Origin of the sequence: Streptomyces sp. NPDC051243 (assembly GCF_044455405.1) — a bacterium.
Lineage (GTDB): Bacteria > Actinomycetota > Actinomycetes > Streptomycetales > Streptomycetaceae > Streptomyces.
In genome coordinates, this window is sequence record NZ_JBITES010000014.1 from 172,519 (window position 1) to 275,810 (window position 103,292).

The 103,292-nt window shown below is 71.8% G+C and carries 93 protein-coding genes and 4 pseudogenes (1 of these 97 running past the window's edge); 48 read left to right on the top strand and 49 right to left on the bottom strand.

Annotation, left to right across the window (positions count from 1 at the left end):
* Positions 1–297 carry the 5' portion of an alpha/beta hydrolase family protein gene (locus ACIBAG_RS32735; RefSeq protein ID WP_399110071.1) on the bottom strand. It extends 822 nt beyond the left edge of the window, so only the first 297 of its 1,119 coding nucleotides appear in the window; the start codon lies at positions 295–297; the stop codon falls past the left edge of the window.
* A 91-nt stretch (positions 298–388) separates the two neighbouring features.
* On the opposite strand from ACIBAG_RS32735, the gene ACIBAG_RS32740 reads away from it, so the two are divergent.
* Positions 389–3,514 carry a SpoIIE family protein phosphatase gene (locus tag ACIBAG_RS32740; RefSeq protein WP_399110073.1) on the top strand — a complete coding sequence of 1,042 codons (3,126 nt, stop codon included), beginning with the start codon at positions 389–391 and terminating at the stop codon, positions 3,512–3,514.
* A gap of 207 nt (positions 3,515–3,721) precedes the next feature.
* Here ACIBAG_RS32740 and ACIBAG_RS32745 read toward each other — a convergent pair whose 3' ends face one another.
* Positions 3,722–4,432, bottom strand: coding sequence for a DUF2470 domain-containing protein (locus ACIBAG_RS32745; RefSeq protein WP_399110075.1), 711 nt, complete (start codon positions 4,430–4,432; stop codon positions 3,722–3,724).
* 66 nt (positions 4,433–4,498) lie between these two features.
* Entirely contained in the window at positions 4,499–5,866 is a 1,368-nt protein-coding gene (locus tag ACIBAG_RS32750; RefSeq protein ID WP_399110076.1) for a hypothetical protein, read from the bottom strand.
* Positions 5,867–5,980: 114 nt separating this feature from the next.
* On the opposite strand from ACIBAG_RS32750, the gene ACIBAG_RS32755 reads away from it, so the two are divergent.
* From ACIBAG_RS32755 to ACIBAG_RS32770, 4 genes are all read left to right on the top strand, one after another.
* Entirely contained in the window at positions 5,981–7,210 is a 1,230-nt protein-coding gene (locus ACIBAG_RS32755) for a molybdopterin-dependent oxidoreductase (protein WP_399110078.1), read from the top strand.
* Positions 7,210–7,674 carry a hypothetical protein gene (locus tag ACIBAG_RS32760; RefSeq protein WP_399110079.1) on the top strand — a complete coding sequence of 155 codons (465 nt, stop codon included), beginning with the start codon at positions 7,210–7,212 and terminating at the stop codon, positions 7,672–7,674. The genes ACIBAG_RS32755 and ACIBAG_RS32760 overlap by 1 nt, the downstream gene beginning before the upstream one ends.
* Positions 7,675–7,796: 122 nt before the next feature.
* Positions 7,797–8,228, top strand: coding sequence for a hypothetical protein (locus ACIBAG_RS32765; RefSeq protein ID WP_399110081.1), 432 nt, complete (start codon positions 7,797–7,799; stop codon positions 8,226–8,228).
* Between the two features lie 8 nt (positions 8,229–8,236).
* On the top strand, positions 8,237–9,091 hold the full coding sequence (locus ACIBAG_RS32770; RefSeq protein WP_399110082.1) for a hypothetical protein: 855 nt from the start codon (positions 8,237–8,239) through the stop codon (positions 9,089–9,091).
* 25 nt (positions 9,092–9,116) lie between these two features.
* On the opposite strand, the gene ACIBAG_RS32775 is transcribed toward ACIBAG_RS32770, so the two are convergent.
* From ACIBAG_RS32775 to ACIBAG_RS32785, 3 genes are read right to left on the bottom strand one after another with little or no spacing between them, the layout of a single operon-like run.
* A complete protein-coding gene (locus ACIBAG_RS32775) occupies positions 9,117–9,857 on the bottom strand; it encodes an FAD:protein FMN transferase (RefSeq protein ID WP_399110084.1) in 741 nt (246 codons plus the stop codon).
* 5 nt (positions 9,858–9,862) lie between these two features.
* A complete protein-coding gene (locus tag ACIBAG_RS32780) occupies positions 9,863–10,579 on the bottom strand; it encodes an FMN-binding protein (protein ID WP_399110085.1) in 717 nt (238 codons plus the stop codon).
* 19 nt (positions 10,580–10,598) lie between these two features.
* Positions 10,599–11,936, bottom strand: coding sequence for a ferric reductase-like transmembrane domain-containing protein (locus ACIBAG_RS32785; RefSeq protein WP_399110087.1), 1,338 nt, complete (start codon positions 11,934–11,936; stop codon positions 10,599–10,601).
* Positions 11,937–12,088: 152 nt separating this feature from the next.
* Between ACIBAG_RS32785 and ACIBAG_RS32790 the strand changes: the two genes are divergently transcribed.
* From ACIBAG_RS32790 to ACIBAG_RS32800, 3 genes are read left to right on the top strand one after another with little or no spacing between them, the layout of a single operon-like run.
* A complete protein-coding gene (locus ACIBAG_RS32790) occupies positions 12,089–12,778 on the top strand; it encodes a response regulator transcription factor (protein ID WP_399110088.1) in 690 nt (229 codons plus the stop codon).
* Positions 12,775–14,229, top strand: a complete 1,455-nt coding sequence (locus tag ACIBAG_RS32795; RefSeq protein WP_399110090.1) for an ATP-binding protein — start codon at positions 12,775–12,777, stop codon at positions 14,227–14,229. Before ACIBAG_RS32790 ends, ACIBAG_RS32795 begins: the two co-directional genes overlap by 4 nt.
* A 53-nt stretch (positions 14,230–14,282) precedes the next feature.
* Positions 14,283–15,302, top strand: a complete 1,020-nt coding sequence (locus tag ACIBAG_RS32800) for an NAD-dependent epimerase/dehydratase family protein (RefSeq protein WP_399110092.1) — start codon at positions 14,283–14,285, stop codon at positions 15,300–15,302.
* A gap of 19 nt (positions 15,303–15,321) precedes the next feature.
* Here ACIBAG_RS32800 and ACIBAG_RS32805 read toward each other — a convergent pair whose 3' ends face one another.
* Together ACIBAG_RS32805 and ACIBAG_RS32810 are read right to left on the bottom strand one after the other, a co-directional pair.
* Complete coding sequence (locus ACIBAG_RS32805) at positions 15,322–16,434, bottom strand: sensor histidine kinase (protein ID WP_399110093.1); 1,113 nt, start codon at positions 16,432–16,434, stop codon at positions 15,322–15,324.
* Positions 16,435–16,436: 2 nt separating this feature from the next.
* Positions 16,437–17,171: a response regulator transcription factor gene (locus ACIBAG_RS32810; protein ID WP_399110095.1), complete on the bottom strand. Its 735-nt coding sequence runs from the start codon at positions 17,169–17,171 to the stop codon at positions 16,437–16,439.
* Positions 17,172–17,274: 103 nt separating this feature from the next.
* Here ACIBAG_RS32810 and ACIBAG_RS32815 point away from each other — a divergent pair, with 103 nt between their 5' ends.
* From ACIBAG_RS32815 to ACIBAG_RS32840, 6 genes are all read left to right on the top strand, one after another.
* Positions 17,275–18,012 carry a glycosyltransferase family 2 protein gene (locus tag ACIBAG_RS32815; protein WP_399110096.1) on the top strand — a complete coding sequence of 246 codons (738 nt, stop codon included), beginning with the start codon at positions 17,275–17,277 and terminating at the stop codon, positions 18,010–18,012.
* The gene (locus ACIBAG_RS32820) at positions 18,009–18,620 is read left to right on the top strand and encodes a DUF2064 domain-containing protein (protein ID WP_399110098.1); all 612 of its coding nucleotides are present in this window, start codon (positions 18,009–18,011) and stop codon (positions 18,618–18,620) included. The genes ACIBAG_RS32815 and ACIBAG_RS32820 overlap by 4 nt, the downstream gene beginning before the upstream one ends.
* Positions 18,617–19,504, top strand: a complete 888-nt coding sequence (locus ACIBAG_RS32825) for a class I SAM-dependent methyltransferase (RefSeq protein WP_399110100.1) — start codon at positions 18,617–18,619, stop codon at positions 19,502–19,504. The genes ACIBAG_RS32820 and ACIBAG_RS32825 overlap by 4 nt, the downstream gene beginning before the upstream one ends.
* A gap of 142 nt (positions 19,505–19,646) precedes the next feature.
* Positions 19,647–20,792 (top strand): ABC transporter ATP-binding protein, encoded by a 1,146-nt coding sequence (locus tag ACIBAG_RS32830; protein WP_399110101.1) that lies wholly within the window; start codon positions 19,647–19,649, stop codon positions 20,790–20,792.
* Positions 20,789–21,475: an ABC transporter permease gene (locus ACIBAG_RS32835; protein WP_031486914.1), complete on the top strand. Its 687-nt coding sequence runs from the start codon at positions 20,789–20,791 to the stop codon at positions 21,473–21,475. The genes ACIBAG_RS32830 and ACIBAG_RS32835 overlap by 4 nt, the downstream gene beginning before the upstream one ends.
* Positions 21,472–22,140, top strand: coding sequence for an ABC transporter permease (locus ACIBAG_RS32840; protein ID WP_399110103.1), 669 nt, complete (start codon positions 21,472–21,474; stop codon positions 22,138–22,140). The genes ACIBAG_RS32835 and ACIBAG_RS32840 overlap by 4 nt, the downstream gene beginning before the upstream one ends.
* Positions 22,141–22,223: 83 nt before the next feature.
* Here the strand turns inward: ACIBAG_RS32840 and ACIBAG_RS32845 are convergent, their stop codons facing one another.
* From ACIBAG_RS32845 to ACIBAG_RS32860, 4 genes are read right to left on the bottom strand one after another with little or no spacing between them, the layout of a single operon-like run.
* Positions 22,224–22,823 (bottom strand): GTP-binding protein, encoded by a 600-nt coding sequence (locus tag ACIBAG_RS32845; protein ID WP_399110105.1) that lies wholly within the window; start codon positions 22,821–22,823, stop codon positions 22,224–22,226.
* Complete coding sequence (locus tag ACIBAG_RS32850) at positions 22,810–23,235, bottom strand: DUF742 domain-containing protein (RefSeq protein WP_399110107.1); 426 nt, start codon at positions 23,233–23,235, stop codon at positions 22,810–22,812. Before ACIBAG_RS32850 ends, ACIBAG_RS32845 begins: the two co-directional genes overlap by 14 nt.
* 34 nt (positions 23,236–23,269) lie before the next feature.
* On the bottom strand, positions 23,270–23,746 hold the full coding sequence (locus tag ACIBAG_RS32855; protein ID WP_399110109.1) for a roadblock/LC7 domain-containing protein: 477 nt from the start codon (positions 23,744–23,746) through the stop codon (positions 23,270–23,272).
* Positions 23,743–26,550, bottom strand: coding sequence for an ATP-binding protein (locus tag ACIBAG_RS32860; RefSeq protein WP_399110110.1), 2,808 nt, complete (start codon positions 26,548–26,550; stop codon positions 23,743–23,745). Before ACIBAG_RS32860 ends, ACIBAG_RS32855 begins: the two co-directional genes overlap by 4 nt.
* Before the next feature lie 306 nt (positions 26,551–26,856).
* Here ACIBAG_RS32860 and ACIBAG_RS32865 point away from each other — a divergent pair, with 306 nt between their 5' ends.
* Entirely contained in the window at positions 26,857–27,810 is a 954-nt protein-coding gene (locus ACIBAG_RS32865) for an ABC transporter substrate-binding protein (RefSeq protein ID WP_399110112.1), read from the top strand.
* Positions 27,811–27,865: 55 nt separating this feature from the next.
* Here the strand turns inward: ACIBAG_RS32865 and ACIBAG_RS32870 are convergent, their stop codons facing one another.
* The 10 genes from ACIBAG_RS32870 to ACIBAG_RS32915 form a co-directional block, all read right to left on the bottom strand.
* The gene (locus tag ACIBAG_RS32870; RefSeq protein WP_399110114.1) at positions 27,866–29,245 is read right to left on the bottom strand and encodes a glycoside hydrolase family 43 protein; all 1,380 of its coding nucleotides are present in this window, start codon (positions 29,243–29,245) and stop codon (positions 27,866–27,868) included.
* A gap of 166 nt (positions 29,246–29,411) precedes the next feature.
* Positions 29,412–29,996, bottom strand: coding sequence for a GTP-binding protein (locus tag ACIBAG_RS32875; protein ID WP_399110116.1), 585 nt, complete (start codon positions 29,994–29,996; stop codon positions 29,412–29,414).
* Positions 29,983–30,363 carry a DUF742 domain-containing protein gene (locus tag ACIBAG_RS32880; protein ID WP_399110118.1) on the bottom strand — a complete coding sequence of 127 codons (381 nt, stop codon included), beginning with the start codon at positions 30,361–30,363 and terminating at the stop codon, positions 29,983–29,985. The genes ACIBAG_RS32875 and ACIBAG_RS32880 overlap by 14 nt, the downstream gene beginning before the upstream one ends.
* Positions 30,344–30,763 carry a roadblock/LC7 domain-containing protein gene (locus ACIBAG_RS32885; RefSeq protein WP_328878486.1) on the bottom strand — a complete coding sequence of 140 codons (420 nt, stop codon included), beginning with the start codon at positions 30,761–30,763 and terminating at the stop codon, positions 30,344–30,346. The genes ACIBAG_RS32880 and ACIBAG_RS32885 overlap by 20 nt, the downstream gene beginning before the upstream one ends.
* A gap of 11 nt (positions 30,764–30,774) precedes the next feature.
* Entirely contained in the window at positions 30,775–33,267 is a 2,493-nt protein-coding gene (locus ACIBAG_RS32890; RefSeq protein WP_399110120.1) for a nitrate- and nitrite sensing domain-containing protein, read from the bottom strand.
* A gap of 172 nt (positions 33,268–33,439) precedes the next feature.
* Positions 33,440–34,438: a substrate-binding domain-containing protein gene (locus ACIBAG_RS32895; protein ID WP_399110122.1), complete on the bottom strand. Its 999-nt coding sequence runs from the start codon at positions 34,436–34,438 to the stop codon at positions 33,440–33,442.
* A gap of 239 nt (positions 34,439–34,677) precedes the next feature.
* Positions 34,678–35,481: an SAM-dependent methyltransferase gene (locus ACIBAG_RS32900; RefSeq protein ID WP_399110124.1), complete on the bottom strand. Its 804-nt coding sequence runs from the start codon at positions 35,479–35,481 to the stop codon at positions 34,678–34,680.
* Between the two features lie 162 nt (positions 35,482–35,643).
* Positions 35,644–36,381, bottom strand: coding sequence for a VOC family protein (locus ACIBAG_RS32905; RefSeq protein WP_399110126.1), 738 nt, complete (start codon positions 36,379–36,381; stop codon positions 35,644–35,646).
* A 78-nt stretch (positions 36,382–36,459) separates the two neighbouring features.
* Positions 36,460–36,873: a DUF6114 domain-containing protein gene (locus ACIBAG_RS32910; protein WP_399110128.1), complete on the bottom strand. Its 414-nt coding sequence runs from the start codon at positions 36,871–36,873 to the stop codon at positions 36,460–36,462.
* The gene (locus tag ACIBAG_RS32915) at positions 36,873–37,532 is read right to left on the bottom strand and encodes a DUF6230 family protein (RefSeq protein ID WP_399110129.1); all 660 of its coding nucleotides are present in this window, start codon (positions 37,530–37,532) and stop codon (positions 36,873–36,875) included. The genes ACIBAG_RS32910 and ACIBAG_RS32915 overlap by 1 nt, the downstream gene beginning before the upstream one ends.
* A gap of 602 nt (positions 37,533–38,134) precedes the next feature.
* Here ACIBAG_RS32915 and ACIBAG_RS32920 point away from each other — a divergent pair.
* Positions 38,135–38,788, top strand: a complete 654-nt coding sequence (locus ACIBAG_RS32920; RefSeq protein ID WP_399110130.1) for a Tat pathway signal sequence domain protein — start codon at positions 38,135–38,137, stop codon at positions 38,786–38,788.
* Positions 38,789–38,807: 19 nt separating this feature from the next.
* Here ACIBAG_RS32920 and ACIBAG_RS32925 read toward each other — a convergent pair whose 3' ends face one another.
* Positions 38,808–39,734, bottom strand: coding sequence for a lytic polysaccharide monooxygenase (locus ACIBAG_RS32925; RefSeq protein WP_399110234.1), 927 nt, complete (start codon positions 39,732–39,734; stop codon positions 38,808–38,810).
* A 364-nt stretch (positions 39,735–40,098) separates the two neighbouring features.
* On the opposite strand from ACIBAG_RS32925, the gene ACIBAG_RS32930 reads away from it, so the two are divergent.
* Positions 40,099–41,904, top strand: coding sequence for a S8 family peptidase (locus ACIBAG_RS32930; protein ID WP_399110132.1), 1,806 nt, complete (start codon positions 40,099–40,101; stop codon positions 41,902–41,904).
* Between the two features lie 196 nt (positions 41,905–42,100).
* On the opposite strand, the gene ACIBAG_RS32935 is transcribed toward ACIBAG_RS32930, so the two are convergent.
* Entirely contained in the window at positions 42,101–42,778 is a 678-nt protein-coding gene (locus tag ACIBAG_RS32935) for a ScbR family autoregulator-binding transcription factor (protein ID WP_399110134.1), read from the bottom strand.
* Positions 42,779–43,052: 274 nt separating this feature from the next.
* Between ACIBAG_RS32935 and ACIBAG_RS32940 the strand changes: the two genes are divergently transcribed.
* The 3 genes from ACIBAG_RS32940 (at position 43,053) to ACIBAG_RS32950 (ending at position 45,933) form a co-directional block, all read left to right on the top strand.
* Positions 43,053–43,997 carry a ScbA/BarX family gamma-butyrolactone biosynthesis protein gene (locus ACIBAG_RS32940; RefSeq protein WP_399110136.1) on the top strand — a complete coding sequence of 315 codons (945 nt, stop codon included), beginning with the start codon at positions 43,053–43,055 and terminating at the stop codon, positions 43,995–43,997.
* 75 nt (positions 43,998–44,072) lie between these two features.
* Positions 44,073–44,720, top strand: a complete 648-nt coding sequence (locus ACIBAG_RS32945; protein WP_399110137.1) for a ScbR family autoregulator-binding transcription factor — start codon at positions 44,073–44,075, stop codon at positions 44,718–44,720.
* 22 nt (positions 44,721–44,742) lie between these two features.
* Positions 44,743–45,933: a damage-control phosphatase ARMT1 family protein gene (locus ACIBAG_RS32950; protein WP_399110139.1), complete on the top strand. Its 1,191-nt coding sequence runs from the start codon at positions 44,743–44,745 to the stop codon at positions 45,931–45,933.
* A gap of 23 nt (positions 45,934–45,956) precedes the next feature.
* Here the strand turns inward: ACIBAG_RS32950 and ACIBAG_RS32955 are convergent, their stop codons facing one another.
* Together ACIBAG_RS32955 and ACIBAG_RS32960 are read right to left on the bottom strand one after the other, a co-directional pair.
* Entirely contained in the window at positions 45,957–47,219 is a 1,263-nt protein-coding gene (locus ACIBAG_RS32955; RefSeq protein ID WP_399110141.1) for a cytochrome P450, read from the bottom strand.
* Positions 47,216–47,998, bottom strand: coding sequence for an alpha/beta fold hydrolase (locus ACIBAG_RS32960; protein WP_399110143.1), 783 nt, complete (start codon positions 47,996–47,998; stop codon positions 47,216–47,218). Before ACIBAG_RS32960 ends, ACIBAG_RS32955 begins: the two co-directional genes overlap by 4 nt.
* A 102-nt stretch (positions 47,999–48,100) precedes the next feature.
* On the opposite strand from ACIBAG_RS32960, the gene ACIBAG_RS32965 reads away from it, so the two are divergent.
* The 4 genes from ACIBAG_RS32965 to ACIBAG_RS32980 all read left to right on the top strand — a co-directional run bounded on the left by ACIBAG_RS32965 (position 48,101) and on the right by ACIBAG_RS32980 (position 51,990).
* Complete coding sequence (locus ACIBAG_RS32965) at positions 48,101–49,075, top strand: ABC transporter substrate-binding protein (protein ID WP_399110145.1); 975 nt, start codon at positions 48,101–48,103, stop codon at positions 49,073–49,075.
* 7 nt (positions 49,076–49,082) lie between these two features.
* Positions 49,083–49,862, top strand: coding sequence for an ABC transporter permease (locus tag ACIBAG_RS32970; RefSeq protein WP_399110147.1), 780 nt, complete (start codon positions 49,083–49,085; stop codon positions 49,860–49,862).
* 366 nt (positions 49,863–50,228) lie between these two features.
* A complete protein-coding gene (locus ACIBAG_RS32975) occupies positions 50,229–51,173 on the top strand; it encodes an ABC transporter permease (RefSeq protein WP_399110149.1) in 945 nt (314 codons plus the stop codon).
* Positions 51,174–51,231: 58 nt separating this feature from the next.
* Positions 51,232–51,990 carry an ABC transporter ATP-binding protein gene (locus tag ACIBAG_RS32980; protein WP_399110151.1) on the top strand — a complete coding sequence of 253 codons (759 nt, stop codon included), beginning with the start codon at positions 51,232–51,234 and terminating at the stop codon, positions 51,988–51,990.
* 76 nt (positions 51,991–52,066) lie between these two features.
* On the opposite strand, the gene ACIBAG_RS32985 is transcribed toward ACIBAG_RS32980, so the two are convergent.
* Positions 52,067–53,371, bottom strand: a complete 1,305-nt coding sequence (locus tag ACIBAG_RS32985) for an endonuclease/exonuclease/phosphatase family protein (RefSeq protein ID WP_399110153.1) — start codon at positions 53,369–53,371, stop codon at positions 52,067–52,069.
* A gap of 178 nt (positions 53,372–53,549) precedes the next feature.
* Here ACIBAG_RS32985 and cyc2 point away from each other — a divergent pair, with 178 nt between their 5' ends.
* Complete coding sequence (cyc2, locus tag ACIBAG_RS32990) at positions 53,550–55,709, top strand: germacradienol/geosmin synthase Cyc2 (protein ID WP_399110154.1); 2,160 nt, start codon at positions 53,550–53,552, stop codon at positions 55,707–55,709.
* Here the strand turns inward: cyc2 and ACIBAG_RS32995 are convergent.
* Positions 55,702–55,878, bottom strand: coding sequence for a hypothetical protein (locus tag ACIBAG_RS32995; RefSeq protein ID WP_399110156.1), 177 nt, complete (start codon positions 55,876–55,878; stop codon positions 55,702–55,704). The two genes, cyc2 and ACIBAG_RS32995, sit on opposite strands and share 8 nt — an antisense overlap.
* Before the next feature lie 8 nt (positions 55,879–55,886).
* Positions 55,887–57,281, bottom strand: coding sequence for a hypothetical protein (locus ACIBAG_RS33000; RefSeq protein ID WP_399110158.1), 1,395 nt, complete (start codon positions 57,279–57,281; stop codon positions 55,887–55,889).
* A 234-nt stretch (positions 57,282–57,515) separates the two neighbouring features.
* Here ACIBAG_RS33000 and phsA point away from each other — a divergent pair, with 234 nt between their 5' ends.
* Positions 57,516–59,360, top strand: coding sequence for an O-aminophenol oxidase PhsA (gene phsA, locus ACIBAG_RS33005; protein ID WP_399110236.1), 1,845 nt, complete (start codon positions 57,516–57,518; stop codon positions 59,358–59,360).
* Positions 59,361–59,397: 37 nt separating this feature from the next.
* Here the strand turns inward: phsA and ACIBAG_RS33010 are convergent, their stop codons facing one another.
* Positions 59,398–60,132 (bottom strand): gamma-glutamyl-gamma-aminobutyrate hydrolase family protein, encoded by a 735-nt coding sequence (locus ACIBAG_RS33010; RefSeq protein ID WP_399110160.1) that lies wholly within the window; start codon positions 60,130–60,132, stop codon positions 59,398–59,400.
* Between the two features lie 94 nt (positions 60,133–60,226).
* Here ACIBAG_RS33010 and ACIBAG_RS33015 point away from each other — a divergent pair, with 94 nt between their 5' ends.
* From ACIBAG_RS33015 to ACIBAG_RS33035, 5 genes are all read left to right on the top strand, one after another.
* Entirely contained in the window at positions 60,227–61,093 is an 867-nt protein-coding gene (locus ACIBAG_RS33015) for a LysR family transcriptional regulator (RefSeq protein ID WP_399110237.1), read from the top strand.
* A 157-nt stretch (positions 61,094–61,250) separates the two neighbouring features.
* Positions 61,251–61,844: a PDZ domain-containing protein gene (locus ACIBAG_RS33020; RefSeq protein ID WP_399110162.1), complete on the top strand. Its 594-nt coding sequence runs from the start codon at positions 61,251–61,253 to the stop codon at positions 61,842–61,844.
* Positions 61,845–61,915: 71 nt separating this feature from the next.
* The gene (locus ACIBAG_RS33025) at positions 61,916–62,536 is read left to right on the top strand and encodes a LysE family translocator (RefSeq protein WP_399110163.1); all 621 of its coding nucleotides are present in this window, start codon (positions 61,916–61,918) and stop codon (positions 62,534–62,536) included.
* Positions 62,537–62,656: 120 nt separating this feature from the next.
* Entirely contained in the window at positions 62,657–63,784 is a 1,128-nt protein-coding gene (locus ACIBAG_RS33030) for an aminopeptidase P family protein (protein ID WP_399110165.1), read from the top strand.
* Between the two features lie 72 nt (positions 63,785–63,856).
* On the top strand, positions 63,857–64,807 hold the full coding sequence (locus ACIBAG_RS33035) for an aminoglycoside phosphotransferase family protein (RefSeq protein WP_399110167.1): 951 nt from the start codon (positions 63,857–63,859) through the stop codon (positions 64,805–64,807).
* 59 nt (positions 64,808–64,866) lie between these two features.
* On the opposite strand, the gene treZ is transcribed toward ACIBAG_RS33035, so the two are convergent.
* Entirely contained in the window at positions 64,867–66,612 is a 1,746-nt protein-coding gene (gene treZ, locus ACIBAG_RS33040; RefSeq protein WP_399110168.1) for a malto-oligosyltrehalose trehalohydrolase, read from the bottom strand.
* A gap of 185 nt (positions 66,613–66,797) precedes the next feature.
* Here treZ and ACIBAG_RS33045 point away from each other — a divergent pair, with 185 nt between their 5' ends.
* The 3 genes from ACIBAG_RS33045 (at position 66,798) to ACIBAG_RS33055 (ending at position 69,383) form a co-directional block, all read left to right on the top strand.
* Positions 66,798–67,349 (top strand): FHA domain-containing protein, encoded by a 552-nt coding sequence (locus ACIBAG_RS33045; protein ID WP_399110170.1) that lies wholly within the window; start codon positions 66,798–66,800, stop codon positions 67,347–67,349.
* Positions 67,350–67,497: 148 nt separating this feature from the next.
* Positions 67,498–68,868 carry a M14 family zinc carboxypeptidase gene (locus ACIBAG_RS33050; RefSeq protein ID WP_399110171.1) on the top strand — a complete coding sequence of 457 codons (1,371 nt, stop codon included), beginning with the start codon at positions 67,498–67,500 and terminating at the stop codon, positions 68,866–68,868.
* Positions 68,865–69,383 carry an SSI family serine proteinase inhibitor gene (locus ACIBAG_RS33055; RefSeq protein WP_399110173.1) on the top strand — a complete coding sequence of 173 codons (519 nt, stop codon included), beginning with the start codon at positions 68,865–68,867 and terminating at the stop codon, positions 69,381–69,383. The genes ACIBAG_RS33050 and ACIBAG_RS33055 overlap by 4 nt, the downstream gene beginning before the upstream one ends.
* 360 nt (positions 69,384–69,743) lie before the next feature.
* Here ACIBAG_RS33055 and ACIBAG_RS33060 read toward each other — a convergent pair whose 3' ends face one another.
* The 4 genes from ACIBAG_RS33060 to glgX form a co-directional block, all read right to left on the bottom strand.
* Positions 69,744–70,994 carry a M14 family zinc carboxypeptidase gene (locus ACIBAG_RS33060; RefSeq protein ID WP_399110239.1) on the bottom strand — a complete coding sequence of 417 codons (1,251 nt, stop codon included), beginning with the start codon at positions 70,992–70,994 and terminating at the stop codon, positions 69,744–69,746.
* 218 nt (positions 70,995–71,212) lie between these two features.
* Positions 71,213–71,431: a hypothetical protein gene (locus ACIBAG_RS33065; RefSeq protein ID WP_399110174.1), complete on the bottom strand. Its 219-nt coding sequence runs from the start codon at positions 71,429–71,431 to the stop codon at positions 71,213–71,215.
* Between the two features lie 146 nt (positions 71,432–71,577).
* Positions 71,578–73,968, bottom strand: a complete 2,391-nt coding sequence (treY, locus tag ACIBAG_RS33070) for a malto-oligosyltrehalose synthase (RefSeq protein WP_399110176.1) — start codon at positions 73,966–73,968, stop codon at positions 71,578–71,580.
* 311 nt (positions 73,969–74,279) lie between these two features.
* Complete coding sequence (gene glgX, locus ACIBAG_RS33075) at positions 74,280–76,496, bottom strand: glycogen debranching protein GlgX (protein ID WP_399110178.1); 2,217 nt, start codon at positions 76,494–76,496, stop codon at positions 74,280–74,282.
* Positions 76,497–76,688: 192 nt separating this feature from the next.
* Between glgX and ACIBAG_RS33080 the strand changes: the two genes are divergently transcribed.
* From ACIBAG_RS33080 to ACIBAG_RS33095, 4 genes are all read left to right on the top strand, one after another.
* The gene (locus ACIBAG_RS33080) at positions 76,689–77,510 is read left to right on the top strand and encodes a Tat pathway signal sequence domain protein (protein ID WP_399110180.1); all 822 of its coding nucleotides are present in this window, start codon (positions 76,689–76,691) and stop codon (positions 77,508–77,510) included.
* A 55-nt stretch (positions 77,511–77,565) separates the two neighbouring features.
* Complete coding sequence (locus ACIBAG_RS33085) at positions 77,566–78,879, top strand: copper amine oxidase (RefSeq protein ID WP_399110182.1); 1,314 nt, start codon at positions 77,566–77,568, stop codon at positions 78,877–78,879.
* Between the two features lie 103 nt (positions 78,880–78,982).
* A complete protein-coding gene (locus tag ACIBAG_RS33090; protein ID WP_399110241.1) occupies positions 78,983–80,221 on the top strand; it encodes an SAV2148 family HEPN domain-containing protein in 1,239 nt (412 codons plus the stop codon).
* Between the two features lie 142 nt (positions 80,222–80,363).
* Positions 80,364–81,101 (top strand): 3'-5' exonuclease, encoded by a 738-nt coding sequence (locus ACIBAG_RS33095; protein WP_399110184.1) that lies wholly within the window; start codon positions 80,364–80,366, stop codon positions 81,099–81,101.
* 426 nt (positions 81,102–81,527) lie between these two features.
* On the opposite strand, the gene ACIBAG_RS33100 is transcribed toward ACIBAG_RS33095, so the two are convergent.
* Positions 81,528–82,064 (bottom strand): YbaK/EbsC family protein, encoded by a 537-nt coding sequence (locus tag ACIBAG_RS33100; RefSeq protein ID WP_399110185.1) that lies wholly within the window; start codon positions 82,062–82,064, stop codon positions 81,528–81,530.
* Complete coding sequence (locus ACIBAG_RS33105; RefSeq protein ID WP_399110187.1) at positions 82,028–82,993, bottom strand: DMT family transporter; 966 nt, start codon at positions 82,991–82,993, stop codon at positions 82,028–82,030. Before ACIBAG_RS33105 ends, ACIBAG_RS33100 begins: the two co-directional genes overlap by 37 nt.
* A 92-nt stretch (positions 82,994–83,085) precedes the next feature.
* On the opposite strand from ACIBAG_RS33105, the gene ACIBAG_RS33110 reads away from it, so the two are divergent.
* Positions 83,086–84,030 carry a LysR family transcriptional regulator gene (locus ACIBAG_RS33110; protein ID WP_399110189.1) on the top strand — a complete coding sequence of 315 codons (945 nt, stop codon included), beginning with the start codon at positions 83,086–83,088 and terminating at the stop codon, positions 84,028–84,030.
* Positions 84,031–84,048: 18 nt separating this feature from the next.
* On the opposite strand, the gene ACIBAG_RS33115 is transcribed toward ACIBAG_RS33110, so the two are convergent.
* From ACIBAG_RS33115 to ACIBAG_RS33145, 7 genes and pseudogenes are all read right to left on the bottom strand, one after another.
* Positions 84,049–84,297: a hypothetical protein gene (locus tag ACIBAG_RS33115; protein WP_399110191.1), complete on the bottom strand. Its 249-nt coding sequence runs from the start codon at positions 84,295–84,297 to the stop codon at positions 84,049–84,051.
* Between the two features lie 46 nt (positions 84,298–84,343).
* Positions 84,344–84,681: pseudogene (locus ACIBAG_RS33120) on the bottom strand (transposase); the annotation flags it as partial.
* A 95-nt stretch (positions 84,682–84,776) separates the two neighbouring features.
* Positions 84,777–85,088: pseudogene (locus tag ACIBAG_RS33125) on the bottom strand (ArsR family transcriptional regulator); the annotation flags it as partial.
* 155 nt (positions 85,089–85,243) lie between these two features.
* A complete protein-coding gene (locus tag ACIBAG_RS33130; RefSeq protein WP_399110192.1) occupies positions 85,244–85,411 on the bottom strand; it encodes a hypothetical protein in 168 nt (55 codons plus the stop codon).
* Positions 85,412–85,448: 37 nt separating this feature from the next.
* The gene (locus ACIBAG_RS33135; RefSeq protein ID WP_399110194.1) at positions 85,449–86,357 is read right to left on the bottom strand and encodes a phosphotransferase; all 909 of its coding nucleotides are present in this window, start codon (positions 86,355–86,357) and stop codon (positions 85,449–85,451) included.
* Between the two features lie 64 nt (positions 86,358–86,421).
* Positions 86,422–87,084, bottom strand: coding sequence for a DUF3558 family protein (locus ACIBAG_RS33140; RefSeq protein WP_399110196.1), 663 nt, complete (start codon positions 87,082–87,084; stop codon positions 86,422–86,424).
* A 161-nt stretch (positions 87,085–87,245) separates the two neighbouring features.
* Positions 87,246–88,109 (bottom strand): phosphotransferase enzyme family protein, encoded by an 864-nt coding sequence (locus ACIBAG_RS33145; RefSeq protein WP_399110198.1) that lies wholly within the window; start codon positions 88,107–88,109, stop codon positions 87,246–87,248.
* 171 nt (positions 88,110–88,280) lie between these two features.
* On the opposite strand from ACIBAG_RS33145, the gene ACIBAG_RS33150 reads away from it, so the two are divergent.
* The 6 genes and pseudogenes from ACIBAG_RS33150 to mgt all read left to right on the top strand — a co-directional run bounded on the left by ACIBAG_RS33150 (position 88,281) and on the right by mgt (position 94,111).
* Positions 88,281–89,222 (top strand): carbohydrate ABC transporter permease, encoded by a 942-nt coding sequence (locus ACIBAG_RS33150; protein ID WP_399110200.1) that lies wholly within the window; start codon positions 88,281–88,283, stop codon positions 89,220–89,222.
* Positions 89,219–90,052 carry a carbohydrate ABC transporter permease gene (locus tag ACIBAG_RS33155; protein ID WP_399110201.1) on the top strand — a complete coding sequence of 278 codons (834 nt, stop codon included), beginning with the start codon at positions 89,219–89,221 and terminating at the stop codon, positions 90,050–90,052. The genes ACIBAG_RS33150 and ACIBAG_RS33155 overlap by 4 nt, the downstream gene beginning before the upstream one ends.
* A gap of 5 nt (positions 90,053–90,057) precedes the next feature.
* Entirely contained in the window at positions 90,058–91,338 is a 1,281-nt protein-coding gene (locus ACIBAG_RS33160; protein WP_399110203.1) for an ABC transporter substrate-binding protein, read from the top strand.
* 77 nt (positions 91,339–91,415) lie between these two features.
* Positions 91,416–91,754, top strand: a complete 339-nt coding sequence (locus ACIBAG_RS33165) for an inner-membrane translocator (protein WP_399110205.1) — start codon at positions 91,416–91,418, stop codon at positions 91,752–91,754.
* 297 nt (positions 91,755–92,051) lie between these two features.
* Positions 92,052–92,831 carry an ErmE/ErmH/ErmO/ErmR family 23S rRNA (adenine(2058)-N(6))-methyltransferase gene (gene erm, locus ACIBAG_RS33170; RefSeq protein ID WP_399110207.1) on the top strand — a complete coding sequence of 260 codons (780 nt, stop codon included), beginning with the start codon at positions 92,052–92,054 and terminating at the stop codon, positions 92,829–92,831.
* A gap of 7 nt (positions 92,832–92,838) precedes the next feature.
* A pseudogene (gene mgt, locus ACIBAG_RS33175) lies at positions 92,839–94,111 on the top strand (macrolide-inactivating glycosyltransferase).
* Positions 94,112–94,176: 65 nt separating this feature from the next.
* On the opposite strand, the gene ACIBAG_RS33180 reads toward mgt, so the two are convergent.
* Positions 94,177–96,444, bottom strand: a complete 2,268-nt coding sequence (locus ACIBAG_RS33180; RefSeq protein WP_399110209.1) for an MMPL family transporter — start codon at positions 96,442–96,444, stop codon at positions 94,177–94,179.
* Positions 96,445–96,770: 326 nt separating this feature from the next.
* Between ACIBAG_RS33180 and ACIBAG_RS33185 the strand changes: the two genes are divergently transcribed.
* Positions 96,771–97,319: a DUF1697 domain-containing protein gene (locus ACIBAG_RS33185; RefSeq protein ID WP_399110211.1), complete on the top strand. Its 549-nt coding sequence runs from the start codon at positions 96,771–96,773 to the stop codon at positions 97,317–97,319.
* Positions 97,312–97,680 (top strand): DUF4440 domain-containing protein, encoded by a 369-nt coding sequence (locus ACIBAG_RS33190; RefSeq protein WP_399110212.1) that lies wholly within the window; start codon positions 97,312–97,314, stop codon positions 97,678–97,680. The genes ACIBAG_RS33185 and ACIBAG_RS33190 overlap by 8 nt, the downstream gene beginning before the upstream one ends.
* On the opposite strand, the gene ACIBAG_RS33195 is transcribed toward ACIBAG_RS33190, so the two are convergent.
* Positions 97,667–98,524 carry a transglutaminase-like domain-containing protein gene (locus ACIBAG_RS33195; RefSeq protein WP_399110214.1) on the bottom strand — a complete coding sequence of 286 codons (858 nt, stop codon included), beginning with the start codon at positions 98,522–98,524 and terminating at the stop codon, positions 97,667–97,669. The genes ACIBAG_RS33190 and ACIBAG_RS33195 overlap by 14 nt on opposite strands.
* A gap of 73 nt (positions 98,525–98,597) precedes the next feature.
* Between ACIBAG_RS33195 and ACIBAG_RS33200 the strand changes: the two genes are divergently transcribed.
* Positions 98,598–99,644 (top strand): ketopantoate reductase family protein, encoded by a 1,047-nt coding sequence (locus ACIBAG_RS33200; RefSeq protein ID WP_399110216.1) that lies wholly within the window; start codon positions 98,598–98,600, stop codon positions 99,642–99,644.
* A 65-nt stretch (positions 99,645–99,709) separates the two neighbouring features.
* Here ACIBAG_RS33200 and ACIBAG_RS33205 read toward each other — a convergent pair whose 3' ends face one another.
* From ACIBAG_RS33205 to ACIBAG_RS33215, 3 genes and pseudogenes are all read right to left on the bottom strand, one after another.
* Entirely contained in the window at positions 99,710–102,319 is a 2,610-nt protein-coding gene (locus ACIBAG_RS33205) for a GTPase-associated protein 1-related protein (RefSeq protein WP_399110217.1), read from the bottom strand.
* 119 nt (positions 102,320–102,438) lie between these two features.
* Positions 102,439–103,179, bottom strand: coding sequence for a sirohydrochlorin chelatase (locus ACIBAG_RS33210; protein WP_399110219.1), 741 nt, complete (start codon positions 103,177–103,179; stop codon positions 102,439–102,441).
* A gap of 6 nt (positions 103,180–103,185) precedes the next feature.
* A pseudogene (locus ACIBAG_RS33215) lies at positions 103,186–103,292 on the bottom strand (ABC transporter permease); the annotation flags it as partial.

Sequence of the window (103,292 nt, forward strand, 5' to 3'; positions counted from 1 at the left end):
ACCCCGGTGCTCGCGCCGGATCAGGGCCGGGAGGGAGACCGGGTCGGCGGGGGTGGGCGAGGGCGAGGGTGCCGCGGCGGGGGTTTCGCCGCCGGCCCGGGACGACGTCGACGGGGCCGGGGCGGGCGTGCTGTCCTCCCCCGCGCTCCCGGTGCAGCCCACGGCGGCCACCAGCGCGAGCCCGGCGGCGAGACACGAGGCGCCTCGCGGCAACCGCATGAAGTCGAGTATCCGGTGGTCGGTCGGCGGACGCCTCCCCTGCGGGCGGCCGAGGCCCGCCGTTGTGATGCGCGTCACATAGGGGCTAGGGTGATAGCGCCTGGAGAAGCCCACCGGGCCGTGTGCCGAGCGGCGGCGTGCGCGACCGGGACGGCTTCAGGTGAGGGAAGTGATCCCGTTGTCCGTCGCCTGGGACGACATCGGCGGGCTCGTCGATGCCCACGAACGTTTCCTCGCCGGCTCACTGGTCGAGTCGGACGTCAGGGACCCCGTGCTCGACTCCTGGAAGCGTTGCCGCTCCGCCGGGCTCGAACCGCACCGGCTGCTGGTGCGCTACAGCGCGGACGTGGCGCTGGAGGACCGGCTGCTGCGCGCCGTCGACCCGGTCCTGAAGGACCTCTCGGCCTCCCTCGCCGATGTGGGCATGACGATCGCGCTCTGTGACGGGCAAGGGCGTATGGTCCAGCGGCTCGGCGGTGGCCGGAAGCTGTCCGAGCGCCTCGACGAGGTGCGGTTCGCGCCCGGGTTCGATGCCTCGGAGGCGGTCGTGGGCACCAACGGCGTCGGCACCGCGCTCGCCGTGCGCGGCCCCGTCTACGTCGCCGGCCGGGAGCACTTCGCCGACTGCCTGCAGCCCTTCGCCTGTGCGGGGGCGCCCGTCCGCGACCCGCTCAGCGGGCGCATCGAGGCCGTCCTCGATCTGACCTGCCTGCGCGACCAGGGAGACCCGGCGATGGTGCGCATGGTCCGCGAGGCCGCACAGAACATCGAGGCCCGGCTGCTGGAGCAGGCCACCCAGCGCGAACGCGCGCTCCTCGCCGCGTACCGGCGGGCCGACGGCCATGCGCGGGGCTGGCCGAAGCAGCCCGACGAACCGCCGCCGGACCTGGGCGGCGGCGCCCTCGCCCGGATCGACCTGGCGGCACTGCGCGAGAAGGCCGAGGAACTCCTCGCCGCACCGCACCGCACCCTCGACGAGATCACCCTGCCCAGCGGCCGGACCGCCACCCTGTGGCGCCGGCAGGTGCGGGGAGCGGCGGGGGAGAGCGGAGTCGCGGTGGAGGTGCGGGTGCTGGGCGGGCCTCGCCTGAACCATGTGCGGCCGGCGTCGCCGGGCGGATACGGCGGACAGGGGCTGGACGCGTCGGCCGCGCAGGGCTCGGGAGGGTCGCCGCGGCGGGGTGCGGGCGGGTCGGCGGCCGTGCGGGGGCCGGGCGGGTCGGTGGTTCGGGGTACGGGCGCTGCTGTCGCCCAGGGCACTTCGGGGCCGGCGGTGCGCGGTCCAGGTGGGTCGGTGGCGTATGCCCCGACCGCGCTGAAGGCTTCCGCGCCAGCCGCGCCAGCCGCGCCAGCCGCACCAGCCGCGCCAGCCGCACCGACCGCGCCCGCGGCGCCCTCCGCGACCTCGGGGACCACGGCGGCCTCCCCACCGACAGTGCCGACGACCCGGGTTGTGCCGCCCATGTCCGCCGCGCCCGCGCCACCCGCACCGGCACCCACACATCCCGCCCCCGCCTCCGCGCCCCGGCCCGCCACCCTCCCCGAGCCCGACCCGGACGGTGCCGGTGCCGAAGGCTGGCTGCTCCTCGTGGGTGAGCCCGGCGTCGGGCGGCTGGCCGTGCTCGCGCGGCGGCGGCTGGAGCTGCTGCACGACGCGAGCGTCCGTATCGGCACCACCCTCGACGTGACCCGCACCGCGGAGGAGCTCGCCGAGGTGACCGTCCCCCGGTTCGCCGACTTCGTCGCGGTGGACCTGCCGGACTCCGTGCTGCGCGGCGAGGAGCCGGAAATGCTCGGCGGCCGGACCCCGCTGCGGCGGGTGGCCATCCGCGCCGTGCGCAAGGACCCGCACAACCTGTACGACGTCGGCGATCTCGTCGAGTACGTCCCGTCCACGCCGCAGGCCTGCTCCCTGGAGACCAGGAAGTCCGTGCTGGAACCCGTCCTGTCCGAGGCGGGCGGCTGGATCGCGCAGGACCCGGAGCGACTGGAGCGGGTGCTCGCGGCCGGCATCCACTCACTGATCACCGTGCCCCTGCGGGCGCGCGGCACGACCCTCGGCGTGGTCAGCTTCTACCGCTCCCTGCGGCCCGCCCCCTTCGAGGACGACGACCTCTCCCTCGCCCAGGAGCTGGTCGGCCGCGCGGCGATCTGCATCGACAACGCCCGCCGCTACACCCGCGAGCACAACACGGCGCTCACCCTGCAACGCAGCATGCTGCCCAGGGGCCGCCCCGAGCAGAGCGCCGTCGAGGTCGCCTACCGCTATCTGCCCGCGCAGGCCGGCGTCGGCGGCGACTGGTTCGACGTCATCCCGCTGTCCGGCGGGAGGGTCGCGCTGGTCGTGGGCGACGTCGTCGGGCACGGCCTGCACGCCGCCGCCACGATGGGCCGACTGCGTACCGCCGTCCACAACTTCTGCTCCCTGGATCTGCCGCCCGACGACGTCCTCACCCACCTCGACGACCTGGTCGGCCGGCTCGACCGGGGCGAGGGCTGGGCCGCGGAGAGCACCCCCGACTCCGGCATCGTCGGCGCCACCTGTCTGTACGCCGTCTACGACCCGGTGTCCCGGCACTGCACCCTCACCCGCGCCGGTCACCCCCAGCCCGCGGTCGTCTCGCCCGACGGCACGGTCGACTTCCTCGACCTGCCCTCGGGCCCGCCCCTCGGTCTGGGCGGCATGCCCTTCGAGACGGTCGAGCTGGAGCTGGCCGAGGGCAGCCAGCTCGTGCTCTACACCGACGGCCTGATCGAGGACCGGCACCGCGACATCGACGCCGGCCTGGACAAGCTGCGCGCCGTGCTGGGCTGCGTCGGCCGCCCGCCGGAGGAGACCTGCGAGGCCGTTCTCGACGCCCTGCTCCCGGCCCGCCCCGGCGACGACGTCGCCCTGCTCGTCGCCCGCACCCACGCCCTGGGCGCCGACCGGGTGGCCCAGTGGGACCTGCCCAGCGACCCGGCGGTCGTCTCCCGCGCGCGGGTGGCGGTCACCGAGCGGCTCGCCGCCTGGCACCTCGACGAACTCGCCTTCGCCACCGAACTGATCGCCAGCGAACTGGTCACCAACGCCATCCGCCACGCCACCGGCCCCCTCCAGCTCCGCCTCCTGCGCGACCGCGCCCTGATCTGCGAAGTCTCCGACGGCAGCAGCACCTCACCGCGGCTGCGTCGCGCCCGCACCGAGGACGAGGGCGGCCGCGGCCTGTTCCTCGTCGCGCAGCTCACCGAGCGGTGGGGGACGCGGTACGCACCGGACGGCAAGGTCATCTGGACCGAACAGCCGTTGCCGTGACGCTGCCGCTGGGGGCTGCCGCCCCCGGACTCCCGCTTCGGCCCCCGAGCTCTCCGGCGGCCGGCGGCAACGCGTCGTCCTCGCCCAGGCCCTGGCCCGGCACAGCGCGGGCCCGGACAAGAGCCGACCCCCGGGCGCGATCGCTGAGGAGACGGGAAGGCCTCGGCGAGTGGCCCGGAGGTCGGCGGCTTCTGGGCGCGTCCTCGGCTACGACCTGGTCGGCAGGCGTCGGCGGCGCGGACGGGCGGTGGCCCGCGCGAGTAGCAGGTGGATCTGGCGCACCGCCTCTCCGGGGTGCGTGGCCGGGGCGGCGAAGGCCAGTCGGGTGTCGTGGTACGCGTCCGGTGTCTCCACGCGCAGCACCAGCCCGTGCCGGTCGAGCCGCAGCGGACGTATCTCCGTCGCGCCCAACTGGAGCCGGGGCGGAAGCAGCCGGGCGAGCGGGGCCACGGTATCGGCGTGGGCGGCGTCCATCCGGGCCAGCATCTCCGCCTCGTGGGTGGCCAGCGGGTCGGGGGAGGCGAGGGCGAGTCGGTCGAGGCCGACGACGGTCGTCCCGTCGTCGGCCGTGAGCACGGCCCTGGCCGCGTTGAACACCAGCGCCCTCGGCCCGAGGGCGGTCAGCCGGCCGCCCAGCGTCAGCCGGGCGCGCACTCGTTCGCGTACGGCGACGGGGGCGATGTCGGTGAACTCCACCAGGGCGGCCAGATCCCCTTGCGGTGCCGACGCGAGCTCGGCGGCGATGGGTAGCGCGTCCGGCGGGTTCTGCAGCAGCAGCCGGGCGGCGGCGTCGACGGTGTGCAGGCCGATCAGGTCGACACGATGGCCGTGCGTGGTGATGGTCAGCGAGCCGGCCGCCGAGAGCACCGAGCGGGCGCGCTCGGCGGGCGTCGGCTCGGGGCAGGTGGCAGCAGACATGGGAACCTTTCGAGCCCGTTGGGGTTCAACTTAGGTAAGCCTAACCTATTCTCGCCTGTTGCGGGGTCACCAGCCCGTCAGCAAAAGGTGATTGACGAGCAGCGCGAGCACCGCCTGCGCCGCGAGCCAGGCCCGCGCCCCCGTCAGCAAGGCGCAGGCGGGCAGCAGCCACAGCGCGAACGGCAGCCAGATCCGCTCCGTCTCCGCCTTGCTCATCCCCGACAGGTCGGCGACGACCATCGCGACCAGCGCGCCGAGCACGAGCACGCCGAGGCGGAACGCGGCCGTTCCGTTCCCGCGCGCGATCACCGTCCCGGTCCGCCGCAGCCCCGCCGCCGTCGCCAGGCCCACCACCAGGACCTGACAGGCGAGGTTGGCCCAGACCCAGTAGGCCTGCGGCCGGATGCCGCCGGCGCCCTGGTTGTAGCGGGTGACCAGCAGGTCGTACGCCTCCCACCAGTAGAAACCCGACGCCGTGAACACGACCGGCACGACCGCGAATCCCGCGAGCGCGAAAGGGAGGGGCCGGGTGCGCTCGGAGCCGAGCAGCAGGACGGCCGCGGCGATCACGACGAAGAGCGTCAGGCCGTACGACAGATAGACCGTCAGGCCGAACAGCAGGCCGGAGGCCAGGCCGGTCCAGCGCGGCCGGTGCCCCGTCACCGCGAGCGCGAGCAACGCCACCGCCCAGGCCGCGACCGCCGCGAAGTAGCCGTCGGCGGAGGTGCCCATCCACACCGCGCCCGGCACCAGGACGAGGAACGGGGCGGCGCGGCGGGCGAGTTTCTCGTCGGCGAGGGTGCGGACGGTGACCAGGATGCCGAGGGCGGCGGTCGCCCCGACCGTGATGCACCAGACCCCGGCCCACGCGCCACCGCCCAGCCCGACGCGGTCCAGGTAGACGAAGGTGAGGGTGGCCGCCGGGGGATGCCCGGCGATGTGCGCGGGCCAGTGCTCCGGTGAGGCACCGACCACGATGTGCCGGGTGAAGTCCCGCAGCGTCTGGGGGATGTCCTGGAAGCGGTCGATGACCTGCAGATACTCGTACCGAGTGGTCAGCCGGCGGGCGATGCCGCGCTGCCAGCCGTCGATGAGCGCGAGTGACCAGGTCCAGGCCATGCCCGCCACCCAGACGGCAAGGAGCAGCCCGCGCCAGGACAGCCGGGCGGCCACGGCCGGGCCGTACGCCACGACGGCGACCGCGACGGCGATCGCGGCCGGGGTGCCCGGGCCGGTGTGCGGTCCCCAGTCGGCCAGGAGCGGCGGCCAGTTGACGAAGAGGGTGCCGTCCCGGTGCTCGATCGCGGTGCCGAGCAGGGCGGCGACGGCGAAGAGCAGGGCGGCGGCCGCGACGGCGTACAGATCGCGACGGAGGTCTCGGCGGGTGTCGGGTCGGGCGTCGGGGCCGGCCCCGGGCAGGAGATCGCGGGTCACGTCTTCGACGCTAGGGCGCCCGGCGTCCGCCGGACGCGTGACGGGCGCGGACGTCAGAGATTCGTCATGGTCCGCTACGGCTTCTCCGGCTCCGTCTCGGCCTACGGTCACCCCATGCCGATGTCCTCTCCCTTTTCGCCCTCCTTCTGGCGCAGCCCGCTGCGCGGCCCCTGGCTGACCTCGTGGCTCGGCATCGTGCTGCTCGGCGGGATCACAGTGCTGTTCGTGACGGGGCTGGTGTCCTACGCCGCCTACAACCCGAACCTGTCACCGGTGAACGACAAGACCCCCGACAAGGGGATCCTGGGCTTCTACCTCTTCCCCTGGCCCACCGACCCGCACTGGCTGTACCGCCTCAACCAGGGCGTCCACGTCACGCTCGGCATCACGCTGATCCCGGTGCTGCTGGCCAAGCTGTGGTCGGTCGTACCGAAGCTCTTCACCCTGCCGCCGGCCCGGTCGCTCGCGCACGCGCTGGAGCGGATCTCGCTGCTGCTCCTGGTGGGCGGCGCGCTGTTCGAGTTCGTGACGGGCGTCCTCAACGTCCAGCTCGACTACATCTTTCCCGGCTCCTTCTACACCCTGCACTTCTACGGGGCATGGGTGTTCTTCGCCGCGTTCGTGGCGCACGTGGCGCTGAAACTGCCCATGACGCTGCGCAACCTGCGCCGACTCCGGGAGGAGAGGAGCGAGCTGGTCCCGGCCGATCCCGCCGAACCGACCGTCTCCCGACGAGGCGCCCTCTGGTTCGTCGGCGGCGGCTCGCTGCTGCTGTTCGTCACGACCGCCGGCCAGAACTTCGACGGCGCCCTGCGCCGCACCGCCCTCCTCGCCCCGCACGGCGGCGCCGAACCGGGCAGCGGGCCGGGCGGCTTCCAGATCAACAAGACGGCCGCGTACGCCGGGATCCGCGCGGCCGAGACCAGCGAGGAGGCGTGGCGGCTGGTGGTCGAGGGGCGCGGCGGACGGACGGTCCGCCTCAGCCGTGCCGACCTGCTCGGCATGCCCCTGCACAGCGCGGCGTTGCCCATCGCCTGCGTGGAGGGCTGGTCGACGTCGGACCAGTGGTGGCGAGGGGTGCGGTTGCGGGACCTGGCGGCGCTGGTCGGCCACGCCGAGGACCCGCCCGACGTCTTCGTGGAGTCGCTCCAGCGGCGCGGCGCCTTCCGCCGGGCCGCCCTGCGGGCCAACCAGGTCGCCGACTCCCGCTCCCTGCTCGCCCTGTTCGTCAACGGCGAGGACCTGACCCCCGACCACGGCTACCCGGCGCGGATCATCGTGCCGGCCGCGCCCGGGGTGCTGAACACGAAGTGGGTGGCGCGGTTGACGTTCGGAGACCTGTGATGCGACGACCCGGGATCCGGATCCCCCTCGGTAGCCCCCTCCAACTCCTCCTCCTCGTCTGTTCGTTCGCCCTCACCGGCTATGCCGGGGTGCGGCTGCTGGAGGGGGACTGGTTCGAGGTCGCGCTGTGGTTCGTGGGCGCGGCGGTCCTCCACGACCTGGTCCTGGTGCCGCTGTACGGGGCGGCCGACCGGGTGCTGCTGCGCGGGTTCGAGGCGGCCGGAGCCCGCAGGTGGATGCCGTACGTCCGTGTCCCCGCCGCGTTGTCCCTGCTGCTCCTGCTGGTGTGGTTCCCGCTGATCAGCGGCCGGGTCGCGGACCGCTACGCCTCCGGCACGGGCCTGTCCCCGGACGGCTTCCTGGCCCGCTGGCTGCTGATCACGGCCGTGCTCTTCGGGGGTTCGGCGGTGTTGCTCGTGCTCCGCCGACGTCGCCTCGCCCAGAAGGTTGTACACCTGCCGTGAATTCCACGTGTGTGAATCGACACACCTCCGGCCCGTGATGTTCCTGATCCGGCATCCGCTTGATCACTCGGGGGGACCAGAAGCAGTCCCCCCGACCGACCGAGCGAAGGGGTGGGGGTCCCATGAGCCCAGGGGACGGACGTGTCCAGGGCGCCGGAGACATGCGCTCGTGCGCCACGGCGTTCGTCACCCGCGTCACAGGCCGCAACCGGCTGCCGCTGGACTACTCCGTGGCCAGCCTGCGCGTCGTGGACTTCCTGATCGACGGGCTGCGCAAGGGCGGGGCGGAGCGCGAGCAGGTGCGGGAGACGCTGTTCGGGGTCGGCGCCTACGTCGGTGAGGTGCTGGTGCGCCGCGCGGGCGCGGTGTGGGTGGACTTCGACGCCGGGCAGCGCGCCTATTTCGGGCAGCCCGTCGGAGTGCGGATGCCGGACGGGCGGGTCTGGAACCCGCTCGGCAAGGTTCACAATCGGTTCGACCTCGGCGGACCCGGAGAATCGCTCCAGACCTTCTATCTGACGCTGCACGGTCGGGCCAGGAGAGCCGCCGCGTGAGGAAGACCATGAGAAGGACCTCTGCCGCGCTGGCGGTGCTCCTCGCCGCCGCGCTGACCGGCTGTGCGGAGTCGACGGACGAGGGGAAGCCCGTCGACTCCGCACAGCCCAGCTCCCAGAGCCCGCAGGCCGCCCCCGCCGTGCCCGAGCCCCGCACCGCCACCGAGTTCCTCGCCCGCGCCGAGGAGGCGATGGACGGGCAGAAGGGCTGGACGTTCGCCGTGACGGGCCGCGAGGGCCTGGTCATGCAGGGCCAGGAGAACGCCGCGACCTACACGGCCACCGTCCGCCGTACCACCGACGACCCGTGGGCACTGCACTCCACGGGCACCATCGTCAGCAAGGGCGTGAGCAAGCCCGAGGAGATCTACGTCGCCGACGGGACGGCCCACGTCAAGAAGGGCACCGCCCCCTGGCAACACGGGCCCCTCGACGACCCCGAGTTCGCGGACAAGGTGGAGGACCCCCTCGCCGCGCTCGACGCCTTCCGGGGATACGGCGACGACGTCACCCTCGCCACGCCGGAGGACGGCCGGGTCGAACTGCGCGTCCGTACGACGACCGCCCCGCTGACCGGCGTTCGGGACCAGGCCGTCGTGCAGAAGGCACTGCGCGAACTCGCCCCGACCCTGCGGCAGTTGCGGGCGGCCGGCGTCGCCGCGCCGGAAAGCGGGATCGCCGTGGACGGGGTCGAGGAGTCACTCGTCCTCGACACCTCGACCTACCGGGTCACCGCCCACACCTTCACGTGCACCTTCCTGATCCCCTACGACGGGCAGCGCATCCGGTACGAGCAGGAGGTGACCGAGCGGACCACGGGGACGTACGACGGGACCGTCGAGCCGCCGGACGGGATCAGCTGATCGACCCGGCCGACCGTCCCCCGGATCACGCCGCCCGTGCCTGCGCCGAAGCCACCGGAAAGCCCTCCGTACGGACGACCCGCCGCTCGGCGTCCACCGCGAACACCTCGCAGCCCTCCCGCGCGGCGGCCCACGCGACGCCCTCCGCGCCCATCGCGAACGCGGCGGTCGCCACCGTGTCGGCCAGCGTGAGCGAGGACGCCACGACCGTGAGGGACAGCAGGCCCGTCGCCGCGAGCCCCGTGCGGCCGTCGATGATGTGGTCGCCGCGCTCGTAGCGCGCGGACGTCGCGATCGCCCCGTCGGTCAGCCCGGCCACCACGCACACCTTGTCGGTCTGCTCGGGGTGCCGTACCCCCACCCGCCAGGGCCCGCCGGAGGCGACCACGTCGCCCCCGGCGTTGAGGACGAAGCGCCGCGCGCCCGCCGCCTTCAGCAGCTCGGCCGCCCGCTGCACGGACCAGCCCTTCACCACCGCGCACGGATCGAGCCCGCGCCCCGGCAGCCGTACGTCGAAGGCGCCGCCCGTGGCGATCCGGTATTCCTCGCACAGCCGCAGCACCTCGTCGAGGTCCGCGCTGACGTCGCCGCGCGCGATCTCACCCCGGTCCAGCCGGCAGACCTCGCTGTCCGGCTTGAACGGGCTGAACCGGGCGTCGACCTCGCGCAGCCACGTGAACACGGCGTCCGCGGTCTCCTCGCCGACGTGCGCGTCGTCGACCCGCAGCGAGACCGGGAACCCCATGACGTGTTCGACTCGGTGCATGACCATCAGCCCTTCGCGTCGATCGCGGCCTGCAGGGACTCCCTGTAGCCGTCGCTGGTGATCGTGGCGCCGGAGACCGTGTCGATGTCGGCGCTCTGGGCCTGAAGCGTCTCGGCGATCAGCTTGGGGACGGCGGCCGTGGTCTGCGGGTGGTCGGGCTGCTGGAGCATCTTCACGGCCGTGATCTCGTCGCCCTCGAAGGTCACCTGGACCTGCACCGGGCCCTTGTCGGTGTCGATCGTCGGGCCGTCGACCGTCTGCGACTGGGAGGCGGCGGCTGCGGAGGGTGAGGCGGAGGAGGACGAGGACGCCGACTCCGCGTTCGCGTCGATGGCGGCCTGCAACGACTCCCGGTAGCCGTCGCTCGTGATGGTCGCGCCGGAGACCGTGTCGATGTCGGCGCTCTGGGCCTGAAGCGTCTCGGCGATCAGCTTGGGGACGGCGGCCGTGGTCTGCGGGTGGTCGGGCTGCTGGAGCATCTTCACAGCCGTGATCTTCGTGCCCGCGAAGGTCACCTCGACCTGCACAGGACCCTTGTCGGTCTGGATGGTCGAGCCCTTGACGACCGTGCCGCCCGAGCCCGACGCGGCCGACGAGGACGCCGAGGGCGTCGAGGCCGGGGCGGCGGTCCCCGAACTCGCCGTGCCGAGGGACGGCTCGTACATCCAGACCGGGACCAGGCCCGCGATGCTGAGGACCAGGACGGGTATCGCTCGCTTCACTGTTTCTTCCTCGTCCTTCTCAGCCGGCCAGGCTGAAACGCTCGAAGTGGACCTGCTGCTTGGGCACGCCCAGCTCGCGCAGGCTGCCGATCACCGCGTTCATCATGGGCGGCGGTCCGCAGAGGAACACATCCCGGTCCGTGATGTCCGGAACGAGCCGCCGCAGCTCGGCCGGGGCCAGCTTGTCCGGTGTGACCGGGCCGGTCACCAGGTGCAGCTCGGCGCCCTTGGCGTGGGCCAGTTCCACCAGCTCGCCGTACAGGACCGCGTCCCGGTCCGTGGCCACGCGGTAGATCACGACCGCGTGGCCGTGCAGCTCCTCCAGCAGTGCCCGGATCGGGGTGACACCGACGCCACCCGCGATCAGCAGCGCCTCCGGCCGGGTGCGGTGCATGGCGGTGAAGGCACCGTAGGGGCCCTCGGCGAAGACGCGCGTGCCGACCTTCATGTGCCGCAGGGCCGCGGAGCCGTCACCGGCCGCCTTGGCGGTGAGCCGCAGCGTGCGGCCGTCCGGGGCGGCCGACAGGGAGAACGGGTTGGCCTGCCACCAGCGGTCCTTCGTCAGGAACCGCCACAGGAAGAACTGGCCGGCCCGCGCGGGCAGCTTGTCCAGGTCACGGCCGGTGACGTAGACGGAGACGACGTTGTCGGACTCGGCGACGACGGCCGACACACGGAACTGGTGACGCCAGTTCCGCCACAGCGGAAGCACCAGACGGCCGACGAACACCGAACCGAGGGCCACGCCCCACACCGCGTACCAGTACGCCGTGGCGGCGGAGGACGAGGTGAAGGACGTACCGACCGCGACCTGGTGCGTGAACGCCAGGACCACCGCGACGTAGGTGTACAGGTGGATGAAGTGCCACGTCTCGTACGCCAGCTTGCGCCGCGCGAACCGGGCCGAGACCACGCCGATGACGATGATGATCCCCAGCGCGACCACGGCGCGCAGCACGCCCTCGACCGTCTCGGCGAGGTCGATCAGCTGGTTCACCGGGTCCAGCGAGGACGACTCGGCGTAGCCGAAGGTGATGAACACGGCGTGCGCGAGCAGGGCCCACAGGACGCTGAAGCCGGTCCAGCGGTGCCAGGAGGTCAGCCGGTCCATGCCGATCCGGCGGTCCAGCCACGGCAGCCGGGCCACCAGCACCAGCTGGAACGCCATGAGCAGCGCGCCGAACAGGCCGGTGAGGCGGCCGAGCACGATGAGCGTGTTCGAGGCGAAGCCCGCGGCGAAGAAGAAGTAGAGGACCACGGCAACGTTCGCGGCCAGCACGGCGTACAGGCCCGTGCGGGCCACCACCCTGGGGCGTATCGCCGTGGGGGGCGCAGCGGGTGATTGGACGGTCGTCACGGCGACAGCTCCTTGATCTCAGTCTGTGGCTTCCGAGCTTGTCCGGAGGGTGCTGTCGAAAAGCTGTCGTTGTTCTTTCAAGTGTTTATCGATGTGGTCGCGGGGTCCTACCCGCCGCCGAGGACGGGCGCCGGGTGCCGCACTATGAACGGGTGGAGAAAGTACGCCTGCTGGTCGTCGACGACGACCCGCCCATCGCCGATCTCGTCGCGACGGTCGCCCGCTACGAGGGCTGGGAGGCGGTCACCGCGAACTCCGGTGAGGAGGCGCTGCGGCGGGCCGCCGAGTTCCACCCGGACATCGTGGTGCTGGATCTCATGCTGCCCGACGTCGACGGCTTCGGCGTCCTGGACAGGCTGCGCGCCGCCGGGACCATGGTGCCCGTGGTCTTCCTGACCGCCCGCGACGGAGTCGCCGACCGGGTGGCCGGACTGACCCGCGGCGGTGACGACTACCTGGTCAAACCGTTCGCGGTGGAGGAGCTGATGGCCCGGCTGCGGACCGTGCTGCGCCGCAGCTCCGGTCCCGGCTTCCAGCGTTCCGTCCTTCGGGTGGCGGACCTCACGATGGACGAGGACACCCGCGAGGTGCGCCGCGGCGACCGGCAGCTCACCCTCACGCCCACCGAGTACGAGGTGCTGCGCTATCTGATGCGCAAGTCACCGACCGTGCTCACCAAGGCGCAGATCCTCGACCATGTGTGGGAGTACGGCTTCGGCGGCCGCTCCAACGTCGTCGAGCTGGTCGTCAGCCGGCTGCGCCGCAAGCTCGACGACACCGGCACGCCCCTGATCCACACGGTGCGCGGCTTCGGGTACGTGATCCGGCAGGCGGCCGAGTGATCGGGCGGCTGCGGCGGACGTATCGCGGGATGCGGCTCGGGACCCGGCTGGCGCTCGGTCTCGGCGTGCTGTCGCTGGTGGTGTTCGGGGTGGTCGGCACGGCGCTGACGACGTACATGCGGGACTACCTGTCCAACCAGCTCGACACGCAGCTGGCGCAGGCCCAGATAGCCCAGTCCAAGAGCCTCGCGGACTACGGCACGCTCTCGGGCAAGAAGTACTACAGCTGGTTCTACGCCGTGTACGACGTGGCCGACGGCACCCCCGAGCTGCGCAGGCCCGAGGACCCCGCCGACCTGCCGGAGGACGTCGACGACTTCACCGCCGTGGCCCGGGCGCAGACCACCGCGGACACGGAGGTCCTGCGCACCGAGCACCTCGGGCACGCGGGCCTGTACCGGCTGCGCGCCTGCGAGGTCGAGCCCGGTTTGGTGCTGGTCAGCGCCGCACCCCTGGCCGAGATCGAGGACACGGTGGACCAGCTGGTCATCATCCAGGTGGTCACCTTCGGGCTGGCGCTGCTGGCCCTGGTCGTCTTCGGGCGGGGCATGCTGCGGCGCGGCCTGCAGCCGCTGAGCGACATGGCGCACACCGCCCACGACATCACCTCGCACGACCTGACGGACTCGGCCCGGCTGCCGGTGCGGCACGACGGGCGCGGTGGCGGGCCCGAGGTGGAGGAGCTGCGCATCGCGTTCAACACGATGCTGGAGCACATCGACGACTCCCTCGCGGTGCGGGCGGAGGCGGAACAGCGCCTGCGCCGCTTCGTGGCGGACGCCTCGCACGAGCTGCGTACACCGCTGATGTCGGTACGGGGCTACGCGGACCTCTTCCAGTACGCCGCCGCCAACGCCCCCGGGGAACGCGACAAGCACCTGGCCCGCCTGCGCGCCGAGGCCGCCCGCATGGGGTTCCTGCTGGACGACCTGCTGCTGCTCGCCCGCCTGGACGCCGCGCAGGTCGAGACGCCGCTGCGGCCGCAGGAGGCGGACCTGGTGGAGCTGGCCGAGCAGGCCGCCGACGCCTTCCGGGTCAGCCACGCCGACCACCCGCTGACGGTGGCCCTTGGCCCCGGCTCCCTCAAGCTGCGCCTGGACCCCCAGCGCATCCGCCAGGTCCTGGACAACCTCCTCACCAACGCGGCGATGCACACCCCGGCCGGCACCCGGGTGACCTTGTCGGTGTCGGTGGCGGCCGGTATGGCGGTGGTCCGCGTCGCCGACGCGGGCCCCGGCATCCCGCCCGCCGACCGCGCGCGTGTCTTCGACCGCTTCTACCGCGTCGACAAGGCCCGCAGCCGGGACCGGGGCGGCAGCGGGCTGGGGCTGGCGGTCGCGCAGTCACTGGTGCGGGCGCACGGCGGCAGGATCGACCTGGCCGGCGAGCCCGGGGCGACGGTGTTCACGGTGACGGTTCCGCTGGCGGCCGGAGCTCTTACGAACCCGTGACACGGCGGGCGTGGAGCGGGCGCGAGCGCGGGTCCTCGCCTTAGCGTCGGCCCATGCGCGTACTGGTCACCGGCGGTGCCGGGTTCATCGGGTCCCATGTCGTCGAGGCGCTCGCGGAGCGTGGTCACGAGCCCGTCGTGTACGACGTGCTTGCCGACCCCGAGCACGACGTACGCGATCCCGACGCCGTCCGCCGGGCCCTGACCGGCGTCGACGCCGTGTGCCACCAGGCGGCGATGGTCGGCCTCGGCGCCGGCTTCCAGGACGCCCCGGAGTACGTCTCGCGCAACGACCTCGGTACGGCCGTGCTGCTCACCGCCATGGCCGACGCGGGCGTACGGCGGCTGGTGCTGGCCGGGTCGATGGTGGTGTACGGGGAGGGCCGGTACGAGTGCGCCCGGCACGGCGTGGTGCGGCCCGGCCCCCGTGCCGTCGCCGACCTGGACGCGGGCCGGTTCGAGCCGCCCTGCCCCGTGTGCGGTGCCGACCTCGCCCCGGGCCTGGTCGGGGAGGACGCCCCGGTCGATCCGCGCAACGTGTACGCGACGACGAAGCTCGCCCAGGAACATCTGGCGGCGGCATGGGCGCGGGCCACGGGCGGCACGGCGGTGTCGCTGCGCTACCACAACGTCTACGGGCCGCGCATGCCCCGCGACACCCCCTACGCCGGGGTGGCCTCCTTCTTCCGCTCGGCACTCGCACGCGGCGAGGCACCGCGCGTCTTCGAGGACGGCCGCCAGCGGCGGGACTTCGTCCATGTACGGGACGTGTCCGCCGCCAACGTGGCCGCCCTGGAGGCGACTTCGGCGGCGCTGCACGGGGGCGCCCTCACGGCGTACAACACCGGCAGCGGCGACCCGCACACCGTCGGCGAGATGGCACACGCGCTCGCGGCGGCGCACGGCGGCCCCGAGCCCGTCGTGACAGGGGAGTACCGTCTGGGCGACGTACGGCACATCACGGCGGACTCGTCGAGGCTGCGGGCCGAGCTGGGGTGGAAGCCCGAGGTGGCGTTCGCGGAGGGGATGCGGGAGTTCGCGGAAGCCGGCCTGCGGGGGCCTAACCGCCCATGACCGGTGGTGCTGCCCGCCTTCAGGAAGCGGCGGTGGGCAGCACCACCTCGAAACGGCAGCCACCGGGGACGTTGCGTACCGTGGCCAGCCCGTCGTGTGCCTCCACGATGCCCCGCACGATGGCGAGACCCAGACCGGCCCCGGCCGGGGGCGTACGGGCGTGCGTACCGCGCCAGCCCGTGTCGAAGACGCGCGGCAGGTCCTCCTCGGGAATGCCGCCGCAGCCGTCGGTCACGGACAGCACGACGCCCTCGGACGAGCGCTCGGCGGCGACGGCGACCGTACCGTCGGCCGGTGTCCGGCGGATGGCGTTGACCAGCAGATTGCCCAGCACCCGGCTCATCTCCTTGCCGTCCACCTCGACCGGAACGGGTTCCACCCGCCCGCCGACCAGCCGTACCCCGCACTCGCGCGCCAGCGGGTCCGCGCCCGCGAGCGCGTCGCCGACGAGGTCGTACAGGGAGATCCGGCTCGGGCTCAGCGCCAGCGTCCCCGCGTGGATGCGGGACAGCTCGAACAGATCGCCCACCATGCCGTTGAGGCGCTCGACCTCCATCCGGATCTGCCTCAGGTAGCGGTCGGGGTCGGCGGCCACCCCGTCCTCCAGGGCCTCCGCCATCGCGCGCAGGCCGGCCAGCGGGGTGCGCAGGTCGTGCGAGATCCAGGCGACGAGCTCGCGCCGGGAGGACTCCAGGGCCCGCTCACGCTCCCGGGACTCGGCGAGTTTCGCACTGGTCGCCTCCAACTCACGGCTCAGCGCGGCGAGTTCGGCGGTGGCGGGGCCGTCCGGCGAGGTGAAGTCGCCGCCGTCGCCGAAGGAGCGGGCGGCCAGCGCGAGGGCGTGACTGCGGGCGGCGACCCAGCGGCCGAGCAGCACCGCGGTGGCCAGGGAGACCACGGCCGCCATGGCGACGACGGTCGTGACGACGGTCAGGTCGTGTCCGGACAGGAACATCGCCTGCGCGACGGCGAGCGTGCCCGCGAGCATGGCCAGGACGCCGACGCCCGCGACGACGGCGAGGTGCGCGATGAGCGAGCGGCGCCGGATCAGCCGGAGCACACAGGCGCCGAGCAGTCCGGCGGCCGCGGCGCCGAGGAAGGCGAAGAGGGCGATCAGGAGGGTGTCGCGCATGGTCACGCCTTCTCGTCTGGAGCGGTACCGGTGGTGTCGAAGCGGTAGCCGACGCCCCACACGGTCTGGATGAGCCGGGGCCTGGCCGGGTCGTCCTCGACCTTGCCGCGCAGGCGGCGGATGTGGACGGTGACGGTCGACAGGTCGCCGAAGTCCCAGCCCCACACCTCGCGCATCAGGTCCTCGCGGCTGTAGACCCGGCCCGGATGGCGCAGGAAGAAGGTGAGGAGGTCGAACTCGCGGATGGTGAGGGCGAGTTCGGCGCCATCCTTGAGGGCGCGGCGGGCCGCCGGGTCGACCGAGAGCCCGGCCGCGTGCAGCACGTCCCGCGGCTGGGCGTGGCCCGGTCGGGCGCGACGCAGCACCGACTCGACGCGCAGGACGAGTTCGCGGGGACTGAAGGGCTTGGTCACATAGTCGTCGGCGCCGACCTCCAGACCGAGGATCCGGTCGTCCTCGTCGCCGCGCGCTGTGAGCATGATGACCGGCACGGGTCCCCGGCCGCGCATCCGGCGGCACACCTCCAGGCCGTCCATGCCGGGCAGCATCAGGTCCAGGACGACGAGGTCCGGCCAGTGCGCGGCGGCCCGGGCGAGGGCGTCGGGGCCGTCGCCGGCGTGGTCCACGACGTAACCGGCGCGGTCGAGGTAGCCGGAGACGACCTCGGCGACGGTCGGGTCGTCGTCCACGACCAGGACCCGGGCCCCGGCCTGCGCGTTCGGCTGTTGCTGCTCCATGCCGCCAGCCTCGCGCCCCACGCGCGCGTGTGTCGCCGTCCGGCTCCGACGTCCTTGTTTCGTAAGGAGCTGCAGTCCGATATGCCCGATTCTCGCTCGTAGGGTGAATGCCGTGACGACCTCATCCCCACGAGCGAGTGACCCGCACCCGGCGTCCGTGGACGTCGTGCTTCCCTGCCTCGACGAGGCCGAGGCGCTGCCCTGGGTCCTGGACCGGATCCCGCCCGGCTGGCGGGCGCTCGTCGTGGACAACGGCTCAACCGACGGCTCGGCGGACATCGCGCACGCCCTCGGCGCGACCGTCGTACGAGAGGCGCGGCGCGGCTTCGGCGCCGCCTGCCACGCGGGCCTGACCGCGGCCACGGCGGACATCGTGTGCTTCTGCGACTGCGACGCCTCGCTCGACCCGGGCGACCTGGTGCCTTTCGTACGGCGCCTGGTGGCCGGCGAGGCCGACCTCGTCCTCGGCCGGCGCCGCCCGCAGCGACGCGGCGCCTGGCCGCCGCACGCCCGCGCGGCCAACCTCGCCCTCGCCCGCCTGCTCCGGCGCCGAACCGGCCTGCGCCTGCACGACCTGGGCCCGCTGCGCGCCGCCCGCCGCGCGCCCCTGCTCGCCCTCGGCCTGACGGACCGGCGCAGCGGCTACCCCCTCCAGATGGTGGTGCGCGCCGCCGACGCGGGCTGGCGGATCGCCGAGTTCGACGTGCCGTACCGCCCGCGCACGGGTGCCTCGAAGGTCACGGGGACGTGGCGCGGCACCTGGCAGGCGGTGCGGGACATGAACCGGGTGCTGGCCGAGGAACCGGTCGGCGGGAACGTCGGGGAAGGGGCCCGCCCGTGACCACGCTCCTCGTCATCGCCAAGGAGCCACGCCCGGGCCGGGTGAAGACCAGACTCACCCCGCCCTTCACCCCCGACGAGGCCGCCGTGCTCGCGGAAGCGGCACTCGCGGACACCCTCGACGCCGTGGCGCGGACGCCCGCCCGGCGCCGGGTGCTGGTCTTGGACGGGGCGCCGGGCCCCTGGCTGCCGCCCGGCTTCGAGGTCGTACGGCAGTGCGCGGGCGGTCTCGACGAACGGCTGGCCGACGCCTTCGCGGGCTGCACCGGCCCGGCCCTGCTCATCGGCATGGACACCCCGCAGGTGACGCCGGAGCTGCTGACCGTGGACTGGGCGGACTGCGACGCGTACTTCGGCCCCGCCGTGGACGGCGGCTTCTGGGCCCTGGGCCTGGCCGCGCCGGACCCGTCACGGCTGCGGGGCGTGCCGATGTCGACACCGCACACGGGCGCCGTACAGCGGGCCCGGCTCGCGGATCTGCGCGTGCGCGACCTGCCCCGCCTGCGGGACGTCGACACGGCGTACGACGCCGACCTGGTCGCCGCGGCGGCTCCGGGCGGCCGCTTCGCCGAGGCGCTGGCGCGGCTGTCTCCGGCGGCGGGCCGATGAGCGGGCTGCGGGAGGTACGGGAGGCCACGGCGGCGTGGATCGCGCGACAGGCGGGGCCGAGCGGGGGCGGGCCCTGCCAGGACACCACGACCGACGGCCCGGCACGACAGCCCGTGGCGGGTCCCGGCACCGACGACGAACCGCCACTGGTCCCGGCCGACGCCGGCACCCGCACCCTCGGCCCGTTCACCCCCGGCCCCCGATCCTCGGCCACCCACCCCGCGCCCGACCGCACATGGTCCGCCGACCCCTACGCACACGCCCTCCGCACCGGACAGGGCCCCCTCTTCCTGCGCCGTGCCGACGGCTGGCTGCTGCCGTTGGACGTGGAGCGGTGGTGCGCGGCGGTCGACGCGGCGGATCTGGAGGTGCTGCGGCGGTGTGAGGGCGCGGTGCTGGACGTCGGTTGCGGACCCGGGAGGATGGTGGCGGCGCTGGCGCGGCAGGGGCGCCAGGTGCTCGGCATCGACGTCAGCGAGGCCGCCGTCGCACGCACCGTACGGCTCGGTGGCCCGGCGTTGCGCCGGTCCGTCTTCGACCCGCTCCCCGGCGAGGGCCGCTGGGGCACCGCCCTCCTCATGGACGGCAACGTCGGCATCGGCGGCGACCCGGCGGCCCTGCTCGACCGGATGGCGCAACTTCTTGCTCGCGGCGGCCTGTTGATCGCCGAGACGGTGCCGGACCTGGACCTCGACGAGCGGGTCCAGGTCCATGTCACCGACGCCCGTGGTGCCCCCGGCGCCCCCTTCCCCTGGGCCCGGCTCGGCACGCCCGCCCTGCTGCGGCACGCCGAGCGCGCCGGCTGGAGTGCCGTCGACCGGTGGACGGCGGGCGGTCGTTCCTTCGCGGCCCTGCGCAGCCGTCAGCCGAAGTCGGCGTTCTGAAGGGAGGGTGAGAGTCAGCGGACTCTCAGGCAGGTCACAGCAAAGATCCCGCAATACAAGCGGTCTAGACTCGAGCCTCAACTGCCCGGGCCCGTGGTCGAAAGCGGGCAACCTCTGCCAAGCCCGAAGGGTACTCGGCGTTTTGATACGGATAGATTCAGTCACCAAGCGCTACCCGGACGGCACGGTGGCGGTCGACCGGCTGTCGCTGGAGATACCCGATCGCTCGATCACCGTGCTCGTGGGGCCGTCGGGCTGCGGCAAGACGACCACGCTGCGGATGATCAACCGGATGGTCGAGCCCAGCGAGGGCACCATCCTCCTCGACGGCGTGGACATCCGGCAGCAGCCCGTCAACACACTGCGCCGGTCCATGGGTTACGTCATCCAGAACGCCGGTCTCTTCCAGCACCGCACGATCCTCGACAACATCGCCACCGTGCCCCGCCTGCTCGGCTGGAGCAAGGAGAAGTCCCGGACCCGGGCGCGGGAACTCATGGAGCGGGTCGGCCTCGACGGGGCGCTCGCCAAGCGGTACCCGTACCAGCTGTCCGGCGGCCAGCAGCAGCGCGTCGGCGTGGCGCGGGCGCTCGCGGCGGATCCGCCGGTGCTGCTGATGGACGAGCCGTTCTCGGCCGTCGACCCCGTGGTGCGCAAGGGGCTGCAGGACGAACTCCTCCGCATCCAGGACGAGTTGGGCAAGACCATCGTCTTCGTCACCCATGACATCGACGAGGCCGTCAAACTCGGCACGATGGTCGCCGTGATGCGCACCGGCGGCCACCTCGCCCAGTTCGCCCCGCCGGCCGAGTTGCTCTCCCACCCCGCCGACGCGTTCGTGGAGGACTTCCTCGGCGCCGACCGCGGCATCCGGCGGCTGTCGTTCTTCCCCTCGGCGGGCCTGGAGCTCCTGACGGAGCCGATCGTCGCCGTCGACGCCACCGCCGAGCGGATCGCCGCCGCGGGCTCGGGCGACACCCCCTACCTCCTCGTCACCGACCCGGACGGCAAGCCCCTCGGCTGGAGCGAGCCGCGGGATCTCACCGCCGGGGAGATCAAGACGGAACGGCTGCTGCCGTACGGGCGGCCGTTCGTGCCCGGTACGGACTCACTGCGGGCCGCCCTCGACTGTGCCGTGCTCTCGCCCACCGGATGGGCCGTCGCCGTGGACACCGAGGGGCGCGCCGCCGGAGTGGTCTCGCAGGTGACCATCGGCGAGGCCATCCGCGGAGCGCACGCGGAGCGCAGCGCCGACGGCACGGCCACGGCCCAGAAGGTCGCGCCATGAACGAGCTCTTCGACATGCCCAGCTACCTGGAGCACAGCTATTTCGGCCTGGTGGGACTGCACCTGCGCGAAGCACTGCTCCCGGTGCTCGCCGGGCTGCTCGTGGCACTGCCCGTGGCACAGCTGTGCGTCCGCTTCCGGTGGCTGTACCCGCCGGTGATGTGGGTGACGACCGTGCTGTACGCCATTCCGTCACTCGCGTTCTTCGTCATCCTCATCGACTACACCGGCCTGAGCGAGCTCACGGTGATGATCCCGTTGGCCGTCTACAGCCTGGTCGTACTGGTCCCCGCCATCGTGGACGGTGTGCGGTCGGTGCCGCAGGAGACCCTGGCCGCGGCCACCGCCATGGGCCTCGGGCCCGTACGGCGCTATCTCCAGGTGCAGTTGCCCATCGCCGCGCCCGCGATCCTCGCCGGGCTGCGGGTGGCGTCCGTGTCGAGCATCTCCCTCGTCAGCGTCGGCATGCTGATCGGCAACGAGGGCGCCCTCGGCAACATGCTCGACGCCGGCCTGAAGTACGACCAGCCCCGCCTGGTGTGGCTCTCCGTGCTGGGCACGGCCGTCCTCGCCATCCTCGTGGACGCCCTGCTGATCGTCCTGCGCGTCCTGCTGACGCCCTGGATGCCCCGCGGCACCCGCAAGGGCTCACGGACGCTCGTCGCCAAGGAGGCAGCCCGGTGAACGTACTGAACTTCATCAGCGCCTTCTTCAGCGACAGTGCCCACTGGCAGGGCTACGACGGCATTCCGACGCGGGTCGCCGAGCATGTCCAGTACACGCTGATGGCGCTCGCCATCGCCGCCGCCGTAGGACTGCCGGTCGGCCTGCTCACGGGTCACACCGGGCGCGGCGGCAACACGCTCGCCCTCATCGCCACCTCCGCCCGGGCGCTGCCCAGCTTCGGCCTGATGGTGCTGATGTTCATCCTGCTCGGCCTGGGCATGGCGCCCGTGATGATCCCGCTGGTGGTGCTCGCCGTCCCGCCCATCCTCGTCACCACGTACGAGGCGATGCGCTCCGTCGACCCCGCACCGGTGGACGCGGCCCGCGGCATGGGCATGGGCGAGGCCGGGGTCCTGTTCCGGGTCGAACTGCCCATGGCCCTCCCGCTGATCTTCAGCGGACTGCGCTCGGCGGCCATCCAGATCGTCTCGACGGCCACCATCGCCGCGTACGTCAGCTTCGGCGGCCTCGGCCGTTACATCATCGACGGCCTCTACCAGCGCGACTACGAGAAGGTCGTGGGCGGCGCCACGCTGGTGGCCGCCATGGCTCTGACCACGCTCGCGGTGTTCTGGGCGGTGGGACGGATCACGGTGTCGCCCGGGGTGCGCAGGCGCGGCTAGGTCGTGTCCGCAAAGTCCCGCCCGCCCTCCGGGCGGACGACGGGACTTTGCGGACACGACCTAGCGGGGCGAACCCGGGCGCGTCAGCCCTCCGTGCGGGCCAGGGCCAGTTCCAGTACGACGAGCAGGGCGTCCCGTACCGAGCCGCGCTCGCGGGCGTCGAAGACCAGGACCGGGACGCCCTCGGTGACGTCGAGGGCCCAGCGGACCTCCTCCAGGGTGTGCTCGACCCTGCCGTCGAAGGCGTTGACGGCGACCGCGAAGGGGATGCCCTTGTGCTCGAAGTAGTCGACGGCCGCGTAGCAGTCGTCCAGCCGGCGGGTGTCGACGATGACGAGCCCGCCGACCGCGCCCTCGACGATGTCGTCCCACATGAAGCCGAACCGCTCCTGGCCGGGCGTGCCGAACAGATACAGCTTCAGCGTGGGGTCGATGGTGATGCAGCCGAAGTCCATGGCCACGGTGGTCGTGGTCTTGCGCGGCGTGTGGGTGAGGTCGTCCACCCCCGCCGCGACCTCCGTGATGGCGGCCTCGGTGGTCAGCGGCTCGATCTCGGATATCGAGCCGACCGTGGTGGTCTTGCCCACGCCGAAGCCGCCCGATATCACCATCTTCACCGGCAGCGGCGGTCGTACGGCGGCCGACCGCGCTGCTGGGACGGTGGCGGGTTCAGTCGGTGTCACTGAGTACCCCTCGTGAGTCGGGGATGGCGCGCAGGCCCTCGATGAGTCTGCGCAGGACGGATGCGTCGTGGACGACGTCGGAGTCGGGCACGTGCACCGTCAACTGCCCCGCGGCGCGCAGATCCTCGGCGAGGACGCGCACCACGTTCAGGTGCAGCCGCAGCCTTGCGGCGATCTCCGCGATGGACTGCGGCAGCCGGCACACGGCGACGATGTCGTGCCGTTCGAAGGCGAGCCGGTCGAGCGCCTCGAGCCCTTCGGCGGTGGCCACCACCTGGGTCTCGACGGGCATCGACGGGCCGTCACCGCCGTCCGCCACCCGGCCCGCGGTGACCAGGAACGGCCGTACGGCGGAGGCGGGGCCGACCGCGTCCGGGCCGCTCGGGTCCGGCGGTGGGGTGCCGTCCGCCATGGGTTGTCCGTCCTTCTCGACCGGGTCGGCCCGGTCAGCGGCCCGACGCGGCGCCGACGCTGTTCTTCAGCTCCAGCACGAGCTGCGGGCTGAGGGCGGCGCCGGCGCGGTTGGCGAACACGGTCATCTCGTAGGCGATGTTGCCCAGCTTGGCCTCCTTGTCGGTGACGACGCCGAGCACGGCGCCGCTGCCGATCGCGGAGACCAGGACGTGGCCGCCCTCCAGGTCGATGATGACCTTGTTGAGGCCGCCGAGGCCGTAGTTGCCGGACGCGCCGGCGGCCAGGCTGGTGATGCCGGAGACGATCGCGGCGAGCCGCTCGGAGTCGGCCTGCTCGCGCAGTTCCGACACGGCGATGAGGAGTCCGTCGGACGAGACGGCGATGGCGTCCACGACGCCGGCCGTCTCGGTCGCGAAGCGATTCAGCAGCCAGGTGAAGTCGGCTGCGGCGGCCTGCAGTTCGGCCGGCGTGGTGCCTCCCGCCGGGGTGCCACCTGTCGACGTGCTCACTGCTCCGCTCCTTCCGGGGGGTCGTTCTGGTCCTGCGTATGGGGGGTTGGGGGTGCGGCCGGGGCGGAGAGTGCTCCGGTGCCCGCTCGATCGCCGCCGTGCCGGCTGTCGCGGTGCGCGCGTGCCACGGCGGCCTCGAACTCCTCGATCGCCGCCCGCACGGCTTCCGCGTCCACCGCCCGCACGCTCTGCCGCGCCGCCGCCTGCTGGGCGGAAGCGCCGCCCTGCGTACGCAGGGTCGCACCTCGGACGCGGCGACGCAGGGGGCGGCTGGTGGCGGCCTCTTCACCGGCGGCCGAGCGACCCGTCGGAACCGCCTCGGGACGGGGCGGCTCGTCCGACTCGGCCACGTGAGCCGAGGTGTGCTGTTCGGCCCTGGCTCGCGGCGAGGGGTCGGGCTGGTCGGCCCGGGCGTGGTCGGCGGGCACCGGGTCGCTGTGCTCGGCGCGCGGCCGGTCGGCCACGGGGGACGGCTCGGGGCGGGCCTCCGGGACGGACGGCGTGTCGTCCGGCCCGGCCCCGGAGGACGGAACCGTGTCCCTGTCCGTACGTGTGGTCGAGGGCGCCGTACCCGCCGAGCCGGCTCCCCGCCGCGAGACTCTGCGGGGGAGCGGCCGCGGGCCATCGCCGTCCGCGTCGGCGGTCGGCCGTACGGCGTCCTGGGGCGTGGCATCGGCCCGGGCGGCATCCGTCTGCGCGGCGGCAGAGGCCCGGGGCCCGGTGGTGGGGGCCGACAGCGCGCCGGCGGCGGGCGACGGGCCGGTGGCCGAGGCCGCGTCGGGGGCGTTGCCCTCCACGGCCCCCGAACCGCCGGCCACCGCCGCCAGCGCGGCCATCGCCGTGGCCCCTGTCGTGCTCGCCGTCACCAGCAGCGACGGCGGTACCGTCACCTCGGCCGTCACGCCGCCGCCCGGTGTGCGGGACAGGGTGACCGTGATCTCCCAGCGGCGGGCCAGCGTGCCGACCACGAACAGGCCCAGGACCTTCGTCGGCACCAGGTCCAGTCGCTCGCGGCGGATCAGGCGGGCGTTCTCCTCTTCGAGGCGCTCGGGGCTCATGCCGAGGCCGTGGTCGGCGACGACGATCACCGCGCCGCCGTGCTCGCCGTTCGCCACGGAGACCTCGACCGGGCGGCCCTCCGGGGAGAACGACACCGCGTTCTCCAGCAGTTCGGCCACCATCAGCGTGAGGTCGCCGATGACCTCCGGCTCCACCATGGCCTCGGTCCGCGCGCGCAGCTCCACCCGCTGGTAGCCCTCGATCTGGCCGAGTGAGGCGCGTACGACGTTGGTGAGCGCGGTGGGACCGGCGTCCAGGTCCGCCTCGTGGATGCCGGCGAGCAGCATCAGGCTGTCGGCGTTGCGGCGCAGGCGAACGGCGATGTGGTCGATGGAGTAGAGGCGCTCGAGGAGCGCGGGGTCGGTCTCGCCGCGCTCCACCGCGTCGATCAGGGACAGCTGGCGTGTCGTCAGGTTGCTCACCCGGCGGCCCACGTTGCCGAACATCTCGGCGACGTTGCGCCGGCTCAGCACCTGCCGCTCCAGCAGCGCGACCGCCGTCTTCTGCACCCGGTTGAACACGTCGGCGAGTTCGCCGATCTCGTCGCGCGCCGTGACCGGGATCTCGCTGAGCCGCGGCGGACCGTCGTCCTCGGCGTCGTCGTCGGCCACCCGGGCCAGCTCGCGTTCGGCGACGTCGGCGACCTCCCGCGCGGCACCCGTGAGGGCCTGCACCGGCCGGACCACGGAGCGGCGCACCAGCATCGCGAGGACCAGCCAGACGGCGAAGCCGAGCAGGGCGAGCCCGAGCAGCACGACCGCGTTCCACGCGGCCTCCTCGGAGGTGTCGTCCGCCCTGTCGGCGATCTGGTCGATGAGCGAGGTGGTGATCGCCAGCCGGGTCCTGGCCTGGTCCCGATAGGCGGTGTAGGAGTCGAGCGCCTCCGCGAGCGACTCGCGGATCTCGGCGGGCGAGCCGCCCTGCGCGGAGCCGGGGTCGATCTGCAACTCGGCGAACTGCCGGCTGATGACGCTCTGCGCGGCGGTGTACTTGATCCCGTTGAGTTGGGCGGTCTGCGCGTCGGTGGCGAACCGGGCGAACCGGTCGGCCTGGTGGGTGTACTCGTCGTAGGAGCCGATCGCGCCGATGAACTCGATGAGCGCGTTGGAGTCACCGGTCGACGCGGAGAAGACACCGGTCTCGAAGGCGCTGTGGGCGGCGCCCGCGCGCAGCAGCGAGTCGAGCAGGTTGCCCGTGAAGGTGGTCGCGAGATCGGGGTTGCGGTCCAGCGCCAGGCCGTCGATCAGCGCCTGCGTGGCATGGGTGTAGGCGGGGTCGATGTTCTCGGCGGGCAGATACTGCCGCTCGACCGTGTCCCGCAGGCTGCTCAGTCCCTCGACGCCCCGCAGCGCCTGCGCCTCGGTCTCCGGCAACCGGTCCCCGAAGGCGTCGCGCACCCGCTCGATCTGGGCGTCCACCATGGACTGCGCCGTGCGGTAGGCGGCGGACGAGGGCGTACCGACCCCGGCGGCCTCGTGCCGCACCGAGAGCAGGACGGCCTGCTGGTGCTCGGCGGCCAGCCGGTCGACGAGCGTGGCGACCTCGGCGCTCTCCCGGACCAGCCGGGCGGCGTCCGCCGCGTTGCGCGACTGCGCGGTCTGGTCGGCGATGAGGTAGGCCAGCAGGGCCGCCACCACGGTCAGCGGCACACCGACGAGAAGGTTGAGCTTGCGCCGGAAGGGCCAGCGGACGGTGAACCCGCGCGGCCGACGCGGACGAGGCACGCCCACTTCGTCGGTGGTCACTCTGCCTCCTTCGTGGGCGTCACACGGTGCGCGAAGGTCTCACGTGACCGCAGTTGTTCGAGTATGGATCGGCTCTGTCCGTGGGACAGTACCGCCCCTTGATCACCGTGACCGGAACTGTACGTCAAGAATCCATTACGGCCCCCTGCACCCCAAGCGTCCCCTCTTCACATCGCGGCGCAACTGCCCGTAACCTTCCGATTTTTGAGGCCAATCGGTGACCTGACCGCTCTTGACTGACCGAGAACCGGCTGGATTGGATCAGTGGAAGAGTTCTCCCAACCCACTGAATCCGGAACGGGAATCGTGACTTTCACCGCCGTACGCAGCAGGTCCCTCAGGAACCGTCCCGGCGCGGCCGCCGTCGCGTTCGCCGCCACCGCGGCGCTGCTGGCGGGATGTTCCTCCTCCGACAAGTCCGACCCGCTCGCCGAGGGCGGTGCGAGCGGCGACACCGTCGTCGTCGGCTCCAACAACTTCGCCGAGAGCATCCTGCTCGCCGACATCTACGGCGAAGCACTCAAGGCCAAGGGCATCAAGGTCACCTACAAACCCAACATCGGCAGCCGTGAGACCACCTACGGCCTGCTCAAGAACGGCTCCGTCACCGTCCTGCCGGAGTACAACGGCTCGCTGCTCTCCTACCTCGACCCGAAGGCGGAGCAGAAGTCGCAGAGTGCGGTGAACACGGCGGTGGCGGCCAAGCTGGACTCGAAGCTGACGCTGCTGGAGTCGTCGCCGGCCGAGAACAAGGACTCGGTCACCGTCAACGCGGAGACGGCGAAGAAGTACAACCTGACGGCCGAGTCCACGCTCGAGGACCTCAAGGACATCGCCCCGGACCTGGTGATCGGCGGTTCCCCGGAGTTCCAGACCCGGCACCAGGGCCTGAAGGGCCTGGAGTCCGAGTACGGCGTGGAGTTCAAGTCCTTCAAGGCCCTGGACGCGGGCGGCCCGCTGACCCAGGCGGCGCTGGCGAAGAACACCGTGCAGGCGGCGGACATCTTCACCACGGACCCGACCATCACCAAGGAGGGCTTCGTCGTCCTGAAGGACCCGAAGAACCTCTTCGGTTTCGCCAACGTGACCCCGCTGGTCTACAAGAGCGGTCTCTCCCAGGAGGGCGTCGACGCGCTCAACGCGGTCTCGGCCAAGCTGGACACCAAGACACTCCTCGACCTGGACACCCAGGTCCAGCAGGAGAACAAGGACCCGCTCGACGTGGCCAAGGCCTGGCTGAAGTCGGCCGGCCTGGACTGACCTACGGCCCGTACGGCGGGGTCGCGGTATCGCCGCGACCCCGCCGCGGGGCTGCTCAGTAGCCGACGTGGAAGGTGGCGTCCTGGCGCTCGGTGGTCGTGGAGACCGGGTCGATGCGCAGGGTGTAGTTCGCGTGCCTGATGTAGCGCGTGGGGTTGTTGTACGAGCGGAACGACGCCCAGGAGGCGTCGGCGAGCCCGGCCGTACGGTAGAAGGTCGCGTCCCCGGCGAACGTCGACGTGCCGTCGTTCTCGTCGAGGCGCAGCGCGTAGCTGTAGTGCCGCAGGTATCGGGTCGGGTAGTTGACCGACTGGAACGAGACACCGGAGGAGTCGGCGAGACCCGGCACCAGCTTCCACTGCGAGTCGGGGAACGGGTCGAAGGGGTACTCGTCGATCCGGCCGGCGAACCCGCTGTGCCGGATGTAACGCGCCGGGTAGTTGTACGACTTGAGCCGGTTCCAGGCGGGGGCGCCCCACCTGGCGACGAGGTTGTTGTACTCGGTCGAGGTGATCGGGTGGATGCCGCAGTGCTTGGAGTTGAGCGGCTGCGTGTAGAGCTTCTGGTCCACCGCCGTCCAGGTGCCGGAGGCGAGGTCGCTGGTCTGCCAGGCGTAGAAGACGCCGTTGGGCGTGTAGGTGTCGCCCCAGAGGTACCAGGTGTTGGACGTCAGGGACTTCACCACCGTCGGGGCCTCGGTGCCGCCGTGTGCGACCGCGGTGCTGAACGGGGTGAAGCTGCCGGGGTTCAGGGTCGTCGAGCGGGCGCCGACCAGGGTCTGGGCCTTCTTGTAGTAGAGGTAATTGACGCCGTTCACGCCGATGGTGAGGTTGCCGTCGATGACGTCGTAGCCGGGGTCGAAGAAGACCTGGGGGTTGGTCGTCGTACGGAAGTCGGTCGTGTAGCTGACCATGATGACGTTGTGGCCGCTGCTGTTCACCGACGAGTAGAGGATGCCGTACTGGCCGCGGGAGGCGTCCCAGTAGGCCTCCGGCGCCCAGCTGTGCGTGCCCGTCATGTCGTGCAGCTTCAGCAGCCGGTAGCCGGTGAAGGTGCGCAGGTCGGTGGAGTCCCAGACATGGATGTAGACGCTGTTGCGGGTCCAGTCCGTGCCGCTCAGGTCGGTCGCGAGGACGACGAACGTCCCGTCCTGCTTGCGCAGCAGGAACGGGTCGCGCAGACCGCCGGCGCCGAGGGTGGGGGTGGCGACGGGGTTGTTCTGGTTGAGCGGCGTCCACCGCAGGCCGTCGGTGCTGACGGCGAGATGGAGGTTGTAGTCCGCCTCCAGCATGGTGTTGGACTCGGTGAAGTAGACCATCGCGTACGCCGAGTCGGCGGCGTGGGCGGTGCCCGAGCCGAGGGCCAGGGCACCGGTCGCGGCGAGCGGGACGGTCGCGGCCATGCCGAGGAAGTGTCTGCGGGAGGGGTTGGGCATGCGGCTCTCCAGGGGGTGCGGGGGGATTTCCATCCTGCCTTCTGGCCGATATATCGAACGGAGTTCGACTAATCGACCAGAAGCTAGGAGAGGGTCGGTGGCACGTCAATCACCTGGTCATCCTTGGCGGATTCCCGCCAGCCGGCTGTGGGTTCGATGCGAACGGCTACGCCGTCTTCGCCGCCGCTATCAACTGGTCGATCAGAGCGATCAGTACGTCCCGGCACGACTCGCGCTCCCGCGCGTCGCACAGCAGTACTCGGACATGTTCCGGGAGGGCGAGGGCGTCCCGGATCTCCTCGGCGGGGTAAGGGTGTTCGCCGTAGAAGCCGTTGACACCGACGACGAACGGGATGCCCCGGCGCTCGAAGAAGTCGATGGCGGCGAAGCTGGACTCCGGCCGGCGGACGTCCACCAGGACCACGGCCCCCAGCGCGCCGATCGCCAGGTCGTTCCACATGAACCAGAACCGCTGCTGCCCGGGCGTACCGAAGAGATACAGCACCAGCTCGCGGCTGATGGTGATCCGGCCGAAGTCCAGGGCCACGGTGGTGGCCTGCTTCTCCTCGATGCCGTTGAGGTCGTCGATGCCCAGGCCCGCCACGGTCAGCGGCTCCTCGGTGCGCAGCGGGGCGATCTCGCTGACCGATCCGACCAGGGTGGTCTTGCCGACACCGAAGCCGCCGGCGATGAGGATCTTGACCGTGTCGGGCGGCGCGACCGCCTCCGGGGTGGTGTCAGAGCCGGCCAAGGCCGTCCCTCACTTTCTGCAGCAGGTCCAGGTCCGGGGTACGGGCGGCGACGGGGTGCGGCGGGTGCACGGTGATCAGTCCCGCCTCCAGCAGATCGCAGAGCATGATGGCGACCACGCTCACCGGGAGGTCGAGATGGGCGGCGAGCTCCGCGACGGCGATCGGCCGCGCGCACCGCCGTAGGATCCGCACCTGCTCGGGCTGCGGCCGAGGTGCCCGCTCCGGCGGCGGATCCACCGCCGTCACCGTCGTGATGAGGGTGAAGTCGGTGCGGCTGGGCCGGGTCCGGCCGCCGGTCAGCGTGAACGGACGTACCAGCCGCCCCGCCGTATCGTCTCCGCCCACCTCACGCGCCAGGGCCGGCATGGGCCCGCGGTGCCGCCGACAGATGCTCGCCGATCTTCTTCACCAGCATGTTCATCTGGTACGCCACCACACCGACGTCCGCACCCTGGTTGGTGAGCACGACGAGGTGGGCGCCCGGCCCGGCCGAGGTCAGGATCAGATAGCTGTTGGCCATCTCGATCAGTGCCTGGCGCACCGGTCCGCCCCGGAAGTCCATGCTGACGCCCTTGCTGAGGCTCATCAGGCCGGACGCGGTCGCCGCCAGCCGCTCGGCGTCGTCGCGCAGGAACCCGGTGGACTTGCTGACCACCAGCCCGTCCTCGGAGAGAACGACGGCGTGGTTGACGTCGGCGACCCGCTCCACGAGTCCGGTGAGCAACTGGTCGAGCTGGGTGTCCGTGGCGGGGGTGGGGCGTGTCATGGCGATGTCCTTCATGAGCGGTCGGCGGGCGGGGTGGAGGACGTGGGGGCGGCGGCGGACGAGGCGGAGGGGGCGGCGGACGGGGCGGGCTCGGCCGCGTGCGGCCCCCCGGGCGCGGCGTCGTCACGCGTCCGCCGAGCGGCGGGGATCCGCAGGTCCGCGGCATCGGAGGCGGCAGAGCTCCGCAGGGCGCGGGCCTCGGAGGTGTCCGTGTCCTCGCCGGCCTCGGAAGCCTCTGGTGCCTTGCCGGTCCCGGAAGCGTCCGCGACCCCGTCGCCGGTGTCGTCGCGGGCCTGGAGTGTGCCCCGCTGGAAGCAGGCGAGGGAAGCGGCGGCGCGTTCCGCGGTGAACTCGTCGGCGTGGTCGTCCGCTTCGGTGGGCGCTGCCTCCTCGCGGAGTTCGGCGACCAGGCTGGTCTGCGGTACGCGGCGGGGGAGCGGGGAGAGGCCGTCGCCGCGTGCGGGGGCCAGGGCGGGTGCGGTGCGGGCCGGGGCGACGGGGCGGGACTCCCGTACGGGCTCCTCCGGTTCGGCGGCACCGGTGTGCTCCGCCTCCTCCTGGTCGGCGGCCGGCAGATCCCGTACGACGACGTCGTGCGGGATCAGCACGATCGCCGTCGTGCCGCCGTACGGCGAGGAGCGCAGCGTGACCGCGATGCCGTGCCGCCGGGCGAGCCGGCCGATCACGAACATGCCGAGCCGCAGGTCGTCGGCGAGCGCCACCACGTCGAACTGCGGGGGCTCGGCCAGCTGGGCGTTGAAGGAGTCGTAGTCCTCCTCCGGCATGCCGAGACCACGGTCCTCGACCTCCACGGCCAGGCCCTTGGCCACCATCGCGGCGCGAACCGTGACCGGCGCGGGCGCGGGGGAGTACAGCGTGGCGTTCTCGATGAGCTCGGCCAGCAGATGGATGACGTCCGCCACCGCGGGCGGCGCGAGATGCACCTCCTCCTCGGTGTGCACCTCCACCCGCTGGTACTCGGCGACCTCACCGACGGCACTGCGCAGAATGTCGATCAGCGCGACCGGCTCGCTCCAGCTGCGGCCCGGCCGCTCACCGCTGATGATGACGAGGTTCTCCTCGTAGCGGCGCAACTGGCTGGCGGTGGAGTCGAGTTCGTAGAGCCCCTTGAGCACCTCGGGGTCCTGGTGCGCGCGCTCCAGCGCGTCCAGCTTGGTGAGCTGGAGGTTGACCAGGTTCTGGCTCTGCCGGGCGATGCCGAGGATGATCTTCTGGAACCCGCGCCGGGTGTCGGCGAGTTCGACCGCGGTGTGCACGGCGGTGCGCTGCGCGGTGTTGAACGCCTCGGCGACCTGGCCGAGTTCGTCGTGGCCGTAGTCCAGCGGCGGCGTCGCCAGCTCGACGTCGACCTTCTCGCCCCGCTCCAGCCGGGCCACCACGTCGGGCAGCCGCTCCTGCGCGAGGCTCAGCGTGGCCTCGCGCAGGCCGCGCAGTCGGCGCGAGAGCGAGCGGGTGATCCGCCACGACATCCCGACGCACAGCGCCAGGGCGACCAGACCGCCCGCGCTCAGGGAGCCCGCCGTGCTCAGCAGGTCGCGCGCGTTGTCTCCGCTGCGCTCCAGCAGCGCGGTCGTCTGCTGCCGGATCAGCGCCTCGTACTCGTTCGAGACCTTGACCAGCGCCGTCCGCCACTCCTTCTGCGCGTCGGGAACGGCGATGTCCCCGTCGCCACGGGCCGCCGCCCGGGCCGCGAGCACCCGGTCCTCGATGCCCTCCAGAGCCCGCCACTGCGGGGTCGCGAGGATCCGCTCGGTCTCCGCCTTCGCGCTCCCCGTGAGCGTGGGGAGGATCTGGTCCTTGACGAGCCAGCGGCGGGTGTTCACCAGCTCCGCGAACTCGCTCCAGGTCTTCTCGTCCATCTTCCGCGCCGGCGAGGCCAGCGTCAGCAGCGCGTCCTCCCGGGACATCAGTTCCGCCGCCTGCTCCAGCGAGACGAGCGGGCCGGCCTGCGAGGTGAGGTCGCCGTCGTCGACCTGGGAGAGCTCCTGGAAGGCGTGGATCTGGTCGTCGATGATCGACGTGTACTGGCCGAGCGCCTGTGCGGCGGGGATGTCGGTCGGGTTGTCCACCTGGCCCCGGTAGTACTCCAGGCTGCTCACGGACGCGACGACCGAGTAGAGCCGGTCCTTGACCCGAGGGGAGGCCTGCTGGATCGCCTCCGACTGGGCGAGGAGTTTGGCAACCGCCTTGTCGGTCTTGCGGCGCTGCGCGTCCAGCCCGGCGCGGGCGGCCTCCTGACGCGTGGCCAGCCATACGGCCGAGTAGCTGCGTTCCTGCTGCAGCGCGAAGGTGGCCTCGGTACCCATGGCGCCGGTCGACTTGCTCAACCGGGTCTGCGAGCGCAGGTGCAGGCCCTCCGAGAACATCTGGATCGTCGTCACGCTCCAGACGGCGGCGAGCGTGACGCTGGGCACCAGCGCGAGGAGGACCAGGGAAAGACGTATGGAGCCGAGGCGGCGCCGGGGACCTGTCCGTGGAGACATTGTCGTCCTAGGGCGATCAGCGGAGGGCGGGGACAAGCGGAATGCGGACGGGCGCGGTGGGTGAGCGCATGCCCGGTGGTCACACAGGGTTCGCAGGATGTTATCCGTACATGTGGACGTACGCGTCACGCCTGACCGAATCTTTGGCGACACCCGGGGCGGAAGTGTCCGGTCAGCGGGTCCCGTTGGCCGCGAACTTCGCGACCGCGGCGACGTTCGACCTGGTGACGAACGCCGGCCCGGTCAGCACGGGAGCCTCGCCGCCGCCGAGGGTGTTGCCGTTCGTCCGGTACAGCCAGAGGGAGTCCACGGCGAGATAGCCCTGCAGATACGGCTGCTGGTCCACCGCGAACTGGACGTCACCGTCCTGGACCGCCTCGACCAGGTCCTCGTTGAGGTCGAAGGTCGCGACCCGGGCCTTGCTGCGCGCCTCATCGGTCGACTTCACCGCGGCCAGCGCGTACTGCGCGCCCAGCGTCACCACTTCGTCGATGCTCGGGTCCTGCGTCAGCCGGGACGCGACGGTGGCGGTCACCGCGTCCATGTCGCTGCCGTCCACATAGAGGTTCTCGGTCTCGCCGCCGAACGCCTTCTTCACCCCGGCGCAGCGCGCCTCCAGGGCGACGTTGCCGCGCTCGTGGATGACGCAGAGCGCGTGCCTGGCCTTCAGCTCGTCGAGCTTGGCGCCGACGGCCCGGCCCGCGACGCTCTCGTCCTGGCCGAAGTAGCCCAGCAGTCCCGCGGACTGCCAGTCGTCTATACCGGAGTTGAGACCGACGACGGGTATGCCGGCCCTGCGGGCCTCGGTCACCGGACTCGTCATCGCCGAAGGCTTGGCGAGGGTCACGGCGATGCCGTCGACCTTCTGCCGGATCGCGTCCCGCATCAACTCGGCCTGCCCCGCCGGGTCGGCGTCGCTCGCATAGGCCAGATCGATGCCGTCCTTGGTGGCCGCGGCCTGGGCGCCTTTCCGTACCAGCTCCCAGAAGGCGTCACCGTCGCCGCCGTGGGCGATGAGGGCGACCTTCATCCGTGCGGTGCCCGCTGCCGCGTTCGCGTCCGACGCGTCGTCGGTGCCGCCGACGGCGGAGCAGCCGGCCAGCAGCAGACAGGCGGCGGCCGCGAGGGCCGCGACACGAGCGGAACGGCAAGAGGGGGGTGGGGTCTTCATGAGGGTGCGGCACCTCGCTGTGCGGCCGAGCCGGAGGAACGAACGAGAGACCGGCCGGTGCCGGAGGGGGTGCGCCGGCCTGTGAACTCTCGCTGGGGCGGAGCCAATCGCGTGTGACCACCGGTAGTCAAGTGTGCAACCACTCGGTGTGAGTCGTTGCTCCCACATCGTGATGAACCGCTGGCCGGAGGGCGGGCCGGGCTCCGGCCCGCCCACGCAGCTTGCGCTCGCAAACCGGGTCAACTCGGCTTGCGCGCCACCGCCCCGTACATCGCGATGTCCTCGTCCCGGATCACCTCGGTGCCCGTATCGTCCGGACGCCATTTGTGGACCTGGACGATGCCCGGCTCGACGAGGTCCAGACCGGTGAAGAATTCCCCGGCCTCGTCGAGGGTGCGCAGCCGCATCGGCATGCCCCGCGCCGCGTACTCCCGGGCTACCCGGCCGACCTCGTCCGGCGCGAACTCGGCCGTGCCGATGGACATCGCGAGGCAACTCCCCGCGGGCAGCGGTTCGAGCAGCCGCCGTACGATCCCCACGGCGTCGTGCTCGTCCAGCAGGAAGTGCACGATCGCGATCACGGTGAGCGCGACGGGCTCGGTGAGGTCGAGGGTGTCCCGGAAGGCGGGCGAGTCGAGAACGGCCGCCGGCTCGCGCATGTCGGCCTCCACGTACGCCGTCCGTCCCTCGGGCGTTCCGGCCATCAGCCCTTGGGACAGCTTGAGCACGAGCGGATCGTTGTCGACGTAGACGACCCGCGACTCGGGAGCGACGGACTGGGCGATCTCGTGGATGTTGGGCGAGGTCGGAATCCCGGTCCCGATGTCGAGGAACTGCCGTATCCCGGCCTCGGCGGCGAGATACCGCACGGCCCGGTTCATGAAGTCCCGGTTGGCCCGCATGTGCACGGGCAGCGCGGGCCATTCACGGACCATGGCGTCGCCGGCCTCCTGGTCGGCCGGGTAGTAGTCCTTGCCGCCGATGATGTAGTCGTAGATGCGGGCGGAGTGGGCATGCTCGGTGTCGATGTCGCTGGCGGTCATGGCCGGCCTCCCCGGGGGCGGGTGCGTCTGCAACTACACACGGGCGACCTTCAGTTGACGTTCACCGTGCCCGCCAAGAACTCCTGACGAGATGGGGTGGCAGCCGCACTCCCGGCAGAGCGACGCCGCCGCCCCGAAACCGGCCGGATCCGCTGCTCGAGGTCAGCGAGGGGTGAGGAGGCAGAACTCGTTGCCCTCCGGGTCGGCCAGAACCGTCCAGGAGATCGCGGACTGGTCGATACCGGGGTCGGTGGCGCCCAGGGCGCGCAGTCGGGCTTCTTCTGCCGCCAGGTCGTCATCGGGGTAGGGGCTGACGTCGAGGTGGACGCGGTTCCACCCGCTCTTGGTGTCGGGGGTGCGGACGAACTCCAGGTAGGGGCCGACGCCTTTGGCCGAGCGCATGGTCGCGTGGTCGTCGGTGACCTCGTGCAGCGTCCAGTCCATCGCCTCGCCCCAGAACCGGGCCATCCCCCGCGGGTCGGTGCAGTCGACCACCACCGCGGCGATCGGGCCGGTGTCCGCGTAGATCGGGCGGGGCTCCAGGACGCAGAACTCGTTGCCCTCCGGGTCGGCCATGACCGTCCAGGGAACGTCGCCCTGACCCACGTCGGCGAGCGTCGCGCCGAGATCCCTCAGGCGCGCGACCAACTCCGCCTGATGGGCGGTCGAGGTGGTGGCCAGATCAAGGTGCACCCGGTTCTTCACCGTTTTGGGTTCCGGGCGGGCGACGATGTCGACGCAGACGGCCGTGGGGTCGGGGTAGGCGAAACCCACGGGTTCGAGGTTGGTCACGCCGGGTCCCTCGCTGTCGACACCCCAACCGAGTGCCTCCGCCCAGAACCGGCCGAGCACGGAGTCGTCCTGGGCCTTCATGTTGATCTGCACGAGTCTTGTCGCCATGCCGCAGATCCTAGAAGCCGCCGCCGAACCAGGCGGCCGCGATCAGGACGAGCCGGGTGACGTCGTCACGGACAAGTCCTACGGCGCCGTCGCCGCCGCTCCCTTCCTCCGCTCACGCCACCGGCGCCGGGGCTCCTGATCCGGCAGCCACCCGAAGGTGAGACAACTCCCCACCACACCCAGCAACAACCCGACGAAGAACCCGCCCAGGTTCGACGTGAGCCAGGTCCCCAGCGAAACCAGGACCCCGGTGATCGAGTAGAAGAGCCGCTGCGCCGGGTTGAAGAGAACGAGCAACCCCAGCACGACCATCAGCGCCGGCAGCAGATACCCCGCCAGCCCCTGCATACCGACATGCAGGACGACCTTCAGCGAGGCCTTCATCGTGAGCAGAATCCACGCCCCGCCCAGCGCCAGCAGCACCCCGCCCCAGAACGGCCGGTCGGCCAGCCGGCGACGGAAGGCCGACCGGAGATCCGCACGCTCGCTCATCAGCAACCCGAGCTGCTGAAGCGGAGCTTCAGCCCGGGCAGCCTGAACACCCCGGCGGTCGTGGCGTAGTTGGTCTGCCGAAGGTTGGCGATGTGCACGGTGTCCGCCTGCTGGCTGAAGACGCCGATCGGCCCCTTCACCCCGGCCTTGGTCAACGTACTCGCGTCGTTGCCGATCTCGATGTCGGTGAACGCCGCGTCACCCGACAGCTCTGTCGAGTCGGTGGTCAGATCGGTCGCGGTCACCTTCTCCGACCCGCCACCGGCGGTGATGAGCAGGTTCGTGCCGCCGAGGTCGACGCTCTGGCACAGCTTCGTGAGCGTCGCGTTCTTGATCGCGGACGTGACGACCAGCACCTGGCCGCCGGTGTCGCCCTCGTTCGGGCTGCCCGGCGCCATGTGGTCGAGGCCGCCGAACTGCTCGAATCCGGTGCCCTTGAGCTCGGTCGCGGTGACCGTGAACGGCATGCCGGAGATGGCGAACTGGACGCCCAGCGCGCCCTCGGCGGTGAGGACCGCGAGGGTGCCGGCGACCAGTGCGGCCGGCACCGCCATCACGGCGGCCCGGCGAGCCCGGACGCGCCCGCGTCTCGCGGAATCGCTTTCCGGGTTCTGTGATGTGTGGTCGGTGGACGAGGTGACGTCCGAGGACGAGGCCATGACTGCTCCCAGGTGCAGGAAAGTGCGGGTAGGGCATCAGCGGCACGTTGTCCTGGCGCGGACAGCGCCTACGGCGCACGACTCCTCGCAACTCCCGGCGGGTGCAAGGGCTTTCTCGTACTCCGCAGTAGCCTGCCGGGAAGTTACCCATGGTTACAGTCGAGGGTCAAGATGGTTGTGTGAAAAGGGTGTTGGTTGTGCGCCACGTGTGAGGCGGGCGCTCCCGCTGATCCCGAAAAGTTCAGCCACGAACATCAACTGCCTTGCGAGTCCTTGACGTTGACGGACCCTCAGGTCTACAACTCTCCCTGGCTCCCCCTGGATCCGTGGCGCCGGATCCACCGCCGCGCGGCCTCTGCCCGCGTTCCCGGACCTGATGTCCTTCACATTTCCTTTTCCGTGAGATCACTCCACACGCCGTCACGGTCGCTTCCCCCCTCGGTCCGTGCCGGCCACCCCTGCCGTTGCCGGTCCGTGTCGTACGGAGAAGGCGTCACGGACCGGCAACGGCGCACACGGTCTCGCGCACCCCCCACCCCCCGAACCCCCTGAGCGCAAGACCCTCAGGGCACACCCCGCATCGAAAGACGAGGTACACCCGCATGCGTGCACGCACCCTCCTCACCCTCGCCGGTACCGTCGCCGCCCTCACCCTCCCCATGGCCGGCCCCGCGTCCGCGGCCGACGGCGCCGTCCTCACCACCGGCTCCGTCGGCGGTACGGCGGTCGCGGCCGGCGAGGTCCTCACCGCTCCGCTGGCGAGCGGCACCGCCGCCACGTTCTACTCCAGCGCGACCGGTACGAGCGGCATCTCCTGCACGTCGTCGCAGTTCACGGCCACTGTGACCGACAACCCCGGCGCGCCCGGGACCGCGACGGAGTCCGTCACCGCGCACACCTTCGACGCCGCCAGCTGCACCACCAACGTGGTCGGCGTGCTCGGCGTCACCAGCATCACGGTCAACAACCTGCCGTACAGCGCCGCTGTGTCCTCCGACGGCGCCGTCACCGTCACCCCGGCCGAGGGCTCCGCCATCCAGACGACGGTCGTGCTGCGGACCCTGCTGGGCAGCATCAACTGCGTCTACCAGGCGCCCAGCCTGACCGGCACGGCGAGCAACGACGACAACAGCATCAACTTCGCCAGAGCCCAGTTCACCAAGGTCTCCGGCTCGTCCCTCTGCTTCGCCAACGGCTACTTCACCGCCAAGTACGCCCCGGTTACCGGCAGCGGCGAGGCCGTGTACGTCAACTGACCCCCGCCCGAGCCGGAGTTCACCTCCGGCGCGAACGCAGCGCCAGGGCGGCGCCCCCGGTGAGCACCAGCACCGCGGCGGCGCCGCCCGCCAGCACGGGCGCCGAGGGGCCCGAACCGGAGTCACCGGTGGAGGCGACCGGCGTGCTGTCGGGCGCGGAGCTGCTTCGGGGGCGCGTGGTCGCGGCGGCGGGGGAGGAGGGCGTCTTCGCAGTGGAGGTCGGCGCGGGGGAGGGTGCCTGGGGCGAGGCCGCCCGGGAGGCGGTCGCGCGAGGCTCGGTCGTCGGTGCGGGGGTGGCAGCCGCACGCTCCGGGAACACCACGTCCGAGCACGAGTAGTACGTGTCCGGCGTGCTGCTGTTCTGCCAGATCGTGTACAGCACATGCCGCCCGGCTCGGTCGGACGGCAGCTTCGCGCTGATCCGGTACGCCCTGTCCGTCAGCGCCGGGTCCTTCACCTCCGCGAACGGCCGCTCCGGGAGGTCGGACCAGGTGAGCGGTTTCGCCGGGTCGTAGCCGGGCTTGGTGAGGTAGAGCCGGAACGTGCCGGTGTGCGGGATCGTCGAGACGTACCGCATGGTGAGCGTGGCGCCCGGGGTCAGCCGGGTGGACGGCCAGTCGGCGCGGGCCAGGTCCAGCCCCCGGTAGGCGGGCAGTCCGCCGCTGCACAGGTGGCCGTCGGGGACGATCTGCCGGTCCCGGCCGTTCACGTTCGCGATCCGCAGGTTGTCCCAGGCCGTGAAGGGCGAGCCGTTCTTCGCGACCGCCGCCTTGCACGCCGTCGACCGGGAAGCACTGCCGCCCTCGGGGGAGCAGGCGTACACCCGGCTGACCGGACCCGTCGGGGCGCCGTGCGCGTGAGCGGGACCCGCCGCCCACACCGTGAGCAGCAACGGCGTGACGGCGGTGGCCGCGAGGGCGGTGCGATGCGATCTCATCCAGGGCATCCGGGGCATCCGGAACGTCTCCTCGGCCGGCGCGGGAACGGTCCTTGTGCAGTACGGGAATCCGGCCCGGCGCGTTCAGTGCGCGACTAACCGGGCAGAGCCCGCCAATACCGGTCAACCGTCCGACGTAGAGGGTAGGTTTCCGGCCGGATCGAGGGTTTCCCCTGTATCCCGATGACCTTTTCTTTGCCTATCGTTCGACCACAGCCGACCCACAGGTAACCCCGAACGGGTAGGCCCTCGCGCCAGGCCGGCCGCCGCGCCCCCGCACTTTCGAAACACCCCCCGCCGCTTCGAGGACGAAGCGAGAACGTCCGCCGCTCCGCGCTGCCCGGAGTACGGCCGGCCACGAAAGGCAAAGCCCTTGCGTACCTCCGCATCCACCAGACGGAAGCTGATATCCGTCGCCGCGGTCTCCGCCGCCCTGTTCACGGCCGCCACCACCGTCGCCGTGGCCCAGGAACCCGCTCCCCGCGAAGCCGCCGTCCCCACGGCGCAGACCGAGGCCGCACCCGGTGCCCCGGCCGAGCGCCTCATCGTCGGCTACAAGTCCGGCGCCGCCGAGGCCAAGTCGAACAAGGCCGCCGAGTCCGACGCCGCCGCCAAGGGCAAGGAGGCCGGCGAGGACCTCGACTTCCAGCGCCGCCTCGGCTCCGGCGCCGCGCTCGTCGACCTGGGCGAGAACCTCACCAAGGCGGACGTCGCCGACGTCGTCGCCGAGTACCAGGCGGACCCGCAGGTCGCCTACGTCGTACCGGACCGGTTGAACAAGCCGCTGGCCACCCCCAACGACACCGAGTTCAGCAAGCAGTGGGACCTCTTCGAGACCACCGCGGGCATGAACGTGCCGGGCGCCTGGGACGTCACCACCGGCAGCGGGGTGACCGTCGCCGTCATCGACACGGGTTACGTCGCCCACTCCGACCTCGGCGCCAACATCGTCGCGGGTTACGACTTCATCTCCGACGCCACCGTCGGCAACGACGGCAACGGCCGCGACAGCAACCCGGCCGACCCGGGCGACTGGACCGCCGCCAACGAGTGCGCGCAGGGCGACCCGGCCTCCACCTCCTCCTGGCACGGCACCCACGTCGCGGGCACCATCGCCGCCGTCACCAACAACAGCAAGGGCGTCGCCGGCATCGCGTACGGCGCGAAGGTGTCCCCGCTGCGGGTGCTCGGCAAGTGCGGCGGCTTCGACTCCGACATCATCGACGCCATCACCTGGGCGTCCGGCGGTACGGTCTCCGGTGTCCCGGCGAACACCAACGTCGCCAAGGTCATCAACATGAGCCTGGGCGGCGGCGGTGCCTGCTCCACCGCGACTCAGAGCGCCATCAACGCCGCCGTGAACCGCGGCACCACGGTCGTCGTCGCGGCGGGCAACAGCAACGCCAACGCGGCCAACTACTCGCCGGCCAGCTGCAACAACGTCATCAGCGTCGCGGCCTCCGACCGCCAGGGCAACCGCTCCTACTACTCCAACTTCGGCTCGGTCGTCGACATCGCCGCCCCGGGTGGCGAGACCAACTCCGTCACGTCCAACGGCATCCTGTCCACGCTGAACTCCGGCGCGCAGGGTCCGTCCTCGGAGAGCTACGACTACTACCAGGGCACCAGCATGGCCGCCCCGCACGTCGCGGGCCTGGCCGCGCTGATGAAGTCGGCCAACTCCTCGCTCACCCCGGCCCAGATCGAGTCCGCGATCAAGACCAACTCGCGTGCTCTCCCCGGCACTTGCTCGGGCGGCTGCGGTGCGGGCCTGGCCGACGCGGCCAAGACGGTGCAGGCGGTGAGCGGCAGCTCCGGCGGCTCCACGGGGGGCACCACCTTCACCAGCTCCGGCGCGGTCTCCATCCCGGACAACGGCTCCGCCGTCGAGTCCTCCATCGCCGTCAGCGGCCGCAGCGGCAACGCCCCCTCGGCTCTCCAGGTCGGCGTGGACATCACCCACACCTACCGCGGTGACCTGGTCATCGACCTCGTCGCCCCGGACGGTTCGACGTACCGCCTGAAGTCCGCCAGCTCCTCGGACTCCGCGGACAACGTCAGCACCACCTACACCGTGAACGCCTCCAGCGAGACCGCCAACGGCACCTGGAAGCTGCGCGTCCAGGACACGGCGGCCCAGGACACGGGCACGATCAACAGCTGGAAGCTGACCTTCTGAGCGAACAGCGAACAGCGAACGGCGAACAGCGAACGGTGAACAGCCAAGGCTGAACACTGAACACGGGCCCTGAACGGGCGCGTATCACCAGCGGGCGGGCCGGCCGATGCGGATGGGGCATCGGCGGGCCCGCCGTACGGCGTTGCGGTCACCGACCGGAGTGACGGAAACCATCACTCCGGTCGGTGTCGTGTACTCAGTGTGCGGGCACATCCATGGCGACCTGCTCGACCTCCGCCGTGTCGACGGTGGCCAGCACGCGGATCCCTCGGTCGGGCCGCCGGTCGATGCCGGTGAGCAGGCCGGGCAGCGCGATGCTCGGCAGGAGGTGCCCCCACAGCACCGAGATGCGCTCCGCCAGATCGTTCCGGTCGGTCAGCGCGCGGGACATCAGCTGAATGCCCGCGAACGCCCCGACCAGCAGCTCCACCGTCTGCCTGGGCTGCACCGTGGGCAGCAACTCGCCCTGGTCGCGGGCCTGTTCCAGTACCACCACCAGATGCTCCACCCACTGCCGGAACGGCCCCGCGTGGTCGACACCGCGCGGCGCGCTCTGGTCCACCGCCAGCCGTACGCTGCCCTTGAGCAGGGAGTTGCTGAGCAGCCGCTGCCCGAACACGAAGGTCATGTCGACCAGTTCCTGCAGCTTGCACGCCTGCGGCGGCACCGCGCCGAGCGGCACCTGCTCGTCCAGCACGGCCTGGGCGAGGGATTCCTTGGACGGGAAGTGGAAGTACAGGGCGCCCTTGGTGACATCGGCCCGTTCCAGGACCATCGAGATGGTGGTCGCGGTGTAACCGTGCTCGTCGAAGACCGCGCCGGCGGCCTCGAGAATCACTCTCCGCGTCCTGATGGCGCGCTCCTGCCTCGCCATATCCGCCCCTCCGTCTTTTCTCCGTCGCCTCGGGGCGCAGAGCCGGTGCCGGGAGCCCGGCCGTGCTCAGCCCCTCGGGCCTCCGTGCCCCCGAACTCTCAGGTCGCCGTACCGAGTTGACCTGCGCGCCCGGCGTGCGCCGGAGCGGATTCGGGCACGGTCGGGTGACCCGGGGCCGCATTGAAAACAAACCGGTCGCCTCGTACTCTAACGCTCGCGGCACGGGCACCTCGCCGTCTGTCAACGCACACACGGGGGGACCCAAGGAGGGGACATGCCTCATCCGTGGCGACTCGCCACGAACCCGCTCGCCGAGACCTTGGCGGCGCCGGAAGGCCTGACCGCCACCGTACCTCGCCAGCTCGTGCATCGAGCCTCGGTGGCCGAAACACTGCTCACCGGGGGCACCAGCACGGACACCGACCGGTTCACCGTCTTCGCCCAGTGGCCGCGCGCTCACCAGTTACACGTGTCGCCCGACCGGACGGCGTACGAGCCCCTGCTCGTCGCGGAAACCGTCCGCCAGGCCGGCACACTCCTCGCGCACACCGCCTACGAGGTCCCCCTGGACCACAAGTTCGTGCTCAAGGAGATGCGGATCACCACGCGCCCCGAACATCTGGCCGTCGGCGCCGCACCGGCCGAACCCGCGATCCACATCACCGTCTCCGACGTCGACCGCCGCGGCGGCCGCCCGGCCGGATTCCGCTACGAGGCGGACGTACGGATAGGCCGGGAGCGGGTCGCGACCGCGCGCATAGCCGCCACCTGGACCAGCGACGCCGTCTACCGCCGGCTGCGCGGCGGCCGTACCGCGGCCACCGTGTCCGCACTTCCGGTGCCGCCCGGTCTGCCGCCCGCGGCGGTGGACCGTGTCCTGCCCGCGGACGTCGTCCTCGCTCCTTCCGGCCGTCCCGACCGCTGGCGGCTGCGAGTCGATACCGCGCATGCTGTTTTCTTCGACCATCCCCTCGACCATGTGCCCGGCATGCTGCTGCTGGAGGCCGTCCGCCAGGCCGTACGGGCCCGCACCCGCAACGGCCGCCGGGCCCCCGTCTCGTTCCACACCGTCTTCCATCAGTACGCCGAACTCGACCAGCCCACCTGGATAGAAGCGGTCGACAAGGCGGACGCGGACCCCGTGCACGGCGCCGACGTCCAAGTCGTGGGGCAGCAGGGGGAGTCGACGGTTTTCGAGTGTGCTGTGGCAACCGGCTGAGGGTGAGTTATCTTGTACGGAGAGTAAGAAACAAACAGCATGACCCGTTCTTTTCAGCCCAGGAGAGTCCAGCCGATGGTGAGGCAGTTACGCGCCGAACAGACCCGCACCACGATCCTCACAGCCGCCGCAGAACTGTTCGACCGCCACGGCTACGAATCGACCAGCCTCAGCGACATCGTCGAGCACGCCCAGGTGACCAAGGGCGCCCTGTACTTCCACTTCGCGGCGAAGGAGGATCTCGCCCAGGCCATCATGGAGCTCCAGTCCAAGGCTTCCCGCCAGGTGGCCGGCGAGATGGACGCCCGGGGCCACTCCTCCCTGGAGGCCCTGATGCGCACGACGTTCGGGATCACGCGGCTGGCCGTCGAGGGCCCGATACCCCGCGCGGGCCTGCGCCTGGCCACCGGCGGAGTGGTGATACGGCCGCCCCTGCGGCACCCCTTCCAGGAGCTGCTGGACATCGCCGTCCGCAAACTCCACGGCGCCGCCAAGGAGGCCGACATCCACCCGGACGTCGACGTCGAGGCCGCCGCTCACTCCCTCGTCTGCTTCTTCGTCGGCACCCGCGTCGTCGCCCGTTCCCTGGAACCCGTCGCACGCCAGCCCCGCAGAGTGGCCGAGATGTGGCACCTGATGATCCGGGGTCTGGTCCCGGTACCCCGCCGCGCCCCCTATCTCGCCCTCGCGACACAGTTGGAACGGGAGATCAGAGCCGTATGACGCCCGCGATACGGTGAGGCGCATGCCCGACAGGTTCGACACCCCGCGCGTGCCCGTGCTCCTCGGCGACGAACCCGGTTCGTTCCCGCACAGCGTGCTCGCCGAACGGCATCCCGCGATCATCCGGCAGGTACGGGAGTCCTTCCCGTACGGCCCGGACCGGCACCGTGCGCTGGACGCGCTGCTCGCGAGCTGCACCAAGGGCGTGATCGAACCGCTTCCGGCCGACGCGCACGACCGGGACCGCTGGACGGCGTGGGGCGCCGAGGAGTACACCGGCCGGTCCTGGTTCGAGGTGCCGTGGCTGTGGTCGGAGAGCTACTTCTACCGCCAACTCCTCGAAGCCGTCGGCTACTTCGCCCCCGGCCCCTGGCAGGGCATCGACCCGTTCCGCCCCGCCAAGCTGGCCGAGCTCGACGCCCCGGAGACGGACGAGGAACTGGCCGCCCTCGACACCCTCGCGGAGCTGCCCGAAGACGAGCGGGACCGGGCGCTGCTGCACGGCTCCCTGTGGGGCAACCGCGCGGACCTCGGCTTCCGGCTGTCGGCCGGGCACGACGAGACCTCCTCGGACACGCCGCCGCTGGTGGCCGACGACAGCGAGACCCTGTGGTCCCTGCTTCCGTCCACGGGTTCGGCCACTGTCTGCCTGATCGCCGACAACGCGGGCCGCGAACTCGTCCCCGATCTGCTCCTCATCGCCCACCTGCTCAGTCAGGGGCGCGTCGGACGAGCCGTCCTCCACGTCAAGCCGTACCCCTACTACGTCTCCGACGCCACGCACGCCGACGTGCTCGACGCACTGCGCCGGCTGACGACGGCACGGGGCGCCGCCGGGACGTACGGACACACGCTCTGGTCGGCGATGACCGACGGCCGCCTCACCGTCCGCGCGCACCCCTTCTCCAGTGCCCCGCTGCCGTACGCGCGGATGCCCGGTGACCTCCGCGAGGAACTGGCCGCTGCCACCCTCACGATCGTCAAGGGCGACCTCAACTACCGCCGCCTGGTCGGCGACCGACTCTGGCCGCCGACCACGCCGTTCTCCGAGGTCACCGCACATTTCCCCGGGCCGGTCGCGGCCCTGCGCACATTGAAGTCCGACGTGATCACCGGGCTGGACGCCGGCACCGAGGCGGCGCTGGTCGAGGGCGAGGGTCCTCAGGAGTGGCGGATCGGCGGGAAGCATGCGCTGATCCAGGTGCGGCGGTGACGAACCCTCCGAACTCAAGTGACTCACGTGACCCGGACGGGCAGCGACTTGAGTCCGTTGATGAAGTTCGACACCAACCGCTTCGACGGTCCGACCGTCCGTAGTACGGGCAGTGCCCGCAGGGTTTCCCGGTAGAGCACCCGCAGCTGAAGTCGCGCGAAGTGCGCACCCAGGCAGACATGCGGACCGTCGCCGAAGGAGACGTGCGGGTTCGGGGTGCGGGACAGGTCCAGCCGGTCCGGGTCGGCGAAGACCCGTTCGTCGCGGTTGGCGGAGGCGTGGAAGACGACCACCTTCTCGCCCGCGCGGATGCGATGGCCGGCCAGCTCCGTGTCCTGCGCGGCGGTGCGGCGGAAGGTGAGGACGGGCGGGTGCCAGCGGAGCAACTCGTCCACCGCGGAAGGGAGTTCGACGCGCCCGTCGCGCAGGCGCTCATACGCCTGCGGGTGTTCGGCGAGGGTGAGCAGGCCGCCGGGTGCCGCGCTGCGGACGGTGTCGTTGCCCGCGACGGTGAGCAGGAAGAAGAACATCTCCAGCTCGGCCCGGGAGAGTTCGGGGTCATGGGCGAGCGTGGTCATCACGTCGTCGTCGGGGTACCGCCGCTTGTGCGCGGCCAGCTGCTGGGCATACCCGAACATGTCCCGCAGCATCGCGGGCGACCGTGGGTTGACCGGCCTGCCCGCCGGGTCCAGTACCGGGGGACCGGCCTCGTCCGGATCCTGGTAACCGATCACGCGCCGCGTCCAGTGCAGCAGCAGCCTGCGGTCGGCCTCCGGCACGCCGAGCAGGTCGGCGAGGTTGAGCAGGGCGTAGTCGTCGGTGACGGCGGTGACCAGGTCGACGGTGCCGTCCGAGGCGCGGGCCTCGTCCAGGGCGCGGCCGAGCAGCGTCCGGGCGCGGTCCTGGGCGAGCTTGGCGAAGCGGTCGATGCGTCTCGGGGTGAAGGCCCGGCTGACCAGCCGTCTCAGGCGCCCGTGTCCCGGCGGATCCTGGTTGAGCATCATGCGGCGGATGAACGGCAGGTCGTCCGGGTCCGGGTCGCGGATCTGGGTCGCGCCGATGTACGAGGAGTACGTCGCCGAGTCCTTGAGCACCCGCACCACGTCCGCGTGCCGGGTCACCGCCCAGAACCCGGGCCCGGCGGGCCAGCCCAGCACCTCCGGCTCCTCCTGCCGGGCCACGGGGTGGTGGTCGCGCAGGACGCGATAGGCGTCGTACGGGACGCCGGTCGCGTACTGGCGGGGGTCGAAGACGTCGGGGACGGGCGGCGCGTGGTGGACGGTCACGCCGGCTCGCTCTCGTCGGCCCGCAGGAAGTCCTCCACCACGCGGATCAGCTCCAACGGCGTCTCGTCCATGGAGTAGTGGCCGGCGGACGGGAGTTCGTGCAGCTCGGCGCGCGGGTACCAGGTCATCCACGTCTGGCGGAGGAGGTCGGCCGACAGGGCCGGGTCGAGAGCGCCGGTCACGGCGAGCGCGGGGACCGGGGAGCCCTCGACGCGGGTGTGGAAGTCCTCCCCGGCCCAGGAGTCCAGCCAGGCACGGAACGCCTTCTGGTCGCTGACCGCGAGCGAACGCGCGACCATACGGTCGAGCCAGGCGGCCGGACGACGGCCGCCGGTGGTGACGTCGATGATGGCGCGCCGGTTCTCCGGCTGGTGCGCCGCGTCGGCGAACAGCTCCCACTGCTCGGGCGGCAGCGCCAGCCCCGAGGCCGGAACCGGCGAGACCCCGACCAGCCTGCGCAGTCGGTGCGGGGCGAGGGCGAGGAGGCGCTGGCCGACCGCGCCGCCCATGGAGTGGCCGACCACGGAGAAGCGTTCCCAGCCGAGCCGGTCGGCCAGCTCCACCAGGTCGAGAGCGGCTTCGCCTGTCGTGTATCCGCCGATCGCGTCCTTGGCGCCGCCGTAGCCGCGCAGATCGACGAGGGCGTAGGTGAACTCCGTACGGTCGAGGTCGGGCAGGACGGCCCCGTAGGCGGACCGATCGGCGAACCAGCCGTGCACGGCGAACACCTTGTGGGCGCCGTCGCCGTGCAGCTCGTGCGGGAGCGTGAAGGAGGTCATATGACCAAGGTGGCGCACATCGGCGAAGACCGACAGCTTGCCATGGCCGCGTTCATCTGCTTTATGTGGTGATCATGACAAATCCTTGATAGTCATGTCGACATGCCGTTACGTCAATTGCGCACGGGAACGGGGAGAACCGCAGCCGCCGCGGCCGCCTTTCTGCTGGTGTCCCTCACGGCCTGTGGTGAGGACGGGGACTCCGCGTCCTCCCCCGGCGGGCGGGACACGGTCACCGTGGCCGCCCTGCCCCTGATCGACTGCGCTGCCCTCTACATCGCCCGGGACCGCGGCCTGTTCGAGAAGGAGGGCCTCGACGTCCGCATCCAGCAGGTGCAGCAGAGCCTGCAGGCACTGCCGGCCCTGGCCAAGGGGCAGATCGACATGGTCGCGAGCGCGAACTACGTGACCTATCTGCAGGCCTATGAGAAGGGCACCCTCGACATCCGGATCGTCGCCGAGGCGATCAGGGCCGCGCCGCGCATGATGGAGGTCCTCGTACCCGAGGACTCGGACATCAAGACCGTCGCCGACCTCGAGGGCAAGAAGCTCGCGGTCAACACCCTCAACAACGTCCAGTCGCTCACTTTCAACGAGATCCTCGCGAAACAGGGCGTCGGCCGTCCCGTCTACCGGGCGATTCCCTTCCCGCAGATGGGCGCCGCCCTGGACAAGGGGCAGGTCGACGCCGTGCACGCCGTCGAGCCCTACGACAGCTCCATCCAGGACGAGCTGCAGGCCAGGGTCCTCGTCGACGGCTCGTCCGCGCCCGTGGAGGCCATTCCCCTCAGCGGATACATCAGCACCGGCGAGTACGTCGACGGGAACGCCGAGACGCTGGCCGCGTTCCAGCGGGCCATCAAGGCGGCCGTGCGGATCGCCGAGGAGGACCCGTCCGTCGTGCGCGACACCCTGCCCACGTACACCAAGGTGACCGAGAAGCAGGCCGAGTCGATCGATCTGCCGGTCTTCCCGCCCACGATGGACGCCGCGCAGCTCAAGCGGCTGGCCGACCTCATGGAGAAGCAGGGGATGCTGAAGAAACCGGTCGATCCGGCGACGCTGATGGTCAAGTGACGGTGACGTGAAGGGCCGTCAGGAGCAGGTGTTGCTCGGTGCTCTCGGGGTCCTGCTGGCGTTCGGCGCCTGCGAGGCCGTCTCGCGCGCCGGGTTGGTGCGGCGCAGCTATCTGCCGCCCGCGTCCGAAGTCCTGGCGCGCGCGGTGGAGTTGGCGGGCGACGCCGTGTTCCTGGACGGCATCGCCGTGACCCTGCGCGCCTGGGCACTCGGTCTCGCCCTGGCGTGCGCCATCGCCGTCCCGGTCGGACTGGTGCTCGGGAGTGTGCCGGTCGTGGACGCCGCGGTGCGCGCGATCGTCGAGTTCCTGCGGCCGCTGCCGTCCGTCGCGCTGATCCCGCTGGTCTCCCTGCTCCTCGGGTCGGGGACCGAGACCAAGGTCGCGCTGGTGACGTACGCGTCCATCTGGCCGATCCTCTTCAACACCGTCTACGGCCTCGGCGAGACCGACCCCCTCGCCAAGGACACCCTCCGCGCCTTCGGCTTCGGCCGCCTCTCCGTCCTCCTGCGCGTCGAACTACCGGGCACGGCCCCCTTCATCGCCGCCGGCATCCGCATCTCGGCCGCCGTCGCCCTCATCCTGGCCGTCGCCACGGAAATCCTCTCCGGCTTCGGCGACGGCCTCGGCATCTTCATCGCCCAGGCCGGGCTGGCGACGGACGGGACACGGGATGTGCTGGCCGGGGTTGTGTGGGCGGGTGTTCTGGGACTGGTCATCAACGGGGTCCTGGTGTGGGGGGAGCGGCGGTTGTTTCCTTGGACGCCGGGGCGGCGGGGTGTGGGGTGACGGGGGTGACCGGGTGACTGCGGTGACTGGGGTGACCGAGGTGACGGGGTGGCCTGAAGGAACTCGGCGCCGGGCGGGCCGTGTGGCGCCCGCCGGTCCACGGGTTCCGGCGGCCGAGGTGCGTGGCGTGCACGTCTCTGGCGGCCGAGGCGCCGACGGCCTGCCCGCAGGCACGGCTGTGACCTGCCGACCGGCTTTCGTGCCGAGGCGGACCGCTCCCACCCTCGGCTTCCCGCGTCGCGCCGTGAGGAGCCCTGAATGAAGCGGCACCGCAACGCCGCATCCGCCGCATCCGCTGGATCCGCTGGATCCGCTGGATCCGCTGGATCCGCTGGATCCGCTGGATCCGCCGGATCCGCCGGATCCGTGGAACCCGCTGAGGCGCCCGAGCCCCCCGAGCCCCGCGAGCTCGCCGGGCCCCCCGGTTCTCCCGACCGGCAGTCGGCAGCCTCGCGCCGCCCCTTCGCTTCGTCGGTTCCGCGCCGCTCCTTCGTCTCGTGGGTTCTGCGCCGCTCCCTCGCCGCCGCCTCCGTGCGCCATGCCCTCCTCCGCTGGACAGTCCTCGCGCTTGCCGTGGCCGTCTGGCAGTTGGTCGCCCGAGCGCATGGGAGTGTCTACTTCCCGCCGCCCGCCGAGATCGCGCGGCATGCCCGCGAGCTGTGGTTCTCGGGCCCGGTCCGGCATGTCTTCCTCACCGAGGACGCCGTCGCCGACGTCCTGCCCAGCCTCGGCCGGATGGCCGCCGGGTTCGCTCTCGCCGCCGTCGCCGGGATCGCACTCGGCGTCGCGGTCGGCCGCTCGCGGCGCGCGTACGCCCTCTGCAACCCCGTCCTGCAGTTCGCCCGCGCCGTGCCGCCGCCCGCCCTGGTCCCCGTCTTCGTCGTGATCTTCGACTTCGGTACGCCGATGCAGATCGCGTCGATCGTCTTCAGTGCCGTCTGGCCGGTACTGATCAACACCGCGGAAGGCGCCCGCGACACCGACCCGCTACGCCTCGAGGTCGCCGCCGTCCTCCGTCTCACCGCGGCCGAACGGCTCCGCTTCCTCATCCTGCCGTCCGCACTGCCCCGCATCTTCGCCGGCCTCCGCCTCAGCCTCTCGCTCTCCCTCATCCTCATGGTGTTCTCGGAGCTGCTGCCCGGCACCGCGAACGGCATCGGCTTCACGCTCACCGACGCCCAGTCCCGCTCCGACCTGCTCACCGTCTGGGCGGCGCTGGTCCTCCTCGGCGCCCTCGGCTACCTCCTCAACACCGGCCTCCTGGCCGTCGAGAAACGACTCGTCGGCCGAGGGAGGACCACGACCGTATGACCCGTACGCCCCCCATCTCTTCCGCCATGCCCCCCACCCCCTCCGCCCAGGGACAGCCATGCTCCGCCTAGACACCGTCGGCCAGCACTACGGCGACCACCAGGTACTGCACGACATCACCCTCACCGTGCCGGACGGCCAACTCCTGTGTGTCGTGGGCCCGTCCGGCTGCGGCAAGTCCACGCTGCTGCGCACCGTCGCGGGTCTGCTGCCGGCGTACGACGGCACGATCACGCTGGACGGCACACCCGTACGGGGCGTCCCCGACAACCTCGCCGTGGTCTTCCAGGACTACGCCCGCTCCCTCTACCCCTGGCTCACGGTCCGCGAGAACGTGGCGCTGCCGCTCCGCCGCAGGGGCCTGCCGAGAGCGGAACGCCGAGCCGAGGCCGACCGCATCCTGGCCCGCGTCGGCCTCACCGACACCGCCCGCCGCCACCCCTGGCAGCTCTCGGGCGGTATGCAGCAACGCGTGGCCATCGCCCGGGCCCTGGTCTGCCGCCCCTCCCTCCTCCTGATGGACGAGCCCTTCGGCTCCCTCGACGCGCAGACCCGCGAGGATCTGGAGGACCTCCTCCTCGAGGTCCACCGCACGGACGGCGCGACGATCGTCTTCGTCACCCACGACATCGACGAGAGCGTCTACCTGGGCGACCGCGTCGTCGTCCTCTCCCCGGGGCCCGGCTCCAAGGTCGTCCTGGACCTCCCGGTCGAACTCCCCGGCACCCGGGACCAGATCACCACCCGGGGCCTGGCGGAGTTCGTCGCGTTGAGGTCGCAGGTGGGGCGGGCGGTGCGCAACAGACAGCACCGGTGACCTTTCAACGCCGGTCGGGAACACTCAGCGCCGAGGCGTCCAGAGGGCGGAGCCCCTCGCGCCGCCGGCCCGTCGCTCAGCCCAACCGCACGTCCTGCCACACCAGCCGGTGATCGGACGTCGGCACCGTCTTCCCGTCCCCCACCAACCGGTACAGCGGGTCGTCGGACGTCGGCCAGAAGACACCGTTCGCGCCCGGTATCAAGCCCCTGGACGGCAGGACGTAGTCGACGCGCAGGTTCCCGGGAGCGGTGTCGCCGAAGTCGGCGGTGTCGTAGGCCGGGTTGCCGGTGTGCGAGGCGTTGGCGCCGCCCTGGAGCCTCGCGGCCTCCGCACCGCCCGCGCTGGACGGCGGCGTGGCCGGGAGGTTCACCGCGGGGTGGTCGAGCAGCTGACGTATGGCGTGGTCGTAGCTGTCGCCGTCGTGGGGATCGGCGTTGTTGTCGCCGGCGATCACGAACCGCGCCCCGGGCCGAAGCCCGCCGCACACGCCCTTGTCGTCGTACAGGTAGGAGCTGCGCCGGCGCCCGCCGATGTAGTCGGCCCAGAGCCGGATCTCGTCGTGATTGCGCCGTCCGTTGCGGTCCTCGGTGCCGTCGAAGGTGGGCGGCGTCGGGTGCGAGACCAGGAAGTGCACGGTGGAGTGGCCGATGCGCACCGGCACGTCCCAGTGGCTCTTCGACGACAGCCGCAGGATCGTGGTGGCCTCGTCGCTGTAGTAGCCCGGGGGCATGATGTGGCCGGGCATGTCCTTCCACAGGAAGCGCTGGAAGGTGCGCACCGCGTGCCGGTCGATCGGGTACTTCGACAGCACGACCATGCCGTACTGACCCGGGAACCAGCCATAGCCGTAGGCGTCCTGCCCGTACGCGTCCGAACCGGGTGTCGTGACCGCGCCGTTCTTCCCGTCGAGGTCCAGGCCGGTGGCGACGCCCGTGTTCACCGGGGCGGTGAAGTGGTACGGGTAGCGGACCGGCTTCGCGCCGTTGTGGCCGACGGACAGGTAGTTGTGCAGGAACAGACGGACCGCCCTGCCCTGCTCGTCGTAGTCGAACTCGTTGATCAGCAGGACGTCCGGGTCGACCCGCTGGATGGTCTCGGCGGCGTTGCGCGCCTGGGCGTTGTCCGGCGTGGACAGGTCGGTGATCAGCCCGCCCTGGGTGAAGCGGTTCAGGGAGGCGTTGAAGGTGGCGAACCGGACGGACCGGCGGCCGTGCCGCTCGGTCGCCGAGGCCGGGAACGCCGCGGTCGTGGCCAGCGCCGCCCCGGCGAGTGAGACCAGCGCGGTACGGCGGGAGAGGGATCCGGTGGAGCGAGAGTGGGATCCGGTGGGGAGGGAGTGGGATCCGGTGTTGTGGGAGGGAGATCCGGTGTGGTTCATCGCGACTCCGGTGAGGGACGGACACAGGGGGACACATGAAGCTCGAAAAGTCTGCGCGCGTAGAGATGAACGCCACAAGGCCCGGCGAGAACTCCCGGATTCACCCGTGATTCACGCGATGGTGTGATCATGTCCCGCGCGGCGGATGCCGGTTGGGGCCCAGGGGTAGGGCCGGGCCATGACGCAGCAGCCCTTCGAACTCCCGCACTTCTACATGCCGTATCCCGCGCGGCTGAACCCCCACGTCGACGAGGCCCGCGCCCATTCGACCGAGTGGGCACGTGAGATGGGCATGCTGGAGGGGTCCGGGATCTGGGATCAGGCCGACCTGGACGCGCACGACTACGGCCTGCTCTGCGCCTACACCCACCCCGAGTGCGACGCCGACGCCCTCTCCCTCATCACCGACTGGTACGTCTGGGTCTTCTTCTTCGACGACCACTTCCTGGAGACCTTCAAGCGCACCCAGGACCGCGTCGGCGGCAAGGCCTACCTGGACCGGCTCCCGCTGTTCATGCCGATGGATCTGTCGACCCCGATGCCCGAGCCGCAGAACCCGGTCGAGGCGGGGCTCGCCGACCTGTGGACGCGTACGGTGCCCGCGATGTCCGTCGACTGGCGCCGCCGGTTCGCGCTCGCCACCGAGCACCTCCTCAACGAGTCCCTGTGGGAGCTGTCCAACATCAACGAGGGCCGCGTCGCCAACCCCGTCGAGTACATCGAGATGCGCCGCAAGGTGGGCGGCGCCCCCTGGTCGTCGGGCCTGGTGGAGTACGCGACCGCCGAAGTTCCCGCGTCCGTCGCCGAGTCGCGGCCGCTCAGGGTCCTGATGGAGACGTTCTCCGACGCCGTGCACCTGCGCAACGACCTGTTCTCCTACCAGCGCGAGGTCGAGGACGAGGGCGAACTCAGCAACGGCGTCCTGGTGCTGGAGAGGTTCTTCGGCTGCACCACCCAGGAGGCCGCCGACACCGTCAACGACGTCCTCACCTCCCGGCTCCACCAGTTCGAGCACACCGCACTCACCGAAGTCCCCGCCGTGGCGCTGGAGAACGGCCTCACACCGCAGGAGGTCGTCGCGGTCGCCGCGTACACCCAGGGGCTGCAGGACTGGCAGTCCGGCGGCCACGAGTGGCACATGCGCTCCAGCCGGTACATGAACGAGCGAGCCCGGCCCACCGCGGCCTGGCGGGGTCTGACCGGTCCCGGCACATCCGCGGCCGACGTCGGCGCGCTGCTCGCGGCGGCCGGCGCCGAACGCCTGCGTGCCTACACACACGTGCCGTTCCAGAAGGTCGGCCCGTCACGGCTGCCCGACTTCTCCATGCCCTTCCAGGTGGAGCTGAGCCCGCACCTGAACGCCGCGCGCCCCCGGCTGACGGAATGGATGCACCGGATGGGCATGCTCCAGGAGGGCGTCTGGGACGAGGACAAGCTTGCCGCCTACGACCTCCCGCTGTGCTCCGCGGGCCTCGATCCGGACGCCACACCGCAGGCCCTCGACCTCAGCGCCCAGTGGCTCGCCTGGGGCACCTACGGTGACGACTACTACCCCCTCGTCTTCGGCCAGCGCCGCGACCTGGCCGCCGCCCGGCTGACAACCAAACGTCTGTCGGACTGCATGCCCCTCGACGGAGAGCCGGTGCCCGTCCCCGTCAACGGCATGGAACGCGGCCTGATCGACCTCTGGGCGCGCACGACGGCGGACATGACACCCGGCGAGCGGCGCACCCTGAAGGACTCGGTGAACGTCATGACCGAGAGCTGGGTGTGGGAACTGTCCAACCAGCTCCAGAACCGCATCCCCGACCCGGTCGACTACCTGGAGATGCGCCGCGCCACCTTCGGCTCCGACCTCACCCTCAGCCTGTGCCGGATGGGCCACGGCCCCGCCGTCCCGCCGGAGGTGTACCGCAGCGGGCCCGTCCGTTCGCTGGAGAACGCAGCCATCGACTACGCCTGCCTCATCAACGACGTCTTCTCGTACCAGAAGGAGATCGAGTACGAGGGCGAGATCCACAACGCGATCCTCGTCGTACAGAACTTCTTCGGCATCGACTACCCCACCGCACTGGAGGTCGTCCACGACCTGATGACCCAGCGCATGCAGCAGTTCGAGCACGTGGTCGCGCACGAACTCCCCATCGTCTACGAGGACTTCGGGCTATCGGGCGAGGCTCGGGAGATCATGGACAACTACGTCGTCGACCTCCAGAACTGGCTGGCGGGCATCCTGCACTGGCACCGGACGGTCGACCGCTACAAGGCCGAGTACCTGGCCCGCCGCGCCCACGGCTTCCTGCCGGACCGCCCGCCCGCGGTGCCCGTCCTCACCTGACCTCCCGCACCCGCGCCACTGTCCCCTCGGCGAGTTCCCGTACGGTCTTCGCGGCGTTCTCGGGGAGCTCGCCGAGTATCGCGTCGGAGGCCGCGAGGAGTGTGCGGGCCTCCTCCGGTTGACCCGCGTCGGCCAGGGCGCGGGTCAGCCTGTAGTGCTCTTCGGCCATGAAGCGACCTAGGCCGTGTCCGCAAAGTCCCGCCTGCCCGACGGGACTTTGCGGACACGACCTAGGCTCCCGCACCGCCAGTTACGCAGGGAGTCGTCCTCGGAGGTCGCGAGGGTTTCGCGCAGCGACGTCAAGGTCCGTACCGCCTCCGGTAGTTGGCCGACCGCACGCTCCAGGCGGGCCTGGTCGAGGCGGGCCACCACCCGGTCCCGCGCCCCCTCCCGCAACGCGGCGTACAGGCGCTGGGCGCGCAGTGCCTGTATGCGGTCGCCGAGCCCCTCGAAGTCGTGCGCCAGCGCACGCAGTGGGGCAGTGGTCAACTTCTGCGGCGCGTCGGGCCGACGGAGTCGGCTTTGATCCATGACGATCTCGTCGAGACTGCGGATCAGCGCGACCCGGGCGAGCTCGGTCATCCCCTGGTCGCGGGCCAGGTCGGTCCATGTGCCCACCGGTTCGTCCGCGGGATCCGTACCGAACAGCGACGCGTCGAGCCCCTTCGCCCACTCCCGCAACGCGTCCGAACTCGCCCCGGGTCCGGGCATGCCGCCGAGCCCGCACCAGGTGTCGTAGGTCGTCTCCCGCACCTCGTGCAGCAGCGGCAGGTCCCCGGTGTCTCCGCGCAACCCCACCAGCACGGCGGCGAGCCGCAGTTCGTCCGTCATCGAGGACTTGGCCTCGTGCCGCAGCAGATGCCGCAGCAGCTCCAGATCGCCCTCGGCACGGTCGAACTGCGCGGCGCGCAGGGCGAGTCGGCGTCGTACGGGATCCTCGGCCACCCCCTCCCAGGCGGCGCGCTCGCCCGCCCGCAGCAGGGCGAGGTCCGCGCGCCCCGCCGCGAGGACCGGCTCCCAGAGCGGAGGGCCGGGCGGGCCCAGCAGCTCGTACGGGCAGCCTTCGTCGTCGTTGAGCAGCACGAAGTCCGGCTCGGTGCGCCGCAGTGCGGTATGCAGCATGCTCACGAGCTCGACCGGGTTGCGCTCCGGGAAGCCCAGCGCCGCGCGGAGCTCGGCCCGCTCCTCGTCGATGCCGTAGTACTCGCGGATCTCCTCCTCGGTCTCCGCGACGCGCGCGAGGATCCGCTCCTCGCCGTCGTCCGGCGACAGACGCGTGTAGTCGTGCCAGCCCGGCAGCCCGATCATGATCTCGAGCGCCTCGTCGACACTGGAACCGATGATCCCGGCACTGCCCTCCGAGTCGGCGTACAGCATCGAGCCGTCCGCGCACACGAAATACGTACCGCCCGTGTCGTCACCCGCCACGGTCTCCAACGGGCCGCCCGAAGCCAGGCGCACCTCCTCGACATGGCCGTCAGCGGCGCGGTCCAGATCGAAGTTGAAGGGGAACGCGGCCAGTTGGGCCAAGCGAGGGTTCTGCCGCAGCAGATCGAGCGCGTGATCGGTCATGTAACAGAACGTAACAGCCGCCGCTGACAACGGACTCCGTCAAGCCTCCGGGTACCTTTCCGAAACTTTTCGTGCGGAACGGGATATTCCGGGAACTCCGGCGGTGCGCTGCGAGTCTTCTGGGGTGAGGGGAATACAGACAACGAGAAGACACGGGGGTGTTCGACCTTGACCGACATCATCGAGAGGTTCACGGACAGCGACTCGGAGTCCGAAAAGGAAACCGAAAACGGGATCGAAAAGGAGAAGGGGTCGCTCGGCACCCGCGAGCTGACGCCGTACGCGGCCCCGCTGCCCGTCCCGCCCGTCCTGCGGCCCGCCTCCGACGACGTCCTCCACGAGACCGAGATCGCCTTACGCCCGACGTGGGTCCGCCTGCACCCGCAGCTGCCGCCGACCCTGATGTGGGGCTACGACGGCCAGGTGCCGGGCCCCACCATCGAGGTGCGGCGCGGACAGCGCGTGCGCATCGCGTGGACCAACCGCATTCCCAGGGACAGCGAGTACCCGGTCACCTCGGTGGAGGTGCCGCTGCGCACGGACGGGCGCCCACAGTCCACCACCGAGCCCGGCCGTGACGGGGTCGAGCCCAACAAGGACGTCGCCGCCCTGCCCGCCTGGTCGGTGACCCATCTGCACGGCGCCCAGACGGGCGGCGGCAACGACGGCTGGGCGGACAACGCGGTCGGCTTCGGCGACGCCCAGCTGTCCGAGTATCCGAACGACCACCAGGCGGTGCAGTGGTGGTACCACGACCACGCCATGAACATCACGCGGTGGAACGTGATGACAGGTCTGTACGGCACCTACCTCGTCCGTGACGACGAGGAGGACGCTCTCCATCTGCCCTGCGGGGACCGGGAGATCCCGCTGCTGCTGGCCGACCGCAACCTCGACACCGACGAGGACGGCCGTCTCAACGGCCGGCTGCTGCACAAGACGGTGATCGTCCAGGAGAAGAACCCGGAGACGGGCAAGCCGGTCTCCATCCCGTTCAGCGGCCCGTACACCACGGTCAACGGCCGCATCTGGCCCTACTGCGAGGTGGACGCCGCCTGGTACCGCTTCCGGCTGGTCAACGCGTCCAACGCGCGCGTCTACAACCTCGTCCTGGTCGACGAGGACGACAACCCGGTCCCGGGCATCGTGCACCAGATCGGCAGCGACGGCGGACTGCTGCCGCGCCCGGTGCCGATCGACTTCGACGGCGCGCTGCCCACCCTGAGCGCGGCGCCGGCCGAGCGTTTCGACCTGCTCGTCGACTTCCGCGGTCTCGAGGGCCGAAGCCTCCGGCTGGTCAACAAGGGCCGCAACCAGCCGCCCGGCGTCCCCGACCCGGCAGGTGACGTGCGCTATCCGGCGGTCATGGAGTTCCGCGTCCGGGAGGGCTGCGAGGCGGACACCTTCGAACTGCCGGAAGTGCTCTCCGGTTCCTTCCGCCGGCTCACGCACGACATCGAGCACGGACACCGGCTGATCGTGCTCACCCCGCCCGCCACGAAGGGCGCCGGCGGGCACCCGGAGATCTGGGAGATGGCGGAGGTCGAGCACCCGGGCGACATCCAGGTCCCCACCGACGGTGTCATCCAGGTCACCGGTCCGGACGGCAGGACGAGGACGTACCGGCGCACCGCCCGGACGTTCAACGACGGTCTCGGCTTCACGATCGCCGAGGGCAGCCACGAGCAGTGGAGCTTCCTCAACCTCGCGCCGATCGTCCACCCCATGCACATCCACCTGGCCGACTTCCAACTGCTGGGCAGGGACGCCTACGACGTCTCGGGCTTCGACCCGGCGGTGGGCGGCACCCGCAGCCCGATCCGGTTCGACGCCGGCACCTCGATCCCCCTGGCGCCCAACGAACTCGGATACAAGGACGTCTTCCAGGTGCCCGGCAACCAGATGCTGCGCGTGATGGGGAAGTTCGACGGCGCCTACGGCCGGTTCATGTACCACTGCCACCTCCTCGAGCACGAGGACATGGGGATGATGCGGCCCTTCGTCGTCATGCCCGCGGAGGCGCTGAAGTTCGACCACGGCGGCGGTCACGGCGGTCACGGGGAGGGCCACACGGGCTGACCGACGCGCGCGTGGCGCGTCCCGTACAGGCGGCGCGTCACGCGCGCGTGGTGGCCTTCCGCCCCGCGTGCTCGACCGCGGCTCGCGCCAGCGCCCGGACGACCGGGTGCGGGCGCGAGCCGTCCCCGGACAGCTCCGGCTGGAACAGCGTGGCCAGGAAGAAGGGGTGACCGGGCAGTTCGGCGATCCGGACGTGACCGTCCTCGTCGTGCCCGGAGAAGCGCAGCCCGTGCGCGCTCAGGGCGTCGAGGTGGCGGGAGGGGCCGTACGCGCAGAAGTACCGTTCGACGGTCTTCTCCGAGCCGATCACCGACTGGGCGAGCGAACCGGGCTCGATCCGCACCGCCGCCTCGTGGCCGACCAGCGAGCAGGCCAGGGGTTCGATGAGGAAGTCGTCGGCGTCGGGGTCGTTCTCGGCATGGGCGACGCGGGTCAGTCCGCACACGTCGCGGGCGTACTCGAGGAGCGCGTGCTGGAAGCCGCCGCACGTGCCGAGGAACGGGATGCCCTCCTCGCGCGCGGTGCGGATCGCGGCCAGCACGCCCGCCTCGCTGCGGTACGGGCTGCCCGGCAGCACCCACACGGCGTCGAAGCCGCGCACCGCGCCGTCGTCCGCCGCGTCCTGCGACGGGATCCAGTAGGCGTCGAGCACGAGCCGGTCGCGTTCGGCGAGGGCGTCCAGCAGGAGGGGCACGCGTGTGTGCGAGGCGACGTTGGGGGAGCGGTCCCCGACCAGGGCGAGCCTGGCCGTCCGGGTGGCGGTGTTCGTCATGGACTCATCCTGGGCACGGCTCGGAGTTCACGTCCAACGATGATTTCTGCACCCTCGATAAGCGGAACTGATGCGCTACGGAATGCTGTCGCCCATGGACCCGCATCTGCTGCGCACCTATGTCACCGTCGCCCGCCTCGCCTCGTTCTCCGAGGCCGCGCGCGAACTGGGCTACACCCAGTCGGCGGTGTCCCAGCACATCGCCGCGCTCGAACAGGACCTCGGCGCCCCGCTGCTCACCCGCCGCCCCGTCGCGCCCACGGCGGCCGGCGAACGGCTCCTGGAGCACGCGGGTCCTCTGCTGCTGCGCCTGGAGGCGGCCCGAGCGGATGTCGTACGAATGGCGGCCGCACCCGCTCACGGGCTGACGCTCGCGGCCTCGTCGACCGCGTTGGGACCACGCGTCCTCGCCGCGCTCCCGGCGTCCGGCGTGACCCTGCGCGCGCTGCCCCGCGACGAGATCCCCGCGGCCGTCGCCACCGGCACGGCGGACCTCGGCCTCGTGGACGGCCTGGCCGCCCCCAGCGACCCACTGCGGCTGCCGGACGTGGCACCGCTGACCACGTACGGCGTGGCAGAGGAACCGGTCTGTGTGCTCCTGCCCGACACCCACCCGCTCGCCCGGCGCACCCGGGTCCGCCTCGGCGACCTGGCCGACGCCCGCTGGCTGGACGCCCCCGACGCGGGCCTGCCGCTCGCCCACCTCCGCGCCGCGAACGGTGGCCACGGCTTCCGACCCGCCCTGCGCTTCGAGGGCACCGATGTCCGCGCCCTCACCGCCCTGGCCGCGGCCGGTCACGGTCTGACCCTGCTGCCCCGCCCGGCGGCCACCGGCGTGCCCGGGACAGTCGCCGTACCCGTCACGGAACCACGTGTCGTGCACAGGACGGAACTGGTGCACGCGGGGCCTCTCGGGGGAGCCGCGGCGGCCGTCGCGGAGGCGCTGACCGAACGGACGTGAAACGGCCCGCTCCTCACCCCCTCCCTGCCGTCCTCTCCGCCGTCTCGCTTCCGGGGTGGCGCCTATGGATTCCCGTTCTTGACCACTGGTCAGTCTCACTCGATCGTGGCTCGTTGTGCGCCGGTGCGCAGGGTAGTCACCAGGCGGAGGCGATCCGATGGAACAGACTGCGTTGCGACCCAAGCCCATGCCTGGTCAGGGGCCCGGCGACGGCGCCGACTCAGGCCCCGGCGCACGCCGCCCGCACGCCGCGCCCCCTCGACGCGGCCGACGGCTCACGACCCTGCTGCTCGCCCTGCTGACCGGACTGGTCCTGGTCCTGACCGGCGTCGGGCTCGGCACGATGGGGGCCACGGTGATCGCCATGAGCCGACTCGCCGAGCTGCGGCACCAGGCGGGGCCGGGCGCCCCCGGAAGCCCGGCCAGCTCCCCACGACCCGGTTCCTCGGCCGCACCGTCCCCGTCGCCCTCGCCGCCCCCCGCCGCCGTCGCGACCCTCGGCGTGGAGGCCGTCGACGCCGAGAAGCCGGGCGCCCTGATCGTCGGCGTCCACGTGCCCGGCCCCGGATACACGGCCGGCCTGGTCCGGGGCGATGTCGTCCTCGCGTTCGACAAGACCCGCGTCGACTCGGCCGCCGACCTGGCGCGAGCCGTCGCCGGGGCCGACCCTGGCCACCAGGCGGTCCTGACGGTGCGCCACCGCAGCGGCGGCTACCAGCAGCTGACGGTGGTCCCGGGCGTCGTCACCTGACCGCCCCGCACACATGGACGAGTACGCGAAAACCACTCGCCACGCCCCGCCGACAGGGCCACGATGACCCCATGCCGACCACCCTCATCGCCTTCCTGGGGGCCTGCACCCTCGTCGCCGCCGCGCCCGGGCCCAGCACCGTGCTGATCATCAAGCAGTCCCTGCACAGCAGGCGCTCCGGATTCCTGACCGTGCTGGGCAACGAGACCGGCGTCTTCATCTGGGGCGTCGTCGCCGCGTTCGGCCTGACCGCGCTGCTGACGGCCTCCGAGACGGCGTACGACGTGATGCGGATCGTTGGCGCGGTGGTGCTCGTCGGCTTCGGCGTCCAGGCGCTGCGCGCGGCACGCCGGGCCAAGGGAGCGGAAGAGGTCGCCTGGCAGGGCGCCCCGAAGAGCGGCTGGGCCTCCTACCGCGGCGGGCTGCTGCTCAACCTCCTCAACCCCAAGGCGGCCGTCTTCGCCATGTCCTTCCTGCCGCAGTTCGTGCCCGAAGGCGCCCCCCACCTGCCGACCATGATCGGCCTCGCCGCGCTGTGGGCTGTCTACGAGGTCGGTTACTACGGCCTGTACGTGTGGTTCGTCGGCCGGATGAAGTCGGTACTGTCCCGTGCGGGCGTGCGCCGACGCCTGGAACAGGTCTCCGGCGGCGTGCTGCTGCTCCTCGGCGCCCGTATGGCACTGGACGGCTGACCCCATGCCCGGTCCGCCTCCCGACGAGTCGTCCGAAAGCCCCGCCGACCGGCTCGCGCCGCCCCCTCCGTACGGGCAGGATGCTGCCCGTAGTCCTTTCACGCGCCCAGGGAGGCCCGGATGACCAGCACCGCACCCGCGCCCTTCACCGCCGACGACTACAACACCCGTATGGCGCGTGCCGCGCGGACCGCCGCGGAGGCCGGGCTGGCCGGGCTCCTGGTGGCACCCGGCCCCGACCTGGCCTGGCTCACCGGCTACACGCCCCCCGCCGAGACCGAGCGGCTCACCCTGCTGGTCCTCGCTCCCGGCCGTGACCCCGTCCTCGTCGTCCCCGCCCTGGAGGCCCCCGACGCCGCGAAGGCGGCCGCCGCGCCCGGCCTGACCCTGCGCGACTGGACCGACGGCCAGGACCCCTACGCCGCCACCGCCGCCCTGCTGGACCCGAGCGGCCGGTTCGGCATCAGCGACAACGCCTGGGCGATGCACCTGCTGGCGCTCCAGAAGGCACTGCCCGGCACCTCGTACGCCTCCCTGACCGACGTCCTGCCGATGCTGCGGGCCGTCAAGGACGCCGCCGAGCTGGAGCTGCTGGCGGCCGCGGGTGCGGCCGCAGACGCAACGTTCGAGGAGATCCGGAAGGTTCCCTTCGGCGGCCGCCGGGAGTCCGAGGTCGCCGCCGACATCGCCCACCTGCTGCGGCGCTTCGGCCACACCCAGGTCGACTTCACCATCGTCGCCTCCGGCCCCAACGGCGCCAACCCGCACCACGAGGCCGGCGACCGGGTGATCGAACGCGGCGACATGGTCGTCCTGGACTTCGGCGGCCTGAAGGACGGCTACGGCTCCGACACCTCCCGCACCGTCCACGTCGGCGAACCCACCGACGAGGAGCGCCGGGTCCACGACCTGGTGCGCGCCGCCCAGGAGGCGGGCTTCGAAGCCGTCCGGCCGGGCGCCGCCTGCCAGGACGTCGACCGGGCCGCCCGCTCGGTCATCGAGGACGCCGGGTACGGCGAGCACTTCATCCACCGCACCGGGCACGGCATCGGCGTCACCACACACGAGCCGCCGTACATGATCGAGGGCGAGGAGCAGCCCCTGGTGCCCGGCATGTGCTTCTCCGTGGAGCCCGGCGTCTACCTGCCGGGCCGCTTCGGAGTGCGCATCGAGGACATCGTGACGGTCACCGAGGACGGCGGCCGGCGCCTCAACGACACCACCCGCGAGATGGTCATAGTGGACTGACCCGGCGACCGATCGCGGAGCAAGGAGCCCCCGTACCCCCCCCGAAGACCCCCGAGTGACAACGGCGCGACCATGACCCAGGCACCGACACCCACCGCGGACACCGTCCGCCGACTGGTCCGTTCCCTGCTCAAGGACGACGTGGCCGACTCGGCCGGCCCCGACGTCCGGCCCGCCGGAGCGGGCGCCGAACCCGCCACCTGGTGGGTCGGCACGCGTCATGTGCTGCGCCTGGCCCCCGACCGTGAGGCCGCCGTGCGCCAGCGCCGCGAACTGCGGCTGCGCGACCTGGTCCGCCCGCACGTCCCGGTCGCGGTCCCGACGAGCGTCGCGTACGGCGAGTGGGCGCCCGGGCTGAGCTACACCCTCGACACCAAGGTGCCCGGCGGGTCGGGCGACCGGCACGATGTGTCGGCGGTCGGCGAGGCGGACCTGGCCGGCCTGCTCACGGGCCTGCGCGAGGTCCCGGTGCGGCAGGCCGAGACGCTCGGCGTGCCGCGTGCCGCCCCGCGTTCCCTGGAGGCGCTGCGCCGGTCCGCCGAACGCGCCGCCGGGCGCCTCGCCGCCGCCGACGAGTTCGACGCCGCCCGCCTGCGCCAGCTCACCCAGCCCGCCGCCGTGCAACTCGCGGCCCAGCCCGGCGCCGCGGTCCTCGTCCACCACGCCCTCACCGGCGACCACCTCGTCGTCAGCGCCGACGGCCGGGTGCGCGGCGTTCTCGGCTGGGCCGACACCGTCGTCGGCGACCCCGCCGAGGACATCGCCGGCCTCGCCCTCGCCGTCGGCTCCCCGGCCGCCGTCCGCGCCGCCACCCTCGCAGGCTACAGCGCCCGCCCCTGCCTGCGCGGCCTCTGGCTCGCCCGCTGCGACGCGGTCGTCCACCTCGCGGAACGCCTCGACGGCAAGGGCGAGACGCCGCTGCCTCTGCTGAGGGTTCGGCTCCGCCACGCGTGGGAGGCGATTCTGCTGGAGCGGGTGACGGAGCTGAGGGAGGACGAGGAGGACGGGGACGAGGGGCTCTGACAGCCCCCGCATCCCTACGCCCGGCAGTCCCCGTCCCCCCTCGGCATCCGACAGCCCCGTCACCCCTGCAGCAGCACCACGCCCGACTCCCCGGGCACATGCAGCACCCCGTCCGCACCGGGCGGCTCCACGGGCTCCCACGCGGCCAGTACGGCGGCCTCGCGCGGCCCCAGTGGGATCGCCGCCGGCTCCTTGGCGAGGTTCACCGCCACGCGTACGTCGCCTCGGCGGAAGGCGAGCCAGCGCTCCTGCTCGTCGTAGGCCACCTTGATGTCGGCGAGGTCGGGATCCGTCAGGTCGGGCTGCTCGTGGCGCAGGGCGATCAGACGGCGGTACCAGGCCAGCACGCGCGCGTGGGGCTCGCTGCCGAGCTCGGACCAGTCCAGGCAGGAACGGTCCCGGGTCGCCGGGTCCTGCGGGTCGGGCACGTCCTCCTCCGCCCAGCCGTGCGCGGCGAACTCCCGCCGTCTGCCCCGCCGTACGGCGTCGGCGAGCTCCGGATCGGTGTGGTCGGTGAAGAACTGCCAGGGCGTGCCCGCCGCCCACTCCTCGCCCATGAACAGCATCGGCGTGAACGGCGCGGTCAGTGTCAGCGTGGCCGCGCAGGCCAGCAGGCCGGGGGAGAGGGAGGCGGCCAGGCGGTCGCCCTGGGCTCGGTTGCCGACCTGGTCGTGGGTCTGGCTGTAGCCCAGGAGGCGGTGCGCCGCCACGCGCGTGCGGTCCAGGGGGCGCCCGTGGTGCCGGCCCCGGAAGCTGGAGTACGTGCCGTCGTGGAAGTAGCCGCCGGTGAGCGTCTTGGCGAGGCCGGCCATGGGGGCGCGGGCGAAGTCGGCGTAGTAGCCCTGGGACTCGCCGGTCAGCGCGGTGTGCAGGGTGTGGTGGAAGTCGTCGTTCCACTGGGCGTGCAGCCCGAGGCCGCCCTCGTCGCGCGCGGTGATGAGCCGAGGGTCGTTGAGGTCGGACTCGGCGATCAGATACAGCGGCCGGCCGAGGTCGGCGGAAAGGCTGTCGACGGCCGTCGACAGCTCCTCCAGGAAGTGGCACGCGCGCGTGTCCACCAGCGCGTGCACCGCGTCCAGGCGCAGTCCGTCGATCCGGTAGTCCCGCAGCCAGGCCAGCGAGCTCTCCACGAGATACGCGCGCACCTCGTCCGAGCCGGGCGCGTCCAGGTTGACGGCGGCACCCCAGGGCGTGTGATGCGTGTCCGTGAGGTAGGGCCCGAAGGCGGGCAGATGGTTCCCGGACGGTCCGAAGTGGTTGTGCACGACGTCGAGGACCACACCGAGGCCCAGTTCGTGCGCCCGGTCGACGAAGCGTTTCAGTGCCTCGGGGCCGCCGTACGGCTCGTGCACGGCCCACAGTGAGACGCCCTCGTAGCCCCAGCCGTGCCGCCCGGGGAAGGGATTCAAGGGCATCAACTGGACGTGGGTGACCCCCAGTTCGGCGAGATGCCCGAGCCGCTCGGCGGCCGCGTCCAGCGTGCCCTCGCGCGTGTACGTGCCCACGTGCAGCTCGTACAGCACCGCACCCGGCAGCGGGCGCCCGGCCCATTCGCCGCGCCACGCGTACCGCTCGTGGTCGACGACCGCGCTCAGCCCGTCCGGGCCGTCCGGCTGCCGGCGGGAGCGCGGATCGGGCAGCACGGGGCCGTCGTCGAGCGCGAAGCCGTACCGTGTCCCGTCCCGCGCCTCGGCCTCCCCCCACCACCATCCGACGCGATCGGGATCGCGCTTCAACGCGCGCGTGACACCCTCGCAATGGAGCGTCACTCGGTCGGCCTGCGGTGCCCACACCTCGAACTGCACGGACGGTTCCCCTTCGTCTGCTCACCGTGATGTAGCCCGTCCATGGTGCTTCAAACGAGATCAATCCGCTTTTGAATCTTCCCTTTTACGGCGGGGTGTCGTAACCGGCCCCGTTGGACATGTGCTCGTGAGCGCCGTTCCGCGTTTTCTGGACACCGGGGGTTCACTGACCGACAATCAGCACCGTGACGTCGTCCTTCGAGTTCAACACGTACCCCGCGCGGCTCTCCGACGCGGAGCGCGACAAGGCGCTGAAGGTGCTCCGTGACGGCGTCGCCATGGGCCGGCTGTCGCACGACACGTTCGTGCGGCGCATGGAACTCGCCCTCGCCGCCCGCCGCGCGGACGAGCTCGCCGTGCTCACCGCCGACCTCCCCGTCGAGAGCCGGGTGTCCCGGCTGGTGTTCGGCACCGTCGAGGCGATCTCCGGCTTCACCGTACGGCTGCGCAGGGCATGGCAGGCCGAGCGGCTGCCCAAGCTGCTGCTGCCCCACCCCGCGTCCGGCCATCCGCTGCGCATCGGCCGCGACCCCGCCAACGGGCTGCGGCTGACCCACGAGACCGTCTCCCGGGTACACGCCGAACTGAGCCGTCAGGGCGGCATATGGGTGCTGCGCGACCTCGGCTCCACCAACGGCACCACGGTCAACGGCCGACGCGTCATCGGCGCCGTAGTGGTCCGTGAGGGAGACCAGGTCGGCTTCGGCCGGATGTCGTTCCGGCTGGCCGCCTACTGAGCCGCCTACCGAGGCGAACCCCGCCCTGGCCCCAGGTTCACCGAACACCTGACTCAAGTCGCTTTGCGCTCTGCGGTGTTGACGTACTCGTCAACTCGTGACTGACTGTGCGTACACCATGCACACCAGGTGAATCGACGGCACCACATTGTGGAGGTGTGCCCTGCCGCCACTCCTCCGCTACCCGAGCGTCGACGAGCTGGCCGCACGGGCTGCCGCACTCGTCGCCCGCCGTCCCCGCGACGCCCGACTGCGCCGCGCGGGGACGTCCCGCGCGGGCAACCCGCTGTGGCTGCTGTCCGTCGGCCACGGCACCCGCCAGGCCCTCGTCGTGGCCGGTCCGCACGCCAACGAGCCGGTGGGCGGCGCGACCGTCCTGCGGCTGGCCGAACGGGTACTCGCCGACCCTCGCCTGCACGAGGGCGCCGACGCCACCTGGAACCTGCTGCTGTGCCTGGACCCGGACGGCCTGCGCCGCAACGAGGGCTGGCTGCACGGCCCGTACACCCTCGGCGGCTACTTCCGGCACTTCTTCCGGCCCGGCTTCCTGGAACAGCCCGAATGGCTGCCCGACGGCGCGGACGCCGCCACACTGCCGGAGACCCGCGCCCTGCTCGACCTCCAGGACGAACTGCGGCCCTTCCTGCAGTGCTCCCTGCACGGCGTCGACGTCGGCGGCGGCTTCGTCGAGGTGACCCACGACCTGCCAGGCCTCGCCCAGCGCGTCGCGCACTCGGCCGCCCGCCTCGGCATACCGCGCGAGCTCGGCCCCTACGACACCCTGTACTGGCCGGAACTCGGACCCGCCGTCTACCGGATCCCCAGGCCCCGCAGGGGCGATCTGGCCGCCGCGATCACCGAGGCGGCCGTCGAGTCGACGTGGTTCCATCCGCACCGGTACGGCACGGTCACGGCGGTCGTCGAGGCTCCCATGTGGGGTGTGGCCGCGGTGGAGGACGGTACTCCGCCCGCCGAAGAGGAAACGGTCCTGCGCATGGTGAGCCACACCCTGCGCCACGACGCCCGCGCCCTGGAGCGCCTGCTGGAGCGCCTGCGCCCGCACCTTCCCGCCGGACCGGAGACGGCTCGGCTGCTCGCCCCCGTGGACGACTATTTACTGGTCTGCCCGGGACTCGCCGACACCTGGGACCCCGACCTTCCCGACGCCGGCGGCGCCCACCCCCTTCCGCCGCTCAGCACCGCCCATCTGGCCGCCCTGCGCATCGCCGGGCGGCGCCTCGCCCTGCGGACGGCCGGTCTGCTGCACCAGCTCGTGACGGTCGCCGGACGCGACCCGGCCGGAGTGTTGCCGGAACTGGACCGCCTCCTGGACGAGTGGTGCGACGACTACCGCGACGGCTGCGGGGCGCGCTGGATACCGGTCGCGCGCCAGGTGGAGTACCAGTCGCGGGTCGTGCTCGCCACGTTCGAACTCGCCGGCCGGTACGCGCCCGCGTGCTCCCGTTCGGGTGAGTCGGGCTGGAATGCCGGGGCCGCCGTGCCGATGCATCGGGAATGACGCAATCCCTCACAAAGCGCCGCCTCACCGGAGACTCCCGCGCGGCAAAGGCCGTACGCGTCGGCCTGTCGGCCGCCACCACCCTGCTCGTCCTCGGCGCGACCCCGGTTCCCGCGGCGGCGCACGACCCCCTCCTGGAGCCGGGCCCCACCCGCTGGCTCTTCCTCACGATCACCCCCGGTGACGGCGGTCGCAGCCACACCCGTGGCGACGGCGGCCAATCCGGCACACGCGGCGAGGGCGGGCACAGCCGCGGCATCCTCCTCTCCTGCGACCCGCCCCAGGGCCATGGACGCGCGGTCGAGGCCTGCGCGGAGCTCGAGAAGGTGGACGGCGACGTCAGCCGGCTCCAGCGACTCCAGCCCAAGAACACCTTCTGCCCGATGATCTACGCGCCGGTCACCGCCCACGCGCGCGGGACATGGGCCGGACGGCCCGTCGAGTACCGGGAGACCTTCTCCAACTCCTGCGCGCTGACGGCGCGGACGGGTTCGCTGTTCACACTGGATGGTTGACTGGGCTGACACGGCTGGCAGGGCTGGCAGGGCTGACACGGCTGGCAGGGCTGGCAGGGCTGACGGGGCTTACTGGGCCGACACGGGGCATGGCTGAAACGGCTCCGCGAGTCGACACGGTCGCTCGGGTCGCCCGTAGGCCGGTGGCGAGCCGCACGCGCGCGTGGTGGCGTCGTACGCGCGCGTGGCGCCGTCCTGGCGGCCGTGGGCGTATCGGTGGCGGTGGCCCTTGAGCGTCCTGGCGGGCCGTGGGCGTCCTGGCGGGCCGTGGGTGTCCCGGCGGCCGGTGGGCGTCCTGGCGGGTCATGAGGTCCGTCTCATGTCACCAGCAGGTCCGTGCCTTACGCCGCCCGGTCCGTCTCACATCGCCCGGTCGCGGGCGTGCAGCGCCGCCGCGAAGACCGTGCGGGACTGGTGCTCGACCTGGTGCTCCAAGGGCACCCAGCGGGCCCGGAAGCGTTCGGCGAAGGCGTCGCTCCAGGTCGCCACGAGGTGTTCGAGGCGCGGCGCCGCGCGGTCGTCGGCCTCCTGCAGGACGCGCAGCAGCATGGCCGCCGCCCGCAGCGGAAGCCGACGCCCGAAGGCGTCCACGCTCCCGACGTACGCCCTGGTGTCGTCGGCGGGCGGTGTGTGCATCCAGTCGGCGGCCAGCCCCGGCACCAGCTCCAGCGCCCACTTCGAGGCGCGCAACAGAGGCCCGTCGACACCGTGCAGGCGGGGGAGCGCCTCGGCCAGCACCCGCTCCACCTCCATCGAGTCCCGCAGCAGCCGGGATCCCAGTCGCCGCATCGCCCCGGCCGGGTCCGGATGCGGTGCCGGGTCGTCCACCAGGTCGCTCGCCCACATGGGTACCTCGACGACCGCGGTCAGTCCGCCGTACCGGTGCACGTGGTACCAGGTGCTGTTGCGCGCGTCGTCCGGCATGCTCGGATACGCCGCGCCCGCGCCCGGCGCCGGCATCACATGCACTCCGGGCCCGGCCGCCGGCCAGCCCGCCGCGTCGGAGGCACCGGTCTCCACCGGGATGTGCAGTTGCGCCGCGGACTTCGCGAACGTCTCGGCGAGCCCGGGGACGTCCTTGGTCAACTGCACCCAGCTGCCGCCCAGATCTGTGCCGTGCAGCGTCACTTGGAGGTAGGGACGCAGTTCGTCGATGACCCGGGTCAGCGCGCGGGTCTCCGGGGGCAGCCGGTCGGGCGGCAGCGCCGCCGGCGCCCACTCCGGCTGCTCGGCGGCCGCGGGCCTGAAGAAGCCGAGGTGGTACTCGAACACGCTGCGGGGCGCGGGGGTGACGTGCAGGCTCGCCCCGTCGGGGTCCGCGCAGAGCAGGAAGTGCCAGGAGGTGTCGGCCCGTAAGTCCCGCTCGTACAGGACTCGTTCGGCGACCGCGAGGAGCGTGGAGCTCCCTGTCGGCTCGTTGGCGTGTGCGCCCGCGACCACCAGGACGGCGCGGCGGGCGTGGCCTATGGACAGCAGGTGGAGGGGTCTGCCGCCGCGTGAGGTCCCCACCTGTCTCAGGGAGCACAGGCCGGGTCGGTGAGCGGCCAGGGCCCGGGCGGACAGCACGAGTTCGGCAAGGGTGGGGTAGCGCAGCTCCGGCAGGAGACTCACCCCCGTCACGTCCGCCCTGCTTCGCAATCCGCAGTACCCCACGGTCTCGTTGATGTGTCAAGGAGTTCACGGGGGAGGCTCCCGGGGGCGCCCAGTTGCATTTGCCGCCGGCAGGTAGGGGCGGTCGGCGTCAGCGGGAGTGAGAGGCCCGTCCGGCCCCTCCACGCCGACGGCCTCCACGCCTCAGGAGTGACGCTACGAGGCGTACGCCCCGCCGATCACCGCCCGACGGCCACCAGAAGGTCGCCGGAATCCGACGGCCGTCCCCCGTCGCCGCCCGTCATCACGCGCCGGCCGTCGGACCCGAGCACCGGGAGCACGCGCGGGTACGAGCCGGTCGCCGGCAGGATGCCCCGGCGCGCGGTGACGTCGTACGCGCCGGAAGAACGTTTCCTCGGCCGGCCGACCAGGCAGTGCTGCTCGACTACGGCGACCACGCGAAACTGCGGTGACTGCGGTGACTGCGGTGACTGCCTTGACTGCCTTGACTGGCTGAGCGGGCCGGGGGGCGAGTGGCCCACTGGCGCGACTGCGGCGGCTGCGGCGAACGCGGCGACTGCGGCGGCCGCGGGCCATGCGGCCACTACGGCCGCTCCGTCTCCGCCGTCTCCTCCGTCCGCTCCTCCGCACCGACCCGCTCCAGCAACGCCACCGGCAGCCGCTCGAACAGCTCCTCCACGCGCGCGTGCCCGGTGAACCCCCGCTCCGGGGCCAGCACATCGGTCCATCGCCCCGCCGGCAGCGGAAGCAGCGTGTCGCGCCAGCCGCCCGCCCGGGACAGCCGTAGCGACAGCCGGGTCACGGCGGTGACCACCTCGCCGGAGCGCACGAAGGCCGCACAGTGGGCGGCCGCCGGGCCCTCGGCGGTCAGCGGCGCGTACGAGGCCGAGTCGCCGAACACGTCGGGGCGCCGCCTGCGCAACCCCAGCGCGGCCGCGGTGACCGCGCCCTTGTCGCCCGGATCCTCGTGCGGGAACCGCACGGCCCGCCGGTTGTCCGGGTCCACCAGCGCCCGGTACTCGCCCTCGGTGCCCTGGTAGACGTCCGGGACGCCCGGCATCGTCAGGTGGGTCAGGGCCATGCCCAGCATGTTCGCCCGGATGTGCGGCTCCAGTCCGCTCCGGAAGGCGGCCACACGCTCGCCCGGTGCCCCGCATGGCCCCGCCGCGACGAACGCCGCCACGGCCTCCTCGTACGGCGGCTCCTGCTCGGTCCAGCTGGTGAACAGCCCGGCCTCGCGCACATGCTTCAGCAGGGCCTGCTGGACCCGGTCCACGGCCGCCTCGCCCAGCCCGAACACCGTCTGCCAGGCGGCCCACGCCAGTTGCGCGTCCGGTACGCCCTCACCGTCGCGCGTCACCTCCGTCAGTACGTCCGCCCAGCGCTCCGGGCACTCGGTGAGCACGGCCAGCGCGGCCCGTACGTCCGCACTGCGCTTGGTGTCGTGTGTCGACACCACCGTGCCGGTCGAGGGCCAGTCGCGCTGCACGCGCGCGCAGTACGCGTGGAACTCGTCGGGCGACACCGCCGGGCTCCCCGGGTTCCCGCCCACCTCGGTCGCCGAAAGCAGCGGCACATAGCGGTAGAACGCCGTGTCCTCCACGGACTTGGCACGCAGCGCCGAGGCCGTCTGCGCGAACCGCGTCCGGAACTCCACGTGCTCCGGCCCCTCACCGGCCCGCCCGAGCACCAGGTCGCGCACGACGTCGACCGCGCCGGCCTCCTCGGGCACGACGAAGGCGAGCCGGGCCTGCGCGGCGGCCTCCTCGGTGACCACGCGGGCCGCGTCACCGGAGGCGTACGGCCGGTAGACCTCCAGCCGAACGAGGAGTTCCTGCAGCGCGGTGCGCAGCGCCCAGGGCGCGCGGTCGCGCAGTGCGGGCTGCGGGGAGGTCACACACACGCGGTGCGCCACCCGCGTCAGCCGGTCGATCTCCGTGGCCAGCTCGTGCGTGAGCACCTTGTAGGCCGCCCGGCGCACCGTCGCGTCCCAGTCGCCGCCCCGGTCGGTCTGCGGGGCCGCGAACCGCCGGTACTGGCCCAGGAGTTCCCCGAAGCCCGCGGGGTCGGTGAACAGGCCGTCCACGTGCCTCAGGGCGTCGTAGCCGGTGGTGCCCGCGACGGGCCAGGAGGCCGGCAGGTGCTCCCCGTCCGACAGGATCTTCTCCACGACCGTCCAGCGACCGCCGGTCGCCTCATGCAGGCGCTCGAGATAGTCGTCCGGGTCGGCCAGGCCGTCGGGATGGTCGATGCGCAGCCCGTCGATCACGCCCTCGTGGAGCAACTGGAGGATCTTGGCGTGCGTGGCCTCGAACACCTCCGGTTCCTCCACCCGCACCCCGATCAGCTCAGAGATGCTGAAGAACCGCCGGTAGTTGAGGTCCGTACGGGCCAGCCGCCACCACACCGGCCGGTACCACTGCGCGTCCAGGAGCTGCGGCAGCGGCAGATCCTCGGTGCCCTCGCGCAGCGGGAACACATGGTCGTAGTAGCGCAGGACGTCGCCGTCCACCTCCAGGCGGCCGAGCTCCTCGCCCAGCGGTCCCCCGAGCACCGGCAGCAGCACCTGGCCGCCCTGCGCCTCCCAGTCGATGTCGAACCACCGCGCGTACGGCGACTTGGGGCCCTCGCGCAGCACCTCCCACAGGGCGCGGTTGTGGCGCGGGGCCATGGCCATGTGATTGGGCACGATGTCCACGACCAGGCCCAGGCCGTGCTCACGCGCGGTGCGTGCCAGCGCGCGCAGCCCCTCCTCGCCACCCAGTTCCTCGCGCACGCGCGCGTGGTCCACGACGTCATAGCCGTGCCCGGATCCCGGCACCGCCTCCAGGACGGGGGACAGGTGCAGATGCGAGACGCCGAGGGACGCCAGATACGGCACGGCGGCCGCAGCGGCCCCGAACGGGAACGCGGGCTGCAGCTGCAGCCGGTAGGTGGCGGTCGGCACCATCGGGTCAGGTCGCTCAGGTGTCATGGAAAGCTACGTACCCGCCCCGCCGCGCTTCGTGTCATCGTCCCCTCCACGTGGGCCCGCGCGCGGGCCTGGCGGGGCCAGGCGGCGAGGCACGCTGGAAGCTACTGTCGCGTGCTGCACGCCGCCATGGGAGTGATGGGCGCACGGGGATCACCGGGCACCCTGGGCACACCGTCAATTGCGCCATCGGCCAGGACATCCCGCGCCGACGGCGCGCCCCGGCGTCGTACACCGGGCGCGCCGTCGAATGCCACATCCACGCGCGTGTGCCCGGCGGTGGGGAGGCCGGGCAGACGCGCGCCGGACTCGCCCTAGACCGGCCGCTGCAGCACCGTCAGGCTCCGGTCCACCAGCGTCAACCGGTCCCCGGCCTGCACCTTCGCTCCCGTCCCGGGCGGCACCCCGTCGGTGCGGGCGGTGTCGACGACCACCTGCCACTGGCGGCCGTGGTTGACCGGCACGACGAAGTCGAGGGTCTTGGGGGAGGCGTTGAACATCAGCAGGAAGGAGTCGTCGGTGATGCGTTCCCCGCGTGAGCCCGGCTCCGAGATCGCGTTGCCGTTGAGGAACACCGTGAGCGCCGACGCCTGCGCCCGGTCCCAGTCCCGCTGGGTCATCTCGACCCCCTGCGGAGTGAACCACGCGATGTCCGACAGGTCGTCGTGGGTTCCCTCGACGGGCCGACCATGGAAGAACCGCCGCCTGCGGAAGACCGGATGGTCCCGCCGGAGCCACACCATCGCGCGCGTGAAGGCGAGCAGTTCGCGCGACAGACGGGCCGCCGTCCCACCGCCCGAGCCGTCCCCCGAGTCGTCCGCGCCCGAGCCGTCCCCACCGGAGCCGTCCGCCCCGGCGGCCCCGTCCGCACCGTCCGCCCCGGCCTGCGGCCAGGCGACCCACGCCAGCTCGCTGTCCTGGCAGTACGCGTTGTTGTTGCCGCGCTGCGTGCGCGCGAACTCGTCGCCGTGGCTGATCATCGGCACACCCTGGGACAGCATGAGCGTGGCGATGAAGTTGCGCATCTGGCGGGCGCGCAGTTCCAGGACGGCCGGGTCGTCGGTCTCGCCCTCCGCTCCGCAGTTCCAGGAGCGGTTGTGGCTCTCGCCGTCCCGGTTGTCCTCGCCGTTGGCGTGGTTGTGCTTGTGGTTGTAGGACACCAGGTCGTGCAGCGTGAAGCCGTCGTGGCAGGTCACGAAATTGATGGAGGCGAGCGGGCGCCGCCCGTCGTCCTGGTACAGGTCGGACGAGCCGGTCAGCCGGGACGCGAACTCCGCCAGCGTGCGCGGCTCGCCGCGCCACAGGTCGCGTACGGTGTCGCGGTACTTTCCGTTCCACTCGGTCCACAGCGGTGGGAAGTTGCCCACCTGGTAGCCGCCCTCGCCCACGTCCCACGGCTCGGCGATCAGCTTCACCTGGGAGACCACGGGATCCTGCTGGACCAGGTCGAAGAACGACGACAGCCGGTCCACCTCGTGGAACTGCCTCGCCAGGGTGGCCGCGAGGTCGAAGCGGAAGCCGTCGACGTGCATCTCGGTGACCCAGTAGCGCAGGGAGTCCATGATCAGCTGCAGGACGTGCGGGGACCGCATGAGCAGGGAGTTCCCGGTGCCCGTGGTGTCCATGTAGTAGCGCGGGTCGTCCGTGAGGCGGTAGTAGCGCTGGTTGTCCAGGCCCCGGAAGGACAGCGTGGGGCCCAGGTGGTTGCCCTCGGCGGTGTGGTTGTAGACCACGTCGAGGATGACCTCGATACCGGCCTCGTGCAGCGCCCGCACCGCCGACTTGAACTCCAGGACCTGCTGACCGCGGTCGCCCCACGAGGCGTACGCGTTGTGCGGGGCGAAGAAGCCGATGGTGTTGTAGCCCCAGTAGTTGTTCAGGCCCATGTCCACCAGGCGGTGGTCGTTCACGAACTGGTGGACCGGCATCAGCTCCAGCGCCGTCACCCCCAGCTCGGTGAGGTGCTCGATGACCGCCGGGTGCGCGAGGGCGGCGTAGGTGCCGCGCAGCTCCTCGGGCAGCCCCGGGTGCCGCATCGTGAGGCCCTTCACATGGGCCTCGTAGATGACCGTGTGGTGGTACTCGGTGCGTGGCCGGCGGTCGTCGCCCCAGTCGAAGTACGGGTTGACCACGACCGACGACATCATGTGCGGCGCCGAGTCCAGGTCGTTGCGTTTGTCTGGTTTGTCGAAGTGGTAGCCGTACACCTCCTCGCCCCAGCGGATCGCACCGCTGACCGCCTTGGCGTACGGGTCGAGCAGCAGCTTCGCCGAGTTGCAGCGCAGGCCGCGTTCGGGGGCGTAGGGGCCGTGCACCCGGAAGCCGTACCGCTGTCCCGGCATGACGCCCGGCACGTAGGCGTGCCGTACGAAAGCGTCACTCTCCCGCAGTTCCACCGCCGTCTCCGAGCCGTCGTCATGCAGCAGACACAGCTCTACTTGGTCCGCGGCCTCCGTGAAAACCGCGAAGTTGGTGCCGGCGCCGTCGTAGGTGGCACCGAGTGGATATGCCTCTCCAGGCCAGACCTGCATGGACACGACTCTTTCAGCTCGGGCCCGCCGTCGGGGGCGCCTTGCCGTCGAGTCTCCCCGAAAGTGATGGAACCACCTATGACTTACGTCCCTCTTACCGGTCGACCAGTGCAAACAAGGGTATGGCCATCAAGGGCGTACCAGTGGGGCCTACACGTACTCCCGGGGACGTACGGGGAGTAGGGGGATGATGTGCGCAAGATAGTGCACCGCCATCTGGGCAAGGTGGTGGCAGGTGCGGCCATCGCGGTGGCCGGAACGGCCGTGATGGTCGGGATCACCCTTCCCGGCACGGCGGGGGCCGACGAGACCGGAGGGAACAGGCCGGGCGGCCAGGCGGCCGCAGCGCAGCAGTTGGGGCAGGACGAGCAGGGCAATGCCGTCGCGCCGGGCGTCGTCGAGGAAGCTCCCGCGGAGGGCGAGAAGGGTACGGGCAACGACCCGCTGACCGACGACGAGATGGCGCGGGCCCAGAAGATCGCCGTGAACCAGCAGACGCTCGCCAGGAGCGAGAACGTCGAGGGCGAGCGCGGCCCGCAGCAGCTGACCGTCGACCTCGCCGAGCCGGACGCCGACACGGGCAGCGGTTCGGGCACGCCACGGCGCGCCGACGTGACGTACTACGACTACCGGAACGACACCCTCGTCACCAAGACCGTCGACCTCGACACCGGCAAGGTCGTCGACACCGTCGCCCAGCAGGGCGTCCAGCCGGCGCCGAGTCGCGCCGAGGCCGCCGAGGCGGCGAGCCTGCTGATCGCCGACCCCCTGGGCGCGGGCCTCAAGGCGGACTACAAGGACGCGACCGGCAAGGAGCTCACCTCCCCGGACCAGCTGCGGCTGAGCGGCGGCATCCACCAGTCCACGCCGGGCGCCCAGCCGGTCGCCCTCGACAAGTGCGGCGAGCACCGCTGCGTGAGGCTGTTCACGAAGGTCAAGAACGGGCCGTGGATCGACACCAGGCACCTGGTGATCGACCTCAGCGCTCGCAAGGTCGTCGAACTCGACCACTGAGCCGGCCTTCGTCCCCTTTCCGAACCCGCACCTCCTGCGAGGGAGTCACTTCTTCATGCGTGCCAACAGAACTCGTCATGCCCGCAGCCGGACGGCGGCCCTCGGTGTCGCCGTGGCCGCGCTGGCCGCCGGCCTGACCACCGGTGCCGGACCGGCCACCGCCCAGCCGAAGGCCGCCGCCGCGCCCGCCCCGGACTGCTCCGCCGCCTTCCGTATCGAGCAGAAGCTCTCCACCGGCACCACCTGGCGGATGTGCTGGCGCTACGACAGCCTGGCCGGCCTCGTCCTGGACGACATCTCCTACCAGCCCAAGGGCGAGACCAAGCCGATCAAGGTCCTCAACAGCGGTCGGATCGCCCAGATCCACGTGCCCTACGACAACGGCCGGGCCGAGTACCAGGACCTCACCGACGAGGGCTTCGCCAGGGACCTGATGCCCCTGGCACCGGCCGAGTGCCCGGGCGGCACCATCAAGACCGTCAAGGTCCCGGACCCCGAAGCGGGCACGAGCTCCAACGTCAAGGGCCTGTGCACCACCACGCGCGCGCGTGGCCACGCCTACCGGATGCAGGCCGACACCGGGAACAAGGTCTACCAGGCCCAGGGCAAGGACCTCCTCGTCTACGCGGTCAACCGGGTCGGCTGGTACGAGTACATGACCGAATGGCGTTTCCAGGACGACGGCACGATCAACATGAACGTGGGCGCGACCGGCACGCTCTCCCCGATCGACTACGACGCGGGCGACGGACAGGGCTGGCCCATCGGCAAGGGCCCCAAGGCCCGGGCCACCAGCCACAGCCACAATGTCTTCTGGCGGCTCGACTTCGCCCTCGACGGCTCCACCAAGAACCGGATCGAGCAGTACGACTCGACGGTCACCCCGCGCGGCAACCAGACCCCGACCACCAAGACCACTCCCACCAAGGTCACCAAGGAACTCGCGGGCGACGCCAAGAGCTACCGCTGGTGGCGGGTGGTGAGCGCGACCGGCAAGAACAAGGACGGGCACGCGCGCAGCTACGAGTTCGTCCCCGGCCCCAGCACCCGCTACCCGGGCCGCGGTTACACCAAGCACGACATGTACTTCACCCAGTACAACAAGTGCGAGCTGTTCGCCAGCAACAACCCCAAGTGCGACCGCAACCACCCCAAGTCGGTCGACAAGTGGGTGAGCGGACAGACCCTCACGCACCCCGTCGCCTGGGTCAACGTGGGCTTCCACCACATCGCCAGGGACGAGGACCAGCAGCCGATGCCGGTCCACTGGCAGGGATTCTCCATCGCCCCGCGCGACGTCACGGCTATGAATCCGCTCACTCCGGCGGACCTCGCCGGGCAGAACGGCGACTACATCGGCGGTAGTTGAGCAACGACCCTGTCCATCCGGCTGCACCGCCCACCGCTCCCGGAGTACCCTTCCTTGATCGTTGGGACGGGGAGTGCTCGGGGGAGCGGAAGGCGGTGCGCGGGTGGGCTCGGGAGGGCTGGAGTTGCCCCCTGGTGACGAGGGTCACGAGGGGAACTCCACAGACGTCCCACCCGGCACGGTGTCCCTGGCCAGGCCGATGGCGACCAGTTCCATCGGCCCGGAGCTGGACTGGGACACCGACGCCTGGCGCGAGGTGCGTACGCGCGCCCAGCGGGCCGGCCGGGCCTATATCTGGCTGAACCTCGTCGAACAGCGGTTGCGCGCCGTCGTGGCCGCTGTTCTGCGTCCCATCTACGAACCCGTCCACGGCGACGACTGGGTCGTGGCGGCGGCCGGGCCGGCCGGCCAGGAGTGGGTGCAGCGCGCGGTCGCCGTCCGCGAGGTCAGCCGCCGCAAGGGCTATCTGCTCGACCCGGCCGACGACAACGTCCTCAGCTTCCTCACGCTGCCGCAGCTGCGGGAGCTGATGGTGCAGCACTGGCCGTGCTTCGAGCCGTACGTCGACGACCGTCGGGACGTGGAACTCGCGCTGGACGAGCTGGAGGTGACCCGGAATGTCGTCTCGCGCAACCGGGCCCTGTCCGAGGCGGTCCTGAACCAGGCCGAACGGGCCTCGGCGCGGCTGCTGGAGATCCTCGGCACCGGCGGGGACGTGCCGTCGGCACGCCGGCTCCCCATCGACGCCGTCGAGGACCTGGTGGGCGACCGCTACGCCGACGTGGTCGCCGTGCACCCCGACCGGGTACGGCTGCTGCGCCAGTTCCCGGCCGAGGACATCTTCGGCGGCGCACGCCGGCTCGACGCCATCGGCATCGGCCTCAACCTGCTCGTGCAGAACTTCTCCGGGCGGCGTCTGGTGCGGCTCGCCGAGAACGGGTGCCGGGTGCGGCTGCTGTTCCTGAACCCGGCCTCCAGCGCGGTGAAGCGACGCGAGCGCGAACTCGGCATCAAGCGGGGCGAGCTGAGCCGCGCGGTCGAAATGAACATCCTGCACATGCGCCGGGTGCGGTCCCGGCTGCGCGACCCGGGCGCCTTCGAGATCCAGGTCTTCGACGAGACGCCCCGCTTCACGGCCTATCTGGTGGACGGCGACGGCTCGGACGGCATCGCGGTCGTGCAGACCTATCTGCGGCGAACGCGAGGGCTGGAGGCGCCGGTCCTGGTGCTGCGCAACGGCAGCAGGGTGGTCAAGTCGGGCGAGATCGACGAAGGCGGGCTTTTCCCCACGTATCGCGAGGAGTTCGAGCTCATGTGGGCGGATTCACGGCCGGTGTCCTGAACGTCCTGAACTGCCCCGAACCGATCCGCGCTTGCCCGGAGCCCTCTCGCCGCAGAAGCGGAATGCGGTCCTCTGATTGTCAGTGGCACATGGGAGGGTGGAGACCACTGGGGGAACGCACCACCAAGAAGGGGGACCGCCCATGGGCTGGCACCGGGAGCTGCTGATCGGCTTCGACCTGGAGACGACGGGAACCGATCCGCGCGAGGCGCGTATCGTCACGGGGGCCGTGATCGAGGTCAGGGACGGGCAGCCCATAGGGCACAAGGAGTGGCTGGCGGATCCGGGCGTCGAGATCCCGGCGGACGCGGTCGCGGTCCACGGGATCAGCAACGAACGCGCGGCCGCCGAGGGCCGTCCGGCCGACCAGGTGGCGAACGCCATCGCGGACGTCCTCGTGACGTACTGGAAGACGGGTGTGCCGGTCGTCGCCTACAACGCCGCCTTCGACCTCAGCCTGCTCTCCGCCGAACTGCGGCGCCACGGACTGCCGTCCCTGCGCGACCGCCTGGGCGGCCTGGATCCCGCCCCGGTCATCGACCCGTACACCATCGACCGCTGGGCCGACCGCTACCGCCGCGGCAAGCGCAACCTCGAAGCGGTCTGCCGGGAGTACGGCATCCCCCTCGACGCCGCGCACGACGCCTCCGCCGACGCCCTCGCCGCGGCCCGGCTGGCCGGTGCGATAGCCGTCCGCCACCCCAAGATCGCGGCCCTCGGCCCGGCGGAGCTGCACCGCCGCCAGATCGAGTGGTACGCCGAGTGGGCGGCGGACTTCCAGAACTTCCTGCGCCGCAAGGGCGACCCGACGGCGGTGGTCGACGGGACCTGGCCGCTGAGGGAGCCGGCGGGGGAGACGGTGGCGGGCGAGACGGTCTGAGGTCGGGGCGGGCTGGGGACGGGCGGACTGCGGGCGGGGCGGTCTGAGGAAGGACGGTCTGGGGACAGAACCGATTGCGCACAGAACGGTCTGAGGGCAGGGCGGTCTGACGGCAGGGTGGTCTAGGGGCGCGAGCGGTCTGTTGCCGGGGCACGGTCTGAGGGCACGAGCGGTCTGACGGCAGAGTGATCTGACAGCAGAAGATCTGCGGGCAAGCTGGGCAACTGGTCCGTCCCGCACGGCGCCCGACGCCGTCTGCCGGTCGCCGGGCGGGCCGACCCGGTCGCGGCGGCGTCCGGCGCGGTGCGGGGGGCGATGGGTGTCCGGCACACGGGCCGCGAGCGGTGTGCCGGCGGCGTCAAGAATGCGGTGCGTGGGGCGTGGGCGGATGGCCGTAGCGGTCCGAGCCTCTCGCAGCGCCCACCCTCACGCCGGCGTCGATGCCGACGCCGCCGTCTCTGTCGCTGTCGACGCCGCCGCGACGCGCTCGATGCGGGGCTTGGCCAACCGCTCGTAGTCGGCGCCCGAGATGACGAGTGAGCGGTCGAGCCTGGCCGCGTTGAAGTACAGCTTCGGCTGAGCCACGACGTCCGGGTCGGCGACGACCTCGAGGTCGGGATCGAAGCTGAACGGCAGCACGGTGCCGGGAACGGCACGGGCCAGCCGCTCCGCGGTCTCCGCGTCGCTGAAGCCGACGTAGCGCGCGTCGAACAGCGCCCGGACGGCGTCCAGGTCCACCCGTCGGTCCCCGGGGACGACCGCGAGGACGTGGCGTGTGGTGCGGCGGTCCACCTTGACCCGCAGCACGATGCACTTCGCGGCCTCGGAGGCAGGGTGCCCGCGCAGCGCGCAGACGGCCTCGGTGGCGCCTTCGGGTTCGTGGTCGATGAGGCGGTAGTCGATGCAGGAGGAGTCGAGGAGGGAGATCAGGTGGTCGTAAGTGCCGTAGGAGTGGTGGGGCATTCGGAGTCCTTGTCGAGGGTGGGGGCCGAGGGGTGTCGGAGTTCCGGTGTGCTTCGGTGCGCCCGTTCCACGGCCTGTCCCCAGTAGGTGCCGGCGACCATGAGGGCCGCCCCGAGGCCGGTGAGCGGGGTGAGGTGTTCGCCGCCGAGGGCCACGCCCACGGCGACGGCCCAGACCGGCTCGGTTCCCAGCAGCAGGCTGGCTCGGCTGGCTGAGGTGCGCTGCACGGCCCAGGTCTGGGCCAGGAAGGCGAACACACTGCAGAACAGGGCGAGATAGACGAGCTGGGCCCAGGTCGCCGGGGCGGCGCGCACCAGCGTCGGCAGGTCAGGGGCCGCGGCGGGCAGGAACAGGGCCGTGCCGACGAGGGTCTGCACCGTCGTCAGCTGCAGGGGGCGGATCGCCCGCCCGGTGGTGAGGCGGCCGACGAGCGCTACATGCCCGGCCCGTATCAGAGCGGCGCCGAGCATCAGCAGGTCGCCGAGGCGAGGTGCGTGGAAGCCGTTGCCGGACATCAGCAGTCCTACGGCGAGCACACACACGGCGGTCGCGGCGAAGAAGGAGCCGGGCAGCGCGCCGCGGTGGCCGCGGTCGAGGAGCGGGGTGAGGACGATGGTCAGGCTGATGATGAGGCCGGCGTTGGCGGCGCTGGTGTGGGCGACGCCGTACGTCTCCACGAGCAGAACCGCGGCCTGGGTCACGCCCAGGGGCACACCGGCCCGCAGTTCCGCACGCGTCCACGGCCGCGACCCGCCGGTTCTGCGGGCGGCGACGACGCCGAGGCAGGCGAGCGCGGACAGGGCGTAGCGGGCGAAGAGCACCAGCAGGACGGGGAGCGCGGCAGTGGCCGTCTGGGCGGACAGGTAGCTGGAACCCCAGACGAGCGCGACAAGGAGGAGTACCGCATCGGTACGGCGGACGTCGGACACGCGCCTACGGTGCACCGGAGGCGACTCTGAAGCCCAGTACCACTTTCTAAAACGATCATTTAGCGGAGCTACACCATCCCTACACTGAGGGAATGGACGAACGGCAGCTGAGGATCCTGCGGGAGCTCGGCGAACTGGGCAGTGTCACGGCGGTGGCCGAGGCGCTGCTGGTGACGCCGTCGGCGATCTCCCAGCAGCTGCGACTGCTGCAGCGCTCCATTCCGGTGCCGCTCACCGAGCGTCAGGGGCGCCGGCTGGTGCTCACCGACGCCGGACAGGCGCTGGCGGGCGCGGCCGTCGAGGTGGAGACGGCGCTCGCGCGGGCGCGGCACACCGTCGAGGGGTTCCTGGAGCGGCCGGACGCGGAGGTGTCGGTGGCGGCGTTCCACAGCGCGGGCGCCGCGTTCTTCCCGCTGTTGCTCGCCGCGCTCGCGGGGCCGGGCAAGCCGGCGCCGAGGCTGGCCGACGAGGACGTACCGCAGGAGGGCTTCCCGCGCCTCACCCGGGAGTACGACGTGGTCCTCGCCCACCGGCTGGACCACGCCCCGCCGTGGCCGGACACCGTGGCCGTGACGACGCTGCTGAGGGAACCGCTGGACGTGGCCATGCCGGCCGATCACCCCCTGGCCGCCAAGCGTCGCGTCACGCCGCGCGATGTCGCCGACGAGCCGTGGATCACCGTGCACGAGGGTTTCCCGGTGTTGGCGGTCCTCGATGCCATCGCCGCCGCGGCCGGGCGCCGCGTACAGCTCGCCCACCGCATCAACGAGTTCGCGGTGGTCGCCGAGGTCGTGGCGGCCGGGGGCGGCATCGCCCTGATGCCGCGCTGGACGATGCGTCCCCATCCCGCACTCGTGCTCAGGCCCCTCAGTGGCGTCCGGGCGAGGCGCCACATCGACGCCCTTCACCGTCCCGAGCGCACGGCACGGGCGGCCGTCCGCACGGTCCTGGCCGAACTGCGCCGTGCCGCGCGCACCATCCAGGAACGTGACGCCGACGCTCCGGCGGCGCGGGAAACCGGGCGCCGAGGCACCTGAGCTTGTCGTCTAACCCCGTCAGGGGGTGACGTAGTCGCCCCAGCCGAAAGTGGCGACGTAGGCCCGTCGAAGGGCTTCTCCTCCGCGTCCGCCCCTGATGCGGATCACGGTCAGCGCGAGGATGAACCAGGCGGTGAAGCACGCCGCGACGATCAAAGTCCAGCGAGGGCCGGAAAAACTGGCAATGACGACCAAGGCAATGATCGTGACGGCCAGTCCGATGTGGCCGCCTCTGATATCCGTGCCGGGCCTGCTGCCGCCTGTCATCAGGGTCTCCCGCCAAAAAAGTCACGCCGCTCTGCGTCAAAGCAGGCTACGGGGCTCGGCCAACGGTGTCAGCGCCGCTCCCACGGCGGGGTTCAGTGCCGACCTCATGGTGGGCGGGACGGCCGTATGCCTCGCCGGTCGCGAGGACGCGGCCCACGTCGTGACGGGTGGCTGGACGACGGTTCTTCCCACCACGTTGCCTCCCTTGGCCGGGTGTCGAGGGTTTCGGTGCGCTGGCTGGAGAGCCGGTCTTCGTGCGCAGGTTTCTGAGCCCCCGTCGGACGCGGGCGGGGTAAGTCTGTTCGGCTCGGCCGGCCTCTCCCAGGGCCCGCGGAGGTCTGTGGCCAGCGGTCGGGCGAGCCGGAGCTGGGTGTAGGCGGCGATCGCTTCACCGTGCTCGCATGGGCGAGGAGGTCCAAGCCCAGGGGTGTGCACAAATGCCACATGGCTTTGGCGTCCCGCCGGGAGGCGATCAGACCGGCTTCACGGAGGGTCTTCGCCTGCATGGAGGCGGCTGCCGGGCTGACGCCGAGCTCACGGGCCAGATCCGTGGTGGTGTGTTGCTGCTGCAGCAGACGCAGGGTCTGGGATCGGGTATTCCCGACGAGAGCGGCGAGCGGGTCGTCGGGTCGTGCATCGCCGTGCAGTGGCAGGGGGGTGACAGCGGGATACACCAGCAGGAGCCGGCCGTCGGGTCGGGGAGCGGCCAGAACGTGGTCGGCCCAAGACCAGGGACGGCAGCAGCACGATGCCGTGGCCGTGCAGGGTGTCCACGATCTGTCCTGGCACATCTCCGACCACAATCCTTTGTGGGTGGAGTTCTCGATCCCACCGAGTTGATCACGACGGCGGCCCTGACGTGGGTGCACCGTGCCGTCGAACGTTGATCGCGTGCCCGGAGGACGACCGATCGGGGCTCCGCGCGGCCAGCGGTTCTACCAGTTGGTCAGGTCGGCGAGGAGATCGCAGTGAGGTCGTCGGTGGCCGGCCGGCGGTACTGCTCTTCGTCGACGAGGGCGGGCAGGGATGCGATCAGCGCGGTGGGTGTACGGGTGAGGCGGATGTCGGCGCCGATGATGCCGGGCCGGCCGGGGCGCTGCACGTAGAGGCGCATCAGGGTGTCGCCCAGCCTAATGAGCCGGCAAAGCCGCTCAACGCCCGGCGGCGTCCGCGAGGATCGCCTGAAGCCGGGCTCGGCATTCGTCGACGAAGGCGGGGAAGGTGTGCCAGTAGTAGGAGATTCCGCTGACGCCCACCGCGATCGCCCAGGCGCGGGCGCGGGCCCAGGTCACATCGTCGAGACTCAAGGCGTCCCAGTAGGCCTGTCGCGTCTGCGGCGGCAGGTCCCAGAGCGTGGCGTGCTCGGCGTCGGGGAAGCCGACCGACAGCGCTCCGAAGTCGATGACCGCCTGGAGCCTGCCCTCGCGGACCAGGAGGTTGGTCGGCTTGAGGTCGCCGTGGAGCCACACCTGCGGCCCGGACGGCTCGGGCAGTGTGAGCGCGGCTCGCCACAGTTGTTCCAGGGTGTCGACGTCGAACTCGGAAGCCGCGACGGTTCGGCAGTCGGCGAAAGCCCCGCTGACCCATTCGTCGCACGGCCCGAGGCTGCCTCCGCGGTACCAGCTGAGGCCACCTGCGCGCGCCGCTCCCATGAGGCCGATGCCGTGGAGCTCCCTCACGACCGCCGCCAGGTCCGCCCCCAGGGCAGCCCAGTCCTGGACGGTGTCCGGGCCGACTTCGTCACCGTCGATCCAACGGAAGACCGACCAGACCGCGGGGAAGTCGTCGGTGGGCATCCCGGCATGGACGGGCGCCGGAATCCGAGAAGTGAGAAAGGGCGCCAGGCGGGGAAGCCACTCGAGCTCTTTCCGTAGGGCTTCACCCTTGTCGACGGTGCGTGGAATGCGCACGAGCAGGTCGTCGCCCAGCCGGTACATCGTGTTTTCCGTGCCCGCGCCCGCGGGCGACAACGAGAGGTCGGCCCACTCCGGGCGCTGCGCCTTCAGCAGTGACCGGACCAGCGTCTCGTCGACCGGGATCTCGTTCTCGTGAAGCGTCACGCCCGGAAGTCTCACCGCCGGATGGAACGGGGCGCCAGTGAATTTCCGTTCAGCCGCAAGGTTTTCACCGGAGGTGGGACAGGATCGTTTCGGCGAAAGCGGTGGCCAAAGTCGGGGCGTCCGGGCCCGGGGTGTCCTCGACCGGGGGCAGGACCATGAGCCGGAAGGACTGGTTCTTGCCGACGGAGACGAGCAGGACGTACGTCTCTCTGCCGTGATCCGTGATGCTGCCCAGCAGCGCCCGGTGACCGCCGATGTTCTTCCGGGTGAGGTGCTGGAACTCCTCCGCCCTCGTCTGATCCTTCGACGCGTACGGAGTGAAGGACACCAGCCCGCCCCGCGCGCCCCACTGGCACGACTTGGCGTCGTAGTCCGTCTCCGTCCCCTCGGTGAAGATCCCCAGCTTGGCGGGGCGCGCATCCTCGTCGTCGATCGCGCGGCAGGGACGTGACACCAACTCGGCGAGGGTGAGCGGACCACCGGTCGCGGTGCTCGACGGGCTCACGGAGGCTGTCGGCGCCGGGGCACTCACGGTGCTGGACGCCGTGGAGGCGGCGGGGCCGGCGGCGGCGGGGCTGGTCCGGGTGGCGTCCCCGTCTGCGCCACTGCTGCCCTGCGCGTCGCACGCGGTCACCGCGCACGATGCCAGGAGAAGGACCATGGCCGAAGCGATGGCCCGGACCAGGCCGTTCCCGGGGGACGCGTCATCGTCTGCTGCTCGGGTCACGAGCCGAACGCTATGGCCGCCTTGTCGGGACCCCTCCCGGAGCGGGGCTCCTCCCGGAGCGGGGCTCCTCCCGGAGCGGGGCTCCTCCCGGAGCGGGACCCCTCCCGGAGCGGGACCCCTCCCCGAGCCGGACCCCTCCCGGAGCGGGTCCCCGACCCCGCTCAGAACGCATACCACCGCACGGTCTCGTCCCCCTCCCGCAGAGACGCCACCCGCCGCCCGAACTCCGCCAACGCCTTCGGACTGCTCGGCGCGTGCTGAGCCACCCACGCACAACTGGCCGTCTCCCGGGCGCCGCGCAGCACGGAACACCCCTCCCACTCCCGCACGTCCCAGCCGTAGGTCCCGACGAACGACTCGTAGGCCGCCGCGGGCAACCCGTACCGGTCCCGCGAAAGCGCCATGACCACCAAGTCGTGCTCACGCAGGTCGGCGGAGAAGGTCTCCAGATCGACCAACACCGGCCCGTCCGGCCCGACATGCACATTGCGCGGCAGCGCGTCCCCATGGATCGGACCCGGCGCCAGACGGGGCGTCAGCCCGGCCGCGGCCGCCGCGAAGCCGTCCCGCCGCTCCCGCAGATACGCGGCGTCCGCCGGATCGATCGCGTCCCCCGCCAGCCGCAGCCACCGCTCCACGCCGCCCAGCAGCTCGCGGGGCGGCAGTTCGAAGGAGGGCGCGGGCAGGGCGTGCACGACCCGTAGCAGTTCGGCCAAATCCCGTGGCCCGGCGGGCCGTACCGGATCCGGCAGCCGGTGCCACACGGTCACCGGGTGTCCCTCCACCAGCAGTGCCTTGGGCTCGGCCGCCCGCACCGCCGGTACGTCCGCCTCCTCCAGCCACACGGCGATGCCGAGTTCGCGCCGCGCCCGGTCGAGGAGTTCGGCGTCGCGGCCCACCTTGACCACCAGGTCACCGGCGGCGAACACCGCGTTCTCACCCAGGGCGAGCAGCCGCGCGTCCCGCGCCTGACCGGGCAGCACTCCCGCCGCGGCCAGTACGTCCCGCGCCCGTGCCTCGTCCATCGTCCGCCTCCGTGTGGTCGTACGCCTGTCGTGAACGGCGTCGGGTTCCCGCCATCCACCGGCCAGTCTCGCATTTCCACAGGTCGGGCCGCGTGCGCGCGACCTTGACGGGGTACGGCGCCTTCACGACCATGACGGGGCCCACCCGAGCCGCGCAAAGGGGCTGATTCCGTGACATCGGTGACCGAGGCGCAGAGGCCGGCGAGACGCGCGCAGGGCGGCGGGCGGAAGCGGCAGCGGCGCGTCATGGACCACGGTGCCTGGTTCCTCGTACTCCCCGCGCTGATCCCCATCCTGGTCCTGAGCGTCGGACCGCTGCTCTACGGCGTCCTGCTGGCCTTCACCGACGCCCAGTCGGGCCGCACCCAGCCCACCCAGTGGATCGGCGGTCTCAACTTCCGGGATCTGCTGCAGGACACGCTGTTCTGGGAGTCGTTCCGGATCGGCCTGGTCTGGGCGGTCGGCGTGACCGTGCCGCAGTTCCTGCTGGCGCTCGGCCTCGCCCTCCTCCTCGACCAGGACTTACGACTGCGCTGGCTGGCCCGCGCCCTCGCGATCGTCCCGTGGGCCATGCCCGAGGTCGTCGTCGGCGTCATGTGGCGGCTCGTCTACAACCCCGACGCCGGCATCCTCAACGAGACGATCCGCGACCTCGGCCTCGGCGACGGCCGCGACTGGCTCAGCGGGCTCGGCACCGCCCTGCCCGCCGTGATCGTGGTCGGCGTCTGGGCGGGCATGCCGACCACGACGGTCGCCCTGCTCGCCGGTCTGCAGAACACCCCGCGCGAGCTGCACGAGGCGGCCGCCGTGGACGGAGCCGGAGCCTGGCGCCGCTTCCGCACGGTCACCTGGCCCGCCCTGAGACCGGTCGCCCTCTCCATCACCGCCCTCAACCTCATCTGGAACTTCAACTCCTTCGCCCTGGTCTACGTCCTCACCAGCGGCGGCCCCGGCGGCCGCACCCGACTGCCCATGCTCTTCGCCTACGAAGAGGCCTTCCGCTACGGGCAGTTCGGTTACGCGGCGGCGATGGGATGCGTGATGGTCGCGGTGATCTCGATACTCCTCGCCCTCTTCCTGGTCGGCCGGCTCAGGGGAGGTCACGAGGCATGAGGACCAGCCGAGCGGGCCGTCTCGGGCAGTACGTCGCACTGCTGGCGTATCTGGCCTTCCTCGCCTTCCCCTTCCTCTGGCTGATCTCCACCGCCTTCAAACCGCCGCGCGAGCTGGGCAGCCTGCACCCCACCTGGATCCCGAAGGACCCCACCCTCGCCAACTTCCGCCAGGCCTTCGACGAACAGCCCCTGCTGCAGGCCGCCCTCAACTCCCTGATCGCCGCGCTCGGCGCCGCCCTGATCGCCGTACTGCTCGCCACCCCGCTGGCGTACGTCATGGCCCGTCACCGCACCCGGCTCGCGCGGGCGGCGACCGGCTGGGTGGTCGTCAGCCAGGCGTTCCCGCTCGTGCTGGTGATCATCCCGCTGTTCCTGGTGCTGAAGAACCTGCGGCTGATCAACTCGATGCCGGGGCTGGTGATGGTGTACGTGGTGTGGGCGCTGCCGTTCGCGCTGTGGATGCTTGTCGGGTACGTCCGCGCCGTGCCGCCCGAACTGGAGGAGGCGGCGGCCGTCGACGGCGCCGGGCGGCTGCGCACCCTCGTCTCGGTGACCGCGCCGCTGCTGGCACCCGGGATCGTGGCGACGGCGCTGTTCGCGTTCGTCACGGCGTGGAACGAGTTCTTCTTCGCTCTGGTGCTGCTGAAGACTCCCGAGAAGCAGACCCTGCCGGTCGTCCTCACCCATTTCATCGGCGCGGAGGGCGTCGCGGACCTCGGCCCGCTGGCGGCCGCCGCGTTCCTCGCCACCCTGCCCTCCCTGGTGGTGTTCGCGGTCATCCAGCGGCGGATCACGGGCGGCATGCTCGCCGGGGCGGTGAAGAGCTGATGCGTATGAGACTGCTGTCGGTCCTGGCCCTCGTCGTCGCCGTGCTGCTCGCCGGGTGCAGCGCCGACGACGGGGACGCCACGGGCGGCCGTATCACCCTGCGCTTCCAGTCCCTGGCCTGGCAGGAGGAGTCCGTCGAGGTCAACAAGGAACTGGTGAAGGAGTGGAACGCGACCCACCCGGACGTCAAGGTCGAGTACGTCCAGGGCAGCTGGGACAGCGTCCACGACCAGCTGCTCACCTCCTTCGAGGGCGGTGAGGCCCCGGACATCATCCACGACGCCTCGGACGACCTCGCGGACTTCGCGTACGGCGGCTACCTCGCCGATCTGACCGACCTGCTGCCCGAGCGGCTCAAGTCCGACATCCCCCAGCGCAGTTGGGACACGGCGACCTTCGGCGACGGGATCTACGGCGTGCCGTTCCTCCAGGAGCCGCGGGTGCTCGTCGCCAACGCGAAGTGGCTGAAGGAGGCGGGCGTACGGATCCCGACGCCCGAACGCCCCTGGAGCTGGGCCGAGTTCAGGAGGATCGCCGAACGGCTCGGCGGGGACGGCAAGTACGGTGTGGCCTGGCCGCTCAAGGAGCCCGTCTCCGCCACCCTCAACCTGTCGCTGTCGGCCGGCGGACAGCTGTTCCACCGGGGCGCCGACGGAAAGGTGACCGTCCGCTTCGAGGCGGCCGACGAGGTCATGCCGCGCACGGTCCACGACCAGGTCAACACCGACCGAAGCGCCTCGCCCACGACCCTCGGCAGCGGCGGCTCCGACACCCTGCCCGGCTTCTTCGGCGGCCGGTACGCCATGGTCCCGCTCGGCTTCTCGTACCGCCAGCAGATCGTGCAGCAGGCGCCGAAGGGCTTCGACTGGCAGGTGCTGCCCGCCCCGGCCGGCGCCGACGGCCTGACCCAGGGCGTCAGCCCGCAGACACTGTCCATCGCCGAGGACAGCCCGCACCAGCGGGAGGCGGCCGCGTTCATCGACTTCCTGCTCCGGCCCGGGAACATGGTGCGGCTCGCGCTCGGGGACTGGATGCTGCCGACCGGCACCCAGGCCCTCAAGGACCCGGCCCTGCACACCACCGAGCACGACTGGGCCACCGGCACGGCCCTGGCCGAACACCTGCGCTCGGCGCCCGGTCAGTCGGTGCGCGGCTACCAGGAATGGAAGGACAAGGTCGCCACGCCCGCCTTCCAGGAGTACTACAGCGGGGCCATCGACCTCGACGAACTGCGCGAACGCCTGGAGGACGACGGGAACCTGGTGCTGGCGCGCTACCAGCGTTGAGCAGGACGCGAGTACACCTGGGTTGCGGATCGGCGAAGGTCCGTTTGGAGCGGCGAATCCCGTGCAACTGTCCGGACATGGCCCCCCCTTCCGACGAGCAGCTCTCCGACCGGACCGATGTCTTCACCTCGGGCTGCCTCTTTCTGCTCGTGCTGTTGGCTGACGTGGCGGCCGCGCTGTTGGTCGTCATCGTGCTCGCGGTGCGGGGACTGGGCCGGGTCGACGCCGGTGTCATGCACCAGCCCGTCCGGCCTCCGGTCGCGGACTGGACGCCGGTGTGGTGCTGGGGCGCTCTGGCGCTGGCGGTCGGTGTGACGGGCTTCCTGCTGCTGCGCCTCGGGTGCCGGGCCATCGGGGCGGTCCAGCTGGTGCTCTGCGTCGTTCTGGCGGGCAGCGCGCTGTCGGCCTGGCCCTGACCGGGCGGAGGGCCGTTCGCACACGGCCGCTGAGGTAATTCGGTTGTCCGCGTCGCCCGGCGGCCCCTAACGTGCCGTCCGTGGCAGCGAACAACGCGATCAGCAACTCCGGTCTCGGCCGGGGCTACGCGCACTCCCTACGGATGCGCCGCGGCCCCGGAGCCCTGACCGGCCCGGGGAGCCACGCCGTCCGCTGATCGCACGCGGATCCGCCTCTCCATTCTTCTCTCTCCTGTCTTCCGGTCAGGGCCTTCGGCTGCCCTTCTCCCTCTCCACGGAAGACAAGGACCGCAGGCCATGGCCCGCCCCACCCGCGTATCCCGCGCGCTCTCCCAGAACTTCCTCGCCGACCGCGCCTCCGCCGCACAGCTCGCCCGGCTCGCCGTACCGCACGGACGCGAGGCACCCCTGCTGCTCGAAGTCGGCGCCGGTAAGGGCGCGTTGACCGAGCTGCTCGCTCCGCGCTGCCGACGTCTCCTCGCATACGAGATCGATCCACGGCTCGTCCCCGTCCTGCGCGCCCGCTTCACGAACACACCCCAAGTGCGGGTCATCGGCGAGGACTTCCTCTGCGCACGGCCCCCGCGCACACCGTTCTCCGTCGCCGGGAACGTGCCCTTCTCCCGCACCGCCCCCATCGTCGACTGGTGCCTGCGGGCGTCCGCCCTCACCGACGCCACGCTCCTCACCCAGCTCGAATACGCCCGCAAACGCACCGGCGACTACGGCAGCTGGAGCCGGCTGACGGTGCTGACCTGGCCCCGCCACGAGTGGCGGCTGGTCGGCCGGGTCGGTCGGCGCAGTTTCCGGCCCGTGCCGCGCGTGGACGCCGGGATCGTGCGGATCGAGCGGCGCCGCACCCCCCTGCTCGACGCAGACGCGTACGACAACTGGCGGCGCCTGGTCGAACTGGGTTTCTCCGGAGTCGGCGGCTCGCTGCACGCGTCGCTGCGCCGGGCCCACCCACGGCGGCGGGTGGACGCGGCGTTCCGCGTGGCCGGCCTGGACACCGGGGTCCTCGTCGGCGAGGTGTCGCCGGGGGCGTGGCTGCGGCTGTACGGGGTGCTGAGCTCATGAAACCAAGTTGCACGAGACGTATCGTCTCGCTTACTGTCCACGTCATGACCAGTCCCGCTCGCACAGCCCGCCCCGCGCACATCGCCATGTTCTCCATTGCCGCCCACGGCCATGTGAACCCCAGCCTGGAGGTGATCCGGGAGCTCGTCGCGCGCGGCCACCGGGTGACGTACGCGATTCCGCCCGCGTTCGCCGGCAAGGTCGCCGAGACCGGCGCCGAGCCGAAGCTCTGGAACTCCACCCTGCCCGGCCCCGACGCCGATCCTGAGGCCTGGGGGAGCACCTTGCTGGACAACGTCGAGCCGTTCCTGGACGACGCGATCCAGGCCCTGCCCCAGCTGATCGAGGCGTACGAGGGCGACGAACCCGACCTCGTGCTGCACGACACCGCCTCCTATCCGGCGCGGGTCCTCGCCCACCGCTGGGGCGTCAGGGCGATCTCGCTCTCCCCGCACATGGTCGCCTGGGACGGCTACGAGGAGGAGGTCGCCGAGCCCATGTGGGCCGAGCCGAAGAAGACCGAGCGCGGCAAGGCGTACTACGCCCGCTTCCAGGCCTGGCTGGACGAGAACGGCATCGACCAGGACCCCGACTCCTTCGGCGGCCGGCCCGACCGCTCGCTCGTTCTCATCCCCAATGCGCTCCAGTGGAACGCCGACCGGGTCGACGAGAGCCGCTACACCTTCGTCGGCGCCTGCCAGGGCGATCGCACGGCCCAGGGTGACTGGCGGCGGCCGGCCGGCGCGGACAAGGTCCTCCTCGTCTCCCTCGGCTCCGCCTTCACCAAGCAACCCGGCTTCTACCGCGAGTGCGTCAAGGCCTTCGGCGACCTGCCCGGCTGGCACATGGTGCTCCAGATCGGCAGGCACGTCGACCCGGCCGAGCTGGGCGAGATCCCCGCCAACGTGGAAGTGCGCGACTGGGTACCGCAGTTGGCCATCCTGAAGCAGGCCGACGCCTTCATCACGCACGCGGGTGCCGGCGGCAGTCAGGAGGGGCTCGCGACCGCCACACCGATGGTCGCCGTACCGCAGGCCGCCGACCAGTTCGGCAACGCGGACGTACTCCAGTCCCTCGGAGTCGCCCGCCACATCCCCACGGAGGAGGCGACCGCCGAGGCCCTGCGCGAGGCCGTCCTCGCGCTCGTCGACGACCTCGAGGTCGCCCGCCGCCTGAAGGACATCCAGGCCGAGATGGCCCACGAGGGCGGCACCACGCGGGCCGCCGACCTGATCGAGGCCGAGCTGGCCGCCGTACGAGAAGCGCACGGGAACAGCTGAAAGAACAGCGCCCGTCGACTCCCCCGGGGTCGACGGGCCCTGTTCGTCGGGTCAGGCGGGCGGGGTCAGACCGGCACCCGCTCACCCTCGTCGTCCCGGGCCGTCCCCCGCGTCACGGCCTCGGGCGCCTCGTCGTGCGTCAGGTCCGGCAGCCGGTTCAGCCACTTCGGCAGGTACCAGTTGCGCTCGCCCAGCAGCGCCATCACCGCGGGGAGCAGCACGCCCCGGATGATCGTCGCGTCGATGAGCACCGCGGCCGCGAGGCCGACGCCCATCTGCTTCATGGACTGCATGGACAGCGTGCCGAAGATCGCGAACACGGCGACCATGATGACCGCGGCGCTGGTGACGACCCCGGCCGTGGTGACCACGCCGTGCTGGATCGCGTCCTTCGTCGTACGGCCCCGCAGGCGCGCCTCGCGGATCCGCGAGACCACGAACACGTGGTAGTCCATCGACAGGCCGAACAGGATCACGAAGAGGAACAGCGGCAGCCAGGTGATGATGGCGCCGACGCCCTCCGCGCCCACCAGGGACGCACCCCAGCCGTGCTGGAAGACGGCGACGAGGATGCCGTAGGCCGCGCCCACCGACAGCAGGTTCAGCACGATCGACGTGACGGCGATCGTCAGCGAGCGGAACGACAGCAGCATCAGCCCGAAGGCGAAGACCACGACGAACGCGAAGACCGGGATGACCGCTCCGGCCAGCTGGTCGTTGAAGTCCTTCGAACCCGCGACCTGCCCGGTGATCGGCGCCTCGACGCCGTCCACCTTGCCGAGCGTGGCCGGACGCACCTCGTCGCGCAGCTTGTCCAGGCTGACGCCCGCCTTGTCGAGGTCGGAGCCACCGACCAGCGGGACGTACACGAAGGCCACGTTCTGCTCGTCGTGCAGCTTGATGTCGACCGGGCCGCGCGAGGCGCCCGAACTGATCGCCCGCTCACGGAAGTCGGCGAGCGCGGACTTCACCTCGGGAGCGTTGATGTCGTCCGCCTTGACGACCACCTCGGCCGGCTCGGAACCGCCCGGGAAGGCCTCGTTGACCCGGTTGTACGTCTGCACGATCGGCAGCGAGTCGCCGAACTCCTGGTCCAGCGTGAGGTTCTGCGTCTTCATGCCGACCGCGGGAGCCGCTACGGCGAGCAGCGCGCCGGCCGCGACGACGACCGAGAGGACCGGCCGCGCGAGCACGCCCTTCAGTACGGCCGTCCAGAACCGGCTCTCGCGGTTGCCGCGCCCGCGGTTGCGGCGGAGCTTGCTCTCCGGGTGCAGGAAGGGGATCTTGCCCTTCTCGACCCGCTCGCCCAGCAGCGACAGCAGCGCGGGCAGGACGGTCACCGACCCGACCATGGCGACGGCGACGACCATCAGCGAGGCCAGGCCCATCGCCTCGAACTCGGCGAGACCGGTGAACAGCATGCCCGCCATCGCCACGCACACCGTGACGCCGGAGACGATGATCGCGCGGCCACTGGTGGCGGCGGCGACCCTGAGGGCGGTCTGCGCGTCCCGGCCGGCCTGGCGCTCCTCGCGCTCACGGCGCAGATAGAACAGGCAGTAGTCGACGCCGACGGCCAGGCCGACCAGCAGCATCACGGAGCTCGCGGCGTCCGTCATCGGCATCGCATGGCTGACGACGCCCATCAGGCCCATCGTCGCCATGATCGCGGTGATCGCCAGCAGCACCGGCAGCAGGGCCGCCACCAGCGCGCCGAAGGCGATGAGCAGAATGCCGAGGGCCACCGGCACCGCGGAGTACTCGGCCTTCTGGAAGTCGTCCCCGAACGCGTCGTCGAACGTCTTCATCATGCTCGCGCCGCCGATCTCCTCGATCCGCAGCGACGAGTGGTCCTTCTGCACACCCTCCACGGCCTTCAGCACGGGCTCCACGCGCTCACCCGCGGTGTCCGACTCCCCGCGGATGTCGAACTGCACGAGCGCGCTGCGGCCGTCCTTGGAGATCGTCTGCGTGTCGTACGGCGATGTCACGTCCGTGACCTTGCCGGTGCCCTCGACGGCCGTGACGACCGCGGTGACGGCGGCCCGGAACTCGTCGTCGGTGGCCTTGAGCGACCCGTCCTTGGCCTGGATCAGGACGGTCTCACTGGCCGGCTCCTCGATCCCCGCGTCCTCGATGATCTTGGCGGCGGTGTGCGTCTCGCCCTTCAACTGGTCGCTGTCCTTGACGTCGACCCGGCCCGCCGCCGAACCGAGCCCCATCGCCAGGACGACGAACAGCACCCAGATGCCGACCGCCGCCCATCGGTGCCGGGCGCTCCAGCCGCCGGCCCGGGCGGCGAGTCCCCGCACCCGCGTATCTCCGTTCCCCATGACGGGCTTGCCCCCTTGATTGCGGTGGCGGCCCCCTGCCACCACCTTTCGTTTCGAAGGTATGGGCCGGATAAAGACATCTCGTCGTGCTGCCCGGTGAAGTGCGGCGGCCGGAACTCATCCCCTCGGCCCGTGGGCTCTCCCCACTGGGGAGGACGCCGGTCCCTTACATCTATCCGGCGGCGTCGGGGGCGGCGATCAGGGAGGAAGAGGTTGTGCCGCATGCTGACCGGTAAGTAAGTTACGGGGTCCGGGCGGTCGTCGTGCCCACCCCCACGGGGCACGACGGCCGCGCCCGGGCTGCGGGACCGCCGTAGGGTGGCCGGATGACGACGACGTATGCGGCACTCCTGCGCGGCATCAACGTGGGCGGCAGCCGGAAGGTGCCGATGGCCGAACTGCGCACCCTGCTGACCGGTCTCGGCCACGACGGGGTACGCACCTATCTGCAGAGCGGCCAGGCCGTCTTCACCGCCGACCACGGCGACGAGGAGTCCCTGGCGGCCGAGCTCGCGGCCGCGATCGACAAGCACTTCGGCTTCACCGTGGACGTGATTGTGCGCGACCACGCCTACCTCGAGGCGATCGCCGACAACTGCCCGTTCCCGGCAGCCGAGTTGGAGCCCAAGCAGCTCCATGTCACCTACTTCTCCGCCTCGGTGGACGCCGAGCGCTTCGCGGAGATCGACCAGGCCGCCTTCCTCCCGGAGGAGTTCCGGCTCGGCGACCGGGCGCTGTATCTGTACGCCCCGAACGGCCTCGGCCGTTCCAAGCTCGCCGAAATTCTGGCGCGGCCCCGGTTCAACAAGGGTTTGATCGCAACCAGCCGTAACTGGAACACCGTAGTCAAACTCGTGGAGATGACCCGTGACTGAACACGACTCCGCCGTGCAGGCCGCCGTCCAGGGGGAACTGCGCCTGCTCCGGCCGGAGGTGCGCAGCTCGCCCGAACTGCTCGGCGAGCTTTTGCACCCCGACTTCCGGGAGTTCGGCGCGTCGGGGGTGTGCTGGACCCGGGAGTCGATCATCAAGGCGCTGATCGAGGACGAGGACCCGGGACCCCGGCCCGCCGTGGTATCCCGTATGGAGGGCGTCCGGCTCGCCCCCGGCCTCGTCCACCTCACCTTCGACACGGAACTCGACGGCAGGCGCGCGCACCGCAGTTCGCTGTGGCGGCTGACCGAGGACGGCTGGCGCATGTACTTCCACCAGGGGACGCTGTTCAGCGCAGAGTGACCAGGCGGTGATCGAGGTAGCCGGAGCGTGAGGTGTACGACATGATCTCGTCCGGCACTCTCAGCCGCGGGTCCTGATACAGCCGCCGGAAGTCGTCGTCCGTGCGGGCCGCGGCGACCTCGTCGAGCAGGGCGAGGTCGTCGTCGGTGAGATCGGCGTCGGCGCGGATCTCCCGGCCCCAGAAGTCCCACGGGAGCAGTTCGACGCGGTTGACGGCGGCCAGGTCCAGCATCACGTTGGTCCGGATGTACCACAGGCCGGCCAGGCCCGCTTCCCACGAAACCCCGAAGGTCCCCGGATCTGCCCGCCCCTCCCGGCAGGCCCGCCAGGCGTCCCCGGCGACCAGGAAGCGGTCCCTCGGCACGTCCAGCGGGTCGAAGTCCAGCACGTACTCCGGGAGCAGCACCTGCGCGTCGAGCAGCCGCCAACTCCCGTCCGGCCGACGGTACTCGGTGACCCAGTGGTCCTCGTGGTAACCGTCCACGAAGTACGTGGCGAAACCGCAGCGCAGCCGGGCGGGCGTGCCGGTGGCCCGTAGCAGTCCGCACAGCAGCAGGGAGAAGTGCCGGCACGTCCCGGCGAAGCGCTCGTCGTACGGCCGCCTCTCGGTGAGCGGGCCGTCCCCGCGCTCGCTCAGGATCCGCAGCACCTGCGTGACGTGACGGGCCTCGGGATCGTCGTGCTGCCGGTCCTCGGGGACAAGGTGGCCAAGGCGCCCGCCCTCTCCTCGATGGATGATCAAGCCCCGTACCAGAGCGGCGAGTTCCCCCGGGTCACGTGGCAGCCCACTGATGTCCGTGTCCCCCGGATCGCTGTACGGCGACTGCTTCAGATACCTGTCCATGCCGGAACCCTCGACCTTGCCCCAGGGGCAAGGTCAACCCGGGCCGCGATCACGGCTGTGCGAGGCTCGTCCCATGCGCTACATCATCATCGGAGCAGGAGCGGTCGGCGGCGTCATCGGCGGCCGGCTTGCGGGGGCGGGACACGAGGTCGTACTGGTCGCGCGCGGCGCGCACTTCGAGGCGCTGCGGGAGCGGGGGCTGCGGCTCAGGGTGCCGGAAGGTGAGCTGGTCCACCGGCTGCCGGTCGTCGACGGGCCGGCCGCGCTCGGGGAGTTGCGCCCCGACGACGTCCTCGTCCTCGCGGTCAAGACACAGGACAGCGCGGCCGCGCTGCAGACCTGGGCACCCGCACCGGTCGCCGGTGGCGGTACGGCCGCCGAGCGTCTGCCGCTGTTCTGCGCGCAGAACGGCGTCGAGAGCCAGCGCCTCGCCCTGCGGCTCTTCCGGCGGGTGTACGGCGTCTGCGTCTGGCTGCCCTCGACATACGTCGAACCCGGCGTCGTCTCCGCCGCCGGCCACCCCCTCACCGGCATCCTCCACCTCGGCCGCCACCCGCACGGCACCGACGAGACCGCCCGCCGGGTCGCCGCCGACCTGGAGAAGTCGCACTTCGAGGCGCCGGTCGTCGCGGACGTGGCCCGCTGGCAGTACGCCAAGCTGCTGGCCAACCTCGGCAACGCCCTGGAAGCGGTGACCGGGCCCGTCGACAGCGAGGAGGCCACGGCGCTGTTCCGGCGTGTGCGGGCCGAGGGCGCGGCCGTGCTCGACGCCGCCGGGATCGCGTACGTGAGTGCCGAGGAACAGCAGGCGGTACGGGGCGACAAGGTCACCCTCGTCCCCCTCGACGGCGCCCCGCGCGGCGGCGGCTCCTCCTGGCAGTCCCTCACCCGTGGCACCGGCACCATCGAGGCGGACTACCTCAACGGCGAGATCGCCCTCCTGGGCCGCCTGCACGGCGTACCGACCCCGCTGAACGAGCTCCTCCAGCATCTCGCCGACACCTTCGCGCGGGAGCGCCGGGCGGCCGGCTCGATGCCGGTGGGGGAGCTGGTGCGGCTGGCCGACGACGCGGTCCGCGCGGCGCTCTCAGGACCAGGGTCGAGCCAAGCAAGGGGATGAGGGGAACGGGCGGAGTGACCCGACTTCACCGCCGACGTCCCCCGGCCGGCGGTGCCACCTCCCCGTCACACCGGCGGGTGGTCCGTGCCGCGGCGGCCGCGGCCGGACAGGCGGCCGGCGAGGCGGCCCAGGGCGCCGGGGCGGTTCCAGCTGCGGAACGCGTCGAGCCTGCCGCGGCCCGCGCGGCCGAGGGCCTCCTCGACCGCGGCGACGTCCTTGGCGGGCAGCGCCCGCACGATCGGCCGCAGCACCTTCGTCAGCAGGGCCGTCCGCGTCTCGTCCCACTCCGGGCGGGTCCCGGCGAAGGAACTCCAGGAACTGAAGCAGTCGGCGACGTACGACGGCACCGTCCGCAGCCGGTCGCCCACCCGGTCCGAGCGCCCCACCCGCTCGTACGCCGCGAGCAGCCCTGGATCCGCCGTCCTGGCCAGGGTGTACAGCTCGCTTTCGGGGCCCGGTCCCAGGACGAGCCGCCGCGCGAGGGCGTCGAACACCCGCTCCATGACCGTCTCCGCAACGGGCGCGGCCGTAGCGTCCCGCAGCTCCAGCGCCCGGCCGACCCAGTCCTCGCCCTCGCCCTCGGTGCCGAGCAGACCGGCGAACTCCAGCAGGAGCAGGGCCGCGCGCTGCCCGGGCCGCAGTTCCGTGGGGAAGCAGCGGAGCAGGTCGGCGGCGAGTGCGGGGACGTCGTGGTCGTCCGGGGGCGCGGCGAGCGCGGCGTCGATCAGTATGTCCCGGGTGCCGGCCGCGCGGTGGATGTCCGACCCCAGCTGGTTGAGCAGCAGGCTCGCCTCCTGTCCCGTCGGCAGATCGCCGGACCACACCAGGTCGAGCGCGGTGCGCAGGACCGCCGTGTCGGCGTGCGGTGAGACACCGGCGGTGCGCAGGACGCCGTGGAACCGCCCGAGCCGGTCCCCGCCGGCGCCGCCACCGCACTCGCCCGCCATGAGGCACATCCGCACATGCGGAAACCCGCTCTGCAACTCGATGGGCAGCCCCGACCCGGCCAGCCTCCGCGCGGCCCCGGCCGGGTCCGACGCAGCCAACGTGTCCAGGGCGCCGAACAGCGCGATGCGCAGGGCCGGATGCTCGTGCACGGCTTCGAGCAGGGCGGGGGAGGGGGACGGGGACTGCGCGGGCGGGTTGCCCGCGGCAGCGGTGATGGGGCGGTCGGCCGGGGAGGGCCGCTCGCCGCAGCCGGCCGGATCCGTCGCCCGGTAACCCCCAGCGTCCTTGCCCGCGCTGGCCTCCACCCCGGCCAGGGGCTCGGCGACCAGCTCCCGGGCCAGCCGCCCCGCCAGTTCCGGAAGCAGGTCCTGGCAGTCGATGTCCAGCAGGTCCGCGACCCGCAGCAGCGCCAGGGGACGGCCGGCGGCCGGGTCCCGTTCGTCGGCGATACCGGCACGCAGCGCGGGCGCCAGCTCCCGGGCCAGTGCGGCCTGGGCCTGTGCCGTCAGCGACCCGGCGCGCAACACGGGCATCGGCCCACGATCCCGTACGGCCGCTGCCAGCACCCGAGCCGCGAGCGGCGCCGTCACGACGGTCGGTACCCGACCCTCCAGCCGGGTCAACAGGGCGGCCAGCGCGGCCTGTTCGGCGTCGCCCGGGGCGGACGACTCGCTGTCGTGGAGGCCCGGTCCCCCTCCCGTGCGGCCCGCCGCCCGGGGCTCGCCGCCCTCGCACAACGCCCCCACCAGCGCGGTCAACGTGTCGTCGGCGAGCGTGCCCACGTGATCGACCGCCCATCGCGCCGCCGCCGTACGCCCTGCCGCACCCAGCTCGATCCCCGCCACCAGCGCGGCCACCGCCAACGGCCCGGTCTCCGCGGACGTGTCACGGAACAGGTCGGGGCGTCCGGCGCACCAGATGTGCGCGCAGATCTGCGCCCACGCATCGGTCCCCGGCCGCGTCGCCGATTCCGGCGCCGGTGCGGTCGTACAGTCGTGGACCCGGTAGCGGTGGTCGTGGGCGACCGGATCGGAGGACGGCAGGGCGCCGATGATCTGCTGGCGGGCCTGCTGCGGGCGGCGGGTGTAGGTGGTGAACGTCAGCCGGTGGGCCTGTTCGCGCGGCAGCACCGCGCAGGCGAGCGCGATCCACTGGGCGACGTCCGCGCTGTCGTGCTCGACGAGGACGATCCGGGTGGCGGGGTCGAGGCCTTCCGTCAACGCCCGCAGGTCGGTGAAGAACGCCGCCAGTCGGTCGGACCGGGACACCGCGAAGGCGATCAGGCTGTCCCTGCGGAGCAGGCCCGACGGCTCGAAGCGGTCGATCGGAACGGGCCGGCCGTCCGGCGGCGCGGTCTCGGCCCAGCGCCGCGACTCCCACGCCGTGATCGGCAGCGCTCCGTCCGGCAGCCGCGTTCCCGGCGGCAGATGCACGGCGTGTGCGTGGAAGGCGCCCCAACGGCCGCCGGAGTCCGCCCCGGTGTACACCGAACGGCTCAACAGCCGTCCTCCGTCGGCGAGTTCTGAGAAGGTGAAGGCCTTCGGGAAGCGCTTGAGCTGCTCGGCGTCGGGCTGGGCCGGGAGGTCGTGCGGGGGTTCGTAGCCGATGAGCTGCTCGGCCTCCCGCAGCACCTCCTGCGGGACCTCGGCACTGACGGCCGTGAACCGGAACCCCGATCCGTCGGACCCGGGCGGCGCCGAGGTGTAGTGCAGCTGGGCGAGGGTCACGTGACCATCCCAGCAGATCTCCACGCCCGGGGAGGCCGTTTCCTGCGAATCCAAACGGTCCTGACCAGCCGCGACCTGGCTTGCGGCGCGGCCCCGACCGCGCCCACCGGAGGCAACCGTCAGGCCCCGACCGCCGCCAGCACCGGCACCCCCGCCGCGTCGTACCGCTCCAGCAGCACCCGCGCCACCTCCGGCGCCGCCCCCAGCACATCCGCCAGTACGTCCGCCTCGGCGGCGCCCCGCGCGATGCGGTCCGGGAGGAAACCGGGGGCCAGGACGTACGGCGCCACGGCCACCCGCTCGCAGCCGAGTTCGCGGAGCTCTCGTACCGCGTCCTCGGTGCGGGGAAGGGATGCGGAGGCGAACGCAGGTCGCACGGCGCACCAACCGGTGTGCCGCCACTCCCGCGCGATTTCTGCGATCACTGCGATCGCCTCCGGGTCGGTGGACCCCGCCGAGGCCAGCACGACCCCGGTCGAGGACTTGTCGGCGGGGGTCAGCCCCGCCTCGTACAGCCGCCGCTCCAGCGCGGCCAGGAGCAGCGGCGACGGGCCCAGCACATCGGTCTGCCGGATCCGCAGCTGCGGCGGCGCGTCCCGCAGGACCGCCGGGATGTCGGCCTTCGCGTGGAAGGCGCGGGTCAGCAGCAGGGGCAGGGCCACGACGTCCCGCACTCCCTCGGCCGCCAGCGACTCCAGCACCCCCTGCACCGACGGGATGTTGAAGTCCAGGAAGCCGGTCTCCACGCGTACGTCGGGGCGAAGCGCCCGCACCCGCCGTACGAGGGCGTGCACCGTCGCGGCATGCCGCGGGTCACGGCTGCCGTGGGCGATGACGAGAAGGACCGGCTTCGTGGGCATGGGACCTCAGCTCCTTGCCAGCAGGCCGCGGCTGCGCAGGACCCAGCGCTCCAGCGGGCTGAAGATGAGCAGGTCGACGGCGATGCCGACGATCAGGATGAGGAGGATGGCGA

Bases quoted from the DNA above. Each gene is read 5' to 3' on its own strand.
- ACIBAG_RS32880 (WP_399110118.1), bottom strand. From the start codon at position 30,363: ATGCCGGCCCTGGCGCGTGAGGTGGGCGGAGACGATACGGCGGGGCGG.
- cyc2 (WP_399110154.1), top strand. From the start codon at position 53,550: ATGACGCAGCAGCCCTTCGAACTCCCGCACTTCTACATGCCGTATCCC.
- ACIBAG_RS33155 (WP_399110201.1), top strand. From the start codon at position 89,219: ATGAGGACCAGCCGAGCGGGCCGTCTCGGGCAGTACGTCGCACTGCTG.
- ACIBAG_RS32910 (WP_399110128.1), bottom strand. From the start codon at position 36,873: ATGAGCGAGCGTGCGGATCTCCGGTCGGCCTTCCGTCGCCGGCTGGCC.
- ACIBAG_RS33030 (WP_399110165.1), top strand. From the start codon at position 62,657: ATGACCAGCACCGCACCCGCGCCCTTCACCGCCGACGACTACAACACC.
- ACIBAG_RS32895 (WP_399110122.1), bottom strand. From the start codon at position 34,438: ATGAAGACCCCACCCCCCTCTTGCCGTTCCGCTCGTGTCGCGGCCCTC.
- ACIBAG_RS32945 (WP_399110137.1), top strand. From the start codon at position 44,073: ATGGTGAGGCAGTTACGCGCCGAACAGACCCGCACCACGATCCTCACA.
- ACIBAG_RS33025 (WP_399110163.1), top strand. From the start codon at position 61,916: ATGCCGACCACCCTCATCGCCTTCCTGGGGGCCTGCACCCTCGTCGCC.
- ACIBAG_RS33095 (WP_399110184.1), top strand. From the start codon at position 80,364: ATGGGCTGGCACCGGGAGCTGCTGATCGGCTTCGACCTGGAGACGACG.
- ACIBAG_RS33115 (WP_399110191.1), bottom strand. From the start codon at position 84,297: ATGACAGGCGGCAGCAGGCCCGGCACGGATATCAGAGGCGGCCACATC.
- ACIBAG_RS32770 (WP_399110082.1), top strand. From the start codon at position 8,237: ATGAGAAGGACCTCTGCCGCGCTGGCGGTGCTCCTCGCCGCCGCGCTG.
- ACIBAG_RS32890 (WP_399110120.1), bottom strand. From the start codon at position 33,267: ATGTCTCCACGGACAGGTCCCCGGCGCCGCCTCGGCTCCATACGTCTT.
- ACIBAG_RS33165 (WP_399110205.1), top strand. From the start codon at position 91,416: ATGGCCCCCCCTTCCGACGAGCAGCTCTCCGACCGGACCGATGTCTTC.
- ACIBAG_RS33145 (WP_399110198.1), bottom strand. From the start codon at position 88,109: ATGGACGAGGCACGGGCGCGGGACGTACTGGCCGCGGCGGGAGTGCTG.
- ACIBAG_RS33100 (WP_399110185.1), bottom strand. From the start codon at position 82,064: ATGCCCCACCACTCCTACGGCACTTACGACCACCTGATCTCCCTCCTC.
- ACIBAG_RS32885 (WP_328878486.1), bottom strand. From the start codon at position 30,763: ATGACACGCCCCACCCCCGCCACGGACACCCAGCTCGACCAGTTGCTC.
- ACIBAG_RS33160 (WP_399110203.1), top strand. From the start codon at position 90,058: ATGAGACTGCTGTCGGTCCTGGCCCTCGTCGTCGCCGTGCTGCTCGCC.
- ACIBAG_RS32915 (WP_399110129.1), bottom strand. From the start codon at position 37,532: ATGGCCTCGTCCTCGGACGTCACCTCGTCCACCGACCACACATCACAG.
- ACIBAG_RS32920 (WP_399110130.1), top strand. From the start codon at position 38,135: ATGCGTGCACGCACCCTCCTCACCCTCGCCGGTACCGTCGCCGCCCTC.
- ACIBAG_RS32835 (WP_031486914.1), top strand. From the start codon at position 20,789: ATGAACGAGCTCTTCGACATGCCCAGCTACCTGGAGCACAGCTATTTC.
- ACIBAG_RS32980 (WP_399110151.1), top strand. From the start codon at position 51,232: ATGCTCCGCCTAGACACCGTCGGCCAGCACTACGGCGACCACCAGGTA.
- ACIBAG_RS33055 (WP_399110173.1), top strand. From the start codon at position 68,865: ATGACGCAATCCCTCACAAAGCGCCGCCTCACCGGAGACTCCCGCGCG.
- ACIBAG_RS32825 (WP_399110100.1), top strand. From the start codon at position 18,617: ATGAGCGGGCTGCGGGAGGTACGGGAGGCCACGGCGGCGTGGATCGCG.
- ACIBAG_RS33130 (WP_399110192.1), bottom strand. From the start codon at position 85,411: ATGCGCCTCTACGTGCAGCGCCCCGGCCGGCCCGGCATCATCGGCGCC.
- treY (WP_399110176.1), bottom strand. From the start codon at position 73,968: ATGACACCTGAGCGACCTGACCCGATGGTGCCGACCGCCACCTACCGG.
- ACIBAG_RS32950 (WP_399110139.1), top strand. From the start codon at position 44,743: ATGCCCGACAGGTTCGACACCCCGCGCGTGCCCGTGCTCCTCGGCGAC.
- ACIBAG_RS32850 (WP_399110107.1), bottom strand. From the start codon at position 23,235: ATGGCGGACGGCACCCCACCGCCGGACCCGAGCGGCCCGGACGCGGTC.
- ACIBAG_RS32765 (WP_399110081.1), top strand. From the start codon at position 7,797: ATGAGCCCAGGGGACGGACGTGTCCAGGGCGCCGGAGACATGCGCTCG.
- ACIBAG_RS33200 (WP_399110216.1), top strand. From the start codon at position 98,598: ATGCGCTACATCATCATCGGAGCAGGAGCGGTCGGCGGCGTCATCGGC.
- ACIBAG_RS33000 (WP_399110158.1), bottom strand. From the start codon at position 57,281: ATGACCGATCACGCGCTCGATCTGCTGCGGCAGAACCCTCGCTTGGCC.
- erm (WP_399110207.1), top strand. From the start codon at position 92,052: ATGGCCCGCCCCACCCGCGTATCCCGCGCGCTCTCCCAGAACTTCCTC.
- ACIBAG_RS32870 (WP_399110114.1), bottom strand. From the start codon at position 29,245: ATGCCCAACCCCTCCCGCAGACACTTCCTCGGCATGGCCGCGACCGTC.
- glgX (WP_399110178.1), bottom strand. From the start codon at position 76,496: ATGCAGGTCTGGCCTGGAGAGGCATATCCACTCGGTGCCACCTACGAC.
- ACIBAG_RS32925 (WP_399110234.1), bottom strand. From the start codon at position 39,734: ATGCCCTGGATGAGATCGCATCGCACCGCCCTCGCGGCCACCGCCGTC.
- ACIBAG_RS33110 (WP_399110189.1), top strand. From the start codon at position 83,086: ATGGACGAACGGCAGCTGAGGATCCTGCGGGAGCTCGGCGAACTGGGC.
- ACIBAG_RS32940 (WP_399110136.1), top strand. From the start codon at position 43,053: ATGCCTCATCCGTGGCGACTCGCCACGAACCCGCTCGCCGAGACCTTG.
- ACIBAG_RS32965 (WP_399110145.1), top strand. From the start codon at position 48,101: ATGCCGTTACGTCAATTGCGCACGGGAACGGGGAGAACCGCAGCCGCC.
- ACIBAG_RS32760 (WP_399110079.1), top strand. From the start codon at position 7,210: ATGCGACGACCCGGGATCCGGATCCCCCTCGGTAGCCCCCTCCAACTC.
- ACIBAG_RS33035 (WP_399110167.1), top strand. From the start codon at position 63,857: ATGACCCAGGCACCGACACCCACCGCGGACACCGTCCGCCGACTGGTC.
- ACIBAG_RS32905 (WP_399110126.1), bottom strand. From the start codon at position 36,381: ATGGCGACAAGACTCGTGCAGATCAACATGAAGGCCCAGGACGACTCC.
- ACIBAG_RS33010 (WP_399110160.1), bottom strand. From the start codon at position 60,132: ATGACGAACACCGCCACCCGGACGGCCAGGCTCGCCCTGGTCGGGGAC.
- ACIBAG_RS32900 (WP_399110124.1), bottom strand. From the start codon at position 35,481: ATGACCGCCAGCGACATCGACACCGAGCATGCCCACTCCGCCCGCATC.
- ACIBAG_RS33020 (WP_399110162.1), top strand. From the start codon at position 61,251: ATGGAACAGACTGCGTTGCGACCCAAGCCCATGCCTGGTCAGGGGCCC.
- ACIBAG_RS32960 (WP_399110143.1), bottom strand. From the start codon at position 47,998: ATGACCTCCTTCACGCTCCCGCACGAGCTGCACGGCGACGGCGCCCAC.
- ACIBAG_RS32935 (WP_399110134.1), bottom strand. From the start codon at position 42,778: ATGGCGAGGCAGGAGCGCGCCATCAGGACGCGGAGAGTGATTCTCGAG.
- ACIBAG_RS32810 (WP_399110095.1), bottom strand. From the start codon at position 17,171: ATGGAGCAGCAACAGCCGAACGCGCAGGCCGGGGCCCGGGTCCTGGTC.
- ACIBAG_RS33210 (WP_399110219.1), bottom strand. From the start codon at position 103,179: ATGCCCACGAAGCCGGTCCTTCTCGTCATCGCCCACGGCAGCCGTGAC.
- ACIBAG_RS32995 (WP_399110156.1), bottom strand. From the start codon at position 55,878: ATGGCCGAAGAGCACTACAGGCTGACCCGCGCCCTGGCCGACGCGGGT.
- ACIBAG_RS32985 (WP_399110153.1), bottom strand. From the start codon at position 53,371: ATGAACCACACCGGATCTCCCTCCCACAACACCGGATCCCACTCCCTC.
- ACIBAG_RS32775 (WP_399110084.1), bottom strand. From the start codon at position 9,857: ATGCACCGAGTCGAACACGTCATGGGGTTCCCGGTCTCGCTGCGGGTC.
- ACIBAG_RS32745 (WP_399110075.1), bottom strand. From the start codon at position 4,432: ATGTCTGCTGCCACCTGCCCCGAGCCGACGCCCGCCGAGCGCGCCCGC.
- ACIBAG_RS33085 (WP_399110182.1), top strand. From the start codon at position 77,566: ATGCGTGCCAACAGAACTCGTCATGCCCGCAGCCGGACGGCGGCCCTC.
- ACIBAG_RS32755 (WP_399110078.1), top strand. From the start codon at position 5,981: ATGCCGATGTCCTCTCCCTTTTCGCCCTCCTTCTGGCGCAGCCCGCTG.
- ACIBAG_RS33180 (WP_399110209.1), bottom strand. From the start codon at position 96,444: ATGGGGAACGGAGATACGCGGGTGCGGGGACTCGCCGCCCGGGCCGGC.
- ACIBAG_RS32800 (WP_399110092.1), top strand. From the start codon at position 14,283: ATGCGCGTACTGGTCACCGGCGGTGCCGGGTTCATCGGGTCCCATGTC.
- ACIBAG_RS33015 (WP_399110237.1), top strand. From the start codon at position 60,227: ATGGACCCGCATCTGCTGCGCACCTATGTCACCGTCGCCCGCCTCGCC.
- ACIBAG_RS33185 (WP_399110211.1), top strand. From the start codon at position 96,771: ATGACGACGACGTATGCGGCACTCCTGCGCGGCATCAACGTGGGCGGC.
- ACIBAG_RS33195 (WP_399110214.1), bottom strand. From the start codon at position 98,524: ATGGACAGGTATCTGAAGCAGTCGCCGTACAGCGATCCGGGGGACACG.
- ACIBAG_RS32805 (WP_399110093.1), bottom strand. From the start codon at position 16,434: ATGCGCGACACCCTCCTGATCGCCCTCTTCGCCTTCCTCGGCGCCGCG.